Genomic DNA, 81,817 nt, shown 5'->3' with positions numbered 1-81,817 from the left:
CACCGGACGCAGGCCCGCACCGTCAAAAGCGGGGTGGCCCGGGGGGAGCCCCAACGTCGCCCCTTTTCCCTTCGCCGCCACCCCCGTCCACCGGCTGCCCTACGCAGCACCGCCCACCCCGACGCCGCGCCCACGTACACCGGCCCACCTCACGCAGCACCGCAAGCCCGGCACCGCACCCCCGCACCCGCCCCGCACCCACACCACGTACCAGCTCAACACCCCGCAACCCCCGAACTGTCAGAGCAGGCGCATACCCTTGGGCGGGCGTGAGGGGAAAGTGGGGAAAGTGCGGGCTCGAACGAAGGCCAACCGCACACCGCCGCCAACGGACCCGGCAGGCCCGGCGGGCACCCTGGTGCCGGGCCCTCCCCGATAACCGAGTTGCCCCGGCGGACGGAGGGCGGGCCAGCCGAGGCGGGCTGAGCCCGATCGCCGAGGTTCCCGCGGAGGGCGGCGGGCCCACGGAGCCGGGCCGTCCCCGATCGCCGAGGTGGCCCTGGCAGCCGGGGGCGCGGTGTCGGTGGTGGGCCTGCCCGGATTGTGGGCCTCGTACCTACCCCGAACCCGCGCCGGGGAGACGAACTCGCGGGAAGCCACCCACCAAACCGGTCCAAAACACCCATCCGAGCCGACTTTCGCCCACCCGCGCCGCGCTGGAGTCCCCCCGGGGCCTACGACTTCCGTACTCGGCCGGGCGGGATGAGACGATGGATGCGATGACAGAGATTCCAGTGGGACCGCCGCCGCCCGGGACGTTCTACGAGCAGGTGGGCGGCGAAGAGACGTTCCGCCGCCTCGTGCACCGGTTCTACGAGGGCGTGGCGGCGGATCCGCTGCTGCGCCCGATGTACCCCGAGGAGGACCTCGGTCCCGCGGAGGAGCGGCTGACGCTGTTCCTCATCCAGTACTGGGGCGGTCCGCGCACGTACAGCGAGGCACGCGGCCACCCGCGGCTGCGCATGCGGCACGCGCCGTTCGCGGTGGACCGCGCGGCGCACGACGCCTGGCTGCGCCACATGCGCGCGGCGGTGGACGAGCTCGACCTGCCCCCGGCGCAGGAGAAGCAGCTCTGGGACTACCTCGTGTACGCCGCGGCCTCGATGGTCAACACCCCCGGCTGACCGGCGGATTCCGCTCCGTACCCGCGGTTGCACCCGGTCACGATCCGGTCAATTTCCCCCACCACTCGCTACCGCGTGCGAACGTGCTCTGACAGCATCCAGACAATTCGACGGTGGTGTCTGGGGGATGCGTGACGGGGTTCGTTCTGCTGCGGGCACGCGCCCACCGGCTGCTCCTCGCCGCGGCCCTCCTCGCCGTACTGCTCACCACCGCCGTGCTGGCCACGCTCGCCGCGTTCTCCGGCACCGTCGGCGACGCCGCGCTGCGCCGCACGCTGGCCGGTGACGCGGCGGCCGACGCGGCGCTGACCCTGGAAGTCCCGTATCTGACCGGCGCGGACCGGGCGGCGGCGGGCAAGGCGGTCGAGGACAACGCGCGCGCGGCCTTCGCGGGCCTGCCGGTACGGGTCCAGAGCCTGGACCGCTCCGGCCCCTACGAGCTGCCGCGCCGGCTCCAGCCGCCCGCGGCGCGGGCCGGGGAGGACCCGGACCTGACGCATCTGGGGGCGCTGGAGCGGTCGGAGGTCGCGCTGACGGCGGGCCGCTGGCCGGGGGCGGCGGCCAAGGCAGCGGACAGCGCGGGCACTTCCGGCGCCCGGGACGGCGGCACCGTGCAGGTTGCCGTGCCGCAGATCGCCGCCGACCGGCTCGGCCTCGCGCCCGGCGACACCCTCACCCTCGCCGGACGGAGCGACGACGACCCGCCGCTGCCCGTCGAGATCACCGGCGTCTACCGCCCCCGCGACCGCGAGGCACCGTACTGGCTCGCCGACGAACTCCGCGGCAAGGGCGTCCAGCAGGGCGGCTACACCACGTACGGCCCCCTCCTCGCCGACCCCGGCTCCTTCGCCTCCGGCCGGGTGGCGCAGGCCGCAGGCGCGTGGGTGGTGCGCGGCGACTTCGGCGAGATGACCGCGGGCCGCGCCGACGCCCTGCGCGCGTCGGTGAAGAAAGCTTCCGGCGCGCTCGCGGACGAGCCGGTCTTCGACGGCCGCGCCGTGGCCACCACCCGGCTCCCCCAGCTCCTCGACGGCACCGAACGGGCCCTGCTCGTCAGCCGGTCGACGCTGCTGATCGTCGCCCTCCAGCTCGTACTGCTCGCCGCGTACGCGCTGATGCTCGTCGCCCGGCTGCTGGGCGCGGAGCGCCGCGGCGAGACGGACCTGCTGCGCGCCCGCGGCGGCTCGCGGCAGCGCATCGGCGTGCTGACCGCCGCCGAGTCGCTGCTCCTCGCGCTGCCCGCCGCGATCGCCGCGCCGCTGCTCGCCGGGCCGCTGATCAGGCTGCTGGCCGCGCGCGGCCCGCTGGAGCGGGCCGGGCTGACCCCGGACTCCGCGGCGGGCGGCGGCACCTGGCTGGTCGCCGCGGCCTGCGCGCTGGGCTGCGCGGCCGCGGTCGTGGCGCCGACGCTGCTGCGCGGCGGCGGCGCCGACGGGGTGCTGTCCGCGGGCCGTACGGTACGGGCCAAGCCGCTGCCCGCGCCGCTGCGGGCGGGCGCGGACGGGGCGCTGCTGGTGGTGGCGGGCGTGGCCTACTGGCAGTTGGACCGGCAGACCTCCGGCAGCGGCGCGCTGAGCGGCGACCGCTCCGGCACCCTGGGCATCGACCCGGTGCTGGTCGCCGCCCCCGCGCTGGCGCTGCTGGCCGGCACGGTGCTGACGCTGCGCCTCCTGCCGCCCGTCGCCCGCCTCGCGGAGCGCCGCGCGGCGGCGGGGCGGGGGCTGCCCTCGGCGCTGGCGGGCTGGCAGTTGAGCCGCCGCCCGCTGCGCGGCGCGGGTCCCGTGCTGCTGCTGGTGCTGGCGGTGGCGATCGGCATGCTGGCGCTGGCCCAGGGCGCGTCCTGGGACCGCTCGCAGCGCGACCAGGCGGACTTCCACGCGGGCACCGACGTACGGGTCCTGACCAGCCGGCTCCCCGAGCTGGGGCAGGGCGGCATGATGGAGCGCGTCCCGGGCGTGAGCGCCGCGGCGCCGGCGGCCCGGTGGGGCATGAGCCTGTCGGGCGGCGGGTCCGCGGAGGTGCTGGCCCTGGACACGGCTCAGGCGGCGAAGGGCCTGCGGCTGCGGGACGACCTGGCGGCCGGCACCGGAGGCGCGGAGCTGCTGCGCAAGCTGGCCCCGGGGGGTCCGGCGGGGAAGCAGGAGCCGGCTCCGCCGGGGCCGGAGGACAAGCGGGAGTCGGCCGCGGGCGCGGAAGACGCGGGTTCCGGCGCGTACGCCACGGGCGGCACGGTCGGCGCAGAGAACACGGGCGCCGCAGGCGGCACGCGGCACCTTGCCGCGGGCGCGGAGCGCCCGGCGGGCAGCCCGCCCCCGGACGCGCGGCGCGCGGAATCCGCGCCCGCGGACACCGCGGCCCACCCCGCCGCGCGCGCGGAGCGCGCCGTCGGCGACCCGGACCCGGTCGGCCGACCGGCTTCGCCGGACCAGGCGGTCCCGGCCGCGGCGCGCGCCGGAGGCGCGGAAGCCGCGGCCCCCGCTGCCTCCGCGGAGCGGACCCGCGCCGGAGGGCTGGAGCTGCCCGGGCTGCCCGGGGAGGTGCGGCTGGTGGCGCGGCTCGACGCCGACGCGACCGCGCGCGGGCGGGCCGCCGTGACCGTGCTCGTCGAGGACCGGTACGGGGCCGCGTACGAACTGCCCGCCGGTGACCTCCCCGCCGACGGCCGTACGCACACCCTGACCGCCGACATCGCCGCCGCCGCGGCCGCCCCCGACGGCCGCCCCGCGGGGCCGCTGCGGCTCACGGGGCTCCGGCTCGTACACCCGCAGCCGAAGGACGGCGGCCAGCGCCGGCTGGACGTCGCGCGCGTCGAGGTCGCCAAGCCCCTCGGCGACGAGGACGCAGCCGCCGGCGCCCGGGAGGTGCCCCTGCCTGACGGGTTCAAGTGGCACGCCCGCGCGGTCTCCGAACCCGAGGCGCTGCACGACGAGATCCCCGCGGCGGTCGATGACCGGCCCCGTACCACCGGCGACTCCGCGCTCTCCCTGAGCTACGACACCGGCGACCAGTACTACGACACCTGGACCGGCCCGCCCCTGGTCACCCTCACCGTCACCGCCGCGCGCGCCCCCACCCCGACGCTCACCGCGCTGGCCACCGACAAGATGCTCGAGTCCACCGGCGCGAAGGTCGGCGACACGATCAGCGTCCCCGTCCCCGGCGGCAGCCTCTCCGCGAAGATCACCGGCTCGGTGCAGGAGCTGCCGACCACGGGACCCGGCTCCCCCGCGGCCGCGGCGGAGCCCTCGCGGGCCCAGTTCGGCGGCGCCCTGCTGCTCGACCTGCCCACCGCCAACAGCGCGCTGACCCAGCGGGGCCTGGCCACGCTGCTGCCCTCGGAGTGGTGGCTGACCACGCGGCCGGGCGAGACGGACACCACGGTCGCCGCCCTGCGCGACCGCGCCGACACCGACCCGGGCAACGTCCTCGTACGCGACGAACTCGCCGACGAGCTGGGCAGCGACCCGCTCGGCGCAGGACCGCAGGCCGCGCTCGCCGCCACCGCCGTCGCCGCGGCGGTGCTGGCCGCGCTCGGCTTCGCCGTCAGCGCGGCGGCGTCCGTACGCGAACGTTCCCGCGAGTTCGCCGTGCTGCGCGCCCTCGGCGCCCCGCAGCGGCAGTTGGCGCGCACGTTCGCGGCCGAGCAGGGGGTGCTCATCGCGCTCGCGCTGGCCGCCGGGATGCTGCTCGGCTGGGCGCTGGCCCGCTCCGTCATCCCGCTCATCACCCTCACCGGGCGGGCCGCGCAGCCGGTGCCGCCGGTGGTGGTGGAGCTGCCCGCGGGGTCCGTGGCGGGCCTGCTGGCGGCGGTCGCGGCCGTCCCCGTCCTCGTCACCGTGCTCGTCGCGCTGCGCCGCGGCGACCCGGCGACGGCACTGCGCCTGGGAGGCGAGTGACATGCCGCCCGCCCGCGCCGCAGCCCGGCCCGCCCCGTCGACACCGGGAGGCCGGTGACATGCCCGCACAGGACCCGCCGGAGGCACCCGACTCCCCGGACGCCCCGGAGACCGCGAACGCCCCGGACGCCCCCGAGGACCCGCCGCGCCGCTCCCGCCCGCCCGGCGCCGCCCCCTGGGTGCGGACCCGGCTGCGGGCCGCGCCCGGCGGCGCGGTGGCCCTGGCGGTGCTCGTGCTCGTCACCGCCTTCCTGGCCGCCGCGTTCCCGCGCGGCGTCGACACGTACGAGGACCGCGAGGCCCGCCGGCTCATCGACGGCGCCACGGCCGCCGAGCGCAACGTGGCGGTGACCGCGCAGCCGGACCCCGAGGTGCGGTTCGAGGACCAGGCGGAGTCGATGGGCGGGCGGTTCGTCGAGCGCTTCGTGCAGCCGGTCCTGGACGAGTTCCGCGCCCCGCTGCGGGCGGAGCGCGGACAGGTCTCCTACGGCGTACGGACCAAGCCGGTGCTCGTCACCGACGACCCGTGGCTGCCGAAGACCGACGGGCAGCGGCCCGAGGTGCAGCTCGACGCGCGCGCCGGGGTCGAGGAGCGCGCCCGGGTGGTCGGGGGACGGCTGCCGGAGCCGACGGCGTACGCGGCCGAGGGCGGCGGCGACGTCGCCTTCGAGGCCGCCGTCACCGCCGCCACGGCCGGCAAGCTGCACCTGCGCGTCGGCTCCCGCATCCACATCCCGCAGTCCGAGGGCACGGTCGTCGTCGAGGTCACCGGCATCCTGGAGCCGAAGGCGCCGGGCAGCGACTACTGGTCCGTCGACCCGCTCCTGCGCACCCCCGAGCTGCGCCAGAAGCCGGAGTCGCTCGACCCGCAGCGCTACTGGGCCGCGGCCTTCCTCCTCCACCCCGACAGCGGCCCCGCGCTCTTCGCCGGCACGCAGTCGTTCGGCCCGTCCTTCGAGGACGCGGGCACCTCCCCGTACTGGAACGTGCCCGTGGCCGGCGGCGCGCTCCGCGGCCGGAACGTGGCCGCCGTGCTCGACGCCCTGTCCACCCTCCAGGAGGGCCCCGGCTTCGAGCGGCTCGCCATGCGGACCGGCGGCACGCTCGACATCTCCACCGGCGCCGCCGGGCTGCTCGCCGGCTACACGGGGGTGCGCGACGCCGTCACGCCCGTCGTGGCCGTCGCCGCCTTCGGCGTCGGCGCCGTCGCGGCGGTGGTGCTCGGCATGAGCGGCGGCCTCGCCGCCTCCCGGCGCCGCGCCGAACTGGCGCTGCTCCGCTCCCGCGGCGGCTCGCTGCGGGGCATCGCCACCCGTCTCCTCGCCGAGAACGCCGCCGCCGTGCTGCCCGCCGCCGCGGCCGGCTACGGCCTCGCCGTCCTGCTGCTGCCCGGCGCCCGGCACACGCCCCCGCTGCTCGCGGCGGGCGCCACGGCGGCGCTGGCGCTGTGCGCGCTGCCGCTGCTCGCGGTGGCCGCCGTCCGCCGGCCGCGGCCCCCGGTCCGTACCGACCTGGTCGGGGCGCGGCCCTCGCGGCAGCGGCTGGTGGCGGAGGTGACGGCGGTGGTGCTCGCGGTGGGCGCCATCGTGGTGCTGCGCCGCAGGGGCGACGCGGACGGCGGCGCCGACGCGCTGGTCAGCGCGGCGCCGGTGCTCGTCGGGGTGGTCGCCGCGGCGGTGTTCGTACGCCTGTATCCGCTGCCGCTGCGGCTGGCGGCCCGGCCGGCGGCGTGGGCGCGCGGTGCGCTCGGCTTCCTGTCGCTGGCCCGCGCCGGGCGCGCCCCCGCGGCCTCGGCGCTGCCGCTGCTGGCGCTGCTCGTGGCGCTGACGACCGCCTCCTTCGGCGGCTCGGTGCTCGCCGGCGTCGCCGACGCGCGCGAGACTGCCTCGCTGCACAGCGTCGGCGGCGACGCCCGCCTCACCTCGGCCGCGCCGCTGCCGGACGGTCTCGCCGCGAAGGCGGAGAAGGTGGGCGGCGTACGGCACGCGGCGTCCGTCAGCACCGAGAGCGGGCTCCAGGTCATCGGGCTGAGCGGCGACCTCACCCTGCTGACCGTCGACGCTACCGCGTACGCGCGCCTCAGCGCCGACCTGGGCCTCGGCCCCTTCGACGCCGGCCGGCTGCGGGACGGGAACGGCGGCAGGGCGCTGCCCGCGCTCGTCTCCCCCGGCGTCGCCGACCTGATCGGCGACGGCACGCTGGGGCTGCAGTCGTCCCGGGGCCGGATCACGGCGGAGGTCGCCGCGGTACGGACCATGACACCGGCGCTGACGGGCGGCCAGTTCGCCGTGGTCGACGCCGGGAGCGTGGCGCGGCAACTGCCCGGCACGGAGGCGGTCACCGAGGCCCGCCCCGACACGCTGCTGCTCTCCGCCGCCGGCGGCCTGGACGGCGCCGCGCTGCGGGAGCTGGCCCGCGACTCCGCGCCCGCGGCCACCCTGCTGCTGCGCGGCGACGTGACGGACGACCTGGCCGCCTCGGAGCTCCAGCGCGGCGCGGAGCGGCTGTACGCCGCCGCCGCGGTCGCCGCCACCGGCTACGCCCTGCTCGCCGTCCTGCTGTCGCTGCTGCGGGCCGCCCCCGAGCGCGTCGCGCTGCTGGCGCGGCTGCGCACGATGGGCTTCAGCCGGCGGCACGGGCGGCGGCTGCTGGTGCTGGAGGCGCTGCCGCAGTTGGTGGCGGCCGGTCTGGTCGGGGCGCTGGCGGGGCTGGTCACCGTACGGCTGCTGGGGCCGGGCATCGACCTGAGCGCGCTCGCGCTCGGCGAGGAGAGCCCCGACCTGCTCGGCCCCGGCGGCGCGGAGCTGCGGGCGGACCCGCTGGCGCTGGCGCTGCCGTCGGTGGCGGTACCGGCGCTGGCGCTGGCGGCGGTGCTGGTGCAGGCGTGGTGGGGCGGCAGACGGCGGGCCGTACAGGAACTGCGGGCCGGGGAGAGGGAGTGAGATGGCCCAGACGCGAGAGAGCACGGGCGGTATGACGAGCGGGACGACGCTGGAGGACCTGGAGCGGCGGGCGGCGGAGCAGCGCGCCAAACCGGCGTACGGGCACGACGCGCTGATCTCCTGCGACCAGCTCGTGCGCATCTTCCGCACCGACGGCGTGGAGGTGCAGGCGCTCCAGGGCCTCGACCTGCTGGTCGCCGAGGGCGAGTTGCTGGCCCTGGTGGGCGCCTCGGGCAGCGGCAAGTCGACCCTGCTCGGCATCCTCGCCGGCCTCGACGTCCCCACCGCGGGCACCGCCACGGTCGCGGGCTTCGACCTGCTGGCGATGGACGCGCGGGCGCGGCTCCGCTACCGCCGGGAGATCGTCGGCTTCGTCTGGCAGCAGACCGCGCGCAACCTGCTGCCGTACCTGACCGCCGTGCAGAACGTGGTGCTGCCGATGCAGCTCAGCGAGGGCGGCGGCGGCCGCCACGCGCGCCGCCGCCGGGTGGCGTTCGCCGAGGACCTCCTGGGCCTCCTGGGCCTCGCCCACTGCCGCGACCGCCGCCCGCAGCAGATGTCCGGCGGCGAACAGCAGCGCGCGGCGATCGCGGTGGCGCTGGCCAACTCCCCGGCGGTGATCCTGGCGGACGAGCCGACTGGCGAGCTGGACTCGGCGACGGCGGAGCAGATCTTCGCCGCCTTCCGCACGGCGAACGAGGAACTGGGCACGACGATCGTCATCGTCACCCACGACCAGTCGGTGGCCACGCAGGTCCGCCGCACGGTCGCGATCCGCGACGGCCGGATGGCGTCGGAGGTCGTACGCCGCACGGAGGTCGACGAGAGCGGCGAGGAACGGGTGGTGGCCCGCGAATACGCCGCGGTCGACCGCACGGGCCGCCTCCAGCTTCCCCAGCAGTACACGGAGGCGCTGGACATCCGCGACCGGGTGGTCCTGGACCTGGAGGAGGACCACATCAGAGTGAGCCCGGACCGGGAGAACGGGAAGTAACCGGAGGGCCTGGGCGCGGTAGGAGCGGGCCGGCGGGCGAGCACCCGGAAGGCACGCAGACATCGGCCTGGGCGGCGGACCCGCGAGCGCGGACCCGCCTGGCGCCTGCGGCCTGGGCGGGGGCAACCGGGGAAGCCGGGCCTGCTGACCGGACACGCGGCGGCCGAAGGCTCGTCGCCTCTCGCAACGGGCCCGCCCTCCCGGCGTTTTCGCCCTGCGCGCCGGCACCCGGCCCCGCCCGCCGCAGGCGGCGGGCGGGTCAGACGGGGGTGACGCCCAGGCGGCCCAGGCCGCCCGTGCGGCGGAGGGCCACCGAGCCGTACGGGGTGCGCAGGCGGAGCCAGTTGCCGGCGGCCAGCAGGGCGGGCTCCGCCGGGTCCGCGGGGGGCGGCAGGAGGCCGAACACGCGGGCCGCGTGCACGGCTCGCAGGGGCAGCGGCGTCTCGCCCAGCGGGCGGCTCCAGATGTCACCGCCTATGCGGTCCACCTCCGAGCGGGTCCGCTTCTCCTCGGGCAGCGCCTCCACCCGGGACTTGAACTCCGCGACCCCCGCCACCACCGCGACGCGCAACTCCTCCGGCCGCGGCAGCCCCGCCACCGGCTCCCAGCCACTCCGCGGCGGCAGCAGCCCGGCCCACCCGGGCCCGCCCACCGGCTGCGGCAGGTCCACGGCCAACTCCCGCCCGGAGGACGGGGACCCGGCACCAAGAGCCCCAGCCGCGCCCTCCGCGGGCCCCGCACCGGCGCCGGCCGTCCCGGCGTTCGCAGCCCCGGCGTTCGCCGCCTCGATGGCCTCCGCCAGCTCCCCCGCCGACACCGTCTCGTCCAGCTCCGCCGCCGCCGTCAGCAGCGCCGTACGGACCACGATGACCTCCAGCGCCGGCGCGTGCCCGAAGACGGCCAGTGCCGCTCCCCCGGTCCCGCCGCCGGCGCCGGGTGCCGCCCGTAGCCGTACCGCCGCGCCCCTGTCGTACCGCAACAGCCGCCCCAGGAACACCGCCAGGCTCTCCGCCTGCCGGCCCTCGGCGAACACCAGCCGCCGCGTCATGCCGCCGCTGCCTCCCCCGGCCTCCCGGGCTCCCCCGGTCTCCCCGGGCCCCCCGGCTTCGCCGATCCCGCGGGCGGGGGCGGCCCCAGGTACTTCTCCAGGAACGCCCGCTCCTCCGCCGTGATCCGCCGCGGCCGGCCGGCCTCGAAGTCGAACGGGACGATCACCGTCGACGCCTGCGCGTACACCGCGCCGCCGTCCTCCGGTGCGTCCTTCACCTCGTACGCCAGCGTCGCCGCCGCCGCGCGGATCTCCGTCACCCACACCTCGATCGTCACCGGCTCGTACCGGTGCACGAGCTGGCGCCGGTAGTCGATCTCGTGCCGGGCCACGACCGATCCGCCCGCGAAGGACGTACCGCCCCCGCCGGCGCCCTCGCCGGGCGCCAGCCGGAACATGAAGTCGATCCTGGCCTCCTCCAGATAGCGGAGGAACTCCACGTTGTTGACGTGGCCGTACGCGTCCATGTCCGCCCACCGCAGCGGGCAGCGGTAGACGTGCCGGACCACGTCAGCCACGGGTGAGCTTCTTGTACGTGGCCCGGTGCGGCCGCGCCGCGTCCGGGCCGAGCCGCTCGATCTTGTTCTTCTCGTACGACTCGAAGTTGCCCTCGAACCAGAACCACTTGCTGTCGCCCTCGTACGCCAGGATGTGCGTCGCGATGCGGTCCAGGAACCAGCGGTCGTGGGTGATGACCACGGCGCAGCCCGGGAACTCCAGCAGCGCGTTCTCCAGCGAGGACAGCGTCTCGACGTCGAGGTCGTTGGTCGGCTCGTCGAGCAGCAGCAGGTTGCCGCCCTGCTTGAGGGTGAGCGCGAGGTTGAGCCGGTTGCGCTCGCCGCCGGAGAGGACGCCGGCCGGCTTCTGCTGGTCCGGGCCCTTGAAGCCGAAGGCGGACACGTACGCCCGCGAAGGCATCTCGACCTGGCCGACGTTGATGTAGTCGAGGCCGTCGGAGACGACCTCCCACAGCGTCTTCTTGGCGTCGATGTTGCCGCGGGACTGGTCGACGTAGCTGACGTTCACGGTGTCGCCGACGCGGATGCTGCCGGAGTCCGGCTTCTCCTGGCCGAGGATCATCTTGAACAGGGTCGTCTTGCCCGCGCCGTTGGGGCCGATGACGCCGACGATGCCGTTGCGCGGGAGCGTGAAGGACAGGTCCTCGATGAGCAGCTTCTCGCCGAAGCCCTTGCTGAGCTTCTCGACCTCGACGACGACGTTGCCCAGCCGGGGACCCGGCGGGATCTGGATCTCCTCGAAGTCGAGCTTGCGCATCTTCTCGGCCTCGGCCGCCATCTCCTCGTACCGGGCGAGGCGCGCCTTGGACTTCGCCTGCCGGCCCTTGGCGTTGGAGCGGACCCACTCCAGCTCTTCCTTCAGGCGCCGCTGCCGCTTGGCGTCCTTCTGGCCCTCGACCTTCAGGCGCGCGGCCTTGGTCTCCAGGTACGTGGAGTAGTTGCCCTCGTAGGGGTAGGCGCGGCCCCGGTCCAGCTCCAGGATCCAGCCGGCGACGTTGTCGAGGAAGTACCGGTCGTGGGTGATGGCGACGACGGTGCCCTCGTACTGCGCGAGGTGCTGCTCCAGCCAGGCCACGGACTCGGCGTCGAGGTGGTTGGTGGGCTCGTCGAGGAGGAGGAGGTCGGGGGCCTCCAGCAGCAGCTTGCAGAGCGCGACGCGGCGGCGCTCGCCGCCGGAGAGGTTGGTGACGGGCCAGTCGCCGGGCGGGCAGCCGAGCGCGTCCATGGCCTGTTCGAGCTGGGCGTCGAGGTCCCAGGCGTTCTCGTGGTCCAGCTCCTCCTGGAGCTTGCCCATCTCCTCCATAAGCTCGTCGGTGTACTCGGTCGCCATCTGCTCGGCGATCTCGTTGAACCGGTCGAGCTTGCCCTTGGTCTCGGCGACGCCCTCCTGGACGTTCTCGAGGACGTTCTTCTCCTCGTTGAGCGGGGGCTCCTGGAGGAGGATGCCGACGCTGTAGCCGGGCGAGAGGAAGGCGTCACCGTTCGACGGCTGCTCCAGGCCCGCCATGATCTTGAGCACGGTGGACTTCCCGGCACCGTTGGGGCCCACGACACCGATCTTGGCGCCGGGCAGGAAGTTCAAGGTGACGTTGTCAAGGATGACCTTGTCGCCGTGCGCCTTGCGTGCCTTGCGCATGGTGTAGATGAACTCAGCCAAGAGAAACCGTCCGGCAGATCCGAGGTGGGCAGATGCACCCATCTTGCCGCACGGGCGCCCCCGCGCGAAAACGCCCCCGGTCGCGCCCGTCGCCCGCGGCGGCCTGGGCGGGCACGGGACGCCGCCGGGGCCGCTCGGCGGGCATGCGAAGGGGCCGGATCCCGGAGGATCCGGCCCCTGTGCCGTGCACGGGCGTCAGCCGTCAGCCGGCGTCCGCCGGCCGGTGCCGTTCCGCGCTGCTACGCGCTTCCCGGCGCCGGCCGGAGGGCCGTCGTCAGGCGGCGCCGGCGCCGCCGCTGCCGCGCCGGCGGAGCAGGAAGACGGTCGCACCGCCGACCACGACGAGGCCGATCGCCACGCCCGCGATCACCGGGGTGGCACTGCTGCCACCGGTGTTCGCCAGGTCGCCGCCCTTGTCGTCACCGGCGTCGTCGCCGCCGGCGGAGCCGCCCGCGGAGGCCGGGCTCGGCTCGCTGGGCGCCGGGGTGTCGTTGCCCGCGGTCTCGCAGTCGAGCACGCCGGTGAACTTCTCGCTGAAGCCGTCGTCACCGTTGATGGTGATCTCGTACGCCTGGTCCTCGGCGACCTCGACCAGCACGGTCTTGGACTCACCCGGGGCCACGGTGTGGGACTCGCCCGCCAGCTCGAAGGAGAAGGGCTGGTCGCCCTTGTTCTCGGCGGTCACGTCCACGCCGCCCTTGGCGCAGTTCTTGTCGGCCGACAGGGCCGGGATCGGCCCCTCGCTCGCCCAGTTCGCGGTGGCCTGCGCGGTGACGGTGGTGTCGCTGGAGCCGGCCAGGATCTGGGTCTGGCTCTTCGCGTGCTCACCGACGCCGGCGAAGGCGCGGCCCACGGGCACCTGGGTGGTGGCCTGGGCGGTCAGCGTCGCCGACCCGTCCGGGGTACCGGCGGGCACGTCGAGGAAGACCTCGGCGCCGTCGGAGGCGCTGGTCAGCGCCTTGCCGTCGGCGTCGACGACCTTGACGCCCGCGGACTCGGCCTCGGGCGACAGCGAGAGGCTCGCCTCGGCGGCGTCGGTGTTCACCGTGACCGGGCCGAGCTTCTCACCGGACTTGCCGGAGACCGCGGTCGGGCCGAGGTTCAGCGAGGGCGCGGGCTCCTCGATGGCCTCGGCACCGGCCTCCAGGTAGTCGGCGAGCTTCTCCGCCTCGGGGTCCTTGGCCTCGACGCTCACCTTGTCGGAGAAGCGCCAGATGGCGATCTGGGTGCCGGCCGCGGCGGTGTTCTCCGTCAGCTCACCCGCACCGGCCGCCTCCGCGAGCGCGGAGAGGTCGTCCACCTGCGGGTAGGAGTTCTGCAGAATCCAGTTGATCTTCCCCGCGTCGGGGTTGTTCTGCAGCGAGGAGGCGCTCCAGGGCACCTCCTGGTACTTGGCCTCCGGCTGGGTCGGGTTGCCGAAGTCGATGCAGTAGGTCTGGATGGTGCCGCCCTGGTCGACGGCCATCTCGAACAGACCGGCACCGATCTCGTGGTCACCGTCGACGATCGCGGTGTCCTTGATCGTGAGCCCGCCCAGGGTGGCGGTGGCGCCGTTGGCGGGCGGCGCGTCCTGCGCCGCCGCGGGACCGGCGCCGGCTATCGCACCGGCGGTGGCCAGGCCCGCGGCCAGCACTGCCGCGGTGAGCCGAGCAGACCGCCGATGTGACGGCCTCCGAACAGAAGTCATGGTCGAAAATCCCCTCCGGGCGGGTTGGTCAAGGCTCGGATTGCCCCCGCCGTAAGAACGCCTTCGCTCCGGGCTCGTCGAGCCGCTCGGAATCCTATGGACTCCCCTCGTCCCGCGAACCTCAAATGCCCCAAGGGAACAGGGTTTTAGAACGCAATCGTTACATGGGGCAACGACCATTTCGGGCAGACCCCAGCGGACCGGCAGAAGTTCTCGCGCCCCAATCGAACTGATCGTCCTGGAAACGTCACCGTCCGGCCTCCGAGGGGCCGGCCGGCGGCCACCCGACTCCGGTGTGTGACCCGGGAGTTGGGCCCGGAGGCCGGGTCCGCGAACCGGGCTCCGCGCCCTGCCTCCCGAACCGCCCTGCCGGACCCGGCCCATGCCTTCCCGGGCGAGGTTCGCCCTCCGGCCCCGGCGGTGCCCGTCAGCCCAAGTCCGGTGTCAGTACCGGCTGTCGGGGCTCCTGGACTGCCGGGTCCTGTGTGCCGGGCTCCAGTGCCGGGGCCAGCGCGTCCCGTACCGCGACGCCCAGGTCCGTCTTGGCCGGGTCCGCGAAGGACGGCCTCAGTCGCGAGACCCGGCGGAACGCCGCCGTGCCCCAGCCGAGGTCGTGGCCCACCGCCGTCGCGTCGATCGTCGGGTCCGTGCAGCGCACGCCCTCTTTCTCGTACTCCCTGACCCGCAATCGGCCCCGCACCAGCAGCGGTTCCCCGATGGCCACGGAAGCCGCCACATTGTCCGCCAACTGGCGCCACGCCCAGACCGTAAAGAAATTTGTATATGAATCGCTCCAGCTACCGGTCGCCTGGTCGAACCGCCGCACCGTCGCCGCGAGGCGGAAACGCACCGCCGGCACCCCCGACTGCGTCGTGCGGTAATCCGCGCTCGTGGCCGCATTCCCGACCACGGTCACCATCGTTTCGTTCATCTCCAACGCACCTCCCCCGTCCGGGCACTTCGCCTGCCCGCTGACGCCCATGCTGCCCGCTCCGCCCCCGCCCCGCGACCCCTGTGGATAACTCCCGTCCGGGTTACGTCGCAGCAGGTCAGGGACGCGTACCGCCGCCCGACGCGACGGCGTACTGCTCCCGCACCTCGCGGTAGCGCAGCAACTCCGCCGCCATCGGCTCCAGCACCCGTGCCCGCCCGCTCGCGGCCGCCGACTCGCGCAGCCGGCGCTCCGCCTCCTCGCCGTACCGCCGCGCCGCGCCGCGCGCCGCGAACCGGCAGGCCAGCGCCAGCCCGGGACCGGCCGCCGCGGTGACCGCCACGAGGGCCAGCGGCAGCGGCCACGGCCCTCCCGCGACGCCGGACAGCGCCGCGACCAGCCACAGCACGGCCAGCGCCTGCGCGCCGAGCAGCCCGCGCTGCACCGCGCCCACCACCGACCACCACCGCGGCCGCGGCACGGCCCGGGCGCCGGCCCCGGCCCCGGCCCGCGGCACGTCGTCCGCGGCCGGTTCGCCCGCAGCCGTACCGTCCGCGCCGGACGCATCGGATCCCGGCGACTCCGTGCCCGCCTCCGGGCCGGGCGCCCGCCGCGCCAGCCCGTCCGCGAGGCCCTCCGCGCCGCGCACCCCCGCCTCGCGCACCGCCTTCGCCCACGGCGCCGGCAGCCCGGCGCCCGCCTCGTCCGCCACGGTCCGTACGGCCTGCTCGACCACCGCCCGCGCGGGGACCAGCCCCTGCTCCCCGTCCCGGGGGTCCGGCATCAGCGCACCGACGTCCGCCGGCTGCCCGCCCGATCCGGGTGGGCCCAGCCGATCCCCCGCATCGCCCGAGCGCGCCCGCCCCTCGGCCGCACCGTCCGGCGCCGTACCCGGCCGCATGCGCCGCCACAGCTCCGGCAGCCGCGCCCCGCACGCCTGTTCCGCCTCCCGGAGCCACGACTGCTCCGCCGCCTGCCCCGTCGCCGCCGCCCCGACCGCCTCCGCGAGCCGGTCCTCGAACTCCGCCCTGACCCGCTCGTCGAGACCGCACCCGCCGCCGTCGCCGACGTACACCTCGCGCAGCCGCGCCGTCGCCTCGTCCACGTCCGCGGTCAGCCGGCGCTCCGCCGCCCGGCGCTCCGCGATGAACGACACCAGCTCCGCGCGCAGATCGCCCACGCCCTCGCCGGTGAGCGCGGACAGCGACAGCACGCACGCGCCGGGCTCGCCGTGCTCGCCGAGCGCCAGGCCGTCCTCGTCCAGGAGGCGGCGCAGGTCGTCGAGCACCTGCCCGACGGCGTTCGCGGGCAGCCGGTCGACCTGGTTGAGGACGACGAACATCACCTCGGCGTAGCCGGCCAGCGGTTGCAGATAGCGCTCGTGCAGCGCCGCGTCCGCGTACTTCTCCGGGTCGACCACCCAGATCACCGCGTCCACCCGGCGCAGTACGTCTTCCACGCGGCGGCGGTGCTCGTCCACCGCCGAGTCGTGGTCGGGCAGGTCGATCAGGACGAGCCCGCGCAGTCCGAGGTCGTCGCGGAGCGGGCGGGCGGCGCGCGCCGGGAGCCCGAGGCGTTCGAGGAGCAGGGTCGGCGCGTGGTCGCCGGCGCCGCGCCAGGCGCACGCGGCCGGCAGGGAGGTGGTGGGCCTGCGCACCCCGACCTCGGAGAGGGGGGCGCCGGCGAGCGCGTTGAAGAGGCTGGACTTGCCGCTGCCGGTCGCGCCCGCGATGGCGACGACGGCGTGGTCGAGCGAGAGCCGCTGCCGGTCGGCGGCCTCGTCGAGGACGCGCCCCGCCTCGGCGAGCGTGCGCCCGTCGAGGCGCGTACGGGAGAGGCCGACGAGTTCGCGGAGAGCGTCGAGGCGCCCGCGCAGGGGGCCTTCGGCACGTGGTACGAATCCTCCGGGCAGCCCCGCGTCCGCGCCGTACCCCGCGCGCGCCCCGCCGCGACCCCGGCCCGCAGCACGCGGCACGGCACCGTCACCGTCGTACGCACCGCCGCGCCCGCGGCCGTCCACGGAGTCCCCGTCCTCCCGGCCCGCCGCGAAGTCGCCGCCGCCCTGGCCCGTGCCGGAGCGGCCGCCGGAACCCGGCTCCGCACCGGCACCGGCGCCGGTCTCCGGCCGCCCACCGCCGACCTCCGCACCGGCACCGCCACCCGCACCCGCACCGCCGCCGCCCCCCTCCGCCGACCCCGCCGCCGCACCGCCCGCCGGCTCCGGCACCCCCTCCGCCCCTACGTCCAACCCGCCGTCCGCACCCATCTCCGCGACACCGCCCTCTCGCCCACCGCCATCCGCCGACCCCCCGTGCTCCGCACCGAACCCGGCGCCGGAACCGCCCCCTGTATCCACGCCGGCCGCGGCCGGATCCCCGGACCCCGCACCCGCACCCCCCGCCTCAGCCACCCCGGCCGCGACAGCTCCACCGGATCCGGCAGCCCCCACCGCCCCGGCAACCTCAACCGCCCCAGCCCCAGCCCCAGCCCCCGAAGCAGTCGCCACCGGCCCACCGCAGGAATCAGCCCCGTCCCCCGCCTCCCCTTCGCCATCCGAACCCGACACCGGCACCGGCACCGGCAGCGGCAGCGGCACCGGCACCGGCACCGGCACGGAGTCGCCCACCGCGCCGCCCTCCGCCCGTACCGCCTCCCGGCGCTCCCGCCGCACGCCCCACCGCGCCGCGCGCCGCGCGATCAGCCCGTCGTCCCACATCCCCCCGGCCGCGGGCACCGCCCCCGCGCCGACCCCGTCCGGCGCGTCGCCGGAACTCCGCACACCCTCCGCGTCACCCCGCAAGTCGCCCACCCGGCCACCCACATCCCCCGCCCCGCCCGCATCCCCACCGGAGCCATCCGCCCCCGCGACCCCACGAAACTCAGCCACCTCATTCGCCTCATCCACCCCACCGACCCCCGTCACCGGCTCCGTGACCTCCCCAATTGGAACCGGAACCTCCGCCGATTCGCCCCGTCCCGGCGTCTCACCCGCGCCCATGTCGCCCACCTCGCCGGCCCTCTCGCGCATGTCGCCCGCCCTCTCGCGCATCTCGCCGCCCACCTCGCCCGCCCTCTCGCCCACCTCGCCGGCCGCCTCACCCGGCACCCCGCGCACCTCGCCCGTCACCTCGCGCACCTCTCCCGTCACTTCTCCCGCTGCAGCACCGACATGGCCGCGATCAACTGCGCCTGCTGACCCGACTGCGCCTCCAGGGTGTCGATCGCCGCCAGCCGGCGGTCGCGCTCGCCGTCGAGGACCCGCTCGAAGTACGTGCCGAGCAGCCCGCCACCCCGGCTCCGCAGCCGCAGCCCGTCCTTCGCACCCAGCAGCGCCGCCAGTTCGTCCGCCGCCCCGTGCCCGTTCGCACCGCCGAGCAGCGCCACCGCCAGCAGCGCCGCGACCTCCTCCGGGTCCGCGTCGCCGGGCCGCTCCGCCGCCCGCAGCGCCTCGTCGGCCAGCTCCTCCAGGCACCGCTGCCAGCGCCGTACGAGCACGCCCACCCGCTCCTGCGCCCCCGCGCCCGCCTCGCGGAACGGCACCGCCGCCGCGCCCGGCTCCCGGCGCAGTTCGGCCGTGAACCGTTCGTCCGCGGCGGCCACGGCGCAGTACAGGACGGCGGCGACGCTGCCGGTCAGGGCATCGAGGAGGGCGCCGGAGGCCCCGGTGAGGGCGCGGTTGCGGTAGTGCGCCAGGGCGTCGCCGGCGAACGCGGCGCCGCCGACGAGGTCGGCGTGCGCCTGCTCCGCGGCCTCCTCGTACGACCGCTCCACGCGGTGCGCCATCCGCGACGACGCCGCGTGCTGCGCGGCGCACGCCCCGGCCAGTGAGGTGACCCGCGAACGCAGCGACGCCAGCACGCCGTTCGCGGTCCGTACGGCCGCGTCCGCGCGGGCCGCGGGATCCTGGGCGCGGTGGGCGAGCCAGTCGCGCAGCTCCCGCACCGCCGTGGCGGGCAGCAGCCCGCTGCCGCCGCCCGCGGACTCGGGGAGTTCGGGGACGGTGAAGCGCGGCACGTCGCCGAGTCCGGCCTTGCGCAGCAGCGTCGCGTACTGCAGGGAGATCTCGCCGGCGACCTGGTGCGGCACCCGGTCGAGCACGGTGACCAGGCTGACGTCGTACTCCTTGGCCGTACGCAGCAGGTGCCAGGGCACCGCGTCCGCGTACCGCGACGCGGTCGTCACCAGCACCCACACGTCCGCGGCGCACACCAACTCGGCGGCCAGCTCGCGCGCGTGCCCGGCGAGGGAGTCGATGTCGGGGGCGTCCAGGAGGGCGAGCCCGCTGGGAACGTTCTCGTCGACCTCGATCCGCAGCAGCGTCCCGTCGGGCCCGCCCCCGCCCTCGCCGAAGGTCGCCGCCCGGCGGACGAGACCACGCCGCGTCACACCGTCCAGCGGCACACCGTCCCGGGCCACACCGTCCCGCGTCAGACCGTCCCGCCCCGGGCCCTGCCGCGGGGGATACGGGTCACGCACGTCGTACGCGCCGGAGGCACCCCTGTTCGCCCCGTACACCTCACGCGAACTCCCCCCGTACGCCGCACGGGAACCACCACCCCCGAACGACTGACGCGCCCCGCCGCCGTCCCCGGCACCCGCTCCGTCCCCGTACGGCTCCTCGACCTCCTGGGCCTCGTACGCCCCGTACGACTCGTAGGCTTCGACGCGCCCGTGCGCCGCGTCCTGCCGCGGCATCCACACCCGCGTCAGATGCGGCAGCACCCGCTGGCCGGCGAACCACGACTGGTCGTCGGGGTGGCAGACGAGGACGGGCATCCGCGTCGTGGGCCGCAACACGCCGGACTCGCTGACGCATCTGCCGACGAGCGAGTTGACGAGCGTCGACTTCCCCGCCCCCGTCGATCCGCCCACCACCGCGAGCAGCGGCGCGTCCGGCCGGTGCAGCCTGGGCACCAGGTAGTCGTCGAGCTGGGCCAGTAGTTCCGCTCTGCTCCGCCGCGCCCCGTCCGCCCCCGGAAGGGGGAGCGGAAAGCGCGCCGCGGCGACGCACTCGCGGAGCGTGGAGAGTGCGTTCAGCAGGTCAGGCCGTACGTCCGAGGTCGCCACATGCGAAGAATGCCCGCTTCCATCCGAATTTGAAAGCGTTTAGCCCCGCAGCGCGCCTTCTTCAACCCGGAAGCTTCCGCCACGCGGGCATAACGACTGCACAACACCACCGGCACCACGCGGAAAAAAGCGGTGCGCGAATCGCACTCGCCTGCGATTATCGGGACGCTTCACTGAACCTCCACAAGGTGGTGCCGGAGTGAAGCTACCGGGTGTGGCTCAACGGAGCCCTATCCTTACCTCTGGCAAGGTCACGGATCCGCCGAGCCCGGCCACCGTTCCACGCCACACCGGCCCCCGTAGCTCAGCGGATAGAGCAGGCGCCTTCTAAGCGCTTGGTCGCAGGTTCGAGTCCTGCCGGGGGCGCAGGGCTGCCCTCCTCCCCCAGGGAGGGCCCAACCTGCGGACCCCGCCGCCGGCCATCGCGCTCCCTGCGCCTCACCTCCCCCGTTTCGCCGCCCCCATTCCCGAAAACCAGGCGGCATCCGGCCGTGCCCGCCTCCGGGCGGCATCCGGCCGGTCGCGCCCGCCGGCCCTCAGCACGGCAGGTGGAACGGGACCGTCGTGATGACGATCTTCGGCAGATGGCGCAGGCCCCGCCGCAGCCTGCCCGCCGTGCGGCTGTGCAGGATCTGGTGCCGCCGGTGCCGGGTGACGACCTCCGGCAGGATCACCGTCAGGGTCAGGTCCGGATTGAGCCGGTGGAGGGTTTCGATGTAGTGCACCAGAGGGGCGACCAGGGCGCGGTACGGCGACAGGACGGTCTGCAGCGGGAGGTGGTTGCCCCACAGGCTCCAGTACGCGCGAAAGCGCCGCTCCTCCTCCTCGGAGATGCTGATGTGGACGGCCAGCGCGGGCTGCCCGAGGGAGGCGGCGTACGCGAGCGTGCGCATGCCGGCGAGGTCCAGGGTGGCGATGGGGACCACCGACAGGTGGTGGATCTCCTCGGGGATCTCCTCGGTCTCCCGGTCGGCCGGCAGCCCGTCCGCGGTGCGGTCGGCGGGGGCCAGCGGTCCGGCGGTGGTACGGGCGGGGAGGTCGACGGCGTGCGGCCGCAGCCGCAGCGTCTCGCGCGCGGTGGTGTAGTGCCGCTTGATGCGGGTGGTCACCAGCAGGAAGAGGGCGATGGCGATGAGCGCGGCCCAGGCGCCCGAGGTGAACTTGCTGACCCCGGCGGTCAGCAGGACCAGCCCTGAGAGCGCGGCGCCGGTGGCGTTGAAGACGAGGCTCTTGCGCCAGTGGGCGTCGCGCCGCCGCCACCAGTGCACGACCATGCCGGACTGGGAGAGCGTGAAGGCGAGGAACACGCCGACGGCGTAGAGCGGGATGAGGGCGTTGGTCTTGCCGCCGAAGGCGAGGTACACCAGGGCCGCGGCCAGGGACAGCAGCACGATGCCGCTGCTGTAGGCCAGCCGGTCGCCGAGCCGCAGGAACATCTTGGGTGCGTACTCGTCCCTGGCCAGCAGCGACAGGACGCGCGGGAAGTCGTTGAAGGCGGTGTTGGCGGCCAGCAGGAGTACGGCGGCGGTGGCCGCCTGGACGTAGACGTAGAACCACCCGCCCCCGAAGGAGAGATGGGCGAGCTGGGAGAGCATGGTCTCCTTGGCGGTGGGCACCACACCGGTGAGGTGGATCAGCGCGACGATGCCGACGAACATCGTGATCAGCAGGCCCACCATGCAGGTCAGGGTGGTACGGGCGTTGCGCCACTCCACCGGCCGGAAGGCGGGAACGGCGTTGGAGATGGCCTCGATTCCGGTCATGGCCGTCGCGCCCGAGGAGAAGGCCCTGGCGATCAGCAGGACGCCGACGGTCTCGGTGACGGGCACGTGCGGCGCGGGCGTCCGGTGGAAGCCGCCGCGCGCCGCGTCGTAGAGCCCGTACCCGATGAGGGCGAGCATGGCGATGATGAACGCGTAGGTGGGGGCGGCGAACAGGCTGCCGGCCTGCCGGATGCCCCGCAGGTTCCCGGCCAGGAGCACCGCGATCACCAGCACGCCCAGCGGCACCGTCAGCGGCCGCAGCCCCGGCAGCGCGGAGGTGACGGCGGCGATCCCGGACGCGATCGAGACCGCCACGGTGAGGATGTAGTCCGTCATCAGCCCGGCCGCGGCGACCAGCCCGGCGACGGGCCCCAGGTTGTCGCCCGCGACGATGTACGAGCCGCCGCCGTGCGGGTAGGCGCGGATCGTCTGGCGGTACGACACGCCGACCGCCAGCATCAGGAAGACGACCACCGCGGCGATGGGCAGCGAGTACGCGAGGCCCGCCGCGCCCGCCAGCACCAGCACGGTGAGCATGGCCTCCGGCCCGTACGCCACCGAGGACAGCGCGTCCGCCGACAGCACCGGCAGCGCCACCAGCTTCCGCATCCGCTCCTTGACGAACGCCGAACTCGCCAGCGGCGCCCCGAGCAGCAACCGGCGCACGCGCGAGCCCGCCTCCGCGGGCCCGCCGCCCTCCGGCGCCCGGGCGTCCGCGGCCCGCCCCCGCAGCGGGGAGAGCGGCACCACCCGCCCGAACCATGCCGTACTCGCCTCCGCCTTCGCCGGGAACGAGCCGACGTCCGGGTCCACCGGCAGCGCCCGCCGCCACACCTCGGGGGCCGCCGACACCCGCCCCCACGACCTGCCCACCCGCCGCAGCGCCCGGACCTGCTCCTCGCTCAGACTCGGCAGGACCGCGGAGGGACCCGGAGGACCCGCCGTGCTGCCGCCCACGTGCCCCGTCGTTCCCGTCACCCGGCAAGCGTGGGGCACCGATCCCGGGCGGCAGGTCAGCGACACCGCCGCTTCACCCGGCGTCCCCCCGGGTCCGCGGCGTCCGGAGCACGGGGCCGGGGTCGTGTCCGCGCCCGTCAGACCTGGGTTGAATGTCTATTTTGTTCCCCATGGAGGGTTCCCTTGGGCTGGCGGAGGTCGTGGGCAGGCCGTTGTTCGGCCGGCACGGGGAGGTCGTGGGGCGTCTGTCGGACGTCATCGTGCGGCTGCGCGGACCGGAGTACCCGCTGGTGACGGGGGTGGTCGGGGAGCTGGGGCGGCGCGAGGTGTTCGTGCCCGCCGACCAGGTGGAGCGCTGGGGCGCGGAGGGGGTGACGCTCACGAGCGGGCGGCTGGACGTGCGCGCGTTCGAGCGGCGCGGGGGCGAGGTGCTGCTCCGTACCGACGTGCTGGGGCACCGCCTGATCGACGTGCGGGAGGCCGAGTTCGTCCGGGTCTACGACGTGCTGCTGGAACCGGTGGCCGCGGGCTGGGCGGTGACCCGGGTCGGCACCCGGCGGCGCAGGACCCGCTGGCTGCGGCGCGGCGGGCGGGGCGGTTCCGGCTGGCGGGACTGGAAGTCGTTCGAGCCGCTGATCGGGCACGCCGCCACGGTGCCGGGACGGCGGGTGCACGGCCGGCTGGGGCGGCTGAAGCCGGCCGTGCTGGCGGATCTGCTGGAGGAGGCGGACCGGGGCGAGTCGCGGGACCTCCTGCGGGCGGTCGGCGCGGATCCGGAGCTGGAGGCCGACGTGTTCGGGGAGCTGGAGCCGGACGTGCAGGCCCGGCTGCTGCTCAAGCGGTCGGACGCCGAGATCGCGGCGGTACTGGAGCGGATGGCCGCGGACGACGCGGCAGACGCCGTGGGCGAGCTGCCGCAGGAGCGGCGGCAGCCCGTCCTGGACGCCCTGGGCGCCAGGCAGCGGCTGCGGGTGCTGACGCTGCTGGGGTTCCACCCGGCGAGCGCGGGCGGGCTGATGTCCCTGGACGTGCTGACGTTTCCCGGCTCGGGTACGGCCGAGGAGGCGTTCGCGGCCGTACGGGACGCCGGCGCGCTCCAGCCGGAGTCGCTGGCGAGCGTCTTCGTGACGGCGGAGGACCACCGTCTCGCGGGGGTCGTGCCGCTGGTGGAGCTCGTCCAGGCCGATCCCGCGCGCCGTTTGGGAGACCTGGCGGACGCGGATCCGGTACGGGTCGGTCCCGACACCGACGTCGAGGACGTGGCGCTGCTGATGACGGACCACAACCTGCTGGTCGTGCCGGTGGTCGACGACGGGGACCGGATCCTGGGGCTGATCACCGTCGACGACGTGCTGGAGGTGATCGTGCCGCGGGACTGGCGGCAACGGGCCGGGGCCACCCGCCCGCCGTACCGCCCGCCGGCCCCACCGCCCGGCTCCGCATGAGCGGGGGCGCGCCGGGCGGGACGGGCGGGAGGGACAGCAGGGACGGGGCGGGCGGGGCGGGCGGGGCGGGCGGGGCGGAGGAGATCCGCGGGGCGCTCGGCCGGGTGCGCGCCGACGCGGGAGAAGGCGGCGGCCGCGGGCTGCGCACCCGGGTGGTGACGATGCTGGCGATCACCGGCCCCGGGCTGATCGTCATGGTCGGGGACAACGACGCCGGCGGCGTGGCCACGTACGCGCAGGCGGGCCAGGACTTCGGCTACTCGCTGCTGTGGGTGCTGCTTCTGCTGATCCCGGTCCTCGTGGTGAACCAGGAGATGGTGGTCAGGCTCGGCGCGGTCACCGGGGTCGGCCACGCCCGGCTGATCATGGAGCGGTTCGGGCGCTTCTGGGGCTGGTTCAGCGTCGGCGACCTGTTCGTCCTCAACTTCCTCACCATCGTCACGGAGTTCATCGGCGTCTCCCTGGCCGCCACCCACCTCGGCGTCTCCCGCTACGTCGCCGTGCCGCTGGCGGCGCTGCTGCTGATCGCGGTCACGGCCGGCGGCGCTTTCCACCGCTGGGAGCGGTCGATGTTCGTCTTCATCGCGGTGAGCCTGCTGATCGTGCCGCTCACGCTGCTGAGCCAGCCGCACTGGGGGCGGGCCGCCAGGGACTTCGTCACCCCCGGCGTCCAGGGCGGCGTCTCCGGCGACGCCGTGCTGCTGGTCATCGCCATCGTCGGCACCACCGTCGCGCCCTGGCAACTGTTCTTCCAGCAGTCCAACGTCATCGACAAGCGCATCACCCCGCGCTTCATCGGCTACGAGCGCGCCGACACCGTCCTCGGCTCCCTCGCCGTCGTCGCGGGCGCCGCGGCGCTGATGATGGTCGCCGACTTCGCCGTCCGCGGCACCTCCGCCCAGGGCCACTTCACCGACGCGGCCGGCATCGCCGGCGCCCTCGGCGCGCACCACACCGCCCTCGGCGTGATGTTCGCCGTCATCCTGCTGGACGCCAGCATCATCGGCGCCGCCGTCGTCACCCTCGCCAGCAGCTACGCCTTCGGCGACGTCTTCCGCGTACGGCACTCGCTGCGCCGGGGGTTCCGCGAGGCACGGCCCTTCTACCTCTCGTACGGCACGCTCGTGCTCGCCGCCGCGGGCATCGTGCTCATCCCCGGCGCGCCCCTCGGGGTCATCACCGAGGCGGTGCAGGCCCTGGCCGGGCTGCTGCTGCCGTCGGCGACCGTCTTCCTGCTGCTGCTCTGCAACGACCCGGCGGTCCTCGGCCCGTGGGTCAACCGGCGGTGGCTGAACGCCGTCGCGGGCCTGATCGTCACCGCGCTGCTCCTGCTCTCCGGCACGCTGATGATCTCGACGGTCCTCCCGCACCTCGACGCGGGCCGGCTTCTGCTGTGGCTCGGGGCGGCGTTCGCCGCGGCGCTGGCCTCCGCGGCCGCGGTCGCCTTCCGCCTCCGTACGCGCCGGCCGGGCCGGCCCGCCGCCTCGGCCGCGGAGAAGGCGGCCTGGCGCATGCCGCCGCTGGCCCTCCTCGCGCCCGTGCGGTGGTCGGCGGGGCGCAGGACCGCCATGGTCCTGCTGCGCTGCTACCTGCTGCTCGGCGCGCTGCTCCTGCTGGTCAAGGCCGTCCGCCTGGGCGGCGGATGACTCCCGGCGGCACGGCCGGGCCGGACCACCCGCGCCCGCTCATCGCTTGCGCCCCAGCGCGGTGGCTAGCCAGCACCCCCAGCCGATCGGTTCGAGCAGCCAGTAACTGAAGATCCGGTAGAGCAGGGTGGCGGCGAACGCCTGGCCGGGCTGCAGGCCGTAGACGACGAGCAGGCCCGTCAGGCTGGCCTCGGCGATGCCGAGGCCGCCCGGGGTGATGCGGGCGCTGACCGGGATCTGCACCAGTGCGAAGGCGAGCAGCAGGCCGCTCCAGGGCACCGGGAGGCCCAGCGCCCACAGGCTGGCCAGCAGACAGGCCGCGTCGAGCAGCCAGTTGAGCAGGGCCAGCGCGGCCGGCGTCAGCCAGGGCCGCAGCCCGGGCCTGACCGTGCGGGCGTGCTCGACCAGTTCCCGCGTCGCCCGGCCGGCCGAGCCGAGGTTCTCGTGCCGGGCCGCGATCCGTTCCCAGCGGCGGACGATCGCCTTCCGTACGGCCGGGAAGCGCAGCACGACCAGCCCGGCCACGGCCAGCAGCGCCAGGATGGCGAGCGTCCAGAGCAGGGTGGTGCCGGGACCCCGGGTCCCGGCCATGAGCACGCCCAGCACGATCACGACCACCAGGGCCAGCGCGGACAGCACTCCGGAGGCCGCCAGTACCCCGGCCGTCAGCGCCCGGTCGGCGCCCCGGCGCCGGAACTCGCGATAGAGCCAGGCCGCGCCGAAGGCCGCGCCGCCCGGCAGCGCACCGGCCATCGCGTTCGCCGCCAGCACCATCCGGCCCATCGCGGCCAGCGTCACCCGTACCCCGCCGACCGCCAGCAGCCACTGCTGCAGCCCGGCCAGGCACGCCAGGCACGCCGCCTGGCACAGGAGCGCGACCAGCGCCTTGGCGGGGCTGACGTGGGTGAGGAGTTCGAGGGCGCGGCGCAGTTCGCCGCGCTTCGAGACCGCCAGCAGCAGCGCGACCGTGATCAGCCCGGCCGCCAGCACCCACCAGAGCCGGCCGATGCGCGTCCACCGGGTACGCGAGCCGGTACTGCCCGGGGTCACGACCGGCACACCGGGGCGGTGATCACGTAGCGCACCCGGCCGACGCTACCGCGTGACGGCCGCGGGGTCGGGGCTGACATGGCGGGGCGGCGCCACCGGCCGGTGCGGGGAGGGCGCGGGTCCCGGGTGGCGCGCGGTCAGCTCCGGGCCGCGGTACGCGGCCCGCGCCGGCGTCCGTCCGACCGGATCTCACCGCGCAGATGCCGGTTGAACGCGCGCAGCGCCGCCGTCACGTCCGCCTGGGCCGACACGTTGCGGGTGCCCTCGTTCCGCCACACCAGACCCGAGAAGCGGTCCGCCGCGGCGCGCGTCTCGGGACTGCACAGCAGGTGGATGTGCGACCTGCCGGTCTGCAGCCGGTCCTGCCACGCCACCCGGTCCGCCGTGCTCAGCCGGCGCTGGTCGCTGCCGTCGAGCTGCGCCTCGTACAGGTGCAGCCCGGCGGTGATCATGTCGGCCGCGCTCTTCAGCTTCTGCTCCCGCAGCCACCGCCGGTCCTCGCTGCGCCCGGTGGACCAGGTGCCGAGCAGCACACCCCCCAGTCCGATGAGCGCGCCCACCACGCCCGGAAGGACGTTCTCCATCCGCACCACCTCCCGGACCGACCGCCGCCCCGGCCTTCCTACCGCATCGAGGCGCCCGCCGGGGCGGAAATCCGCACGTCAGCGCCCCGCCGCCGGAGCCTACCGCGGTCACCTCACAGGAACTTGTCATCGCTGTGAGGTCGGGCATTGTGGAATTCTCCCGCCCAAGGGTCCTGTACATCGCTTCCGAGGAGTAGGTGTCCATGTCCAACGGGCAGTTGAACGTCTGCGTCGTCGGCGCCGGGCCGCGCGGCCTGTCGGTCCTGGAGCGGATCTGCGCCAACGAGCGCAAGTCCCCGGCCCACGGAGAACTGCGCATCCACGTCGTCGACCCGCACCCGCCGGGCGCGGGCCGGGTATGGCGCACCGACCAGCCGGATCTGCTGCTCATGAACACCGTCGCCTCCCAGGTCACCGTCTACACCGACGACAGTGTGGAGATGGAGGGGCCGATCGAGGCGGGGCCCAGCCTGTACGAGTGGGCGCGGTCCGTCGTACGCGGCGACGGGGCGGGTCCCGGGCTGCCGGGCGGGGCGCTGGCCGAGGCGCGGCAGTTGGGCCCCGACGACTATCCGACGCGGGCCTTCTACGGGCACTACCTGGGCGACACCTTCCGCCGGGTGGTGGCCGGTTGCCCGGAACACGTCACCGTGCAGGTCCACCGTTCCACGGCGGTCGCGCTGGACGAGGAGGAGGACGGGGCCGGCCAGTGCCTCGCCCTCGCGGACGGCACCCGGTTACGCCACCTCGACGCCGTCGTCCTCGCCCAGGGGCACCTGCCGGCGCGCGCCACCGAGCGCGAGAAGGAACTCGCGCGGGAGGCCGCCGCGTGCGGGCTCGTGCTCGTCACGCCCGTGAACCCCGCCGACGCCGACCTGTCCGGGGTCCGGCCGGGGGAGAACGTGGTGCTGCGCGGGCTCGGGCTGAACTTCTTCGACCATCTCGCCCTGCTCACCACCGGCCGCGGCGGCCGGTTCGAGCGCAGCGGCGACCGGCTGGTGTACCGGCCGTCGGGCCGCGAGCCGCGGCTCTTCGCCGGCTCCCGGCGCGGTGTTCCGTACCACGCCCGCGGCCACAACGAGAAGGGCGCGCACGGCCGTTACGAGCCGCGGCTGCTCACCCCCGAGGTCATCGCCCGGCTGCGCGAGCGCGGCGCCGCGGGCCGGCGGGTGTACTTCGCCGTCGACCTGTGGCCGCTGATCGCCAAGGAGGTCGCGAGCGTCTACTACGGCGCCCTCCTCGCGGCCCGGGGCCGGGGCGCGGAGCGGGAGGCGTTCGTCGCGCGGTACCTCGCCGCGCCGACCGCCGAGGTGGAGGCCGCGCTGCTCGACGAGCACCAGATCCCCGCCGCCGACCGCTGGGACTGGGACCGTATCGACCGCCCGTACGCGACACGCGAGTTCGCCGGCCGGGACGAGTTCCGCGACTGGCTGCTCGGGCACCTCGCCGACGACGTCCGCGAGGCCCGCGAGGGCAACGTCAGCGGGCCGCTCAAGGCGGCGCTCGACGTGCTGCGCGACCTGCGCAACGAGATCCGGCTCGTGGTCGACCACGGCGGCCTCGAGGGCATCTCGTACCGCGACGACCTGCAGAACTGGTACACGCCGCTGAACGCCTATCTGTCCATCGGCCCGCCCGCCTCCCGGATCGAGGAGACCATCGCGCTGGCCAACGCGGGCGTCCTGGAGTTCATGGGCCCGGAGCTGCGCGTACGCATCGACCGTACGGGCGGGGAACCGGCGTTCGTCGCCGAGTCGAGCCGGGTCAAGGGCCCGCCGGTACGGGCCGCCGCGCTCATCGAGGCGCGGCTGCCCGAGCCCGACATCCGGCGCACCGCCGACCCGTTGCTCACCCACCTCCTGGACACCGGCCAGTGCCGCCCGTACAGCATCTCCAGCGACTCCGGCGCCGACGTGGTGACCGGCGGACTGGCCGTCGGCGAGCGCCCGTACCGCCTGCTCGACGCCGCGGGACTGCTCCACCCCCGCCGCTTCGCCTACGGCGTACCGACCGAGGCCGTGCACTGGGTCACCGCCGCGGGTATACGCCCCGGGGTGAACTCCGTGACGCTCGGCGACTCCGACGCCATCGCCCGCGCCGTCCTCGCCCTCACCCCCGCGGACGGCCCGCGCCCGCACGCCACCGAGGAGCTTTCGTGACCACCGACCTCGACGCCGGCCTCCTGTCCCCCGTACGGGCCGGCACCCCCGTCGAAGCCGCCGTGTCGGACCGCGCGTGGCTGCAGGCGATGCTGGACGCCGAGGCGGCGCTGGCGCGCGCCCAGGCCCGTACCGGCACCATGCCCGCGACCGCCGCGGCCGCGATCACCGCCGCGGCCCGCGCCGAGCTGCTCGACCTGCGCGCGCTCGCCTGCGCCGCCCGCGAGACGGCCAACCCGGTGGTCGGGCTGGTCAAGGCGCTCGGCGATGTGGTGGCGGAACGCGACCCGGCGGCCGCCGAGTACGTGCACCGGGGCTCGACCAGCCAGGACGTCTTCGACACCGGCGCGATGCTGGTGTGCGACCGGGCGCTGCGCCTCGTCCACGCCGACCTGCTGCGCACCGCGGGCGCCCTGGCGGAGCTGGCGGCCGAGCACCGCGACACGCTGATGGCCGGGCGGACCCTGACGCTGCACGCGGTGCCGACGACCTTCGGGCTGAAGGCCGCCGGCTGGCGGGCGCTGGTGCTGGACGCGGCCGGGCGGCTGGAGCGGGTGCTGGCCGGCGGGCTGCCGGTGTCGCTCGGCGGGGCGGCGGGGACGCTGGCCGGGTACCTGGAGTACGCGGCGCTGGACGGCGCGGGCACGGAGGACTCCGGCGGGTACGTCGAGCGGCTGACCACCGCGTTCGCCGACGAGACCGGGCTCGCGCCCGCCACCCTGCCCTGGCACGTGCTGCGCACCCCGATCGCCGACGTCGCGGCCGTCACCGCCCTGGTCGCCGGGGCGCTCGGCAAGATCGCCGTCGACGTGCAGTCCCTCGGCAGGACCGAGGTCGCCGAGGTGGCCGAGCCCGCGGTGGCGGGACGCGGCGGCTCGTCCGCGATGCCGCACAAGCGGAACCCGGTCCTCGCCACCCTGATCCGCAGCGCCTCCCTCCAAGTCCCGGCGCTGGCCGCCGCGGTGACCCAGTGCATGGTCACCGAGGACGAGCGCTCCGCCGGCGCGTGGCACGCCGAGTGGCACCTGCTGCGCGAGTGCCTGCGGCTGGCGGGCGGCGCGGCGCACACGGCGGTCGAGCTGGCCGAGGGGCTTCAGGTCAGGCCGGAGCGCATGCGCGCCAACATGCGGCTGACGGAGAACCTGGTCACCTCCGAGCGCGTCGCGGCGGTGCTCGCGCCGCTGCTCGGCAAGGCGCGCGCGAAGCAGTTGCTCACCGACGCGGCCGCGGAGTCGGAGCGTACGGGGGCGGGCCTGCCGGGGATCCTCGCGGCCGTGCCCGCGATCGCCGAACACTTCGACGAACCGGCGCTGACGGCGCTCCTCGACCCCGCCTCGTACACCGGCGCGGCCGGCGCGCTCGTGGACCGGGCGCTCGCCGACAAGTAACTTGCCTTCGCGGCACGGGACTTGCTCCTGCGTACGCATGCGCATGCAGGTGCGTCCCGGGCCGCGGGCACCGCCATCACCGGTTCGTACGCGGCGAGTTCGACACCCCGCGTCATCGCCACTCCCGCCCCCCTTACCCCCTGCGGGCGACAACACTCCAGTCGGGGGCGGTTCGTGACGATACGAAGAGGGTGACCGTCATGGATGAATGCCTCCAATTCGTCTGTCCGCCGTGGTGCAACATGGCCGACTCACCGGAAGACCATTTCGGGGCTCTCGGTGACGACCTGACCCGGGTGCTGCACCTGGGCTGGAATGCCGGGGCGATGTTCCAGGGGCGGGGCGACCCGCGCCAGACAGTGGGGTTCGATGTGGATCTGTGCGCGTACTCGTTGACCGACGGCAGCCCCGGGCGGCCGTTCCTGCGGGTGTCGGACGAGACCGGCAGCGCCAACAACTTCGAGGTGCACGACGTGGCGGCCGCCGCGTTCATGCTCCAGCAGATGGCCGGCGCGGTGCGGAACCTGGCCGGCTTCCTGGAGATGCTCAGCGCGCGCCAGGAGGCCGAGGAGGCGCAGTGGCAGGCCGTCCGGCTGGACGGCGAGGTGCGCCAGGCCGAGCAGCAGCGGGCCAGGGCGGAGGCCGGGCTGCGCCAGGCACAGGAGTACATCGCCGTGCTGGAGCGGGAGATGGAGGCGGCGAGCGCGGCGCGGGACGCGGCGCACTGGCAGGTGGAGAAGGCCCGCGAGCGGGTGGCGGACGCCGAGCGCACCGCGCGGGAGAGCCGCCGGGTCGCGGAGGCCGCCGCGGCCCGCTCGGCCCGGCTGGAGGGCGCGCGCTAGCCGCGCGCGCCGGCCGGCGGGGTCAGCCCCGGGGGCGGCCGGCTGAAGCGGAGCAGGCTGCCCCGCCGTTGCGGACCTCCGGAGCGAGGACGCTGTACGGCGTCTCCCCGTACCGGCGCGGAAGCTGCCGTCCCGCCCCTTGCTACGCCCCCACGTACTCCGCGAGGTGCTCCCCGGTGAGCGTCGACCGGTCGGCGACCAAGTCGGCCGGCGTGCCCTCGAAGACGACCCGGCCGCCGTCGTGGCCGGCGCCGGGGCCGAGGTCGACGATCCAGTCGGCGTGCGCCATGACGGCCTGGTGGTGCTCGATGACGATGACCGACTTGCCGCCGTCGACCAGCCGGTCCAGCAGCCCGAGCAACTGCTCCACGTCCGCCAGGTGCAGCCCCGTCGTCGGCTCGTCCAGGACGTAGATCCCGCCCTTGTCGCCCATGTGGGTGGCCAGCTTGAGCCGCTGCCGCTCGCCGCCGGACAGGGTGGTCAGCGGCTGGCCGATGCTGACGTAGCCGAGGCCGACGTCGGTCAGCCGCCGGAGTATCCGGTGCGCCGCGGGCGTACGGGCCTCGCCCTGGGCGAAGAACTCCTCGGCCTCCGCGACGGGCATGGCCAGCACCTCGCTGATGTCGCGCCCGCCGAAGCGGTAGTCGAGGACGGACGCCTGGAACCTCTTGCCGTCGCACTCCTCGCAGGTGGTGGAGACGCCGGCCATGATGCCGAGGTCGGTGTAGATCACGCCGGCGCCCTTGCAGGCGGGGCAGGCGCCCTCGGAGTTGGCGCTGAAGAGCGCCGGCTTCACGCCGTTGGCGGTCGCGAACGCCTTGCGGATGGGGTCGAGCAGCCCGGTGTACGTCGCCGGGTTGCTGCGCCGGGAGCCGCGGATGGCGCCCTGGTCGACGGAGACCACGCCCGCGCCGGCGGGAAGCGAGGAGTGCACCAGCGAGCTCTTGCCGGAGCCGGCGACGCCGGTGACCACGCAGAGGACGCCCAGCGGGATGTCGACGTCGACGTTCTGGAGGTTGTGCGCGCTCGCGCCGCGGATCTCCAGCGCGCCGGTGGCCTTGCGCACGGTGTCCTTGAGCGCGGCGCGGTCGTCCAGGTGGCGGCCGGTGACCGTGCCGGCGGCGCGCAGCCCGTCCACCGTGCCCTCGAAGCAGACCGTGCCGCCGGCGGTGCCGGCGCCGGGGCCGAGGTCCACGACGTGGTCGGCGATCGAGATGACCTCCGACTTGTGCTCGACGACCATCACCGTGTTGCCCTTGTCGCGCAGCCGCAGCAGCAGGTCGTTCATCCGCCGGATGTCGTGCGGGTGCAGCCCCGTGGTGGGCTCGTCGAAGACGTAGGTGGTGTCGGTGAGCGAGGAGCCGAGGTGGCGGATCATCTTGGTGCGCTGCGCCTCGCCGCCGGACAGGGTGCCCGAGGGACGGTCGAGGGAGAGATAGCCGAGGCCGATCTCCACGAACGAGTCGAGGGCCGCCCGCAGCGTCTTCAGCAGCGGCGCCACGGAGGGCTCGTCCAGGGCGCGCGCCCACTCGGCCAGGTCGTTGATCTGCATGGCGCAGGCGTCGGCGATGCTGATGCCGGCGACCTTGGAGGAGCGGGCGGCCTCGCTGAGCCGGGTGCCGCCGCACGCGGGGCAGGCGGCGAAGGTGGCGATCCGGTCCACGAAGGCCCGGATGTGCGGCTGCATCGACTCGCGGTCCTTGGACAGGAAGGACTTCTGCACCCGCGGCACGAGACCCTCGTAGGTCACGTTCATGTCGCTGATCTTGAGCTTGGTCTGCTCGTGGTACAGGAAGTCGTGCAGCTCCTTGTCGGTGAACTTGCCGATCGGCTTGTCCCCGTCGAAGAAGCCGGAGTCCGCGTAGAGGCGCACCATCCAGCCGCCGGGCTTGTAGCCGGGGATGGTGATCGCGCCCTCGGCGAGCGACTTCGTCTCGTCGTACAGCTCGCTCAGGTCGATGTCGGAGATGCTGCCCATGCCCTCGCAGCGCGGGCACATGCCGCCGGTGCTGGTGAAGGCCACCTTGACCGTCTCACCCGCGCCGCGGTCGACGGTGACGGCGCCGGTGCCCTGGGCGGAGGCGACGTTGAACGAAAAGGCGTTGGGCGGGCCGACGTGCGGCTCGCCGAGGCGGCTGAAGAGGATGCGCAGCAGCGCGTTGGCGTCGGTGGCGGTGCCGACGGTGGAGCGGACGTTGGCGCCCATGCGCTCCTGGTCGACGATGATCGCGGTGGTCAGCCCTTCGAGGACGTCCACGTCCGGCCGGGCGAGGGTGGGCATGAAGCCCTGTACGAAAGTGCTGTACGTCTCGTTGATCATCCGCTGCGACTCGGCGGCGATCGTGTCGAAGACGAGCGAGCTCTTGCCCGACCCCGAGACGCCGGTGAAGACCGTCAGCCGCCGCTTGGGGATCTCCACGTCGACGTTCCGCAGATTGTTCTCGCGTGCTCCGTGCACACGGATCAGGTCGTGGCTGTCGGCGGCGTGCTGCTCGGGCGCCGGCGTGTCCTTCCTGGTGGTCATGCTCGTCTCTCCGTGTGTCAGCGGTCGCGCGGCCCCTCGGCCGCGGTCTCCGCCACCCTAAGACGTCCCTCTGACATCGCGGCCGGAGCGGCCGCCCCCGGTGCCCGCCGGCCCGGCCCCGCGGGGGATCGGCGGCGGTGCGGCGGCGCCCGGGAATCCGGGTGACACCCGGCGCGGCCGGTGGCAGGCTCCGCTGGTGACGCTCACCGAAGTCCTGCTCATCGGCGGCCGGTCCGGGGTGGGGAAGTCCTCCGTCGGGTACGAGGTCTCGGCCCTCCTGCGGGCCGCGGACCTCGGGCACGCGCTGATCGAGGGCGACGCCCTCGGCCACCTCCACCCGGCGCCGCCCGGCGACCCGCACCGCGCGCTGGTCACCGAGCGCAATCTCGCGGCGGTCTGGGGCACCTACGCCGCGCTCGGCTGCCGGCGGCTCGTCTACACGAACACCGCGTGCGTCCTGGCGAGCGAGAGCGGCCTGTACGCGCGGGCGCTGGGCGAGGGCGCGCGCTTCGTACGCGTCCTGCTCACCGCCTCCGACGCCACCGCCGGCACCCGGCTGGCGGGCCGCGAACGCGGCTCGGAGCTGGCGCGGCAGGTGCGGCGCAGCGCGCTCATGGCCCGGCGTCTCGCGGAGGGGTCCGCCGCGGGCACCGTGCGGGTGGGGACGGACGGGCGGGAGGTCGCGGAGATCGCCGGGGAGGTCGCGGCCGCGGCCGGGTGGGCGGACGCGCGGTGAGCCCGGCGCCGTAGGACGGTCGCGGCGGGGCGGCGCGGCGGGGCGGCGCGGCGGGGCGGCGCGGCGGGGCGGCGCGGCGGGGCGGCGCGGCGGGGTGCGTACCGCCGTCGACTTCTGGACGGACACATTCCGACCTCTTGACGCGAGCATGGCATATCAGTTTAATCACGCCGTGAAATAAGCCTGTCGAGCCGCAGACCCTTCAGCTTCCGAAGGCACGGGCACTCCTCCACGAGAGGGCACACCATGATCCCGTCACCCAGGCTCCATCCCCGCGCCCCCCACTCCCCCGGCCACCGCCTGCCGGCGCTGCTCGCCGCCGTCCTGCTGCTGGCCACCGCCCTCCTCGCCGCCCCCGGAGTGGCCCCGCGGGCCGCCGCGGCCGGCGAGCGCGTCGACGTGTGGCTCACCACCACCTCGGACTCCGGCGGCCGCAACGTCACCCGCGGCCTCCAGCAGCAGTCGCCGCTCGCCTTCGGCCCGGCCGGCGGCGGCGCGGACCAGACGATCCGCGTCGACGAGGGCACGACGTACCAGCAGTTCGAGGGCGGCGGCGCGTCGATCACCGACACCACCGCGTACCTGCTGCGCGGCGGCCCGGTCAGCGCCGGGACCCGCGACGCCGTCATGCGGCGGCTGTTCTCGCCGACCGACGGCATCGGGCTCTCCTTCGTCCGCAACCCGATCGGCGCCTCCGACCTGTCCAGGCCCGGGCACGTCTCGCTCGACGACACCTGCTGCACCCTGGACGACTTCGGCACCAACGGCTACGACACGAACGTGCGGCTGCTCACCGCCCAGGCCAAGCAGCTCAACCCCGCGCTGCGCGTCAAGGGCGTGCCGTGGAGCGCGCCGGGGTGGATGAAGGACAACGGCCGGATGGACCAGATGGGCTGGCTGAAGTGGGAGTACTACCCCATGTACGCCCAGTACCTGGTCAAGTACGTGCAGAGCTACCAGGCCGCGGGCGTCAAGGTCGACTACGTCTCGGTGCAGAACGAGCCCAACTGCTGCCAGGCCGGCAACCCCACCGCCATGAACTACCCCGGCATGAGCTGGAACTCCTCCGGCCTGATCGAGTTCACCAAGAACCACGTCTACCCGGCGTTCCGCGCGGCCGGCATCACCACCAAGGTCCTCGTGCACGACTGGAACTACGGCGACTACGGCCAGATCGGGCAGGCCATCCTCGCCGACGCCGGAGTGCGCAACGACCCGCTCTTCGGCGGCATCGCCTGGCACGGCTACGCCGGCGACCCGGCCGTCGGCAGCCAGGTGCACCAGCAGTACCCGAGCGTCCCGCAGTTCAGCACCGAGCACTCCGGCGGCACCTGGATCGGCAACCAGCACAACGAGGACATGGCCGACATCGTCAACTACACCCGCAACTGGAGCGGCAGCGTGGTCAAGTGGAGCCTCGCGCTCAACCAGAACATGGGCCCGCACAACGGCGGCTGCGGCACCTGCACGGGCCTGGTCACGGTGCAGGAGGGCGGCCCGCGGGCGGGTCAGGTCGACAACACCATCGAGTACTACACCACCGGCCACCTCACCAAGTTCGTCAGGCCCGGCGCCCATCGCATCTCCTCCACGGCCAGCAGCACGGTGCAGAACGTGGCCTGGCGGAACCCGGACGGCTCGAAGGCCCTGATCGCGCACAACGGCGGCACGTCCGCGCGCTCCGTACGCGTCGACTGGGGCGGCCAGTCCTTCGTCTACTCCCTGCCCGCCCGCACCACCGCCACCTTCACCTGGTCCGGCACCCCCTCCGGCACCGCACCCGGTACCGGCACGGGCACGCTGACCGGCATCGCGGGCAAGTGCCTCGACGTCGCCGGCGGCGCCACCGCGGACGGCACCCCCGTACAGATCTACGGCTGCAACGGCAGCACCGCGCAGCGCTGGACCGTGGGCGCGGACGGCACCGTACGGGCGCTCGGCAAGTGCCTGGACGTCGCCGGCGCGGGCACGGCGAACGGCAGCGTCGTCCAGCTCTACGGCTGCAACGGCACGGCGGCGCAGCAGTGGTCGTACGATCCCGTGACCCACGACGTCGTGGGGGCGGGCTCCGGCAAGTGCCTCGACGTCACGGGCAACACCTCCGCGGACGGCACGAAGACGCAGATCTGGTCGTGTACGGGCGGCGCCAACCAGAAGTGGACGCTCAACACGGCGTGAGCCCGCCCGCGCCCAGCGCGCGTACTGCACCATGGGTCACCGGGGGCGCCGCCCCCGGTGACCGTGTGCGGGGCAGGAGGAACGGGTGGGCGGGTCCGACGGAACAGCGGCGGCAGCCGGGACGGGTCCTGCCGGCACGGCGGCGACCGCGGCGCACATGCGGGAGGCCGCGCGGGCGCTGCTGTCGGTGCTGGCGCCCGAGCAGGTACGGGAGCTGCGCGCCGGGCCCGCCCGGCTGGACGCGCCGGAGCTGCGCGAGTGGAAGTACGTGCCGGGACCCCGCCCCGGCCTGTCCACCGAGGAACTGGACGGCGACCAGCGCGCGGCCGTCGACGCGCTGCTCGCCGCGGCGCACAGCGCGCACGGCGGGCGACTGGCGGCCGGGGCGATCGAGGTGGAGCGCCACCGCCGCGAGCTGGTCGGCCGCCCCGGGCCCGACCGCTACTGGCTGCGGCTGCTCGGCGACCCGGACGGCGAAGGACCGTGGGGCTGGCGGATGAACGGCCACCACCTGGCCGTACACGTGCTGATCACCCCCGCCGGGCTGCGGGTCACCCCGCACTTCGTCGGCTCGGAGCCCGCGCTCGTCACCTCGGGACCGCGGGCGGGCCGGCTCCTGGGCCCCGAGGAGGACCTGGCCCGCGAACTGGTCACGGACCTGGACACCGCCGCCCGCGGCACGGCGGTCTACGCGGCCGAGCCCCCGGACGACATCCTCACCCGCGCCGACCCCTTCGCCGACCCGGACCTGCTGCCGCCGGGCCTGCCGTACGGGGCCATGGCCCCCGCCCAGCGCGCGCTGCTGGAACGCCTGGTCCGCCGCTATCTGGCCCGGGCGCCCGAGGCGTACGCGCGGGAATGCTGGTCGGACACGGTGGCCGGGGGCCTGGAGCGGCTCTCCTTCGCCTGGGCCGGCGGCCTCGCCCCGGGCGACCGGCACTATTACTGCGTACGCGCCCCGGACTTCCTCATCGAGTACGACAACACCCAGGACGACGGCAACCACGCCCACTCCGTATGGCGCCATACACGCCACGACTGGGGCCTGGACCTCCTCCGCGCCCACTACGAGAGCGGCCACGGATGAGCGGCCGGGACGGGCCCCCTTCCGCGCGCGCCACCGCGCCAAGTGGGCGTCAAGTCAGGGGTTAGTCTCGGCCAACCTCCCGGCCCGATCCTGGCCCTTTAAGGCATCGGCCATGGACCGGTAACGGGGGAACCACTCGATGGACACGTCATCCAGCATCGCGATCGCCTACCACTCGCGCCGCGGCCATACCCACGTGCTGGCGCAGGCCGTCAGGGCCGGCGCCGAGGCGGCGGGCGGCACGGTGGCGATGGTGCTCGTCGAGGAGATGCAGGACGGCGACTGGGAGACGCTGGACGCCGCGGACGCGATCGTGTTCGGGGCGCCCACGCTCATGGGCTCCGCCTCCGGCGCGTTCCACGTCTTCGCCGAGTCGACCAGCACGCGCTGGTCGACGCAGTCCTGGAAGGACAAGATCGGGGCGGGCTTCACGCACTCGTCGTGCAAGGCCGGCGACAAGCACATCACCCTCGGGTACTTCGCCACCCTCGCCGCCCAGCACCAGATGCACTGGGTCAACCTCGGCCTCGCACCCGGCTGGCACCTCAGCCACGAGAGCGAGAACGACCTCAACCGCCTCGGCTACTTCAACGGCGCCGCCGCGGCCACCATGGGCGACCTGGGCACCGACGCCGTGCACAAGGCCGACGTCGCGACCGCCGAGCACCTGGGCGGGCGGGTCGCGCGGCACACCGCCGTGGTCCTCGCCGGACGGGCGGCGCTGGGCGCCGAGTGACGGGCGGCCCTGGGCGCCGAGTGACGGACCGGCCGCACCCGCCGCCATTGGTATCTTTGCCTTAAGTAATGGGTACGAGCGGAAGTCACCATGGCCGTAAGTGATTACACGGGGCAAGCGGCGCTCACGGCCGTCGACCTCGTCAACAGCCTGGACGTCATCACCGGCAGGGACCGGCTGCGCGACGGCGAGGACGCGGCCGCGCTCCTGGCGCGGCACCACTGGGAGGTCGGCCGCACGGTGTCGGCCGCCGACCTGGAGCGGCTGCGGGAACTGCGCCCCCGGCTGCGGTTCGTCTTCGGCGGCACGCCCGTGCAGAAGTCCGTCGCCGACCTCAACGCGCTCCTGCGCGACCTGCGCGCGCAGCCCCACCTCACCGACCACGACGGCGCCTGGCACTGGCACTACGCCCGCCCCCGGGCGCCGCTGGGCGAGCGGGTGGCGACGTCCTGCGTGGTCGCGCTGCTGACCGCGATCGCCGACGGGGGCGCGGGGCGGCTGCGGATCTGCGACGGCGCCGACTGCGCCAACGTCTTCGTCGACGCCTCCCGCCCGGGGCTGCGCCGTTACTGCGACACCAAGAGCTGCGGCAACCGCGCGCACGTCACCGCCTACCGGGAGCGCAAGCGCACGCGGAGCGTCGGTTAGCCCCTTCCGCTTCGTACATGAGTTATTAGCTCTTGACCAATGTCAAAGAGCCATCCTACGGTCGAGCCATGCCCACTCCGCTGCCGACCCGCCCCCGGCTCATCACCTTCGACACCTACGGCACCCTCATCGACTGGGACGGCGCCCTCCGCACCCACCTGCGCGCGCTGTTCGCGGCACGGGCGCACGACGTGGACGTCGCCGCCTTCTACCGCCGCTGGTACTACGGCTACGCCCTGCCCGCCGTCCACGCCCGCTTCCTGCCCTACCGCGACCTGCTCGCCACGACCATGGCCCAGGCCCTCGCCGAGGAGGCCGGCATCACCGCCGACGACGCGGAACTGGCCGCGCTCGGCGACGTGATGGCCGAAGCCGACCCCTTCGCCGACAGCGTCGAGACGCTGCGCCTGCTGGGTGCGCACGCGCCGCTGGCCACGATCTCCAACAGCCAGCGCGACATCATCGACGTCAGCGTGCGCAAACTGGGCAACCCCTTCACGTACGTCTTCACCGGCGAGGCGGTCGGCGCGTACAAGCCGCACCGGGCGCTCTTCGAACTGGTCCTCGGCCGCGCGGGCGTGGAGCCGCACGAGGCGGTGCACGTGGCCCAGTCGCAGTACGTCGACCTGCCGCGCTCCGTCCCGATGGGCATCCCGACCGTGTGGATCAACCGGCAGGGCCAGGAGCTGCGCCCCACCACGCCCGCGCCCACCGCCCAACTGCCCGGCCTGGGCGGTCTGCCGGAGCTGCTGGGCCTGCCGGAGGCGGTGTGATGAGCCGCGAGCCCGGATCCGCGCGCACGGACCGGAAGCCCGGCCACGGCCGCGCCACCGCCGTCCGCCGCCTCCACCTGCCCGAGCGCGCAGAGCGCCTGGGCCTGTCCGTCCGCGAGGCCGACCGCTTCGTGGCCGCGGGCGTGACCGGCGACGTGCTGGACACCACGCACTTCGACACCGTCCGCTTCCCCCCGCCGCCCTGGGCCGCCGCGGCCTTCGCCGCCGCGGCGGCGGACGGCGCCCACGCCTACACCCCGTACCGCGGCGCCGCGGCCGTCAGGCGGCCGGTGGCCGAGGAACTGGGCCGCCGCCTCGGCATCCCCGTCGACCCGGACCGCGAACTGCTCCTCACCCCCGGCTCGCAGGCCGGGCTCTTCGCCACCCTCGCCGCGCTCGTCTCCCCCGGCGACACGGTCGCGCTCGTCGATCCCGACTACCTCTTCAGCGAGCGCATCGTGCGGCTCCTCGGCGCACACGTCCACCACGTGCCGCTGGTCCCGGGCCAGGCCACGGGACCGCACGACGGGCTCGTACCCGACCTGGACGAGCTGGCCGCGGCGCTGCGCGGCGGCGCCTCCGTCGTGCTGTTCTCGCACCCCAACAACCCGACCGGCGCGGTCTACCCGCCCGGCGTCGTCGCCGGGATCGCCGCGCTCGTCCGCGAGCACGACGCCTTCGCCGTCGTCGACGAGCTGTACGCCCGGCTCGTCTACGACGCCCCGCTCCCCCGCCTGATCGCCGAGCCCGGCATGCGCGGGCGCTGCGCCACCGTCACGGGCCCCTCCAAGACCGAGTCCCTGTCGGGCTACCGCGTCGGCGTCGTCGTCGCGCCGGGAGACGTGGCCGACGGCGCGGAGGACGTGCTCGCCGCGATGTCCCTGCGGGCGCCCGCGTACGCGCAGCACCTGCTGACGCGGTGGCTGCGCGACGACGAGGAGTTCGTCCGGGACCGGCTGGCCGACCTGCGCGCCCTGCGCGAGCAGACGGCGGCGTGGCTGGCGGGAGTCGAGGACCTCGGGCTACGGGCCCGGGGCGGCCCCCGGCCGCCGGGGACCGCGTACCTCTTCGTCGACGCCTCCGCCCTCGGCGTGCCCGACCACGTCCTCGCCGACCGGCTCGTGCGCGAGGCGGGCGTCCTGGTCAGCCCCGGCTATCAGTTCGGGCCGCGCGGCATCGGCTCCTTCCGGGTCTGCTACGCCCGCGACGAGGCGGTGTGGGCGGCCGCCCTCGGCCGGATGACCACGGCGCTGCGCGCGCTCGCGCGCTGATCACGCCGATCCCGTACCACCGCACCCGGGAGGATCCCGCCATGTCCCGCACCCGCACCCGCACCCGCACGCAGCAACTCCTCGACCGCCTCGACGTCTTCGCCTACGACCGCCTCCCCGCCCCCGTCGTCGGCCAGGCGAAGAACGCGCTCTACGACTGCCTCGGCGCCCTCATGGCCGCCACCTCCCGCCGCTATCCCGTCATGGACCTGCTGGAGAAGACCGCCGCGGAAGCCGGCCCCGGCACCTCCCGCCTCTTCGGCTCCGCGCTGCGCACCGACGCGAGCACCGCCGCCCTGGCCAACGGCACGCTCGCCTACTACTGCGACATCGAGAGCCACCACCCCTCCGCCAACGTCCACGCCATCGCCGTCGTCGCCCCCGCCGCGCTCGCGGTGGCGGAGCGGCAGCGCTCCCCGGGGGCCGCCGTGCTGGCCGCCACGGTCGCCGGCATCGACGTCGCCGCCCGCGTCAGCTACGCCCTCGGCCCCGCCGTCCAGTACGCGCGCGGCTTCCACCCGACGACGGTCGCGGGCACGTTCGGCAGCACGGTGGCCGCGGGGCTGCTGCTGGGCCTGGACGAGGAGCGGTTCGCGGCCGCGCTGGGCCTGGCGGGCACGAGCGCGTCCGGGCTGCTGTCGTGGGTGGACGACCCCACGGAGCAGTCCCGCCCCCTCAACATCGGCCTCGCCGCCCAGGCCGGGGTGCAGGCCGCCACGCTCGCGGGGATCGGGCTGCGCGGTCCCGCGGACGTCTTCGGCGGCAAGTACCCCTTCGGGCACGCCTTCACGGGACAGTGGGACCAGGAGGCGCTGCTCGCCGGGATCGGCGAGCGGTACGCGGTCGGGGAGCTGTTCTTCAAGCGCAACTCCTGCTGCGTGTTCATCCCCGCCGCCCTCGACGGGCTGCTCGGCATCATGCGGGCGCACGACCTGCGCCCCGGCGACATCGACCGCGTCGCCGTCCGCGCCCCGCGCTCGTCGTACCACGTGGTGGACGCCAACCCGCTGCGCTCCCACTGCATGCAGTACGTCCTGGCGGTCGCCGCCCACCGCGGCCACGTCGGCTTCGCCGACATCATGACCGACCTCCGCACGACCGACCCGGCGATCGATGCGCTCAGCGCGCGCATCACGGTCACGGGGGACCCGGACCTCGACGCGCGCGCGGGCGCGCTGCGGCAGTCGGTGGCGTCGGTGACGGAAGTGACCGCGCGCTCGGGCGAGACGTACGTACGCGACGTCGAACACCCGCTGGGCGCGGCCGAGAACCCGCTGTCGGAGGCGGACCTGGAACGCAAGTTCGCGGCGCTGACGTCGGACGTGCTCGCCGGGGAGCGGGCACGGGAGATCAAGGCGGCGGTGGACGGTCTGGCCGGGGCAGCGGACATCACCGCGCTGACGTCGCTGCTGGTGGCGGACCCGGTGGGGGCTCGGGGCTGAGCGGGCCCGGGCCCAGCGCGGCGCGGCGGCGGTTGTCAGTCTCGTCGGATACCGTCGCCGGAACGGCCGACGGCGGCCGCATACGGTGAAGGGGGACAGCCGTGACACTTCCCGAGGACCTGGCCGGGATGGCGCGCAGCGTGCTCGACGCGAACCGCTATCTCGTCCTGGGCACCGCACAGCCCGACGGGCGGCCGCGGGTCTCGCCGGTGTTCTTCACGCACGCCGAGTACCGCACCTTCTACTGGGTCTCCTCGCCCCAGGCGCGGCACTCCGTCAACATCGCCGCGCGGCCCGGCGTCGAGTTCGTCGTCTACGACTCCACGGCGGCGATCGGCGAAGGGCGCGCGGTGTACATCGGCGCCACGGCGGAGAAGGTGCCGGACGCGCAGCTCGCGGCGGCGTGCGACGAGGCGTTCGGGGGCGCGGTCGCCGAGGGGGCGACGCGGTTCCGGCCCGAGGACCTCGGCGACGACGAGGGGCTGCGGCTGTACCGGGCCCGGGCGACGAGCTTCGAGGTCCACGTCCCGGGCCGCGACCCGGTGTACGGCACGGGCATCGACACCCGCCGCGAGATCCGGCTCTGAGGCAAGCTACGCGGGCGGCGAGTCGCCCAGTGCGGCGGTGAGCGCGGCGAGGTGCGCTGCGACGGGGCCCAGGGTGAGCAGCCCGGTCCCGGCACCGGCGATCTCGTCCGCCGCGGGGGCAAGGCGGTCGCGGGCGCGCGCCATGGTCGCGCGGTCGCCGAGTTCGACGGCGGCCCGTGCGACGAGGCACCAGACGGCCTCCTGCATCAGATCGCGCGGCGGCTCGGCGACGGTCCGCAGCGCGGCCGCCGCCTCTGCCCGCCGCCCCTCGCCCAGCAGGAGCAGCGGCCGCACCCACGGCTCGTACGGGCCCCAGTCGGCGCCGCCGCCGGCGGACACGGCGAGCCCGCGCCGTAGCCGCAGGCAGAGCAGGGCCAACGGCAGCAGCCCCCGCTCCAGCCCGGGCATCCCGGCCCCGTCGAGGAGCCGGGCGGCGGCACGGTAGGCGTCCTCGGCGGCGGAATGGGCGTGCGGGGGCGGGGGGCGGGTCCCGGCATCGGCGGGTGCTTCCACCTGCGCGGGCGAGGCGTCGGCGCCCTCGGGCCGCCCGGCCGCGTCACTGCCTGTGGGCCCGGCCCCGGCGCGGGCCGCCGCGTACGGAGGTGGGGTGCCGGTCTCGGCGAGGCGGAGGGCCGCGTACCAGCCGGTGAACACCGCGACCAGCGGCAGTTCGTGGCGCCCGGCGAGCCGGTCGGCCGCGGCGGCGTGCTCGTCGGCGCCGGGGAAGTCCGCCAGCGCGGCGCGGGCCTGGAGCCGGACGAGGTGGCCCAGCACCTCGTACGTCACGAGGCCGTGCCGGGCCGCGAGCGCGACCAGCTCGGCGCCGGTCCTGTCCCGCTCGGCGGCCAGACCGGTGTGCTCGAAGGTCTGCATGAACACGCCGTTGAGCGCGAACGCCAGCAGCGCCGGGTCGTCCAGGCCGCGGGCCAGTCGCTCCGCCTCCCGGGCGGCCTCAGGCCCGCGCGCCGCGCGGGTGCCGCGGGACTCGACGGCGACGGTGGCCAGCAGCCGGGCCCGTACGGCGGGGTGCTCGGCGGGCGGCAGCGCGGCGAGGGCTCGCTCGGCGGCGGCCACGACACGGGCGGCCTGCTCCGGGTCGTCGACGCGGGTCCAGACGGCGGGCACGTCGTACGCGCCGATGACCCGGGCGGTCAGCTCCGGGTCGCCCGACTCCTCGGCCGCCTCGACGGCCGCCACCCGGTGCCGCCGCGCGGCCTGGAGGCCGCCGCCCCCGGTGACGGCGAGGCTGCGCAGCAGCCCGACGGTGGACTCCAGCCGGGCCCGCGCCCCGCCGGCGACGGCCCGGTCGTACGCGGCCGCCGCCTCGGCCCAGACCCGCCGTGCCTCCTCCCCTTCACCGCCACCGGCAGCCACGCCGTCCCGCTCGCCGCCCACGCCACCGTCACGAGCCGAACCGCCACGGCCGTCCGTGCCCCCGGCACCGGCGCCCGGCGCCGGACCACCACCGTGCCCCGGCCCGCCCGGGCCCTCCAAGTGGTCTGCCTGCGCCAGGATGTCCGTCTCCAGCCGCCGCAGTGCCGGGCCCGGGTCCACGCCCAACTGCTCGCCCAGCATCGTGCGCGCCCGGCGCAGCACCGCGAGCGCGTCCACCTGGCGGCCCGCGCGGTACAGCGCCAGGGCCAGCAGCCGCCAGGCGTCCTCCCGCCAGGGGTGCTCCGCCACGTGGGCGTCCAGGTCCGCCGCGGTCTCGGCGGCGCGGCCCAGCGACAGCCGGGCCTCCGCGTGCAACTCGACGGCGTGCAGACGCAGGTCGGCGAGGCGGGAGCGCTCGGTCCGGGCCCACGGCAGGTCGGCGAACTCCGCGTACGCGGGGCCGCGCCACCAGCCCAGCGCCTGTTCCAGCCGCGCCACGGCCTCGCCCGGCGGCAGGGACCCCGCCGCGGCCACCGCCGCCTCGAAGCGCCACGCGTCGACGGCGTCCGGTTCGGCGCGCAGCGCGTACCCCGGGCCCTGTGTGACCAGCAGCCGCGCGGGCGCGCGCGGCGGGCGGCCGGGTTCGAGGGCGCGGCGCAGCGCGGCGACGAAGGTGCGCACCGTGCCCACGGCGTCCGCGGGCGGGTCGGTCCACAGGTCGTCGGCCAGCAGGCCGACGGGGACGACGCGGCGGCGCGCGACGATCAGGCGGGCGAGTACGGCCCGGTGCCGCGGCCCCCTCAGCGCGATCGTGCCGCCCTCCGCGGCACCGTCCCCGTCGCCGGAGGGCCCGTCGCCGGAGGACCCGGCCCCGTCGCCGTCCCAGGCCGTCACCGGCCCCAGTACGCCGAAAAGGACCCGCACCGCCGACCACCTCTCCAGACCCGGCCCCGGCCCCGCCCGGGCCCCGCCGGGCGCCACCGTACAGCGCGCTCATCCGCTGCTCATCCGCGCCGCGCACGCTGGGGGCAACGATCGGCTACGAAGGGAATCCCCCGATGTCCCCCCGCATCCCCGGCTTCGACTACCGCCGCGTCACCGTCGCCGACGGTGTCGCCCTCAGCGCCGCCGTCGGCGGCAACCCCGACGGCAGCCCCGTCGTGCTGCTGCACGGCTTCCCGCAGACCCACCTCATGTGGCGGCACGTCGCCGCCCGGCTCGCCGCCGACCACACCGTCATCTGCCCCGACCTGCGCGGCTACGGGGCCAGCGACAAGCCGGCCGAGGCAGCGGGCGGGTCCGGCGGCGGCACGTACGCGAAGCGCACGATGGCCGGGGACGTCGTGGCGCTCGCCCGCGCGCTGGGGCACGACCGCTTCGCCCTCGTTGGGCACGACCGCGGCGCGCTGGTGGCGTTCCGCGCGGGCCTCGACCACCCGGACGCGGTGACCCACCTCGCGTGCCTGGACGTGCTGCCGACGCTCGACATGTGGGACGTGATGCACGGGGTGACGGCCGCGGTCGGCTTCCACCTGTACCTGATGGCGCAACCGCCCGGCCTGCCCGAGGAGATGATCGCCGCCGCCCCGGACGCGTTCTTCGGCCACTTCCTCGACATCTGGTCCGGCGGCGCGGACGCCATCCCCGCCGAGGTACGCGCCGCGTATCTGGCCGCGTCCCGCGCAGCGGTGCCGTCGATCGTGGCGGACTACCGCGCCTCCGCGGGCATCGACGTCGAGCACGACACCGCCGACCGCGACGCCGGCAACTCGCTCCGCATGCCGGTCGCCGTCCTCCAGCAGGACTGGGGCGCCGCGCTCGGCTTCGACGCCGCCGCGCGGTGGCGCGCCTGGGCCCCCGACCTGCGGCACGCCACCGTGACCTGCGGCCACTTCATGGCCGAGGAGGCGCCGGACGAGGTGGCCGCGGCGCTGCGCGACCTCCTCGCCCGTACGCCCGCGGCTACGACAGCGTGAGCCCGTAGACCGCCAGGATCTCCTTGATGGGCTGGTAGTACGTCACGCCGCCGCTGGTGCAGTTGCCGCTGCTGCCGACGATGATGCCGACCGCCCGGCCGCCGGAGAACGCCGGTCCGCCGGTGTCGCCGGGCTCCGAGCAGATGTTGGAGCGGAACAGCCCGGAGACGGCCCCGCCGGGGAAGTTCACGGTGAGGTTGACCGCCTGGACCGTGCCGCAGCGGTAGCCGCCGACGCGCCCGTAGTGGCACAGCGACATGCCGGGCGCAGGGTCGGCGGCACCGGTGATGTCCACCGGGGCGCCGCCGCTGCCCTTGACCTCGCCGGGGTACGAGACGGAGGTGTTGGTGTAGCGGACGATGCCGTAGTCGCTGCCGGGGAAGACCGCTCCCGCGGTCGTGCCGACGGACACCCGGCCGCCGTCCGTGTCGACGGCCCATGTGCTGCCGACGTCGGCGCAGTGGCCGGCGATGATGCCGTACGTGGTGCCGCCGCTCACGGCGTTGAAGCCCAGGGTGCAGGCGAACGAGGGCCCGTACAGCGCCTCGCCGCCGCGCACCGCGGTCGCCGCGGCGGGCTGCGGCGGTGCGGACGCCGAGACGGGCGGGGCGAGCACGGTCAGCAGCGCGCCGAGCACGGCGAGGACGGCGGCGGTGGCGATGGTGCGTAACGGAGGTGCGGTACGGCGTCGGCTCACGGGTCCCTGCCTTCCGGGCGGCGGCGGTCTCGACCGCATTGTGCGCGCGCGGCGCGGAACCAGGAAGGGGTCGGGTCGGGAGCCGGCGCGGACTTCGGGTCTCAACGGCCCGGCAGCAGGCCGCTCTCCAGGGCGACGACGACCGCGCGCGTACGGTCGCTGACGTCGAGCTTGGCGAAGATGCGCAGCAGGTGCGTCTTCACGGTGGCCTCGCCGATGAACAGGCGCTTGCCGATCTCCGCGTTCGACAGCCCCTCGGCCACGCCCGCCAGTACCTCGGACTCGCGCGGCGTGAGCGTCACCGGGGCCGGGCTGCGCATCTTCGCGACCAGGCGCTGGGCCACGCGGGGCGCGAGGACCGTCTCCCCGCGGGAGGCGGCGTGGATGGCGTCGACCAACTGGGCGCGGGTGGCGTCCTTCAGCAGATAGCCGGTGGCACCGGCCTCGACGGCGCGCTCGATCTCGCTGTCCGTGTCGTACGTGGTGAGGATCAGCACCCGGGTACGCGCCGCCGCCGCGACGATCGCGGCGGTGGCGCCGACACCGTCGAGCCGCGGCATCCGCAGGTCGAGCAGGGCGACGTCGGGGTCGAGGCGGGCGACGAGGGCGACGGCCTCGCGGCCGTCGCCGGCCTCGCCGACGACCTCGATGCTGGGCTCGGCGGCGAGCAGCGCGACGAGACCGGTGCGCATCACGGTGTGGTCGTCGGCCACGATCACGCGCAGCGGCGCGGCGGGAGTGGGTGTCGTCGTCATGTCAGACCTGTCCGTCCGTGGCTGTTCCGGTCGTCGGCGACACGTCCGCGGGAGAACCGCCGGAAGGCGATCCGTCCGCGGACGGCACGTCGAGGAGGGGTCGGTCCGCGACGGCGCCGACCGCGGCGGTCACGGGCACGGGCTCTGGCACTGGCACTGGCACTGGCACTGGCACTGGCACGGTGACCAGTATGCGGGTGCCGTCGCCTGGCGAGCTGGTGACGGTCAGCTCGCCGCCGAACTCGGCGAGCCGCCGGCGCATTCCGCCGAGCCCGAAGCCCCCCGCGGGCACCGCGCCGTCCCGCCCGCCGTCGCCGGCGCTGCCGTCGTCCGTCGCGCCTCGCGCCGCCGGTCCCGGCACGAACCCCTTCCCGTCGTCGGTGATCTCCAGCTCGATGCCCTCAGGCCCCGCCGTCAGCACCACTCCGACCGTCGACGCCGCCGCGTGCTTGCGCACGTTGGCCAGCGACTCCTGCGTGCAGCGCAGCAGCGCGATCCGGGTCGGCTGGTCGCAGTCGACGTCCGGCAGTTCGGCTTCGACCGTGAGTCCGGTGTCTTCGACGAAGCGGTCCAGGGTGCGGCGCAGCGTGGTGGCGACCGAGCCGGCGGCGACACCGTCGCGCGGGGCCGCGCCGACAAGGACGCGGGCCTCGGCGAGGTTCTCGCGGGCGGTGCGTTCGATGGACTGCAACTGCTGCGCGCTCTTGGCGGGCTCGGCGGCCAGCCCCGCGCGCGCCGCCTCCGCGAGTACGACGATCGAGGCGAAGCCCTGCGCCAGGGTGTCGTGGATCTCCCGCGCGATTCGCTCCCGTTCCTCGGCGGCGCCCTGTCTCTTCTGCGCCTCCACGAGCTGCTGCTCGGCGTCGGCCAGCCGGCGGCGCAGCCGGGCGCGCTCGTCGCGTACCGCCAGCGCACGGGGGGTCACCAGCGCCATCACCACGCCTACCGCGTAGACGGCAACGGACGAGGTGGCGTTGGTGGCGAGGCTGTCGACGCCCCAGCCCTGGCGCAGGGAGCCGCCGAGGGTGATCGCGAGGGCGCCGAGGCCGCTGTGGACGATGGCGGACCGCGGGGTGTTCGCGAAGATCACGAACTGCGAGAGCGTCACCGTGTACAGCACGCCGAAACCGTCGCGGAGCCACGACAGCAGCCCCACCACGACGATCAGCACGACCAGGTAGCCGGACGCGAGCCGCACGGTGTTCCGCTGCCCCCGGCGTACGGCTGCGTAGCCGAGGGCGAGCACGGCCAGGAGCGCGAGCGACCCGTACCGGTCGCCGGCCGGGACGTCTCCCAGCAGGGTGGCCAGGGTCAGCAGACCGATGATCGCCCAGGAGAAGACGTCCCAGCCGTGGAGCAGCCAGATCCAGAGGGGGTCGCCGCGCCGTGGCCTGGGGAGCATGCTGGTCAGCGTACGTTCTCGAACGCGGGGGCCACCGGCTCGGGCGGGGCGGGCAGGCGCCGCACCGGCCGCCAGGCCCGCTCACCGAGGAGCAGCAGGGCCGCGGGCAGCACCATCAGCCGGATCACCACCGCGTCGAGCAGCACGGCCAGCGCCAGGCAGAAGCCCATCTGCTTCATCTCGGTCAGATGCAGCGCGACGAACCCGGAGAACACGGTGACCATCACGACCGCCGCGCTGGTCACGACCTTCGCCGACGCCCCGATGCCCGCGATCACCGCCTCCCGCGCCGGTATCCCGGCGTCCCTGGCCTCCTTGATGCGGCTGACGACGAACACCTGGTAGTCCATCGAGAGACCGAAGAGGATCACGAAGAGGAACAGCGGCACCCGGGAGGCGATCGCGCCCATCGAGTCGAAGTCGAGCAGCCCCTCGGCCCACGTGCCCTGGAAGACGACGACGAGCGCGCCGAGCGCGGCGGCGGCGGAGAGCAGGTTCAGCACGACGCCGAGCAGCCCGATGACGACCGAGCGGAACGCGATCAGCGTCAGCAGGAAGGTGACCAGCAGCAGGGCACCGATGACCAGGGGCAGCTTGCCGCGCTCGTGCTCGACGTAGTCGGTGCCGCGGGCGACGTCGCCGCTGACGGCGGTCTCGACGCCGGCCAGTTGCCCGACGGTGGCGGGCACGTGGTCGTCTCGCAGGTGCGTCAGGGAGTCCTTCGCGGGCCCGGAGTTGGCGAAGTGGGGTACGGAGAGCACGAGCACGCTGGTCCGGCCGTCCGGTGAGGTGCGTACCGCCGGCCCGGCGTCCCTGACGAACAGCGGGTCCTCCGCGGCCTGCCGGCCCAGCTCCGCCAGTGCCCGCCGGACCTCGGGGGCGCGCTCGGGGGCGGCCTGGGCGACGACCTCGTGCTGCACCTTCAGCTCGGGGAAGGCGGCGGTCAGCCGGTCGTACGTCTGCATGGCCGGGATGTCGCGGGAGAACGTGTCCTTGCCGGGGTCCACGAGCTTCATGCCGAGCGCGGGCGCGGCGAGCGCGAGCATGGCCAGCACGGAGACGACCAGGGTGGCGGCGGGGCGGCGCTCCGCGGGCCGCAGCAGGGCGGCGAGTATCCGTCCGTGCTCGGGGCGGTCCCGCCGCGGACGGCGGGCCGGCCCGCGGGCGGCGCGGCGTTCGGCCCGGCGGGCTGCCTTCCGTTCGGTGCGGCGGCCGAGGGTCACGAGCAGCGCGGGCAGCGCCGTCAGGGAGCTGGCGACGGCGACGGCCACGACGAGGATGGTGCCGGTGGCGAGGGAGGAGAAGATGACGTCGGTGGCGAGGTAGAGGGTGGCGGTGGAGACGATGACGGCGAGGCCCGACACGACGATGGCCCGCCCCGCGGTCGCCGCCGCCAGTTCGACGAGGGCGGCGGACGACAGCCGCCCGCCCGCGCGGGCACGCTCCTCACGCTCCCGCTTGAGGTAGAAGAGCGTGTAGTCGACGCCGACCGCAAGGCCGATGAGCAGGATCATGTTGGTGCCGACGCCGGGGTCGGGCAGCAGGTGGGACGTCACCATGGACAGACCGAGCGCCGCGGCGATCGACGTGAGTGCCAGCAGCAGCGGCACGCCGGCCATGACGACGGACCCGAAGACGACGAGCAGCGTGACGAGCGTGACGGGCAGTGCGATGCGTTCGGAGAGCGCCAGGTCCTCGCCCCGCTGGTCGTTGACGCCCTGGCTGATCGCGGGCGAGCCGGTCTCCTCGACGACGACGCCGGGGTGGGCCGCGGCCACCTCTTCCGTCTGCTCCAGCAGCGGCCCGACGTTGTCCTTGCCGTCCAGCTCGGCACCCTTCAACACGACCGGCACCCGCAGCGCGGCGCCGTCCGCGGAGCGTACGGGTGCGGCGACGGACGCCACTTCCGGCAGCCGCTCCATCCGGTCGGTGACGTCGCGGGCCGCGGCGCGGGCGGCGGCGAGGTCGAGGGAGCGGCCGGATTCGGCGCGGATGAGGACGTGTTCCGTGGGCTTGCGCTGGAGGCCGCCCTCGGTCGCCATCTGCTCGGCGCGGCCGGCCTCGCCGACCCGGAAGTCCTCGGTGGTGGCGGGGTTGCTGCCGACGGACATGCCGGCGCCGAAGCAGAGTGCGACGAAGACGAACCAGCCGACGATCGCGCGCCACGGGTGCCGGGCACTCCAACGGGCCGTACGGACAGGGAGATTTCTCATACGGAAATGCTCGCGATCGGGGCCCCGCCGCCGACAGCCGCGACCGGTGGAACCGGGGGTCCACCGGTCGGTTGACCCCTGCCGGGAGTCCCGGCGCGTACGGGCCGGGCTTCCGGCTCGTACGCGCCGGGCCCCGGGCCCCGCTGGTCAGTCCGCGGGCCGCCCGTCCTCCGGGCCCGGCGCCGGGCCCCCGTCCCCGCCGTCGCCTTCGCCTTCGCCTTCGCCGCGGTCGCGGCCCGTGCCCCGGCCGCCCCGCAGCCGCCGCGCGAGCCCGCGGATCTGCAGCTCGAACTCCCCGTCGTAGTGCTGGTGTCCGGCCCGTACCGCCGTCTCGACCGCCTGCTCGCCCGCCTCGCCGATGAGGATCAGCTCGTCGTGCCGCAGATCGCGCATCAGCGCCACGCACAGCCCGATCATCACCAGCGTGAACGGCACCGCGACGAGGATCGTGAGGTTCTTCAGGCCGGTCAGCGCGGCGTCCCCGCCGCCCCCGACCAGCAGCATGACGGCGGCGACCGCACCGGTCAGCACGCCCCAGACCACGACCACCATGCGCGTCGGCTCCAGCGTGCCCTTCTGCGACAGCGCACCCATCACGATCGACGCGGCGTCCGCGCCGGAGACGAAGAAGATGCCGACGAGGACCATCACCAGGAGCGTCGTGACGCCGGCGATCGGGTACGCGTTCAGCACCGCGAACAACTGCCCCTCCTGCGTCGACTCCTCGGTGATGCCCGCCCCGTGGGCCTCCTGCTGCATCGCCGTGCCGCCGAGGATGCAGAACCACAGGAGGCTGACCACGCTGGGCACGAGGATCACGCCGCCGACGAACTGCCTGATGGTGCGCCCCCGGCTGATGCGCGCGATGAACATGCCGACGAACGGCGTCCACGAGATCCACCACGCCCAGTAGAAGACCGTCCAGCCCGACAGCCAGCCGGCGACGTCCGAGCCGCCGCTGGCCTCCGTACGCGCCATCATCTGCGGCAGTTCGGCGAAGAACGACCCGATCGACGTCGGGATGAGGTCGAGGATCAGGATCGTCGGTCCCGCGATGAAGACGAACACGGCGAGCACCACGGCGAGCACCATGTTGATGTTCGACAGCCACTGGATGCCCCGCTCGATGCCGGAGACCGCGGAGGCGACGAACGCGATGGTGAGCACGCCGATGACGAGGATCAGCAGCCCCTCGCCGACCTCCTCCGACGTCCAGCCGACCTCCTTGACGCCGCTGCCGATCTGCAGCGCGCCGAGCCCCAGCGAGGCGGCGGAGCCGAAGAGGGTGGCGAAGATGGCGAGGATGTCGATGACCTTGCCGACGCCGCCGTTGGCGTGCCGCGGGCCGATGAGCGGGGTGAAGACGGCGCTGATGGTCTGCCGGCGGTTGCGGCGGAAGACGCTGTACGCCATGGCGAGGCCGACGGCGGCGTAGATGGCCCAGGGGTGCAGCGTCCAGTGGAAGAGGGTGGTCGCCATCGCGACCTCCATCCGCGAGGCGGCACCGGCGCTGGCGGAGACGGTGTCAGGCGGCGGGGTGGCGAAGTGCGCGAGGGGCTCGTTCACGCCGTAGAACATCAGGCCGATGCCCATGCCGGCGCTGAACATCATCGCCACCCACGACACCGTGCGGAACTCCGGCGGCTCGCCCTCCCGGCCGAGGGTGATGCGCCCGTAGCGGCTGAAGGCCAGCCACAGCGCGAAGATCACGAAGCCGGAGGCGGCGAGCACGAAGGCCCAACCGCCGTAGTGCATCGTGTCGTTGAGCAGGGACGTGGAGACGTCCTCCAGGGAGTCCGTCGCCACCGCGCCCCAGATCACGAACGCCAGCGTCAGCGCGGCGGCGACGCCGAAGACCACCGCGTCGGTGCGCGGTGAGCGCCCCGGTGCGCCGCCGCCTTCCGCGGGCGTCTCCACCCGTTCGTCGAGCACGTGCGGTCACCTTCTCCCTACGTTCCGTGTGCAGAACCCACTCACCATAGGGGAGAGCGGCCGGAGCGCCGGGGACCGGCGGAGTCAGCGCGCGGCCGCGGCGGCGGCCATCGCGGCGCCGACGATGCCCGCGTTGTTCTGCAGCTCGGCGGGGACGACGTCGGCGCGGATGCCGGTGATGTCGTCGAGGAACTTGTCCGCCTTGCGGCTCACGCCGCCGCCGATGACGAACAGTTCGGGCGAGAAGAGCATCTCCAGATGGGCGAGATAGTGCTGCACCCGGTGGGCCCAGTGCTTCCAGCTCAGGTCCTTGTCCTCGCGCTCCTTGGCGGAGGCGCGCTTCTCCGCCTCGTGGCCGTGCAGTTCCAGGTGGCCCAGCTCGGTGTTGGGGACGAGCCGGCCGCCGGTGAAGACGGCGCTGCCGATGCCGGTGCCGAAGGTCAGCACGATGACGGTGCCGGTACGGCCGCGGGCGGCGCCGAACGTCAGCTCGGCGATGCCGGCGGCGTCGGCGTCGTTGACGACGTGGACGGGGCGGCCGAGGCGGTTGCCGAGGAGGGCGGCGGCGTCGACGTCGACCCAGCTCTTGTCGACGTTGGCGGCGGTGCGCACGACGCCGTCGGTGACGACCCCGGGGAAGGTGACGCCGACCGGCCCTTCGTACCCGGCGAAGTACTCGACGACCGCGGCGACGCCGTCGGCGACGGCGTCGGGGGGCGAGGGGTGCGGGGTGAGCACCTTGTGCCGCTCCTCCGCGAGGGCGCCCGTGTCCAGGTCGGCCGGGGCGCCTTTGATGCCCGAGCCGCCGATGTCGACTCCCATGATGTTCATAGCCAGAGACGATACGGGGGCGGGGGCCCGGCGCCGGTCAGGACGGTCGGCGGGGTCGTGCGAACCGGGGCGGGCGGCGGCGCGGGGGCGGGCCCGGCGGCGTACGGCGGGGCGCGGGAGCGGGTGCGGGACCGGGCGCGGGACCGGGCGCGGCTGCGTACGACGGCGGGTGGCCGCGTACACCACCTGTCCGATAACCGGTTTTGCGCGACCGAATGGGTTCTTGACGCGGCCTCAACAGCTCCGCCAGCCTCATGTGCACGACAATCCCCCACCGTTGGGAGCACCCATGCCCCTCCGTCGTGCACGCCTCAGGTCGCGGCCGGCCGCCGCGCTCCTCACCGGCGGGCTGCTGACCGCGCTGCTCGTGCCGGTCGCGGTCGCCGCGGAACCCGCGGCGCGGCCCGCGTCCGGCAGCGCAACCGCCGCGCCCGCGGCGCGCGTCGCGCCCGAGCAGGCGCCGGACATACCCGTCGCGAACGTCAAGGCGCACCTGTCGCAGTTCCAGTCCATCGCCGCCGCCAACGGCGGCAACCGCGCCCACGGCCGCCCCGGCTACCGCGCCTCGCTCGACTACGTGAAGGGCAAGCTGGACGCCGCCGGATTCACCACCAGGATCCAGCAGTTCAGCGCCGGCGGCGGCACCGGCTACAACCTCATCGCCGACTGGCCCGGCGGCGACGCGAACCAGGTCCTCATGGCCGGCGCGCACCTCGACTCGGTCTCCTCGGGGGCCGGCATCAACGACAACGGCACCGGCTCCGCCGCCGTCCTGGAGACCGCGCTGGCCGTCGCCCGGTCCGGCTACCAGCCGCGCGAGCACCTGCGCTTCGCCTGGTGGGGCGCCGAAGAACTGGGCCTGGTCGGCTCCCGGTACTACGTCAGCAACCTGCCGGCCGCCGACCGCGCCGCGCTCTCCGGCTATCTGAACTTCGACATGATCGGCTCGCCCAACCCCGGGTACTTCGTCTACGACGACGACCCGCAGATCGAGAAGGTCTTCAAGGACTACTACGCCGGCCTCGGCGTCCCGACCGAGATCGAGACCGAGGGCGACGGCCGGTCCGACCACGCGGCGTTCAAGAACGTGGGCGTGCCGGTCGGCGGGCTGTTCACGGGCGCGAGCCGGACGAAGTCGTCGGCGCAGGCGGCGAAGTGGGGCGGCACGGCCGGCCAGGCATTCGACCGCTGCTACCACAGCTCCTGCGACACCACGTCGAACGTGAACGACACGGCGCTGAACCGGAACAGCGACGCGCTCGCGCACGCGGTGTGGACGCTCTCCGGGTAAGGCGTACGCACCCTGCCCGCTCCGCACCGGTGCTCCCCGGCGGCGGGGCGGGCACCCGCGCGGCGGCGGGCACCGCGGCGGGCGGGAGGCAGCGGCCGGCGTCAGGCTTCCGTGACGGCTTCCCGCGCCTCGCCCGCGGCGGTGTCCGCCGCGGCCGCGCTGTCCGCCGCGGCCGCTGCGTCCTCCCCGTCCTGCTCGTCCTGCCCGTCCTCGGCCCGCGCCTGCGCGCAGATCGGCCGCAGCCCGTCCTTCACCGCGCCGCTGATCTCGCCGAGCTTCTGCTGCTGCTCGGGCGTGAGCACGTCGAAGAGATGCTTGCGCACCTCGGTCACATGCGCCGGGGCAGCCGCCTCCAGCACGGCGAACCCGGCGTCGGTGAGCTGCGCCACGGACCCGCGGCGGTCGGCGTCGGTGGTGCAGCGGGACACGTACCCCGCCTTCTCCAGGGCCGCCACCGCGTGCGACAGCCGGCTGCGCGAGGAGCGGCACAGCTCGGCGAGCTGGCTCATGCGCAGGCTGCGCCCGGGGGCCTCGGAGAGGTGCACCAGGATCTCGTAGTACGCCACGGGCATCCCGGAATCGCGCCGCAACTGGCGGTCCAGATGCGCGTTGAAGTCACGGACCGCGTCCATGAAGAGGCGCCATATCCGCTGTTCGTCCTCGGTGAGCCAGCGTACGTCGTTCATGTGTCCAGCATACCTATAGTTGAGTCCTCAACCAGAGAGTGCTAGAGTTTTGGGTGAAAGTTCAACCACTTGCCCAGTGGTGGGCACCGCTACGGAAGAGGCATATCCCCATGACCACTCACGCCGACCGGATCCCCGCTTACGAGACCGGCACCTGGACGATCGACCCGGTGCACTCCGACGTCTCCTTCGTCGTCCGGCACCTGGGCGTCACGCGGGTCCGCGGCACGTTCGACCATGTCGAGGGCACCATCGTGACCCACGAGGACCCGCTGCAGTCCGAGGTCAACGCGGTCATCCAGACCACGTCGGTCAACACGCGCAACGACATGCGTGACGACCACGTACGCACGGCGGACTTCCTGGACGTCGAGACGTACCCCGAGATGACCTTCAAGTCCACCGGGATCCGCGAGAAGGACGGCGTCTACCTGATCGACGGCGACCTGTCCCTGCGCGGCGTGACCCGCCCCGTGACCCTGGAGACCGAGGTCGGCGGCTTCGCGCCGGGCCAGCAGGAGGGCAGCAAGGTCGTCGGGTTCTCCGCGAGCACGGAGATCAGCCGCTCCGACTACGGCGTGACCGGCGGCGCGGCCGGCGCGGCGGTCAGCGACAAGATCAAGATCACGCTGGACATCGAGGCGGGCCGTTCCTGAGGCCCGCGCGCACGACGGCGGGCGGCCGCGGCGCCGCCCGCTGTGCCCGACACGGTGCGGGGCGGCCCCGCCGGTGACTCCCGCTCAGTCGCCGGCCACGGAGTCGCCCCGCACCGTTGCCGTGCCGGGCAGCGCCTCGGCCGGGTCGGTGCCGTGCCGGACGGGGCGGTTGTCGCCGTCCACGAAGACGATCCGCGGCAGCAGCGCCTTCGCCTCCGCGTCGGCAACGGTCGCGTAGCTGATGACGATCACCAGGTCGCCGGGGCTGACCAGCCGGGCCGCCGCGCCGTTGATGCCGATCACGCCGCTGCCGCGGGGGCCGGGGATGACGTAGGTGGTGAGGCGGGCGCCGTTGTCGATGTCGACGACGTCGACCTGCTCGCCGGCCAGCAGGTCCGCGGCCTCCATGAGGTCCTCGTCGACGGTGAGGGACCCGACGTAGTGCAGGTCGGCCTGGGTCACGGTGGCGCGGTGGATCTTGGACTTCAGCATCGTCCGGAACACGTGCGGCCTCGCCTGCGGTCAGGAGGTACGGGAGCGACGCCAGGGTAACCGCGCCGTCGCGCGGCACCGGACCCGCGACCGGTGAACTGTGAGCGACACCACCGCACGGCCTCGCAGGGGTGCGGCGTACACGGTCATGCCGTGCACGGTCACGACGTACAGGGTCATGGCGTACACGGTCATGGCGTACGAGGAGCCGGCGGGCGGTCAGGGGCCCTGTCTCGCGCGTGGGGTGGTCTCCGCCAGGTATCTCACTGTCCGGCTGATGTCCGACAGCGACAGGATCCCGACGAGCCTGCCCTCCTCGGTGACCAGGACGCGGTGCTCGGGCCCCGGCGACATGCGGGGCAGCAGATCGGCCAGGGAGTCGTCCGGTCCCACGACGATGAGCTGCGCCAGCGGCACCATCACCTCGGCCACGCTCACCGTCCCGCCGTGGTCGGGCCGTACGTGCCTGGCGCCGCGCAGCGTCACCAGGCCGACCGGCTCCCCGTCCCTGCCGAGGACCGGGAACGCCGAGTGCCGGTACATCGGGTTGTCCAGCAGGTGCGCGACGTCCAGGGTCGCGGGCACGACGACCGGATCCGCCGTCATGGCGTTCCGTACGGGGACACCGGAGAGCACGCCGCGCAACTGCGCCTGCCGGCTCTCGGCGGTGGCCGCCCCGATGAGGAACCAGCCGATCAGCGCCAGCCAGAGCCCGCTGAACCCGCCACCTCTCAGGAACCACACGAACCCCAGCACGATGAGCAGCCAGCCGAGCGCACGGCCCGCGGCGGTGGCCCCGGCGGTCGCCCGCAGCCGGTCCCCCGTACGCCACCACAGCAGCGCGCGCAGCAGCCGCCCGCCGTCCAGCGGCGCGGCGGGCAGGGAGTTGAAGACGGCGAGCAGCAGGTTGATGCCCGCCAGCCAGGCCATCACCTGCACCACCAGTTCCGGTGCGGACGCATGGTGCAGGAGCCAGGTGGCCAGCGCGAAGATCCCGCCCAGCACGAGGCTGACCAGGGGGCCGACCCCCGCGATCCGCAACTCCGCCCCCGGGCTCGACGCCTCCGACTTCAGCCGGGCCACCCCGCCGAGCAGCCACAGCACGATGTCGTCCACGTCGACGCCGTTGCGCCGCGCGACGACGGCGTGCGCCAGCTCGTGGGCGAGCAGGGAGACGAAGAAGACCACGGCTGCCACCAGGCCCGCCGCCCAGTACAGCGCGCGCGGACGGCCCGGATCGGAGTCCGGGAGCTGCCCCTGCGCGAGGCCGACCAGGATGATGCCGAAGATCAGGACCACGCTCCAGTGGACCCCGACCCGGATCCCGGCGATGCGCCCCAGCGTGAACGTCGCCCGCACGGCGTTTCTCCTCAGCTCGCATTCGGCACGGGGACGGTCCGGCGGGCCCTCGTGACGGCCGCGCTCCGGACTCCGGCTCCGGCTCCGGCTCCGTTATCGACGCTTCCAGTGAAGCCCGGTCCGGGCCCCGGCACGCTGTGGAAGGGGCCCGACCTGGGCCATTCGGCGTAGCGGGAGGGCCGTCCCGCCTCCGGCGACCCGCCGTCGGCGGCCGGGCCGCGGCCCGTGGACCATCGCCGTACGACGCCCGCGCGAGCGGCCCCCGCGGAGGGCCGAGGCACACAAGACGCCCCCGTTGCTACCGCGTTCCGGATCCCCCCGCCACTCGCCGGGGCCCGATCCGGTGCTTCGCCGCGGCGGCCCGTGTCGCTGACCGGCCCTGGCTCCCCCTCGTGAGACCAGTTGGTCATGAAATATGACAAATACCCCACGCGGGGGGTCCCCCGGCGCACCGCGCTCTGCCTGGGCCTGCTCGGCGCGTACCAGCTCGCCCTCGCCCCCGACGCGCACGCCCCCAGGTCGGGGACGGCGGCCGCCCGGACGGGGCTGGCCGACGGGAAGCCGCTCGGCCGCGCCTCGTACGGGCTGCGCCCGGCCGCCGGCCGCGCCGGCACCGCGCCGATGACGACGTCCGGCGGGATGGCCCGTATCACGGGACCGACCCGGCCGGTCGCGGTACGCGCGGCACCGCACACCACGCTCCGGGAGACCGGCAAGAAGATCGCGCTCACCTTCGACGACGGCCCGCACGCCACGCAGACGCCGGAGATCCTGCGGATCCTGCGCCGCCACGGGGCACGCGCGACGTTCTTCGTCATCGGCGAGAACATCCCCTGGAACCGCGACGTGCTGCGCCGGATCGCCGCCGAGGGCCACGTCGTCGGCAACCACTCCTACAGCCACCCGCAGCTCGACCTGATCAGCACACCGCGGGTGCGCGACGAGCTGGAGCAGACCTGCGAGCTGGTCGCGAGGGAGCTGGGTGCGCCGCCGCGGGTGGCGCGGGCGCCGTACGGGATGTGGCACGGGCCGAGCCTGGAGATCTGCGCGCAACTGCAGATGGAGCCCTTCCAGTGGGACATCGACACGCTCGACTGGGACCACCGCGACCAGGCGTTCATCGAGAGGACCGTGCTCAGGAAGGCGCACGCGGGCGCGATCGTGCTGGCGCACGACGGCGGGGGCGACAGGTGGGCGACGGTACGGGCGTTGGAGTACTACCTGCCGCGGCTGCTGGACGAGGGATACACGCTGGTCCAGCCGGCGTAGTGGGGAAAGCCCGCCACCCGGCCACCTCCGACACCACACACGCAGTACACCCGGCCCACCTGGCACTCCGGACACACCGTGCACCCGGCACGCAGAGCACCCGGCGCCCACAGAACACCCGGAACATCCCCCGCTATATCCCCCGCACGCCCGCCCAAGGGTAGGCCGCCCCGCCGACAGAACTGCCCGCCGACGGAGCGCCCGCGGGCCCGCCACCCGGGGCGTGGCGCGACCGGGCGGCAGATCCGGCGGTTCGGGGGGCTGGCCCGTAGAAAGCGCTTGCGTCATGCTGGTGCCATGGCCGATCCCGCACTTCCGCCCCTTCCCGGCGGCGTCAGCGTCTCCCGGCTCCGCGTCTACGACTGGCAGGCCCCCGACGGCCTCCGCGGTGGCACCCCGCATCTGCACCTCGCCTGCACCGAGGCGTACGTCGTCCTTGGCGGGCACGGAGCCGTGCAGACCCTGACCGCCTCCGGGTACGCCGAGACCGAGCTGGTCGAGGACGCCGTCGTCTGGTTCACGCCCGGCACCATCCACCGGCTCGTCAACGGCGACGGCCGGCTCGACATCCTCGTCCTCATGCAGAACGCCGGCCTGCCCGAGGCCGGCGACGCCGTCTTCCCCTTCCCGTCCGACGTCCTGTGCGACGACGCCGCCTACGCCCGCGCCGCCGCGCTCGACCCGGCGGAGCCGGAGAAGTCGGCGCAGGCGCGCCGCGACCTGGCGCTGGCCGGCTTCGCCGAACTGGCCGGGGCCGCACGGGCGGGCGACCCGGCGCCGCTGGAGGCGTTCCACGCGCGGGCGGTGGAGCTGGTACGGCCGCACCTGGACGACTGGCGCGAGCGCTGGGAACGGGGCCCGGCCGCCGCCGCGGCGGCGACGGACGCCCACCTGACCGCGCTCCGCACGGACGGCGCCCACCTGCGGACGGCGTCGGTGCAGCGGACGGGGGCGGCGTCCCGGTACGGGATGTGCGGCCGGCTCCAGGCGTGCGACCTGGACGGCGCGGTGACGGTCGGCACGTAAGGAGGGCCGGCACGTAACGGCGGACCGCGACCCCCGCCATCACTACACCACCAACCCCCACCCACGTCCCCCGCAACCCCCGCCCCAGGGTAGGCGCCCCCTCTGACACCGCGGCCGCACCGACTGGCACCCCGGCCCATCCGACTCCTGCCCATCCGGCGTCCGCCCACCTGGCGCTCGCGGCCACCTGGCGCCCGCGGCCACCTGGCGCCCGCCGATCGGCGGGCGCCGATCCGCCGGTCCGCCGAGCCGCCGAGCCGCCCGTACGGGACCGCCCCCGCGGCAACCGCCGGAACCCGGGTGGCGTCCGCCCATGCCGCGAGAAGAATGTCAGGTATGCACCGGTTCCTGGCCCCGCTCCTCGCCCTGCTGGCCGCGCTCCTCACGGCGTCCCCCTCGCACGCCCAGGACCCCGTAGGCGACGCCGCCAAAGCGCTGCGCGATCGCCCCGTCTACGTCCACCCCGACGTCCGGGGCGAGATGTCCGTCGACCGGGCCAACGCGCTCGCCGCGCGGATCAAGGACGAGGACAGCCCCGTCTTCGTCGCCGTGCTCCCCGCGGATTCGGGCGTCGCCGCCCGCGACGTGCTGCCGAACCTCCGCTCCCGCACCGGCATCGCCGGCGTCTACGCCGTCCGCCTCGGCAACGGCTTCGGCGCCGCCGCCGACGCCCGCGTGCTGTCCGCCCGCGCCGTCGACAACCTCCGCCGCGCCGCCGTCGGGGCCCACCCCGGCGACGCCACCGACCAGCTCGCCACCTTCGCCGAGGACGCCGCCGGGCAGGCCGGCGGGTCCGCGCCCTCCGGCTGGGGCGACAGCACCGGCATCGGCGGTACCGGGGCCCTCACGGTCGGCGTCGTTCTCCTGCTGCTCGTCGGCGGCGTCCTGTTCGTCCGGCAGCGCGCCAGGCTGCGGGACGCGGAACAGGCCAGGGCGGAGCTGGCGCGGCTGCGCACCGTCGTCGACGAGGACATCACCGCGTACGGCGAGGAGATGACCCGTATCGCCTTCGACCCCGCCGACCCGGCCGCGGACGACGCGACGCGCGGGGACTACCAGAAGGCGCTCGACGCGTACGAGAAGGCCAAGTCCCGGCTGGACGCGGCCGGCGGCCCCCGCGACGTGCGCGGCGTGACGGAGGCGCTTGAGGAGGGGCGGTTCGCGCTGGCGACCCTGGAGGCCCGCCGCACCGGCGCCGCCCTCCCCGAGCGCCGCCCCCCGTGCTTCTTCGACCCCCGCCACGGCCCTTCGGCCGCCGACGTGGAGTGGACTCCGCCGGGCTCCGCGTCGCGCACCGTACCTGCATGCACGGCGGACGCGAACCTGCTGGCCGCCGGCGAGGAGCCGGTGATCCGTACGGTCGACACCGCCCGCGGCCCGCAGCCGTACTGGAACGCGGGCCCGGCGTACGCCCCCTGGGCGGGCGGCTACTTCGGCGGCGGCCTCCTCCCGGGGCTGCTGGTGGGCACGGTGCTGGGGCAGGCGCTGTACGCCGCGGGCGGCTGGGCGGCGTCGGACGGCACGGGCGAGGGCGGCTACGCGGGCGGGGACCACACCGGCGCCGACTTCGACCCCGGCGACTTCGACGGCGGCTTCGGCGGGGGTCACTTCGGCGGCGGCTTCGGGGACGGGGGCTTCGGCGGCGGGGGGTTCGGGGACGGCGGCTTCGGCGGCTTCTGAGCACGGCTGGACCGCAAGGACGGCGGGACGGCGGGACGGCCGTGACGGCGGGACGGCCGTGACGGCGGAACAGCAGGACCGCAGGGTCCGGCGCCTCCGGGCACGGCCGGACGGCCCGTACCCGAGGCGGACGGACAACTGCCTCCGGGACTGGCCGAGTCGCGCCCTTCACGACCGGTGCCGCGTTCCTCACACTACGTCACAGCACCGACAACAGATCCGGGGGCGGGCGATGGCGGCACGACGACCACGGCGCACGGCCGCACGGCGGCGACGCGCGGCCCGGCTCAAGGGCGCCTTCGCCGGCGGCGCGCTCCCGCTGGCGTTGCTCATCGTGTACGGGTCCACGCTCTGGCCGTACGTCCTCGGCGCCCTCGCCGCCGCCGCGCTCGCGGCGACGGCCGCCTGGCTCTGGCGCACCGACCGCGGCATCCGCCGGGGCGACCGCCAGTGGCGCGCCCACGACCGGATCAGCGCCGGCCGCCGTACCCTCCCCGAGATCGACGCCATGACCGGCGAGGAGTTCGAGGAGCACGTCGCGCGCCTGCTCCGCCGGGACGGCTGCACCGACGTCCACCGCGTCGGCCGGTCCGGCGACCACGGCGTCGACGTGACGGCCCGCCTGCCCGACGGCCGGCTGCTCATCACCCAGTGCAAGAGGTACGCGCCCAGCCGCCGGATCGCCGAACGCGACATGCGCGACCTGCTCGGCGCCAGGACCCACACCCGCGCCGACGTCGCCGCCTTCGTCACCACCGCCGGCTTCAGCGGGCCGTCGCTGGCCTACGCGCGCCAGAACGGCCTGATCGCCGTCCACCGCGACTACCTGGGCACCTGGAACAACGGCGCCACCCTCGAAGCCCTCGGCCAGGTCAACGGCGCCGGCCAGGGCGACCGCCGGCACCGCCGCCGCTGGAAGCACACCTACGGCCGCTGACCCGGCCCGGCCCGTGCCCGCGCCCCCAACCGCCCCCGCTCCCGGCCCGCGGCGCTAACGCCCCGGCTCCCGCCCCGAAGGCTCCCGCCGCTTCCGCGCCCCCGCCGGCGCCGGACCCCGCACCGCACCCGGTGCCTGCCATTCCGCGCTGCGCCGCGCCCGCCGCTTGGCGCGCTCGCTGGAGCCGAGCTGGTACGGCACCGACGTCACCATCACGCCGGGCGTGAACAGCAGCCGCGCCTTCAGCCGCAGCGCGCTCTGGTTGTGCAGCAGGTGCTCGTACCAGTGCCCGACGACGTACTCCGGGATGTAGACGCTGATCACCGTGTCCGGCTTCTCCTGGCGCAGCCGCTTGACGTACTCGATCAGCGGCCTGGTGATCTCGCGGTAGGGCGACTCGATGACGGTCAGCGGCACGTCCAGTTCGCTGTCCACCCACTGCTGCTGGAGCTTCCTGGTCTCCTCGGCGTCGACCCCGATGGTCAGCGCCTCCAGCTTGTCGGAACGTACGAGCTTCGCGTACGCCAGTGCGCGCATCGTCGGGCGGTGCAACTGGGAGACGAGCACGATGGAGTGCACGTGCCCCGGGCGCGGCATGGCGTCGTCCTCCTCGCCCTCGGCGACCGCGACCTCCTGCGCGACCCGGTCGTAGTGGCGGCGGATGGCCGCCATCACCACGTAGAAGAAGAGCATGCCGGCCAGCGCGATCCACGCGCCGTGGCTGAACTTGGTGACCAGCACGACCACCAGCACCAGCGCGCAGAACACCGCGCCGAAGCCGTTCATCGCCCGCGACCGCAGGATGCGGCGGCGCGCGTCGGGCCGGTGCTCGGTGGTCAGCGCGCGGTTCCAGTGCCGCACCATGCCGGTCTGGCTGAAGGTGAAGGAGACGAAGACGCCGACGATGTAGAGCTGGATCAGCCGGGTGGAGTCGGCCTTGAACACGTAGACGAGGGCACCGGCGAGCAGGGCGACGAAGAGGATGCCGTTGCTGAACGCCAGCCGGTCGCCGCGGGTGTGCAACTGGCGCGGCAGGAACCGGTCGTGGGCAAGGATCGAGCCGAGCACGGGGAAGCCGTTGTACGCGGTGTTGGCGGCCAGGAACAGCACGAGCGCCGTGGCCGCCGCCAGGATGACGAACGGCAGCGAGCCGTCGCCGAAGACCGCCGCGCCGACCTGCGCGATCACCGGGTTCTGGATGAAGCCGGAGCCGACCGCCTCGCCGTTCCGCAGCAGGTCCTCGGCGGGCCGCTCGGCCATCCGCACGTCGGTGTGGAGCGCGAGGATGATGATGCCGACGAACATGACGATCGCCAGCAGCCCCATCATCGACAGCGTCGTCGCCGCGTTGCGGCTCTTGGGCTTGCGGAAGGCGGGCACGCCGTTGCTGATCGCCTCGACGCCGGTCAGCGCGGCGCAGCCGGAGGAGAAGGCCCGTAGCAGCAGGAAGACCAGCGCGAAGCCGGCGAGGCCGCCCGCGTGCTCGCTGTGGACCTCCAGGTCGGCGGTGGGTGCGCGCATCGTGTCGTCGAGGGCGAGGGCGCGGAAGGCGCCCCAGGCGATCATGATGAGGACGCTGCCGACGAAGACGTAGGTGGGGATCGCGAAGAGGGTCCCCGACTCCTTCACGCCGCGCAGGTTCATGGTGGTGAGCAGGCCGATGACGATCAGCGCGCACAGCACCTTGTTGTCGGCGACGAACCCCCAGGCCGAGCCCAGGTTCTCCACGCCCGCGGAGACCGAGACCGCGACGGTCAGCACGTAGTCGACGAGCAGCGCGCTGGCCACCACCTGGCCGGCGCGGCGGCCGAGGTTGGTGGTGGCGACCTCGTAGTCGCCGCCGCCGCTGGGGTAGGCGTGCACCGTCTTGCGGTACGAGGCGACGACGACGACCATCAGCACGACGATGGCCGCGGTGATCCAGGGGCTGTACGTGTACGCGCCGACGCCGGCGATCGACAGGACGATCAGCACCTCGCCCGGGGCGTACGCGACCGAGGACAGCGGGTCGGAGGCGAAGACCGGGAGCGCGACGCGCTTGGGGAGCAGCGTCTCGCCCAGCCGGTCGCTGCGAAGCGCGCGGCCGATCAGTATGCGCTTCGGCAGTTCGGTCAGCTTGGGCACGGGGCGATCGTAAGTGATCCGAAATACCGCTCTGGGCAGCGAAGGGCGCTTTGTCCAGGACGGCGCCGATGTTTTGACGCGACCCTAACGCCGGGCGTGCCGCCCGCGCTGCGGACCGCCGTCGCCGCCGTCGGTGGCGGGAGAGGCCGGGTGGCCCTCCGGCTCGTCCGCGGAAGGGGCCGCCGGGGGCGCCTTCTTGGCGTTGCTGCGGGCGCGCAGGAACTCGATGACGATCGGCAGCACCGACAGCAGCACGATGCCGATGAGGATCGCCTCGATGTTCTGGTGCACGAAGTCGATCTGGCCCAGGGCGGCGCCCAGAAGGGTGACGCCGACGCCCCAGAGGATGCCGCCGATGACGTTGAAGACGACGAACTGCCGGTAGTTCATCCGGCTGACGCCGGCGATGATCGGGGTGAAGGTGCGCACGATGGGCACGAAGCGGGCGAGCACCAGCGACTTCGGGCCGTGCTTCTCGAAGAACTCGTGCGCCTTCTGCACGTTCTCCTGTTTGAAGAGTTTGGAGTCCGGGCGGTTGAAGAGGGAGGGGCCGACCTTGCGGCCGAAGAGATAGCCGACCTGGTCGCCGACGATGGCCGCGAGGGCGATGAGCACGCACATCAGCCACAGCGGGAAGTCGAGCACGTCCGAGGTGATCAGCAGGCCGGTGGTGAACAGCAGGGAGTCGCCCGGCAGGAAGAACCCGATGAGGAGCCCGGACTCGGCGAAGACGATCACGAGCACGCCGAGCACGCCGAACTTGTCGATCAGGAAGTCGGGATCCAGCCATCCCGGTCCGAGCGCGAGCGTGTTCATGGGTTCGGGACTCCAGACATCTGGGACAGGCGGCAGGGAGAAGAGTGGGCCACCTACGGGGGAGAACGCAAGCCGGGTGCGTGCGGTTCCGGACGCGGCGCGTACGGGTGGGGGCGGGCCGGTACACAGGTGCCGCGGGGGCGGCGGGGGGCTGAGGGGCCTGGCGGGCGGGAGCCTGGCAGGGCTTGGCGGGCGGGCGGCGCGCGCGCCGCGGCGCGTGGCTAGATCGGCTGCTCCGGCCAGCCGAGGAGACGGGCGCCCATGGCGGCGGTCTCCAGGGTGTAGCGGTGCAGGGAGTCCCCCACGTCATAGCCGGTCAGGGTACGTATCCGGTCCAGCCGGTACGACAGCGTCCGCACGCTCACGCCCAGCCGGCGGGCGGCCTCGGCGTTGACGTAGCCGGCGTCGGCGCACGTCTGCAGCGTGGCGAGCAGCGGCTCGGCGCCGCCGCGGGCCTGCGTCAGCGGGCCGAGGACGGTCCGTACCAGATCGGCCATCGCGGCCCGGTCGCGCAGCAGCACGGGGAAGACCAGCAGCTCGGCGGCCTGCAGCACGGGCTGCGCGAGGCCGAGCGCGGCGGCCATGTCGAGCGCGCCGAGCGCCTCCTCGTAGCTGCGTACGACCCCGCCGGGGCCCGCGTGCTCGCGGCCCATGGCAACGCGCGTGGCGCCGGCGTAGCCGCTGCCCGGCTCCAGGGCCACCTTGGCGAAGGCGTCGAGCAGGGCGCGCTCGCTGCTGCCTGCCACGCAGACGAGCCGGCCCTCCTTGGTGGTCAGCAGCACGTCGCGCTCGACGAAGCGGCCCAGCAGCTCGCGCTCGATGCGCCGCACCAGGGGGTGGACGTCGGCGAAGGGCTCCTCGCCGGCGGCGACCGCGACGGCGTGGGCGCGGGCCAGCCGCAGCCCGAAGCGCTCCGCGCGCTCGGCGAGCCGGCCGAGGTCGCTGCGGCCGTAGAGCAGGTCGTCGACGAACTCGCGGCGCTCGGCCTCCTCCTGCCTGACCGCGAGCCGCTGGGCGCGCTCGTGGCCCTCGCCGAGCGCGCTGACGGCCGCCTCGACCGCGGCCAGCACGGCGTCGCCGCTGCGGGTGCGCTCGGCGGCGCTCGCGGCCCTGGCCACGCCGGGCAGGGTGGCCCAGGTGCGGCGGGTCTCGGCGAGGTGTCCCGCGACCAGCTCGCGCAGGCTGCGTCCCGACTCGGCGGCCTGCTCGCCCAGCTCGCGCAGCGCGTCCAGTTCGGGGCGGCGCAGCAGCCGGCCGGTGGCGGACACGTCGGCCAGCAGGTCCGCGTAGCCGACGAGGACCTCGGGGGGTGCCCCCGCTGTGCGCGTTCGCGCCACCACCGCTCCCGGTTGCCGGATCCTGGAGACGGGACACCGCGGTCGCTGCCGGGTCCCGGAAATGTGGCGCCAAGAGTACGGCACGGGGGTTCGGGCGGGAAACCACCTGCCCGTAAGGGGCGGGGGCGGCGGGAGCCCGCTTCCCGCCGCCCCGGGCCGGCCGGCCCGTACCTCCGTGTGGCCGTCCGCGAGGTGCGTCCGGGCAGCCGGTCCGTACGCCGGCCGGCGCGTCCGCGGAGCTGGTCCTTCAGCCCGTCAGCTCGACCGCCTGCCGGACGGTCTCGGCCAGGTCGCCCACGGCCGGATCCTCGGTCTCGGCGGCCAGGTCCTCGGCGTGACCGGCGAGTTCGCCGACGGTGGGCGCCCCGGGCAGCGGCAGGTACCCGGCGCCGGTGGTACCGGTGCCCTCCTTGCCGTCCGCGTACGGCTCGGGGGTGGTGCCGGCGCCGGAGCCGCCGCGCAGGGCGTCGGCGAAGTACGCGGCCAGCGCGGTGAGCTGCAGCCGGGGCGGGGCCGCGCCCCACAGGTCGCCGGTCAGGGCGCCCGCGTCGACGGTGCTGGACTCCTCGTGCGGGGCGCGGGTGTCGGGGTCGAGCCAGCGCACGGTGGCCGTCGCGACGCTGCCCGAGGCGCTCTCGGCGAGCCGGACGGCGTAGAGCGCGGTGACGGTGTGGCCGGGGCCGACCTCGCCGCCGTCGACGGCGTCGTTGCGGAAGTCCTCGTCGGCGACCTGGCGGTTGTCGTAGCCGATCAGCCGGTAGTCGGAGACGGCGTCCGGGTCGAAGACGACCTGCGCCTTGGCGTCGCGGGCCCGCAGGTCGACGTTGCGTGGCAGGTCCTCGACGAAGACCTCGCGGGCCTCGTCGGTCGTGGAGACGTAGGCGGTGTGGCCGTCGCCCTGGTTGGTCAGCCGCTCCATCAGCGCGTCGCCGTACTCGCTGCCGACTCCGACGCCGAACAGGGTGATGCCGTAGTCCTCCCGGGCCGCCGCGATGCGGTCGAGGATCGTCCCGGCGTCGGTGGCGCCGGTGTTGGCGAGGGCGTCGGAGAGCAGGACGACGCGGTTGGTGGCGCCCTTGCGGTGGCCGTCGACCGCCTCGTCGTAGCCGCGGGCCACGCCGGCCTCGAGATTGGTGCTCTCGGTGGGCTGCAACTCCTCGACCGCGTCGTGGATACGTCCCTCCGCCCCGCCGACGGCGGTCATCGGCAGCACCGTACGGGCCTCGTCGCTGAACGCCACGAGCGCCAGCGCGTCGTCGTCGCGCAGTTCGTCCACCGCCGTGTGCAGGGCCTCCCGTACGAGGCTGAGCCGGCCGGGCTCCGCCATCGAACCGGAGACGTCCACGACGAAGGTCAGCGCGGCGGGCCGGCGCGCCTGCGTGCCGTACTCGTTGCTCTCCGGGCGGGTCGCCAGCCCCACGCGCATCAGCGACCAGCCGTCGTCAGCCGCGCGGGCGCCGTCGGTGGTGACGGAGAAACCGTCGTCCTCGGGCGCGGGGTAGTCCTGGCGGAAGCTGTTGATGAACTCCTCGTGGCGCACGGTGTCCGGCTGCGGCAGCGCCCCGGTGTCGATGGTGCGGCGGGCGTAGCCGTACGAGGCGGTGTCCACGTCGAGCGCGAAGGTGGAGACCATGTCCGGCTCCGGTACGAAGGAGTCCGCCCGCCCCTTGCCCGCGGCCTCCGGGGCGGCGTCGTACGCGCCCTCCGGGGCCGCCGACGGCGCCGCGGGGGCCGGCAGCGGCGCGCTCCCGCCGCCCGCACGGTCGCTGGAAAGCTGTTCCTTCTTCGCACCGTTCCCGCCCCCGCTGCAACCGGTCAGCAGCAGTGGCACCGTCATCAGTCCTGCCAGTGCCGTGAGCACCACGCGTCTCATCGCGCCCCTCCCTCGTGCCGTCCTCATCGGGACTGTGACGAAGGAGGGGGCGATTCGGTGCCGTTACTCCGTCGACTCGCGGATCCCGGCCCGGGGCATCAGTGACACGGCATCAGCTCCTCGCACACACGACGGTTGATGGTGGAGGCGGTGCGGAACACCGGAACCGTCCGGATCCCGATGCCGCAGACATGTCGCACCGTTACCTCGCAAAGTACCCCCCGACCGCACGATCTGCCTCCCCAACGGCGGCACCGGTCTCAGCGGGATGTCGGGAAGCCCAGGTCGACGCCCCCGTCCTCGGGGTCGGGCCAGCGGGTCGTGACGACCTTCGCCCGGGTGTAGAAGCGGACGCCGTCCTCGCCGTAGATGTGGTGGTCGCCGAAGAGGGAGTCCTTCCAGCCGCCGAAGGAGTGGTAGCCCACGGGCACCGGAATCGGTACGTTCACGCCGACCATCCCGGCCGTGGCCTCGAGCTGGAAGCGGCGTGCGGCGCCGCCGTCCCGGGTGAAGATGGCGGTGCCGTTGCCCCACGGCGAGCCGTTGACGAGCCGCACCCCCTCCTCGTACGTCTCCGCCCGCACCACGCACAGCACCGGCCCGAAGATCTCGTCCCGGTACGCGTCGGCCTCCACCGGCACCCGGTCCAGCAGGCTGACCCCGATCCAGTGGCCGTCCTCGCGGCCGGGAACGGTGTAGCCCGTGCCGTCCACGACCACCTCGGCGCCCTGCGCCGCGGCCCCCCGCACATAGCCCGCGACCTTGTCGCGGTGCTCGCGGGTGATGAGGGGGCCCATCTCCGAGTCGGGGTCGTCGCCGGGGCCGATACGGACCTTGCGTGCTCGCTCGGCGATCTTCGTCACCAGCTCGTCGCCGCTGTCCCCGACCGCGACCACCGCGGAGACCGCCATGCAGCGCTCCCCCGCCGACCCGTACGCCGCCGAGACCGCGGCGTCCGCGGCCGCGTCCAGATCGGCGTCGGGCAGCACCAGCATGTGGTTCTTCGCGCCGCCGAGCGCCTGGACGCGCTTGCCGTGGGAGGTGCCGGTGGTGAAGACGTACCGGGCGATCGGGGTGGAGCCGACGAAGCTGAGCGCGGCGACGTCGGGGTGCTCCAGCAGCCGGTCGACGGCCTCCTTGTCACCGTGGACGACGTTGAACACCCCCTCCGGCAGCCCCGCCTCGGCGAGCAGCTCCGCGAGCAGCCCGGCCGCCGACGGGTCCTTCTCGCTGGGCTTCAGTACGAAGGTGTTACCGCAGGCGATGGCCAGCGGGAACATCCACATCGGCACCATGGCGGGGAAGTTGAACGGCGTGATGCCCGCCACCACGCCGACGGGCTGCCGGATCGAGGCGACGTCGATGCGGGTGGAGACCTGCGTGGACAGCTCCCCCTTGAGCAACTGCGGGATGCCGCAGGCGACCTCGACGATCTCCAGCCCGCGGGCCACCTCCCCGAGGGCGTCGGAGTGCACCTTGCCGTGCTCGGCGGTGATCAGCCGGGCGACGTCCTCGCGGCGGGCGGCGAGCAGTTCACGGAAGCGGAACAGCACGGCGGTGCGCCGCGCGAGCGACGACACGCTCCACTCCGCGAACGCCTCGCGGGCGGCGGCGACGGCGGCGTCCACCTCGGCGGCGGAAGCGAACGCGACCTCGGCGGCCTGCGCCCCGGTGGCGGGGTCGTAGACCGGCCCCGACCGTCCCGAGGCGCCCCCGACTGCCTTGCCGCCGATCCAGTGGCCGATGGTCTTCATGGGCAATCCCTTCGTCCAGCAACGGTTTCGGTCTAACCGCCGCCGAGGAGCCGTGTCAATCATGCGTCGATCACGCGACGTGCGTGTCTCGTCACCAATGTCACGGTTACGTCGGTTCCCCACCACATCTGCTCGACAACCCCTCGGCGAGGGTCGGCCGGGTTCCCCGGCGGGCACAGGGTCACTGATCACCAGGGGCACTGCCCCGGTGCCCCGCCGGGAGGTACAGAGATGACGGACAGTCTGTGGTCGTACAAGGAGATCGCGGCACACATCGGCGTGCAGACCGAGACCGTGCGGTCGTACCGGAAGCACGGGATGCTGCCGGCGCCCGACGTCGTCGAGCACGGCAAGCCCTACTGGTACCCGGACACGGTGCGGGCCTGGGTCGCCCAGCGCCCCAGCAGCCGCACCCGCCGCAACCGCCGGTGACGCCCCGCCCCGGGGGTCACCGCCCGCCGATAGGCGTGAGGTCGTCGGACTTGTCCGCCGGCCGCTCCTGCTCCCGCTCCTGACCGGTCGCCCGGGGGCCGCCCTCGCCGAATCCGCTGCGCTCGACGCGCTCGTGGAACCGGCGCAGCGGCCCGGGCGCCCACCACGTGGCGGCCCCGGTCAGCTTCAGCACCGCGGGTACCAGCAGCCCGCGCACCACCATCGCGTCCATCAGCACCGCGAGCGCGAGGCCGATGCCCAGCATCTTGGTGTTGGTGACCCGGGAGGTGCCTATCGCGAACATCACCACCGCGAGGATCACCGCGGCCGCGGTGATGAGCCCGCCGGTCCGCCGCAGCCCGAAGACCACTGCCCCGTCCCGGTCCCCGGTGCGGTCGTACTCCTCCTTGATGCGGGAGAGCAGGAAGACGCCGTAGTCCATGGACAGGCCGAAGGCAACGCAGAACATCAGCACCGGCAGCGTCGTCTCGATGTCACCGGTGGCGGTGAAGTTCAGCACCCCGGACAGATTGCCGTCCTGGAAGACCCACACGATGGCACCGAACATCGCGGTGAGGCTCAGCGCGTTGAGCACGACGGCCACGAACGGTATGAGCACGCTGCCCGTGAGCAGGAAGAGCAGGATCAGCGTGGCCAGCACGATCATGAGCGCGGCCCAGGGCAGGACGGACTGGATGGAGTCCTTGGCATCCACCAGGTCGGCTGCCGAGCCGGCCACCGACGCCTCGAAGGGCGGCCCGAGGTCCCGGATGTCGCGCACCAGGTCCTGACTGGACGCCTCCACCGCCTCGCCCTCGGCGGTCACGGTCAGATAGCCGGCGCCGGCGTTCATCGCAGAGCCGTCGACCCGCTCCACCCCTTCCAGCGCGGCGATCCGCTCCTGGTACGCGGCCAGGTCCGCGGCGGCCGGGTCGCCCTTGACGTAGATCTCGATCGTCCCGCCGGGGGTGCCCGGGAAACCGTCCCTGATGTGCTCCTGCACCACGTGGGACTCGGCCGACCCGGGAAGCTGCCGGTCGTCCGCCGTACCGAACTGCACCCCCAGGAACGGCAGTCCGAGCAGCATCAGCCCGCCCGTCGTGAGCACCGCGAAGACCGGCGCCCTGCGCATCACGACCTTCGCCAGCCGCGCCCAGCCGCGCCCGCTCTCGGCACCGCCGGGCACCTCACCGCCCCGCTTGGGCAGAATGCGCCAGGCGTTGACCCGCGGCCCGAGCAGCACCAGCGCGGCGGGCAGCACCGTCAGGGCCGCCACGGCGGCCAGCAGCACCACCGCTATCCCGGCGTACGCGAACGAGCGCAGGAAGTACTGCGGGAAGAGCAGCATCGCCGAGAGCGACACCGCGACCGTCAGCGCCGAGAACAGCACCGTCCGGCCCGCGGTCCGCAGCGTCGTGCCCACCGCGCCGAGCGGATCCGCGCCCGCCGCCAGCTCCTCCCGGTAGCGCCGGACGATGAACAGCGCGTAGTCGATGGCGAGTCCGAGGCCGAGGGCCGTGGTCAGGTTCTGCGCGAAGACCGACACGTCCGCGAACTCGGTGATGCCGCGCAGCACCGCGTTCGTCCCCAGGATGGCGATGATGCCCACGGCCAGCGGCAGCAGCGCGGCGACCGCGCTGCCGAAGACCACGATGAGCAGCAGGAGCGTCACCGGCAGGGCGATGATCTCGGCCCGCAGCAGGTCCTCCTGGATGGTGCCCTGCAACTCGTCGTAGATCGCAGCCTGGCCGCCGAGGCGCACCTCGACCGGGCCGTGCTCACCGCGGAAGTCCGGCGCCAGCTCGTCGAAGACCTCGCTGTTGCGCGTCTCGTCCCCGGTGATCCGCGCCGCGATCAGCGCCTCGCTGCCGTCCTCGGACCGCAGTCCGGCGGCCGCGGCCGCCGCCCCCTGCGCCTCCCCCGCGGCTTCCCCGCCCTCGGCCGGGCCGGCCTCCGCCTGCCCGGCTGCCTGGGCCGCAGCCCAGTACGACGTCACCCCTTCGACCGAATCCACCGCCGCCAGCCGCCCGGCCAGCCGCTCCGCCTCGGCGGCGACCGCGGGATCGTCCACCCCGTCCGGCCGGCCGCTGTCCACGAGCAGCAGCAGGTTCGGCCGGGCGCCGGGGAACTGCTCGTCCAGCGCGTCCGCGGCGTACGCCGACTCGGACGCGGGATCCTGCCACCCCCCTCCGCTCATGCGGTCCGCCACTCCGCTCCCGGCCACCACGGCCAGCGCCGTGAAGACCAGTGCGAGCAGCAGCGACAGCCTGGGCCGCGCCGTGACGATCCGCGTCCAGCGGCTCACGTCGGCCGTCCCCCCGTTCGTGCCCTCGGCCATCGGTCCCGCCCTCTCGTTGCACAGCGCAATAGAATGAGACACGAGCCGGAATACGAGTCCGCGCTCGCGTTTCCTCAGAATGCGAGCGGGCGCTCGTGTTTGTCAACTCCTACCCGGAGGCTGTGGATAGCCGTGTCGAATCCAGCACCGGCCGCCGGCGGGCACACCCCCGCCGACCGGCCGCCCCGCCGCCGGCAGGCGCGCGGCGAGCGGCGCGTACAGCAGTTGCTCGACGCCGCCGCGGCCGTGTTCGCCCGCAGCGGATACGCCGCCGCGTCGACGAACGCCATCGCCCGCGAGGCCGGCGTCTCCCCCGGCACGCTGTACCAGTTCTTCCCGAACAAGGAGGCGGTGGCCGTCGAGTTGGGCCGCCGCTACAACCACGAGCTCCACGAGACGAACAGCGAGGCGTTCACCGCCGCCAACGCCGCGCTCCCGCTCGACGCGCTTCTCGACGCCGCCCTCGACCCGGTGATCGACTTCTGCGCCGCCAACCCGGGCTTCGAGGTGCTGCTGCAGAGCACGGACGCCCCGGGCCTGGTCGCGGAGGAGCACGAGGCGGTGCACACGACGATCGTGGCCGCCGTCGAGGGCATGCTGACCCTGCGCGCCCCGGAGCTCTCGGGCACCGAGATAGCCCGCACCACCACCATGTCGTTCAGCATCTTCAAGGCGGGCCTGGAGCTGTTCATGAGCGCCAAGGACGCCGAACGGGAGCCCTACCGCAGGGAGATCAAGCGGGCCCTGTTCGGCTACCTCGCGCCGGTCGTCGGCACCGAAGCGATAGCCCCGCCGAACTGACCGCGGGATCCGCACGGAGGGAAAATACCCCTAGGGGGTATACTGTGAGTGCAGGGAGCAGGACACGGCTGCGCCCACCGTCGACAAGGGAGACTCCCATGAGCACTCAGACCTCCGTCACCACCGTCTACAAGGTCACCGGCATGACCTGCGGCCACTGCGAGGGCGCCGTGAGCGCGGAGATCTCCGGACTCGACGGCGTCTCCTCGGTCAAGGCCGCGGCCGCCACCGGCGAGGTGACCGTCACCTCCGCCGCCCCGCTCGACGAGGAGCAGGTGCGCGCCGCGGTCGACGAGGCCGGCTACGACCTCGTCGGCAAGTCCTGATCCGCACGGCCCACAGCGAACGCCGCCCCCGCACACGCGCCACGGGGGCGGCGTCGGCACGTGGAGCCGCCGGTTGCACGGCCCGGCGCGAGTGACTTAGATCACACGAATCGGGGGGTAACCATCGGCGCCATTCGCGTGTCTATTCGGGTGACGTCGACACCCGGCGGAGTCGACGTGCACGAGGCCGGGACGGCACGTGCGAGGAGCATTGAGCGGCCCCTCCCGCGGCGGCGTCCCGGCGGCATGAAGGCGCCCGGCCCCTACCGGGGCCGGGAGAGCGAAGCGCCCCGTCGACTGATCCGTGGGGGGATCGCAGACGGGGCGCCTTCGCGTTCTTGCGCGTCGTTACCGGCGTGCGGGTGCCGGCAGCTCAGCGCTCTTCGACCGGGACGAAGTCCCGCAGCACCTCACCGGTGTAGATCTGCCGGGGCCGGCCGATACGGGAGCCCGGCTCCTTGATCATCTCGTGCCACTGGGCGACCCAGCCCGGCAGCCGCCCGAGCGCGAAGAGCACCGTGAACATCTCGGTCGGGAAGCCCATCGCGCGGTAGATCAGGCCGGTGTAGAAGTCGACGTTCGGGTACAGCTTCCGCTCGACGAAGTAGTCGTCGGCGAGCGCGTGCTCCTCCAGCTTGAGGGCGATGTCCAGCAGTTCGTCGGACTTGCCCAGCGCGGAGAGGACATCGTGCGCCGCCGCCTTGATGATCTTCGCCCGGGGGTCGAAGTTCTTGTAGACGCGGTGCCCGAAGCCCATGAGCTTCACGCCGTCTTCCTTGTTCTTCACCTTGCGGATGAAGGTGTCGACGTCGCCGCCCGTGGCCTGGATGCCCTCCAGCATCTCCAGCACGCTCTGGTTGGCGCCGCCGTGCAGGGGCCCCCACAGCGCGCTGATGCCCGCCGAGATGGAGGCGAACAGGTTGGCCTGCGAGGAGCCGACCAGCCGCACGGTGGACGTCGAACAGTTCTGCTCGTGGTCGGCGTGCAGGATCAGCAGCTTGTCGAGCGCGCTGACCACGACCGGGTCAAGCTCGTACTCGGCGGCGGGCACCGAGAAGGTCATGCGCAGGAAGTTCTCGACGTAGCCGAGGTCGTTGCGCGGGTAGACCACCGGATGGCCGACGGACTTCTTGTACGCGTACGCCGCGATCGTCGGCAGCTTGGCGAGCAGCCGGATCGTCGACAGGTGCCGCTGCTGCTCGTCGAACGGGTTGTGGCTGTCCTGGTAGAAGGTCGACAGCGCGCTGACCACGGAGGACAGCATCGCCATCGGGTGTGCGTCCCGCGGGAAGCCGTCGTAGAAGCGCTTGACGTCCTCGTGCAGGAGGGTGTGGCGGGTGATCTCGCCCTTGAACACCGACAGCTCGTCGACGGTGGGCAGCTCACCGTTGATCAGCAGATAGGCGACTTCCAGGAACGTGCTGCGCTCGGCGAGCTGTTCGATGGGGTAGCCGCGGTAACGCAGAATCCCCTGCTCGCCGTCCAGATAGGTGATGGCCGACTTGTACGCCGCGGTGTTGCCGTAGCCGCTGTCCAGGGTCACCAGCCCGGTCTGGGAGCGCAGCTTTCCGATGTCGACGCCGGTGTCACCGACGGTGCTGTCGACGATCGGGAAGGTGTACTCGCCGTCGCCGTACCGAAGTACTGCAGATTTGTCGCTCACTCTGTCCTCACCCGACGTATCGTGCCTCTTCTTTGAGGTGTGCTTGAGGTGCCCTGACTACCCTCCAGCTTCCCCCATGCGGAGCTCTTCCGTGCACTCGGGGTCGGCTGCCGGATCAACATACGGCACTGCGTGCCACATACGGACCATCGTGCCCTGCCGGAGCGCGTTATGGGAGACCCACTCGCCCACGCAGCCGATGATCCAGCGCCGTACAACGCCGGCCTGCGGAGACGGTCCGCACCGCCTGGCCCAGGGCTTTACGGGAGCCGACCAGCACGACCAGCTTCTTGGCCCGGGTGACGGCCGTGTACAGCAGGTTCCGTTGGAGCATCATCCAGGCGCCGGTGGTGACGGGGATCACCACCGCCGGATACTCGCTGCCCTGCGAACGGTGGATCGTGACGGCGTACGCGTGCGTCAGCTCGTCCAGCTCGTCGAAGTCGTACGGCACCTCCTCGTCCTCGTCCGTGAGCACCGTCAGCCGCTGCTCGTCGGCGTCCAGGGCGGTGACGACGCCGACGGTGCCGTTGAAGACCCCGTTGCTGCCCTTCTCGTAGTTGTTCCGAATCTGCGTGACCTTGTCGCCGACGCGGAACGTACGGCCGCCGAAGCGCTTCTCGGCCAGCCCGGGCCGGCCGGGGGTGACGGCCTCCTGGAGCAGCCCGTTGAGCGTGCCGGCGCCCGCGGGGCCGCGGTGCATGGGTGCGAGGACCTGCACATCGCGGCGCGGATCGAGGCCGAACTTGGCCGGAATCCGACGTGCCGCCACGTCCACCGTGAGCCGGCCGGCGGCCTCCGTGTCGTCCTCGGCGAAGAGGAAGAAGTCGGCGAGGCCCTGGGTGAGGGGCTGCACCCCGGAGTTGATGCGGTGCGCGTTCGTCACTACGCCGGACTGCTTGGCCTGGCGGAAGATCCGGGTCAGCCGGACCGCGGGCACCGGGCCGCCGTCGGCCAGCAGATCGCGCAGCACCTCCCCGGCGCCGACGGACGGCAGTTGGTCGACGTCGCCGACGAGCAGCAGGTGCGCCCCCGGCGGCACGGCCTTCGCCAGCTTGTTCGCCAGCAGCAGGTCGAGCATCGAGGCTTCGTCGACGACGACCAGGTCGGCGTCGAGCGGGCGGTCCCTGTCGTACGCGGCGTCGCCGCCCGGCTTGAGCTCCAGCAGCCGGTGGACCGTCGACGCCTCGGCGCCGGTCAGCTCCGCCAGCCGCTTGGCCGCGCGGCCCGTGGGCGCCGCCATCACCACCTTCGCCCGCTTGGCCCGGGCCAGCTCCACGATCGAGCGGACCGTGAACGACTTGCCGCAGCCCGGGCCGCCGGTCAGCACCGCGACCTTCTCCGTCAGCGCGAGCCGGACCGCCTGCTCCTGCTCGGGCGCCAGCTCGGCGCCGGTGCGCCCGCCGAGCCAGCTCAGCGCCCGGTCCCAGTCGACGTCCTGGAAGGCGGGCATCCGGTCGCTCTCGGTGCGCAGCAGGCGCAGCAACTGGGCGGCCAGGGAGAGCTCCGCGCGATGGAACGGCACCAGATAGATCCCCTGCACGGCCTCCTCCCCGGCCGGCCCGGGCACCGTCTCCCGGATGACGCCCTCCTCCTTCACCAGCTCGTCCAGACAATCGATGACCAGGCCCGTGTCGACCTGGAGCAGCTTGACCGCCTCGGTGATGAGCTGCTGCTCGGGCAGGAAGCAGTTGCCCTGGTCGGAGGACTGCGACAGGGCGTACTGCAGGCCGGCCTTGACCCGGTCCGGGCTGTCGTGCGGAATGCCGACGGAGCGGGCGATCCGGTCGGCGGTGAGGAAGCCGATGCCCCAGACGTCGGCCGCCAGCCGGTACGGCTCGTTCTTCACCACGGAGATGGAGGCGTCCCCGTACGACTTGTAGATCCGCACGGCGATGGAGGTGGAGACGCCGACGCCCTGGAGGAAGAGCATGACCTCCTTGATGGCCTTCTGCTCCTCCCAGGCGGCGCCGATCAGCTTCGTCCGCTTCGGGCCGAGGCCGGGGACCTCGACGAGCCGGGCGGGATCCTGCTCGATGACGTCGAGGGTGCCGACGCCGAAGTGGTCGACGATGCGCTCGGCGATGCGGGGGCCGATGCCCTTGATCAGCCCGGAGCCGAGATAGCGGCGGATGCCCTGCACGGTGGCGGGGAGGACGGTGCGGTAATTCTCGACGGTGAACTGCTTGCCGTACTGCGGGTGGGAGCCCCAGCGGCCCTCCATGCGCAGCGACTCGCCGGGCTGGGCGCCGAGGAGGGCGCCGACGACCGTGAGCAGATCGCCGCCGCCGCGGCCGGTGTCGACGCGGGCGACCGTGTACCCGTTGTCCTCATTGGCGTACGTGATCCTCTCGAGGACCCCCTCCACCACCGCCAGTTGCGTCATGGGAACGACGCTATCGCCGGGCCCCGACATCGCGGGCCGGCCTGTGGACTACTCGCCGGTTGTGGAAAACCCATGACGGGCGCAGCGAGGGGGCCCGGCCTTTGCGGCCGGGCCCCCTCGCTTGTCCCCCTCCGTAGGCTCCCCCACCCCCCTGGTACTCCCCCCGGGAAGCCTGATGCCCTATACGACCCCGATCGACGGCGAAGGGTTGCACGGCTTCGGCACTTTATCGATCTGTAATCCGAGGTGCCGACATCGATGATCGGTCGTAACGTTTCCGACATGAGGGACAAACCAATACACAAAGCCGTCCTGGACGACCTCGGTACGGAGCAGATGCACCAGGTCGCCGACGAGCTGGGCACCGGCACCCGGGGCGCGAAGCGCGTCGTCGGCGAGACGGTCGCCGCCCTCACCCGCTCGCTCGCCGAGGAGGCCGCCTCCCCGCACGGGGCGCACGAGGTCGAGCAGGCGCTCGACGAGGCTCAGGGGGCGACGCCCGCGGGCGCGGCGGCGGCCGCCCGCCCGGCGAAGGGCCCGGCCGCACTGGCGAGCGCCGGGACGTTCGCCGGGAGTGCCCTCGGCGGCGGGATGCTGGCGACGATCGTCGGCAGGACGAGCATGCCGGTGGCCCGCGCGGTCTCGCAGCGCACGGGCATCCCCATGGCGCAGGTGTCCCGGGCGCTGAAGATCCTCACACCCGTCGCCATGGCCGCCGTCTCCCGGGCCGCGCAGAGCCGCAACGTCGGGGCGGACGGGCTGTCGGAGATGCTCAAGGAGGAGCAGCAGGCGGCCCGCAAGCCGGGCGGGGCGCTCGGCGCGCTGGCGCGGCTGTTCGGCGGCGGGCAGTCCTACGGCGGCGGACGCCACCGAGCCTGACGGCACGGCCGGACCGGTCCGTACCCGGCGAACTCACCGGGGCTCGCCACCGCGCGGCCCCACCGCCGCCACGGTTCAGCGGCACACCACCCGACGGCACACCGGCCGGCCGCTCAGCGCACGACCAGCCGGTCGTAGCGTTCGACGATCTCCGCCAGCACCTCCGCGCCGTCGCGCGCCCACAGCCCCGGGTTGAAGATCTCGACCTCGACGAAGCCGGTGTACCCCGCCTCGTCCACCCGCTCCCGGAACCAGCGCAGGTCGACGCTCCCCTCGCCCAGTTGGCCGCGCCCCAGCAGCACCCCTTCCGGCAGCGGCGTCACCCAGTCCGCCAGTTGGAAGGCCGCGATCCGGCCGGACTCCCCCGCGCGCGTGATCTGCGCCGCGACCGTGTCGTCCCACCACAGGTGGTACGTGTCCACCACCACGCCCACCCGGTCCGCCGGGAAGCGCTCGGCCAGGTCCAGCGACTGGGCCAGCGTGGAGACCACACACCGGTCGGCGGCGTACATCGGGTGCAGCGGCTCGATCGCCAGCCGCACGGCGCGTTCCGCCGCGTACGGCGCGAGGGCGCCCAGCGCATCCGCGATGCGCTCCCGTGCGCCGTGGAGATCACGGCTGCCCGCGGGCAGGCCGCCGGAGACGAGCACGAGCGTGTCCGTGCCCAGCGTGGCGGCCTCGTCGATGGCGCGGCGGTTGTCGTCGAGGGCGGCGGCCCGCTCCCCCGGGTCGCCGGTGGTGAAGAACCCGCCGCGGCACAGGCTCGTCACCGTCAGCCCGGCGTCGCGGAAGAGCTTGGCGGCGGCCTCCACCCCGAACTCCTGGACGGGCG

Annotated in this window: 58 protein-coding genes, 1 tRNA gene and 1 pseudogene (1 of these 60 running past the window's edge); 30 read left to right on the top strand and 30 right to left on the bottom strand. The window is 74.3% G+C overall.

Annotated features, from left to right (window positions below; genetic code table 11):
- The first annotated feature begins 719 nt into the window (after positions 1 to 719).
- From ACFYVJ_RS14080 to ACFYVJ_RS14065, 4 genes are all read left to right on the top strand, one after another.
- On the top strand, positions 720 to 1,124 hold the full coding sequence (locus ACFYVJ_RS14080; RefSeq protein ID WP_388890411.1) for a globin: 405 nt from the start codon (positions 720 to 722) through the stop codon (positions 1,122 to 1,124).
- A gap of 131 nt (positions 1,125 to 1,255) precedes the next feature.
- A complete protein-coding gene (locus ACFYVJ_RS14075) occupies positions 1,256 to 5,020 on the top strand; it encodes an FtsX-like permease family protein (RefSeq protein WP_388890408.1) in 3,765 nt (1,254 codons plus the stop codon).
- Positions 5,021 to 5,079: 59 nt separating this feature from the next.
- The gene (locus tag ACFYVJ_RS14070) at positions 5,080 to 7,962 is read left to right on the top strand and encodes a hypothetical protein (protein WP_388890405.1); all 2,883 of its coding nucleotides are present in this window, start codon (positions 5,080 to 5,082) and stop codon (positions 7,960 to 7,962) included.
- Positions 7,963 to 7,993: 31 nt separating this feature from the next.
- Positions 7,994 to 8,956, top strand: coding sequence for an ABC transporter ATP-binding protein (locus ACFYVJ_RS14065; RefSeq protein WP_388890453.1), 963 nt, complete (start codon positions 7,994 to 7,996; stop codon positions 8,954 to 8,956).
- Positions 8,957 to 9,215: 259 nt separating this feature from the next.
- Here ACFYVJ_RS14065 and ACFYVJ_RS14060 read toward each other — a convergent pair whose 3' ends face one another.
- From ACFYVJ_RS14060 to ACFYVJ_RS14030, 7 genes are all read right to left on the bottom strand, one after another.
- Complete coding sequence (locus ACFYVJ_RS14060; protein WP_388890403.1) at positions 9,216 to 10,004, bottom strand: hypothetical protein; 789 nt, start codon at positions 10,002 to 10,004, stop codon at positions 9,216 to 9,218.
- On the bottom strand, positions 10,001 to 10,513 hold the full coding sequence (locus ACFYVJ_RS14055; protein WP_388890450.1) for an acyl-CoA thioesterase: 513 nt from the start codon (positions 10,511 to 10,513) through the stop codon (positions 10,001 to 10,003). The genes ACFYVJ_RS14060 and ACFYVJ_RS14055 overlap by 4 nt, the downstream gene beginning before the upstream one ends.
- A 1-nt stretch (position 10,514) precedes the next feature.
- The gene (gene ettA, locus ACFYVJ_RS14050) at positions 10,515 to 12,179 is read right to left on the bottom strand and encodes an energy-dependent translational throttle protein EttA (protein ID WP_388890401.1); all 1,665 of its coding nucleotides are present in this window, start codon (positions 12,177 to 12,179) and stop codon (positions 10,515 to 10,517) included.
- Positions 12,180 to 12,453: 274 nt separating this feature from the next.
- Positions 12,454 to 13,866 (bottom strand): Cys-Gln thioester bond-forming surface protein, encoded by a 1,413-nt coding sequence (locus tag ACFYVJ_RS14045; RefSeq protein ID WP_388890398.1) that lies wholly within the window; start codon positions 13,864 to 13,866, stop codon positions 12,454 to 12,456.
- 427 nt (positions 13,867 to 14,293) lie between these two features.
- On the bottom strand, positions 14,294 to 14,797 hold the full coding sequence (ssb, locus tag ACFYVJ_RS14040) for a single-stranded DNA-binding protein (protein WP_388890395.1): 504 nt from the start codon (positions 14,795 to 14,797) through the stop codon (positions 14,294 to 14,296).
- A 118-nt stretch (positions 14,798 to 14,915) separates the two neighbouring features.
- Positions 14,916 to 17,063, bottom strand: a complete 2,148-nt coding sequence (locus ACFYVJ_RS14035; protein WP_388890392.1) for a GTPase — start codon at positions 17,061 to 17,063, stop codon at positions 14,916 to 14,918.
- 878 nt (positions 17,064 to 17,941) lie between these two features.
- Entirely contained in the window at positions 17,942 to 19,864 is a 1,923-nt protein-coding gene (locus tag ACFYVJ_RS14030; protein WP_388890389.1) for a dynamin family protein, read from the bottom strand.
- Positions 19,865 to 20,157: 293 nt separating this feature from the next.
- Here ACFYVJ_RS14030 and ACFYVJ_RS14025 point away from each other — a divergent pair.
- Positions 20,158 to 20,230: transfer RNA gene (locus tag ACFYVJ_RS14025), tRNA-Arg, on the top strand.
- Between the two features lie 170 nt (positions 20,231 to 20,400).
- Here ACFYVJ_RS14025 and ACFYVJ_RS14020 read toward each other — a convergent pair.
- Entirely contained in the window at positions 20,401 to 22,236 is a 1,836-nt protein-coding gene (locus ACFYVJ_RS14020; RefSeq protein ID WP_388890448.1) for an APC family permease, read from the bottom strand.
- 518 nt (positions 22,237 to 22,754) lie between these two features.
- Between ACFYVJ_RS14020 and ACFYVJ_RS14015 the strand changes: the two genes are divergently transcribed.
- Entirely contained in the window at positions 22,755 to 24,029 is a 1,275-nt protein-coding gene (locus ACFYVJ_RS14015; protein ID WP_388890386.1) for a magnesium transporter MgtE N-terminal domain-containing protein, read from the top strand.
- Positions 24,026 to 25,675, top strand: coding sequence for an NRAMP family divalent metal transporter (locus ACFYVJ_RS14010; RefSeq protein WP_388890384.1), 1,650 nt, complete (start codon positions 24,026 to 24,028; stop codon positions 25,673 to 25,675). Before ACFYVJ_RS14015 ends, ACFYVJ_RS14010 begins: the two co-directional genes overlap by 4 nt.
- Before the next feature lie 39 nt (positions 25,676 to 25,714).
- Here the strand turns inward: ACFYVJ_RS14010 and ACFYVJ_RS14005 are convergent, their stop codons facing one another.
- Both ACFYVJ_RS14005 and ACFYVJ_RS14000 read right to left on the bottom strand, forming a co-directional pair.
- Positions 25,715 to 26,725 carry a YbhN family protein gene (locus tag ACFYVJ_RS14005; RefSeq protein ID WP_388890381.1) on the bottom strand — a complete coding sequence of 337 codons (1,011 nt, stop codon included), beginning with the start codon at positions 26,723 to 26,725 and terminating at the stop codon, positions 25,715 to 25,717.
- 137 nt (positions 26,726 to 26,862) lie between these two features.
- Positions 26,863 to 27,309 carry a hypothetical protein gene (locus tag ACFYVJ_RS14000; RefSeq protein ID WP_388890378.1) on the bottom strand — a complete coding sequence of 149 codons (447 nt, stop codon included), beginning with the start codon at positions 27,307 to 27,309 and terminating at the stop codon, positions 26,863 to 26,865.
- 203 nt (positions 27,310 to 27,512) lie between these two features.
- On the opposite strand from ACFYVJ_RS14000, the gene ACFYVJ_RS13995 reads away from it, so the two are divergent.
- From ACFYVJ_RS13995 to ACFYVJ_RS13985, 3 genes are all read left to right on the top strand, one after another.
- On the top strand, positions 27,513 to 29,468 hold the full coding sequence (locus ACFYVJ_RS13995) for an FAD/NAD(P)-binding protein (protein ID WP_388890445.1): 1,956 nt from the start codon (positions 27,513 to 27,515) through the stop codon (positions 29,466 to 29,468).
- Entirely contained in the window at positions 29,465 to 30,856 is a 1,392-nt protein-coding gene (pcaB, locus tag ACFYVJ_RS13990) for a 3-carboxy-cis,cis-muconate cycloisomerase (protein WP_388890376.1), read from the top strand. Before ACFYVJ_RS13995 ends, pcaB begins: the two co-directional genes overlap by 4 nt.
- A gap of 242 nt (positions 30,857 to 31,098) precedes the next feature.
- Positions 31,099 to 31,698: a hypothetical protein gene (locus ACFYVJ_RS13985; protein ID WP_388890373.1), complete on the top strand. Its 600-nt coding sequence runs from the start codon at positions 31,099 to 31,101 to the stop codon at positions 31,696 to 31,698.
- A 142-nt stretch (positions 31,699 to 31,840) separates the two neighbouring features.
- Here ACFYVJ_RS13985 and ACFYVJ_RS13980 read toward each other — a convergent pair whose 3' ends face one another.
- Entirely contained in the window at positions 31,841 to 34,222 is a 2,382-nt protein-coding gene (locus ACFYVJ_RS13980; RefSeq protein WP_388890371.1) for an ATP-binding cassette domain-containing protein, read from the bottom strand.
- 196 nt (positions 34,223 to 34,418) lie between these two features.
- Here ACFYVJ_RS13980 and ACFYVJ_RS13975 point away from each other — a divergent pair, with 196 nt between their 5' ends.
- The 9 genes from ACFYVJ_RS13975 (at position 34,419) to ACFYVJ_RS13935 (ending at position 43,680) form a co-directional block, all read left to right on the top strand.
- A complete protein-coding gene (locus ACFYVJ_RS13975) occupies positions 34,419 to 34,958 on the top strand; it encodes a hypothetical protein (RefSeq protein WP_388890369.1) in 540 nt (179 codons plus the stop codon).
- 246 nt (positions 34,959 to 35,204) lie between these two features.
- Complete coding sequence (locus tag ACFYVJ_RS13970; protein ID WP_388890366.1) at positions 35,205 to 37,136, top strand: ricin-type beta-trefoil lectin domain protein; 1,932 nt, start codon at positions 35,205 to 35,207, stop codon at positions 37,134 to 37,136.
- 85 nt (positions 37,137 to 37,221) lie between these two features.
- Positions 37,222 to 38,223: a DUF3500 domain-containing protein gene (locus ACFYVJ_RS13965; protein ID WP_388890363.1), complete on the top strand. Its 1,002-nt coding sequence runs from the start codon at positions 37,222 to 37,224 to the stop codon at positions 38,221 to 38,223.
- Between the two features lie 139 nt (positions 38,224 to 38,362).
- A complete protein-coding gene (locus tag ACFYVJ_RS13960) occupies positions 38,363 to 38,959 on the top strand; it encodes a flavodoxin family protein (protein WP_388890361.1) in 597 nt (198 codons plus the stop codon).
- A 90-nt stretch (positions 38,960 to 39,049) separates the two neighbouring features.
- A complete protein-coding gene (locus tag ACFYVJ_RS13955) occupies positions 39,050 to 39,607 on the top strand; it encodes a CGNR zinc finger domain-containing protein (RefSeq protein ID WP_388890358.1) in 558 nt (185 codons plus the stop codon).
- Between the two features lie 68 nt (positions 39,608 to 39,675).
- The gene (locus ACFYVJ_RS13950; RefSeq protein ID WP_388890356.1) at positions 39,676 to 40,380 is read left to right on the top strand and encodes an HAD-IA family hydrolase; all 705 of its coding nucleotides are present in this window, start codon (positions 39,676 to 39,678) and stop codon (positions 40,378 to 40,380) included.
- Positions 40,380 to 41,651, top strand: coding sequence for a pyridoxal phosphate-dependent aminotransferase (locus ACFYVJ_RS13945; RefSeq protein ID WP_388890354.1), 1,272 nt, complete (start codon positions 40,380 to 40,382; stop codon positions 41,649 to 41,651). The genes ACFYVJ_RS13950 and ACFYVJ_RS13945 overlap by 1 nt, the downstream gene beginning before the upstream one ends.
- A gap of 41 nt (positions 41,652 to 41,692) precedes the next feature.
- Positions 41,693 to 43,093, top strand: a complete 1,401-nt coding sequence (locus tag ACFYVJ_RS13940) for an MmgE/PrpD family protein (protein WP_388890351.1) — start codon at positions 41,693 to 41,695, stop codon at positions 43,091 to 43,093.
- Positions 43,094 to 43,194: 101 nt separating this feature from the next.
- Entirely contained in the window at positions 43,195 to 43,680 is a 486-nt protein-coding gene (locus ACFYVJ_RS13935) for a pyridoxamine 5'-phosphate oxidase family protein (RefSeq protein ID WP_388890349.1), read from the top strand.
- 6 nt (positions 43,681 to 43,686) lie between these two features.
- Here ACFYVJ_RS13935 and ACFYVJ_RS13930 read toward each other — a convergent pair whose 3' ends face one another.
- Positions 43,687 to 45,978 carry a BTAD domain-containing putative transcriptional regulator gene (locus ACFYVJ_RS13930; protein WP_388890346.1) on the bottom strand — a complete coding sequence of 764 codons (2,292 nt, stop codon included), beginning with the start codon at positions 45,976 to 45,978 and terminating at the stop codon, positions 43,687 to 43,689.
- 134 nt (positions 45,979 to 46,112) lie between these two features.
- On the opposite strand from ACFYVJ_RS13930, the gene ACFYVJ_RS13925 reads away from it, so the two are divergent.
- Positions 46,113 to 47,030: an alpha/beta fold hydrolase gene (locus tag ACFYVJ_RS13925; protein WP_388890343.1), complete on the top strand. Its 918-nt coding sequence runs from the start codon at positions 46,113 to 46,115 to the stop codon at positions 47,028 to 47,030.
- Here ACFYVJ_RS13925 and ACFYVJ_RS13920 read toward each other — a convergent pair.
- From ACFYVJ_RS13920 to ppgK, 6 genes are all read right to left on the bottom strand, one after another.
- Positions 47,017 to 47,727, bottom strand: coding sequence for a S1 family peptidase (locus tag ACFYVJ_RS13920; protein WP_388890341.1), 711 nt, complete (start codon positions 47,725 to 47,727; stop codon positions 47,017 to 47,019). The two genes, ACFYVJ_RS13925 and ACFYVJ_RS13920, sit on opposite strands and share 14 nt — an antisense overlap.
- Positions 47,728 to 47,828: 101 nt before the next feature.
- Complete coding sequence (locus tag ACFYVJ_RS13915; protein WP_388890338.1) at positions 47,829 to 48,482, bottom strand: response regulator; 654 nt, start codon at positions 48,480 to 48,482, stop codon at positions 47,829 to 47,831.
- Position 48,483: 1 nt separating this feature from the next.
- Positions 48,484 to 49,884 (bottom strand): sensor histidine kinase, encoded by a 1,401-nt coding sequence (locus tag ACFYVJ_RS13910; protein ID WP_388890335.1) that lies wholly within the window; start codon positions 49,882 to 49,884, stop codon positions 48,484 to 48,486.
- A 5-nt stretch (positions 49,885 to 49,889) separates the two neighbouring features.
- Entirely contained in the window at positions 49,890 to 52,097 is a 2,208-nt protein-coding gene (locus ACFYVJ_RS13905) for an MMPL family transporter (protein ID WP_388890332.1), read from the bottom strand.
- Positions 52,098 to 52,244: 147 nt separating this feature from the next.
- On the bottom strand, positions 52,245 to 54,029 hold the full coding sequence (locus ACFYVJ_RS13900; protein ID WP_388890330.1) for a BCCT family transporter: 1,785 nt from the start codon (positions 54,027 to 54,029) through the stop codon (positions 52,245 to 52,247).
- Between the two features lie 84 nt (positions 54,030 to 54,113).
- The gene (gene ppgK / locus ACFYVJ_RS13895; RefSeq protein WP_388890327.1) at positions 54,114 to 54,860 is read right to left on the bottom strand and encodes a polyphosphate--glucose phosphotransferase; all 747 of its coding nucleotides are present in this window, start codon (positions 54,858 to 54,860) and stop codon (positions 54,114 to 54,116) included.
- A 289-nt stretch (positions 54,861 to 55,149) separates the two neighbouring features.
- Here ppgK and ACFYVJ_RS13890 point away from each other — a divergent pair.
- Positions 55,150 to 56,145 (top strand): annotated as a pseudogene (locus ACFYVJ_RS13890) (M28 family metallopeptidase); the annotation flags it as partial.
- A gap of 107 nt (positions 56,146 to 56,252) precedes the next feature.
- Here ACFYVJ_RS13890 and ACFYVJ_RS13885 read toward each other — a convergent pair.
- Entirely contained in the window at positions 56,253 to 56,837 is a 585-nt protein-coding gene (locus tag ACFYVJ_RS13885; protein WP_388890324.1) for a MarR family winged helix-turn-helix transcriptional regulator, read from the bottom strand.
- A 110-nt stretch (positions 56,838 to 56,947) separates the two neighbouring features.
- Here ACFYVJ_RS13885 and ACFYVJ_RS13880 point away from each other — a divergent pair, with 110 nt between their 5' ends.
- The gene (locus ACFYVJ_RS13880; RefSeq protein WP_388890322.1) at positions 56,948 to 57,493 is read left to right on the top strand and encodes a YceI family protein; all 546 of its coding nucleotides are present in this window, start codon (positions 56,948 to 56,950) and stop codon (positions 57,491 to 57,493) included.
- An 84-nt stretch (positions 57,494 to 57,577) separates the two neighbouring features.
- Here the strand turns inward: ACFYVJ_RS13880 and panD are convergent, their stop codons facing one another.
- Together panD and ACFYVJ_RS13870 are read right to left on the bottom strand one after the other, a co-directional pair.
- Entirely contained in the window at positions 57,578 to 57,997 is a 420-nt protein-coding gene (gene panD / locus ACFYVJ_RS13875; RefSeq protein WP_388890319.1) for an aspartate 1-decarboxylase, read from the bottom strand.
- A gap of 207 nt (positions 57,998 to 58,204) precedes the next feature.
- Entirely contained in the window at positions 58,205 to 59,344 is a 1,140-nt protein-coding gene (locus ACFYVJ_RS13870) for a site-2 protease family protein (RefSeq protein ID WP_388890316.1), read from the bottom strand.
- Positions 59,345 to 59,752: 408 nt separating this feature from the next.
- Between ACFYVJ_RS13870 and ACFYVJ_RS13865 the strand changes: the two genes are divergently transcribed.
- The 4 genes from ACFYVJ_RS13865 to ACFYVJ_RS13850 all read left to right on the top strand — a co-directional run bounded on the left by ACFYVJ_RS13865 (position 59,753) and on the right by ACFYVJ_RS13850 (position 64,256).
- On the top strand, positions 59,753 to 60,613 hold the full coding sequence (locus ACFYVJ_RS13865) for a polysaccharide deacetylase family protein (protein ID WP_388890314.1): 861 nt from the start codon (positions 59,753 to 59,755) through the stop codon (positions 60,611 to 60,613).
- A 297-nt stretch (positions 60,614 to 60,910) separates the two neighbouring features.
- Complete coding sequence (locus ACFYVJ_RS13860) at positions 60,911 to 61,639, top strand: cupin domain-containing protein (protein WP_388890311.1); 729 nt, start codon at positions 60,911 to 60,913, stop codon at positions 61,637 to 61,639.
- A 336-nt stretch (positions 61,640 to 61,975) separates the two neighbouring features.
- Positions 61,976 to 63,319: a hypothetical protein gene (locus tag ACFYVJ_RS13855; protein ID WP_388890308.1), complete on the top strand. Its 1,344-nt coding sequence runs from the start codon at positions 61,976 to 61,978 to the stop codon at positions 63,317 to 63,319.
- Positions 63,320 to 63,551: 232 nt separating this feature from the next.
- Positions 63,552 to 64,256, top strand: a complete 705-nt coding sequence (locus ACFYVJ_RS13850) for a restriction endonuclease (protein ID WP_388890305.1) — start codon at positions 63,552 to 63,554, stop codon at positions 64,254 to 64,256.
- Between the two features lie 54 nt (positions 64,257 to 64,310).
- On the opposite strand, the gene ACFYVJ_RS13845 is transcribed toward ACFYVJ_RS13850, so the two are convergent.
- From ACFYVJ_RS13845 to ACFYVJ_RS13825, 5 genes are all read right to left on the bottom strand, one after another.
- Complete coding sequence (locus ACFYVJ_RS13845; RefSeq protein ID WP_388890302.1) at positions 64,311 to 66,380, bottom strand: APC family permease; 2,070 nt, start codon at positions 66,378 to 66,380, stop codon at positions 64,311 to 64,313.
- Positions 66,381 to 66,464: 84 nt separating this feature from the next.
- Positions 66,465 to 67,196, bottom strand: coding sequence for a DedA family protein (locus ACFYVJ_RS13840; RefSeq protein WP_388890299.1), 732 nt, complete (start codon positions 67,194 to 67,196; stop codon positions 66,465 to 66,467).
- A gap of 221 nt (positions 67,197 to 67,417) precedes the next feature.
- Positions 67,418 to 68,536 carry a PucR family transcriptional regulator gene (locus ACFYVJ_RS13835; protein ID WP_388890297.1) on the bottom strand — a complete coding sequence of 373 codons (1,119 nt, stop codon included), beginning with the start codon at positions 68,534 to 68,536 and terminating at the stop codon, positions 67,418 to 67,420.
- A 244-nt stretch (positions 68,537 to 68,780) separates the two neighbouring features.
- Positions 68,781 to 70,370 (bottom strand): von Willebrand factor type A domain-containing protein, encoded by a 1,590-nt coding sequence (locus ACFYVJ_RS13830; protein WP_388890443.1) that lies wholly within the window; start codon positions 70,368 to 70,370, stop codon positions 68,781 to 68,783.
- A gap of 296 nt (positions 70,371 to 70,666) precedes the next feature.
- Positions 70,667 to 72,160, bottom strand: coding sequence for a CoA-acylating methylmalonate-semialdehyde dehydrogenase (locus ACFYVJ_RS13825; protein ID WP_388890295.1), 1,494 nt, complete (start codon positions 72,158 to 72,160; stop codon positions 70,667 to 70,669).
- Positions 72,161 to 72,391: 231 nt separating this feature from the next.
- Here ACFYVJ_RS13825 and ACFYVJ_RS13820 point away from each other — a divergent pair, with 231 nt between their 5' ends.
- Positions 72,392 to 72,592 carry a helix-turn-helix transcriptional regulator gene (locus ACFYVJ_RS13820; protein WP_388890293.1) on the top strand — a complete coding sequence of 67 codons (201 nt, stop codon included), beginning with the start codon at positions 72,392 to 72,394 and terminating at the stop codon, positions 72,590 to 72,592.
- A 16-nt stretch (positions 72,593 to 72,608) separates the two neighbouring features.
- Here ACFYVJ_RS13820 and ACFYVJ_RS13815 read toward each other — a convergent pair whose 3' ends face one another.
- Complete coding sequence (locus ACFYVJ_RS13815; protein WP_388890291.1) at positions 72,609 to 74,930, bottom strand: MMPL family transporter; 2,322 nt, start codon at positions 74,928 to 74,930, stop codon at positions 72,609 to 72,611.
- A 132-nt stretch (positions 74,931 to 75,062) separates the two neighbouring features.
- Between ACFYVJ_RS13815 and ACFYVJ_RS13810 the strand changes: the two genes are divergently transcribed.
- Both ACFYVJ_RS13810 and ACFYVJ_RS13805 read left to right on the top strand, forming a co-directional pair.
- Positions 75,063 to 75,731: a TetR/AcrR family transcriptional regulator gene (locus ACFYVJ_RS13810; RefSeq protein WP_388890288.1), complete on the top strand. Its 669-nt coding sequence runs from the start codon at positions 75,063 to 75,065 to the stop codon at positions 75,729 to 75,731.
- 98 nt (positions 75,732 to 75,829) lie between these two features.
- Positions 75,830 to 76,057 (top strand): heavy-metal-associated domain-containing protein, encoded by a 228-nt coding sequence (locus ACFYVJ_RS13805; protein WP_388890285.1) that lies wholly within the window; start codon positions 75,830 to 75,832, stop codon positions 76,055 to 76,057.
- A gap of 373 nt (positions 76,058 to 76,430) precedes the next feature.
- Here the strand turns inward: ACFYVJ_RS13805 and ACFYVJ_RS13800 are convergent, their stop codons facing one another.
- Both ACFYVJ_RS13800 and ACFYVJ_RS13795 read right to left on the bottom strand, forming a co-directional pair.
- The gene (locus ACFYVJ_RS13800) at positions 76,431 to 77,720 is read right to left on the bottom strand and encodes a citrate synthase (RefSeq protein WP_388890282.1); all 1,290 of its coding nucleotides are present in this window, start codon (positions 77,718 to 77,720) and stop codon (positions 76,431 to 76,433) included.
- Between the two features lie 169 nt (positions 77,721 to 77,889).
- Entirely contained in the window at positions 77,890 to 80,106 is a 2,217-nt protein-coding gene (locus tag ACFYVJ_RS13795; protein ID WP_388890279.1) for an ATP-dependent RecD-like DNA helicase, read from the bottom strand.
- A gap of 282 nt (positions 80,107 to 80,388) precedes the next feature.
- Between ACFYVJ_RS13795 and ACFYVJ_RS13790 the strand changes: the two genes are divergently transcribed.
- Positions 80,389 to 80,985 (top strand): DUF937 domain-containing protein, encoded by a 597-nt coding sequence (locus ACFYVJ_RS13790; protein ID WP_388890275.1) that lies wholly within the window; start codon positions 80,389 to 80,391, stop codon positions 80,983 to 80,985.
- Between the two features lie 113 nt (positions 80,986 to 81,098).
- Here the strand turns inward: ACFYVJ_RS13790 and ACFYVJ_RS13785 are convergent, their stop codons facing one another.
- On the bottom strand, positions 81,099 to 81,817 hold the 3' portion of the coding sequence (locus tag ACFYVJ_RS13785) for a sugar phosphate isomerase/epimerase family protein (protein WP_388890272.1). Its footprint extends 133 nt past the window's final position; only the last 719 of its 852 coding nucleotides appear in the window; its start codon lies beyond the right edge, outside the window; the stop codon is at positions 81,099 to 81,101.

Origin of the sequence: Streptomyces sp. NPDC004134, assembly GCF_042874195.1 — a bacterium.
Taxonomy (GTDB): Bacteria; Actinomycetota; Actinomycetes; order Streptomycetales; family Streptomycetaceae; genus Streptomyces.
Note: the sequence above shows the minus strand (reverse complement) of the source record. Positions and strands in the feature narration are given on the sequence as shown.

Excerpts from the sequence above, each read along its gene's own strand:
- ACFYVJ_RS14080 (WP_388890411.1), top strand. The coding sequence starts at position 720 with ATGACAGAGATTCCAGTGGGACCGCCGCCGCCCGGGACGTTCTACGAG.
- ACFYVJ_RS14070 (WP_388890405.1), top strand. The coding sequence starts at position 5,080 with ATGCCCGCACAGGACCCGCCGGAGGCACCCGACTCCCCGGACGCCCCG.
- ACFYVJ_RS14065 (WP_388890453.1), top strand. The coding sequence starts at position 7,994 with ATGACGAGCGGGACGACGCTGGAGGACCTGGAGCGGCGGGCGGCGGAG.
- ACFYVJ_RS14060 (WP_388890403.1), bottom strand. The coding sequence starts at position 10,004 with ATGACGCGGCGGCTGGTGTTCGCCGAGGGCCGGCAGGCGGAGAGCCTG.
- ACFYVJ_RS14045 (WP_388890398.1), bottom strand. The coding sequence starts at position 13,866 with ATGACTTCTGTTCGGAGGCCGTCACATCGGCGGTCTGCTCGGCTCACC.
- ssb (WP_388890395.1), bottom strand. The coding sequence starts at position 14,797 with ATGAACGAAACGATGGTGACCGTGGTCGGGAATGCGGCCACGAGCGCG.
- ACFYVJ_RS14035 (WP_388890392.1), bottom strand. The coding sequence starts at position 17,063 with ATGGGTGCGGACGGCGGGTTGGACGTAGGGGCGGAGGGGGTGCCGGAG.
- ACFYVJ_RS14020 (WP_388890448.1), bottom strand. The coding sequence starts at position 22,236 with ATGCGGAAGCTGGTGGCGCTGCCGGTGCTGTCGGCGGACGCGCTGTCC.
- ACFYVJ_RS14015 (WP_388890386.1), top strand. The coding sequence starts at position 22,755 with ATGGAGGGTTCCCTTGGGCTGGCGGAGGTCGTGGGCAGGCCGTTGTTC.
- ACFYVJ_RS14010 (WP_388890384.1), top strand. The coding sequence starts at position 24,026 with ATGAGCGGGGGCGCGCCGGGCGGGACGGGCGGGAGGGACAGCAGGGAC.
- ACFYVJ_RS14000 (WP_388890378.1), bottom strand. The coding sequence starts at position 27,309 with ATGGAGAACGTCCTTCCGGGCGTGGTGGGCGCGCTCATCGGACTGGGG.
- ACFYVJ_RS13995 (WP_388890445.1), top strand. The coding sequence starts at position 27,513 with ATGTCCAACGGGCAGTTGAACGTCTGCGTCGTCGGCGCCGGGCCGCGC.
- ACFYVJ_RS13985 (WP_388890373.1), top strand. The coding sequence starts at position 31,099 with ATGGCCGACTCACCGGAAGACCATTTCGGGGCTCTCGGTGACGACCTG.
- ACFYVJ_RS13980 (WP_388890371.1), bottom strand. The coding sequence starts at position 34,222 with ATGACCACCAGGAAGGACACGCCGGCGCCCGAGCAGCACGCCGCCGAC.
- ACFYVJ_RS13970 (WP_388890366.1), top strand. The coding sequence starts at position 35,205 with ATGATCCCGTCACCCAGGCTCCATCCCCGCGCCCCCCACTCCCCCGGC.
- ACFYVJ_RS13960 (WP_388890361.1), top strand. The coding sequence starts at position 38,363 with ATGGACACGTCATCCAGCATCGCGATCGCCTACCACTCGCGCCGCGGC.
- ACFYVJ_RS13955 (WP_388890358.1), top strand. The coding sequence starts at position 39,050 with ATGGCCGTAAGTGATTACACGGGGCAAGCGGCGCTCACGGCCGTCGAC.
- ACFYVJ_RS13950 (WP_388890356.1), top strand. The coding sequence starts at position 39,676 with ATGCCCACTCCGCTGCCGACCCGCCCCCGGCTCATCACCTTCGACACC.
- ACFYVJ_RS13945 (WP_388890354.1), top strand. The coding sequence starts at position 40,380 with ATGAGCCGCGAGCCCGGATCCGCGCGCACGGACCGGAAGCCCGGCCAC.
- ACFYVJ_RS13940 (WP_388890351.1), top strand. The coding sequence starts at position 41,693 with ATGTCCCGCACCCGCACCCGCACCCGCACGCAGCAACTCCTCGACCGC.
- ACFYVJ_RS13925 (WP_388890343.1), top strand. The coding sequence starts at position 46,113 with ATGTCCCCCCGCATCCCCGGCTTCGACTACCGCCGCGTCACCGTCGCC.
- ACFYVJ_RS13915 (WP_388890338.1), bottom strand. The coding sequence starts at position 48,482 with ATGACGACGACACCCACTCCCGCCGCGCCGCTGCGCGTGATCGTGGCC.
- ACFYVJ_RS13910 (WP_388890335.1), bottom strand. The coding sequence starts at position 49,884 with ATGCTCCCCAGGCCACGGCGCGGCGACCCCCTCTGGATCTGGCTGCTC.
- ACFYVJ_RS13905 (WP_388890332.1), bottom strand. The coding sequence starts at position 52,097 with ATGAGAAATCTCCCTGTCCGTACGGCCCGTTGGAGTGCCCGGCACCCG.
- ppgK (WP_388890327.1), bottom strand. The coding sequence starts at position 54,860 with ATGAACATCATGGGAGTCGACATCGGCGGCTCGGGCATCAAAGGCGCC.
- ACFYVJ_RS13885 (WP_388890324.1), bottom strand. The coding sequence starts at position 56,837 with ATGAACGACGTACGCTGGCTCACCGAGGACGAACAGCGGATATGGCGC.
- ACFYVJ_RS13880 (WP_388890322.1), top strand. The coding sequence starts at position 56,948 with ATGACCACTCACGCCGACCGGATCCCCGCTTACGAGACCGGCACCTGG.
- ACFYVJ_RS13865 (WP_388890314.1), top strand. The coding sequence starts at position 59,753 with ATGAAATATGACAAATACCCCACGCGGGGGGTCCCCCGGCGCACCGCG.
- ACFYVJ_RS13860 (WP_388890311.1), top strand. The coding sequence starts at position 60,911 with ATGGCCGATCCCGCACTTCCGCCCCTTCCCGGCGGCGTCAGCGTCTCC.
- ACFYVJ_RS13855 (WP_388890308.1), top strand. The coding sequence starts at position 61,976 with ATGCACCGGTTCCTGGCCCCGCTCCTCGCCCTGCTGGCCGCGCTCCTC.
- ACFYVJ_RS13850 (WP_388890305.1), top strand. The coding sequence starts at position 63,552 with ATGGCGGCACGACGACCACGGCGCACGGCCGCACGGCGGCGACGCGCG.
- ACFYVJ_RS13840 (WP_388890299.1), bottom strand. The coding sequence starts at position 67,196 with ATGAACACGCTCGCGCTCGGACCGGGATGGCTGGATCCCGACTTCCTG.
- ACFYVJ_RS13830 (WP_388890443.1), bottom strand. The coding sequence starts at position 70,370 with ATGACGGTGCCACTGCTGCTGACCGGTTGCAGCGGGGGCGGGAACGGT.
- ACFYVJ_RS13825 (WP_388890295.1), bottom strand. The coding sequence starts at position 72,160 with ATGAAGACCATCGGCCACTGGATCGGCGGCAAGGCAGTCGGGGGCGCC.
- ACFYVJ_RS13820 (WP_388890293.1), top strand. The coding sequence starts at position 72,392 with ATGACGGACAGTCTGTGGTCGTACAAGGAGATCGCGGCACACATCGGC.
- ACFYVJ_RS13815 (WP_388890291.1), bottom strand. The coding sequence starts at position 74,930 with ATGGCCGAGGGCACGAACGGGGGGACGGCCGACGTGAGCCGCTGGACG.
- ACFYVJ_RS13805 (WP_388890285.1), top strand. The coding sequence starts at position 75,830 with ATGAGCACTCAGACCTCCGTCACCACCGTCTACAAGGTCACCGGCATG.
- ACFYVJ_RS13795 (WP_388890279.1), bottom strand. The coding sequence starts at position 80,106 with ATGACGCAACTGGCGGTGGTGGAGGGGGTCCTCGAGAGGATCACGTAC.
- ACFYVJ_RS13790 (WP_388890275.1), top strand. The coding sequence starts at position 80,389 with ATGAGGGACAAACCAATACACAAAGCCGTCCTGGACGACCTCGGTACG.